We start from the raw sequence: 89,163 nt of genomic DNA, 5'->3' as shown, positions 1-89,163 counted from the left end.
CGCCCTGCTCGACCAGCTGGACGCCGCCGGCGCCGAGGCCGACGAGGTCACCGTCCACACCCCCGACCTCGACGACGTCTTCTTCGCCCTCACCGCCCCTTTCGAGAAGGCCGCCCGATGACTCCCCTCGCCCTCGCCGTGCGCGACTCGTCCACCCTGCTGCGCCGCAACCTCCTCCACGTACGGCGTTATCCCTCCCTCACCCTCAACCTCCTGCTGACACCGCTCGTCCTGCTGCTGCTCTTCGTGTACGTCTTCGGCGACGTGATGAGCACGGGCATCGCCGTCGGCGACACGGGCGTCGGGAGCGCCGAAGCGACCGGCCGGTCCGCCTACCTCGCCTACCTGACCCCGGGCATCCTGCTGATGACCCTCGGCACGACCCTGGTCGGTACCGCCGTGTCCGTGGCCAACGACATGACCGAGGGCATCATCAACCGGTTCCGCACGATGGCCATCCACCGCGGGGCGGTGCTCATCGGCCGCGTCGCCGGCAGCGTGCTGCAGGCGGTCGCCAGTGTGGTCCTGGTCGGCGTGGTGGCCGTGGCCATCGGGTTCCGTTCCGTCGATGCCACCGCCCTGGAGTGGGTGGCCGCGTTCGGTCTGCTGGTGCTGATCGCGGTGGCGCTCACCTGGATCGCGATGGCGGTGGGCATGATCAGCCCGAACGGAGAGGCGGCCGGGAACAACGCGGTGCCGCTGGTCGTCCTGCCGTTCATCTCCAGCGCGTTCGTCCCCGTCGACCAGATGCCCGGCTGGTTCCGGCCGCTGGCCGAGTACCAGCCCTTCACCCCCGCCGTCGAGACGCTGCGCGGTCTGCTCCTGGGCACGGAGATCGGCCCCAACGCATGGCTCACGGTCGTGTGGTGCCTGGCCCTGGCCCTCGTCGGTTACGTCTGGTCCACGTCCCTGTTCCACCGCGACCCGGCATAAGGGCACGGACAGCCTCGCCCAACTCCTCCCGCCCCAGGGCGGCGTACGCCGAGACCGCCTCGGCGTACGCCGCCGCGTCCGCGTTCCGCGCGGCCCTGCGCGCGCGGGCCTGAGACATCGTCGGCTGGAACTGCCGCAGGACGTGGAGCCGTTCGGCGAGCGCGATCATTCCCGCCGGGTGGGGCCGTGGAGCTGGGGCGGCGGCGATGCCCGCCAAGCCGAGCGCGTGCAGGACCGTCCCCACCACCGGCAGGCCCATGGACATACGCGTCGGGTCGAGGACCAGCTCCCGCAGCCGCTCCTCCAGCCAGTCGACGGACTCCGCGACCAGATCCAGGCGCCCGGCATACGCGTGGGCCGACACCGCCACCGACCGGACCTCCAGAGCCCACGGATCGTGCCGCACCCCGTCCTCGCGCGACGGTCCGGCCACCGTCAGCCGCTCCACGGCGGTGCGCCACAGCCCCAGCCCCGCCTCGGTCCTGCCCCGGGCCAGCGCGATCTCGGCGCGTTCGCCGAGGTCGGGACCGTAGAAGACGTCCTCCTGCGGAACACCGCCGTCGTCGGCGCTCCCGCCGGCCGCCGCGCCGCCGTCGGCCTCCCTCAGCCAGTGCTCCGCCTCGTCCACCTCGCCGAGCTGCAGGCAGGCCAGGGCAAGACCCCGGCGGATCCCGATGGCATCGTGCTCGTCGCCCAGCCGCGGAAGCACGTCGAGCGCCGCCGTGAGATGGCGGTACGCGACCTCGCCCCGCTCCCTCCGCAGGCTCAGCTCACTCACCCGGGCATGGGCCATGACCTGGAGGGACGGCGGGGCGGCCGGCACCAGAGCACCGACCATGCGCCGGGCCGCGGCGAGCGCACCGGTGAGGTCGTGCTCGAACTCCCCCAGATAGGTGGCCACGCACTCGGCGAGACCGGCGACCAGCGGCCGTCGGTCGGCGCGCAGTTCGTGCAGGACGAGGTGGCCGGGCGGCACCATCTCCGGGACGGCGGCGAGGACGGTGGCCAGGGCGCGCAGCGGCGTGTCCGGCGGGGCGGGCGGCAGACGCCGGAGGGTGACCAGCGTGCGCAGGACGTCGAGGCGCGGCCCTGAACTCATGTACAGGCCCGCCGTGCAGAGCGCCGCAGCGGTGCGGGCGGCCTCGACGTACGGAGGGTCGGGGCGGTAGCGGGAGAGCGGGGGAGCGGTGTCGGTGGCCAGTGCGGTCAGGCGGGGGTAGTTGGAGTCGGTGGCCCACAGGGCGGCGAGGAGGGCGGTCACGGCGGCGGTGGTGGGACCGTCCGCGCGGGCCAGCGCCTGCCGCAGGGCCGGGACCAGGTTGTCCTGCTCGGCTCTGATCCGCGCCCAGAGCCGCGTGGACAGCCGGGGCCCGAAGAGCGACGCGTGGTGGGCGAGCCCGAGGTCCCGTGCCCACGCGAGGAGACGCGTGACCGCTTCCTCGTCCTCGCCCGCGGCCGTCCGGCGGGCCGCACTGAACTCCCGTACCGTTTCCAGCATCCGGAACCGCGCACCGGCCGGAGTGTCGGTGACCGTGAGCAGCGACTGACCGGCCAACTGTTCCAGTACGCCCAGCGCGTCCGGACCCCACACCCGCTCGGCGGCCTCGCCGGAGAACCCGGCGGGGAACACGGACAGGACGCGCATCGCGGCGCGGGCGTCCTCTTCCAGCAGGTTCCAGCTCCACTCCACGACCGCGTACAGGGTGCGATGCCGCTCCGGCACATCCCGCGCCCCGCCGCGCAGCAGCGCGAACCGGTCGCCGATGCGGCGGGCGATCTCCGCGACCGACAGCACCCGCACGCGGACGGCGGCCAGTTCCACGGCGAGCGGGAGCCCGTCGAGGTGACGGCACAGGTCGGCCACCGCGTCCGGCGGCAGCTCCACACCGGGGCGTGCGGACCGGGCCCGATGCGCGAAGAGCTCGACCGCCGTGTCGAGCCCCAACTCGCCCAGCGCGTACACGGATTCCGACAGCAGGTCCAACGGAGCCCGGCTGGTGGCCAGCACGCGCAGGTCCTTCGACGACGCCACCAACGCCTGTACGAGAGCGGCGACGCCCTCGACGACCTGCTCGCAGTTGTCGAGCACGAGCAGGCACGGCCCCGCCCCCACCACGCCCAGCACACCGGCGACGGGATCGACGGGACCGGGGCCGCCCGCCATGCCGGGCCGCCCCGGAGCGTGCCGCCCCGCGCCCGCACCGAGCGCGGCGGCCACCGCGGCGGCCACGTCCTCGTCCACGGTGACGCCGGCGAGCGGCACGAAGTACACCGCACGCTGCGCGGCCCGCCCGCTGACGGCATGCGCGAGCCGCGTCTTGCCGAGCCCTCCCGTGCCCACGACGGTCACGACACGGGAGTCCCGCAGCAACTCCTCCACCGCGGAGACGTCCCCGTCCCGGCCGAGCAGGGGATTGGGCTCCTGGAGCACACCGCGCCGCACCACGGGCGCCGCGTCCCCCAGCAGTTCCCGCTGCACGGCCCGGAGGCCGGGACCGGGATCCGAGCCGAGCTCCTGGCGCAGCGCGCGTCGGTAGGCCTCGTAGCGCTCCAGCGCGGCGGACGGACCCGAGGTCGCGGCCCGGCCCCGCAGCGACGCGGCCAGCACTTCCTCGTCACGCGGACGGTCCGCACCCGCGGCGGCGAGGGGACCGGCGGCCTCCGCGTGCCGTCCCAGCCGGGCCAGCGCGAGCCCCTGAGCCCGCACGAGCGCGCTGCGCACGGGAGCGCGCGCGGCCCGCAGCGCTGCGACCGGATCACCACTGTCACCGGGGCCGTCGGGGACACGGTGGGCGATGTCGTCCGGGACGCCCTCCCACAGCGCGAGCCCGGCGAGGGCCGCGGCCAGCGCACCCGCATGATCCCCGCCCCGTGCCCGCTCGGCACTGGCCTGGGCGTGCAGCAGGACAGCGGAACTGTCGACCTGCTCCTCGGCGAGCGCCAGCCGATAGCCGAGGGCCGTACTGACCACGAGGGAGGACCCCCACTGCGCTCGCACCCGCGAGACCAGCACCTGCACGGCCTTCCCCGGCCGCCGCGGTGGCGACTCCGGCCAGAGCCCCTCGACGATCCGCTCGACACGGCACCCCGCGCGCAGATCCCCGGCGAGCAGGGCGAGAAGGGCGCACAGCCGGGGCGCGGTGACCTCCTGCCCGCGGAAGGAGACACGCGGCAACAGCGTCAGATCGGGGCTCACCCGAGCACACTAACGAAGCCGCCGCACCACGCCGTCCGGTCGGGAATCAGCGGGACATCAGGAGAAGTCGAGCACCAACCGGCCGCGCAGTCCGCCCGCTTCCAGGAGGCGGTGCGCCTTGGGGGCCTCCTCGGCGGGCAGCACGTCGGCGACGTGCAGGGTCAGGGCGCCGGCCTCCACCTGTCGACGCAGGACGTCCAGTCCCGCGGTGTCCCTGATGCCCTCCGTCACCATCACCGGGTGGACACGGATCCCGCGCTCGGCCGGGCCCTGCCAGCCCCGCAGTTCGGCCAGCGCCCCGCCGTCGGCGACGGCGGCCACGACCTCGGTGGTCTGCATCGAGCCGTCCACGAGGCCGACGACACCGCCGGGCGCCACGGCGCGGATGCGAGCGGCGACATCGGAGCCGCGCTCGACGACGTGGTCGGCGCCGAACGCCCTGACACGGTCGATGTCGTGGGGTGCGGCGTCCGCGATGACGGTCAGGCCGTCGGCCTTGGCGAGCTGGACCGCGTACCCGCCGACGGCACCGGCCGCGCCGGTCACCGCGACCGTTTCGCCGGGCGGCACGGCCAGGGCGTCCAGGGCGAGACGGGCCGTCATGGCGTTCATGAGGAGGGTGGACGCGGCGGGGAGGTCGACGCCCTCGGGGGCCGGCACCACCGACGCGGCGGGCACCACGATCCGCTCGGCGTACGCCCCGCCGTGCGGATCGGTGAACAGGACCATGGCGACGACGCGTTGGCCCACGGCCAGCCGGTCGTCGGCCCCCGGACCGAGCTGGTCGATCACACCGGCGGCATCCATGCCGGGCACGAACGGGGGCCGCCGGTCCGGCATGCGTACGGCGTGCCCGCCCGTACGCAGAAGGACGTCCGTCGGATTCACGGCGGCCGCGTGCACACGGATGCGGACCTCGCCAGGACCCGCCTGCGGTACGGGCAGCTCCAGTACGCGCAGCACGTCCGGACCACCGAACTCTTCAATGCCAATAGCCTTCATGCCACGCTGCAACCGGCTTCGAGGGCCCCGCATTCCTCAGCGGACTCACACGTGTTCGGACGCGTGAACGTGGCAGCGGAGACGAGAGCGCCTCGCGGCGGGCACGCCCGAGCCCGACGCCCCGGAACGCCTCGGGTGCGAGGCGGTCGGCGGTGCGGCGGGCTCAGGCGTCATCGCCCGGTCCGGGCGGAACCCTCGGTCGGGTCAGTCGGTGGGGCGCCCGAGACGCACCGGGAGCGTCTGGTGGCCGTTGCTGATCAGGGAGCCCAGCGGCTGCAACTCCTCGACCGGCACCGCGAGTTCGAGGTCGGGGAAGCGATCGAAGAGCAGGCGCAGGGCGGTGGCGACCTCCATGCGGGCCAGCGGCGCTCCCAGGCAGAAGTGGACGCCGTGCCCGAAGGCCAGGTGCTCCTTGAGCGGACGGCTGATGTCGAAGGCGTCCGCGCTGTCACCGTGCCAGCCGGGATGGCGGTTGGCCGCCGCGTAGGAGGCGAGGATCGCCTCGCCCTGGGCGATGGTCTGGCCGTCGGGCAGTTCGACGTCGGTCACCGCGTACCGCAGGGGCAGGTGACGGACGGCCGGCTCGAAGCGGAGGGTCTCCTCGACGGCGTCGTGCCAGTCGACCTTGCCCGTCCGGAGCAGGGCGAGCTGGTCGGCGTGGGTGAGCAGCTGGGTGATCGCCTGGTCGATGACGTTCACCGTCGTCTCGTACCCGGCGCTGATCATCAGCAGCAGGGTGTCGCGCAGCTCGTCCTCCGACAGACCGCCCTCCTCGTCCGTGTCGCGCGAGGTGATCAGGAGCGAGGTCATGTCGTCGCCCGGCTCGGCGCGCTTGGATTCGATGAGCGTGTGCAGCGCCCCGTAGAGCGCCGCGGTGTTGGCCTCGGACTGCTCGGCGGTCAGCGTGGTGTCGAACACGCCGTCGACGACCTGGCGGAAGGCGTCCCGCTGCCCGGCCGGTACGCCCATGAGGTCGCCGATGACCGCGATCGGCAGCGGGTAGGCGAGGCGTTCGCGCAGGTCCACCGTCTCACCGGGGGCAAGAGCGGCGAGGTCGTCGAGGATGCCGGTGACGATGGTGTCGATGTTCTGCTGGAGGGCGGTGATGCGGCGGTGGCTGAAGGCGGGGGCGACCATGCGGCGCAGACGCCGGTGGTCCGCTCCGTAGGCGGTGAACATGTTCTCCACCGCGATCCACAGGGCGAGCGGCCACCGCTGGACCGTCTCCTGGAACTCCGGCCAGTGCGCGCGTGCGTCCTTGGAGACGTTCGCGCTGGTCAGCAACTCCTTGAGGAGAGCGGGATCGGAGACGGACCAGGCGGTCACGCCGAGAATGTCGACGCGGACGGCACTGCCGTGCTTCCGCAGCTCCCGGTGCTCGTCGTGGGCGCGGACCCCGGTCGGGTCGAGCGTGATCGTGGGCGAAGTCATGGCGGATGTCCCTTCAGGCGGATGCGGCGGCGGGGAACACGACAGGAAGCGCGGCCAGCGCCCGGTGGAACGGCCCGGGACGCCAGGTCAGCTCACCCGGCGCCGCGGCGAGATCCATCTCGGGCAGTGCGTCGAGCAGCTGGGTGATGGCCGTCTCGGCGATGAGATAGGCGTGCGGACGCGCGGGGCAGGCGTGCGGGCCGGTGCTCCAGGACAGGTGCGCGCGATTGCTGGCGATGCGCTGTTCCCCGAGGACGGGATCGTTGTTGCAGGCGGCCATCGAGATGACCACCGGCTCGTGCGCGGGCAGCAGGAACCCGTCGACGTCGACGGGATGGGGCGGGTAGCTGATGCAGTAGTTCGCCAGGGGAGGGTCGGTGTACAGCACCGTGTCGAGAGCCTCGCGGACCGAGGAGCCACCGGCGTGCAGATCACCGGAGAACTGGTCGTCGGTGAGGATCTTGAGGACGGTGTTGGAGATGAGGTTGGTCAACGGCTCGATGCCGGCGCCGTACAGCGTGACGAGCTGATGGGCCATCTCGATGTCGTCGAGCTCCGCGGCGTGCGCCAGGAGACGGGTGGTGATGTCGTCGCCGGGCTGCCGGTGGCGCAGCGCCACCAGATCGGCGACGGCCTGGGAGAGGATCTCGTTGCCGCTGGCGGCGTCCACGCCCTCGAAGATCTTGGCCATGCCGTCGGCGATCCGGCGGCCGATCTCGTCGGGGCAGCCGAGCAGGGCGCTCAGGACCCGGAAGGCGATGGGCCAGGCGTACTGGACCAGCAGATCCGCGCCTTGCGCGGCGCGGAACTCGGCGATGGTGCCCTCGGCCACCTGCTCGACCAGCGAGCGCAGCTCGTGCTGGTCGACGGCGTTGATCGCGGCGGTGTTCGCCGACCGGTAGCGGGTGTGCGCCGCACCGGTGGACCGCAGCGCGTTGGGACGGCTCTCCATCATCGGGCGCACCGGGCAGCTCTGCGGGACGGACTGCTCCCACACCCGCGGGTCGGCCGGGAACCGCAGGGGGTCGTTGAGGATCCGCCGGGCCTGGGAGTAGCCGATGACGAGGGTCGCCGGGACACCGGGGACGAGGTCCACCGGGACGAACGGCCCGAACTCGGCCCGCATCCGCTCGTACGCGGTGTGCGGATCGGCCGCGAACTCGGCGTCGTACAGGGCGATCCGGCGCACGGAGGCCTCAGGGGTCGTGGTCGGACTGGTCACGGGCGCGGCTCCAAGACAGGTGCTTTCAGGTCGGACAGGTACTCGCAGAGGGTGATCAGGGCCATGACGCCGGAGCTGCCCTCGCGCGCGTCGCACGTCGTCAGCGGAGTGTGCGGGTCCAGGTCCAGGGCCTGACGGATCTCGTCCAGCTGGTAGTACGGGGCGCCGTCGAACAGATTGATCGCCACGGCGTAGGGCGTGCCCTGCGCCTCGTGCAGGGCGAGGATCTCGAAGGAGGCCTCCAGATTGCGGGTGTCGACCAGCACCAGCGCCCCGAGCGCACCCTCGGTCAGCCCCGCCCACAGCGGGCGGAAGCGGTCCTGGCCGGGGGTGCCGAAGAGATACAGCACGAGGGCGTCGCTCAGGTGCAGCCGCCCGAAGTCCAGGCCGACCGTCGTGGTCGTCTTGCGCGGCGTGCGCGCCAGGTCGTCCACTCCGGCGCTGGCCTGGGTGATCCGCTCCTCCATGCGCAGCGGGGGAATCTGGGAGACGCTCCCGACGAACGTCGTCTTGCCGACACCGAAGCTTCCCGAGATCACGATCTTCGCGGAGCGGGTCACGCCGGGGGGTACGTAGATGAGGCCGTCAGACGAGGGCGCGGAGACCACGCAGTACCTCCTGGAGCAGATCGGTTTCGGGTTCGTCGTCACCGGCGGGCACCGGTCGGGTCAGCAGGCCCTCGTCGATGAGGGAGGAGACGATGATGCGGACGGTGGAGGGAGGGAACTCCAGGGCGGCCGCGATGTCCGCGACCGCCAGACCGCCGCCCCTGGCGTTGCCGAAGAGGCTCATCACCCGCCGCGCGTCCGCACTCAGACCCTCGCGCGGGCCGCTCGCGGCGAGCACCACGGTCTCCAGGCGCACATCCGGATGGGCACGCATACGCCCGTCGGTACGGACGTAGGGCCTGACCAGGTCCGGGTCTCGCCGCGGCCCGCTCACGTCGTCGGGAGGCCTTCGACGGAAGGCTGCCGCGGGGCGACCTTCATCTCGTGACCCACGCGCTGGGCCAGCTCCAGCATGTGATGGGTGATCAGACCGATGTCGGCGTCCGGTCCCGTGGTCTGCACCGACAGCATGGTGTTGCCGCCGGCCTGGGTGATCAGGCCCACGTGGTTGGTCAGCTCGATCAGTGCCTGCCGCGTGCCCCCGCCGCCGGTCTCCTGGTCGTACGCCAGCGCGGCGGCCCGCACCGCGGCGGTGATCGCGGCGAACTTCTCCGCGTCGTCCTGCTCGATGTCGGCCGTACGGGAGTGCAGCAGTCCGTCGGAACTCATGAGCACCGCGTGCCTGACACCCTCCAGAGACCCCAGTGAACGGTCCAGCAGCCAGCCAAGTTCATTGCCGGTGGTCACGGTTGGGCTCCTTCGTGCGTGGTGGTGGACGGGTCCTGGGTACGCGCGCTGCGCGTCCCCTTGGCCCAGGCGGCGGCGATGGAGGGACGGCCCGGCGCGGGGGCCGCCTGGCCCGCGGTGTCCTCGGCGGGGGCCGACGGCTCGGCCGCGGGAGGCCCCGGACGCGTCCGTGACCGGACGGTCAGTCCGCTCGCGGTGGTGCGCCGCGCGGCGACGGGCTCGGCGACCGGCTCGGTCGGCACCTCGACGGGCGACGGAGCGGGAGCAGGCGCGGGGGCCGGCACGGGGGCGGGCGCGGAACGGGGCTTGGGCACGGGCGCGGAGGTCAGCAGACTCTTGGGGACGAACATGTACACGCGGGTCCCGCCGAACGGGTTGGGAGCCTCGACGTCGATCCGGAAGCCGTAGTCACCGGCGAGGGCCGCGGCGGCCCGCAGGCCTGTCTGCGGGTGCGCGCCGAGCTGGTTGATGTCGTCGCGCTGAACACCCGTCAGGATGGCCCTGGCCCAGGTGAGTTGCTCGTCGTTCATGCGCAGACCGGCGTCGTCCACGATGACCGAGACCCCGTGGTGCCCCTCCTGGAAGGCGACGTGCACACGGGCCGTGGAAGGCGAGTAGCGGACCGCGTTGTCCAGGAGGACCGCGAGCGCGTGGACGACGGGTCCGACGGCCCGGCTGGTCACCGCGACGTCGAGCTCCTGGTGCTCGACGCGTTCGTACTCCTCGATGCTGCCCATCGCGGCCCGCACCACATCGGTCATCGGCGTGGCGGGCCACCGGCGCGACAGCTTGCCGCCGGACAGGACCACATAGTTCTGGGCGACGAGCAGCATCTGCTGGGTGGGGTGGTCGATGCCGACGAGCGTCTCGTACGCCTCGTCGCCCTCGTGCCGCCGCACGCCCTGGCTGACCCGTTGGCTCAGCTTCGACGCCATGCCCACCATCGCCGAGGACACGGCACGCACCGCGGCCCGGCTGGACTCCTGGGCACTCACCCGCGCGCGGTCGGTCTCGCCCTGCGCGGTCTGCTGCGCCTCGGTGATCTGGGCGCTCGTGCTGGTCTGCGCGTCGTACTGCACCTTGCGCACGGTGTGGGCCGCGGAGTTGGCCAGCTCCGTCAGGCGCTGCGCGAGGACGGTGTTCACCAGCGCCGGGGGCAGTTCGATGTCGACCCCGCGGCCGGTGCCTTGGCGCTCGGCCTCGGCCCCGAGACCGGGAATCACGCCGCCGGCGAGCTGCATGAGCACATCTTCGGTGGCGCGCTGGCGCCCGGCGAGCTCCGCGGCCTGTTCACGGAGGCGGTCGCCGGTACGGCGCTCGCCCCGGTACTGGTCCCAGAACCGCCAGGCCGCGCCGCCGGCGGCCAGGGCCAGAACTGAGGGGACCACCGAGGTGGCCTGTATCAGGTCTGTCATCACGTCCTCTTACAAGTGTCAATGGAGAGCAGGGCAGCCGGGTGCCGCCGGGTGGACGGGGTGACGGCAACACGAGCGGGAAGCGCCGACCGCGCGGACACAGGAACGGTCCCGGGTGGCAGGTACGGATGCGCCGCCTGGTGGGGGAGGACCGTCGAGCGGGGGAGGAGCCGACTACGAGGACCACGGCACGGTTCGCCGTGCGAATCCCGGGATCGGCCGGAAGGAGGAAGCCGTGGGCGAGCCGAGCCAGTGGGCGCATCGGGGCCGCCTCGACGGTCCGATCTGTCTCACCGTACTCATCAGCACTTCCTGGCTTCCTCTCGATCGCAGCGGACTTCCTGCGGCATACGTTTTCAGCCAACACGCCGAAAAACAAAGCCGGTTGGCTGCCGCTCGCAAACGATATCCTGTCTTACCTGCCAACTGTTTGGCCAGGCGGTTCGGTGAACTCCGCGAACGGCTTGCCGACGCATCGTCGGCGCATCAGACAGTTTCGGCAAAAGCACGTTTTTCCCGGTGAGTTGAACGTGCGGGCAGCGTGCTTGCCGCGCTCGTCCTCGCCAGGTGTGAAAACTGGACAGGAACTGTGAAGCACCGAAGGCTTGCCAGTAATGCCGGTAACGCCAGTATCGCCAGCAATGCCAGTAACGCCCGTCAAGGTCGGTAATCCCGGTAATCCAGGTAAGTACATCGCTGTCAGTGGCGGCCAGTAGCGTCAAGGCCCATGAACAGCATCGAACTGGCAGATGCCTTGGCGGACTTCGCGCCCCTGGTGGCCCTGATCGAAGAGACCGGCGAGCGCGTGAGCCTCACCGAGGACGGCCAACCGGCGTACGAGCTCCTCGCGGGAGCCGAGCTGGCCGGGATGGAGCACTGGGCGGAGCGGGCCGACAAGGCCCCGATCCCCCACCCGGAAGCGGCGCCGGAGCGTCCGGCGGGGCTGGACGAACGGGCGCGCCAGGGGCGTCAGGGGTACATGGACCCGAAGCAGGCGGCGGCCTTCAAGGAGTTCCTCGCACGACAGCCGCCGGTGGGCGACGAGGTGGGTGCGCGGAGCCCGGTCGACGAACAGGTGGACTGAGGAGGTCCCCCTCTCACGGACCGGCACGGCATGGCGTACGGAGAAGCGGCCGGGCGTCAGATCACGCGGAAGAGGTCGGCGGCGGCGTGGACATCGAGGAAGTCCTCGATGGAGCGGAGGTTGTCGCTCAGCGCGTCCAGGACCGACCCGGCCTCGGCGGCGGGCGGAGCACCGATGGCCACGCCGAAGACACGGAACCCCAGCCGGTGTTTCGCCTCGTTCCAGCCGCGCATCCACTCCTCGGTGACCTCGCATTCGTCGTCCGTGAGCATCACGATGTCACCGCGCATCCGGGCAGCGTCGCCGAACTCTTCCTCCAGCAGGTCGGCGGCCGTCGTGAGCGGCGTCTGATAGCTGGTCCCGCCACCGAGGAAGGCCTCCGCGAAGTCGAGGACCCGGGCGAGGGCGACCGGCTCGCCGGCCGGAAAGCGGTGGACGCGGATCTTGTCGGCGGAGGAGAAGAGAATGCCGACGAAGTCCCGCTCGGCGTGACGCGCCTGATCGAGAAGTGCCAGGGCGCACGCCTTGGCCCACGCCTCGCGGGTGCCACCGCCGGGCCCTTCCATGTACATGGAGTGCGAGGTGTCGACGCAGGCGATGACGGCGCCCCGGCCGGTCTTCCGCTCCCCTTGGTGGTCGTAGAGCATCAGCTCCCCGGCGGCGTACCGGGCGGCGAACACGGCGCGCAGCTCGGGCAGGCCGAGGTTCGCCAGCTCGGAGGGGACGACGCGGGACAGGTCGTCGCCGAGCGTGACACCGATCAGCTCCCCGGTCGCGCCCTCGACCCTGCGGGCGCGCTCGCCCTCGGCCATCTGCCGGAACCGGCCGATCAGGTCGGCCCACTGCGCGAGCCGACCGGTGCGCAACCGCTCGGCGAGCCGTTCGCGCTCGTCGAACGACATCCGCTCCAGCTCGCCGGACCCGACGCCCCACGCCCGCACGAGCGAGGCCTCGGCCCGCACGGCCGCGGTGGCCTTCGCCACGGCACCCCGAGCGGAGCCGCGGACGCCGGGCGCCGCCATGGCGAGGGCTCGCGCGGCACCCTGGGCCGCCTGCTGCGCCTCGCCCGCGGCCGCCGCGTCGTCGGAGAGCCGCTGGGCCCGGTCCGCCCGCTCGGCCTGATCCTGCGCCGCACGGGAGTCCTCCAGCATGCGGCGCAGGGCCGGGGCCTGGGCGAGCACGGCCATGGCGGCGGCATAGGGGTCACCGGCCGTCTCCCGGCGCAGCTCGGCGAACTCCGGTGCCTCCATCAGGGAGGCGACGATCTGGTGATGCACCAGCCGGGAGAACGCCATCTCCCCGCGCTCGCGCAGACGCGGGCCGACCTTGTAGGCGGCCAGGAAGACGTCGGTGAGGAGGTCCATCGCGCCGCTGTTCCGGCCGGTCAGCTCCGCGCTCAGTTCGCGCAGCCCGGCCGACTGCTCGTACGTGTCACGCCACGCGATCTGTTCGAACCGATCCGCGATCACGGCCGTGGTGTACCGCCGGGAGATACCGGTGGCGTCGCCCATGCTCCGAACTCCCCTCTCGCGCACCGACCACCGATTGCTCAGAGCTGCGCCTGTGCCGTGCTCGCGTCGATGCCGAGGGCCTCGGTGAGCACGCGGGCGCGGACCGCGCGCTGACGGCCGGTGATGCGGTCGATCGTGGCGGTCGAGCGCCCGGCGCCCGCGGCCTCCTCGCGCAGCTTCTCCAGCCGTTTGCCCGCCGTGGCGAGCTTGTTGTGGGCCTTCTTGATGACCCAGTCGCTCAGCGCCTCGCGGGACTGTCCGGCCATGGCGTCGAGCTGGGTCTCCAGTTCCTCGATGACGTCGGCCAGGTCGAGGGCCTCCTTGGCGTCGGGGTTGACCAGGTGCAGCACCTCGCGTTCCACGGTCGGGCGCTCGGCGGGGGAGTCCCACAGCACGTGGGTCAGTATCGCCAGGTCGGCCTCGGTGACGGCCGGGCGTCCTTCGAGGTACGCGGAGGCCTGGAGCAGGCCCACCGCCTGCCGCCAGCGGCGGTCGGAGGCGACGAGTTCCTTGCGGCGCAGGGCGGCCCGCAGCGTACAGATCGCGTCGACGATCGGATCGGGGACGTCCACGGCCGGAACGGCTTCGGTGACGGCATGCCGCAGGGCGGCCAGTTCGACGGTGGTACGGGCCGGTGCGGCCGGGCGGCCGACGGCGGAGCGGACGAGGGCGGCGAAGTTCGAGGGGTCTTCGAGGTACCCGACCTCGATCCGGACGAGGAGCCGGTCGTAGATCGCGGCCGAATCCTCGCCGCCGGGCAGTTCGTTGCTCGCGGTGATGGCCCCGATGAGCGGGCAGCGGAGGGGCGCGCCGCCGTTCTCGGGGTGGTAGATGCGCTCGTTGAGATAGCCCAGGGTTTCGTTGAGGGCGGCCGTCGAGCACTTGAATATCTCGTCGATGAAGGCGACATGGGCGGTCGTGGCGCGGCCGTCGTAGACCTGGCGGTACTCGCCCCGGGCCAGCGCGGCGACGTCGATGGGGCCGAACATCCGCGTGGGCGCGGTGAACTTCGACAGGAGGATCTCCCAGTAGGCGGCCCCGTCGATCCTGCCGGTGAGCTCCCGTGCCATCTCGGACTTCGCCGTACCGGGAGGACCGAGGACGAGCGAGTGCTGCCCGGCCAGCAGGGTCACCACCAGCGTCCGCACCACGTCGTCCCGCTCGTAGAAGCGGTCCGACAGCTCACGGCTGATCGCCCGCAGCCGCCGGGCCGTGTCGAGCGCGTCCTGAGCACCCATGGTCAACGAGTCAACTCCCCACCTCTGATGTCCGCCTGGACCGACGAGGCGGCCCTCGCTTTCCCCCGGGCCCGCCCCGCCCGAGCAAGATAACCCGGCAACAGGAAAGCCTTGTCCGGCCCCTCGCCCCGGGGCCGCAGCCGCGAGCAGCTTCCCCCACCCGAACCACGGGCTGGCCGCGGCACAAAGACGCGACATGCACGGACGACGCCACGGCCATCACCTCGTACGAGCGCGGCGCCGCGGTGGCTGAAGTCGGCTCCTACGACGGGTGAGTGAGCCTCGGACTAGCGCCCGGCCCGACGCGTCACCCGCTTGATGCCGACCAGGACGCGGTAGCGCTCCCGTGCCGTGAAGTCGGACAGGCCCCATACGACCGGCCGCCCGACCTCGGCGCAGAGATGGAGGACCGCGTCGTCACCGACCCAGACGCCGACGTGGGCACCGTAGGCGTCGTCGGACGCGTGGAAGAGCAGCAGGTCGAGCGGCTCCGGGGCCGGGACGCGGACGGTGGACTCCGTGTCGTCCCACAGATCGCTGGAGCGCAGGGATACGGGCGCCAGGCCGAAGTGCCGGAGCACTTCGTAGGCGTACAGCTGGCAGTTGGCGCCGGCGGCGAGGCCGGGCCGGTCGGCCACGGCGCCCGCACCGGGGAACCGTGAGCCGGCGTACCTGACGTTCCAGAAGCGGTCGGGGAGCCGGGCGAGGATCGTTTCCACGGGACCATGATGCGTGTGGGTGCGCAGGGCCGTACCGGCAGGCTCCCGTCACGTCGGCCCCGGGGCCCGTCACTTCGACATGATGAAGTCCAGGGCCATGCCGGAAGCCGTCGTCCAGTACGTGACGAGCTGACCGTCGTCCGCGTACAGCGTGTCGACCGGCATGGGCACGTCGATGGGTTCGCTCGCGTCGGTGCCGGGCTTGCTGCCCTGGAGGCCCAGGGCGATGCTGTTCACCTCGTACTCGTCCCTGCCGCCGCCGGCGACGAGCAGAGCGGCGTGCGCTTCCCCGCCCGGCGCGATGGTGACGGGTTTGCCGGGGTCCGGCTCGCTGTCCTTGATCACCGGAACCGTGCTCTGGGCGTCGGCGCCGAGTTGTACGTAGGGGTAGTGGTAGAGGTCGCACTTCTCGTCGCCGGCGTTCTGGACGGTGATGAGCAGGTGCCGGGCGTCCTTGCTGTCCGCGGGCTCCTTCGTGGCGGAGACCGAGAGCACGTCCTCGGTGCAGGCGGCGACGGTCTTCTTTCCGCCGGCGTCTGGTGTGCCGTCGGCGTCTGGTGTGCCGCCGGGCTTGGCCGAGGCCGTCGCGCTCGGTCGGTCCGAGGTCTTTGAGTCGTCCGAACCGTCACCTCCGCCCGGCTCGCACGCCGTGGCCGCGAGCAGTGCGGAGGCCGCCACCGCCCCGAGGACGTACGGCTTCCAGGCCTTGGAGTTCCGGTGAATCCCGCGAACGGCACTGCGCATGATGGTGTTCCCCCGTGGTCGGCCGAGCGCGCTCGCTCTCGGCTCTCGATGCTGAGCAGAGTGTGCCCCGGTGGGCTTTCCCGTCAGACATGCCGCGAGGGTCTGTTACCGATCACGTACAGAGAAGCGGAGATTCCGGGAGACGGCCGACTACGCGGGCCCGTCGGGATCGTGCGTGATCAGGTCCCCCGGCTGGCAGCCGAGGACGTCGCAGATCCTCGACAGGGTCGAGAAGCGGATGGCCTTGGCCCGTCCGTTCTTGAGCACGGAGAGGTTGACCACGGTGATGCCCACCTGCGCGGACAGTTCGGTGAGCGTCATGCCCCGCTCGGCGAGGATCCGGTCGAGATGGATCCGGATCGAGTGGAGTTCCTCCTCCGGCATCAGATGGTCCCTTCGAGGTCCTCTCGCATGCGCACGCCCTCACGCATGATCTTCCCCATGATGACGGCTGTGAGACCGGCGAGGATGAGAACCTGCGGACCGGAGACCTCCGGCCCGGAACCCACGATCGGCGCCATGCTCGCGACGAGCCAGGACTGCGACCAGCCTTCGACGAGCCCGGCGAGCGGCGTGCCCAGGGTGACGAACCAGCCGAGGACGGTGAGGCGCCGCGACGCCGCGTCGGTGAACGGGCCCTCCAGTACGACCGCGTCGAGCAGCCGGGAGAAGAACAGCAGCGCGAGGGCCCCGAACAGCAGCCAGGGGAGTTGTACCCCGAGATCGGCGGCGCGCTGCCCGGCGGAAGGGGCGTCCTGACAGAGGCGCGTGGCACTGCTCGACGCCTCCACCCCCTTGTTGATCGGCAGGGCGTCCGGCCCCAGGGAGGCATTGGCCCAGAAGCCCGTCTTCACGCAGACCGCCCCGTCGTCGAGCATGTGCGTGATGCCCTTGCCGACGAAGGCGAGCGCACAGAGCACCGCAAGTCCAAAGGTCACCCAGGCCAGGTTCCTCGTCAGTCGCGTGTTCACCGCGTCCCCTCCTTATCGTTTTTCGATAGGTCCAACAGTAGAGGACCATATCGATAATCGACAAGTTCGGGCTGCCGCGGCGGGTCTCCTCCGGGTGCCCGGCCGCCCGCCGCGGCGCATGCTGAGGACGGGGCCCTTACCGTGGTCCGCCCTCGCCCGCCCCGATGAGGAGGTACGAAGTGAGCCCAGCGGCCCGCGGCCCGGTGTCCGACGCCGGAGCGGACGGGGCGGCGGCCCTGCTCGACGACGCGGGCCGGGTGGTCTGGTGGTCGGACGCCGCGGCGGAACTCCTCGGCTGGACCGCCGCTGAAGCGACGGCCCTGACGGCCGCCGACCTGCTGGGCATCGCCCCGGGCGCGGCGGAGGCGCCCGAGGGGACCCGCGGCCCGGCGGACCGCCACCTGGCGGAGTGCCGTACGCAGGGGCTCCGTACGCGGCGCCGCACGCCGGAGCACGGCCCACGCGACCGCCGCCTGCGCGTACGACTGCGCCACCGCTCGGGCCGGTCCGTCGCGGTGGACATCAGGGTGGCCGCCGCGCACTCCTCGGACCGGGTCCTCGTCCTCGCCTGGCCGCGCGACGCCGCCGACACGGCGCGGCGCGACCGCGACCTCGGCCGGTCCCTGCTGGCGCAGAACGGCGCGGGCGTCGCCGAATTCGACATGATGCTGCGCCTCGTGCGGTCCAACGCCGCCTTCGACGCCCTGCGGCCGGACGGCGCCGACACCGACTGGCTCACCGCAGCGGACGCCGCGGGACGGTCGTCCGCACGGGCCATCCTGGCCGGTGTGGCCGAGCAGCGGGCACCGGTCATCGGCGTGGACTGCCGGGTCGGACCGGCCGACGCGGACCTGACGGTCTCGCTGACCTGCTTCCCGGTCGACGACGCGCGCGGCAGGCCGGTGGGCGTCGCCGCCGCCGTCGGCGACGTGACCGCCTGGCTGCGGTCCAACCGGCGCCTCGCCGACGCGTACCGGCAGGCCTTCGAGATCGGGGAGTCCCTCGACGTCGTCCACGTGGCGCGCGACCTCGTCGAGGTCCTCGTTCCCGGGCTCGCCGACATGGCCTGCGTGGACTTCCCGGACGACGTGCTCCAGGGCCGCGACCCCGTGCTCGGCTACCCGGGGGCGGAGGCCTCACGTCCGCGCCGCGTGGCGGTCAAGTCGGTGAGCGGCGCCTGGCCGGCGGAGATGGTGCAGCCCGGCGAGCCGATCCCCCTCCCGCCCCACGACGAGAGCACGGTCGCGGTCGGCGGCGTGCGGGTCTTCGACGCCGCCACGGGCAGCGCGGTTTTCGGCGACGATCCGCACCTCGTCGCCCGGATGATGCCCGAGGGCATGCACAGCGCGCTCGGCTGCCCGCTCTACCACCGCGCCAGGCTCTTCGGTTACGTCCTGGCCTACCGCACCCACACGCCGGAGCCGTACGACGACGCGGACGTCAAGCTCATGCAGGATCTCTGCGACCGCACCGCCGCCATGCTGGACCACGCCTTCCGGTTCATCCGCGAACACCGGACGGCCCTCGCCCTGCAGCAGAGCCTGCTGCCCCCGGCGGTGACCACCAGCGCGGCCGCCGAGACATCGGGCATCTACCTGCCCGCGAGCGGGAGCATCAGCGTGGGCGGCGACTGGTTCGACGCCCTGCCGCTGTCGTCCATGAGGATCGGTCTCGTCGTCGGCGACGTGATCGGCCACGGTCTCCAGGCCACGGCCACCATGGCCAGGCTCCGCACCGCCGTCCAGACACTCGCCGATCTCGACCTGCCCCCGGACGAACTGCTGACGCACCTCGACGACCTGGTCCAGCGCATGCAGGCCGAGTCCGATCAGCCGGACGTCCTCGGGGCGTCGTGCCTGTTCGCCGTCTACGATCCGGTGACCCGGCTGTGCCAGATGGCCTCCGCCGGACATCCCCCGCCCGCCCTGGTCCGGCCCGACGGCGCCGCCGAGTTCGTCGACCTCAGCCCGGGGCCGCCTCTCGGCGTCGGGGACAACCCCTTCGAGGTCGCCGACGTGACCCTGCCGCCCGGCAGCGTCCTCGCCCTGCACACGGACGGGTTGGTGGACTACGACCACGACGTGACCCGGGGCGGCGAGGAACTGCTCGGCAACCTGGCGCGCCTGTGCCGCCCCGAGCGGTCGCTGGAGGAGGTGGGCCGGGACATGATCGCCTGTCACCCGAGCCACGAGCGGCCCGTCGACGACGTCACGCTGCTGCTCGCCCGCACGAAGGCCGTCGCCGAGAGCGACACCGTGCTGTGGGAGTACCCGGTGGACCCCGCGGCCGTGCACGACGCCCGCACCGACGTCACCGAGCAGCTGACGGCCTGGGGCCTGGAGGACCTGACGTTCACCAGCGAACTCATCGTCAGCGAGCTGGTCACCAACGCCATCCGCTACGCGGGCGGACCGATCGGACTGCGGCTCATCCGCGGGCCCGTGCTGGTGTGCGAGGTCTCCGATCCGAGCTACACCCAGCCCCGGCTGCGGCGCGCGCTCATCACGGACGAGGGCGGCCGCGGCCTGTTCCTGATCGCCCAGCTCGCCGCGCGCTGGGGGTGCCGGTACGGGGCCCGGGGCAAGACGATCTGGACGGAACAGGTCATCGCTCCGCGGCCGATCTAGCCGTCGCTGTCGCCGCGGCCGGTGAGATCGGTATGGGGGCGAGCCTGGAGCCGACGGTCCACCATCTGTTTGTATGGCCCTGGCCACAGCTCAGGAGGTGTCGGACATGGTGTCCACGGACAGCGTTCTCGCGTTCGCCGCGATGTCGCTACTGGTGATCGTGATTCCGGGGCCGAGCGTGCTGTTCGTGATCGGCAGAGCCCTCGCGCACGGCCGGCGCACGGCGCTCGCGACGGTCCTCGGCAATCTGATCGGCTCGTACTTCCTGGTGATCGCCGTGGCCTGGGGCCTCGGCGCGCTGGTGGAGAGCTCAGCCGCGGTGTTCGTGGGCGTGAAGCTGGCCGGAGCGGTCTACCTCGTCTATCTGGGCGTTCAGGCGTTCCGGCACCGCAAGGAGATGCGCGCGGCCGACATCCAGGCCCCGGTGGGGGAGCGGCGAGGCGATCTGCGCACGATCCTGGACGGGATCTTCGTGGGTGTCACCAACCCGAAGGGCATCGTCTTCTTCGCGGCGGTACTGCCGCAGTTCGTGGACCACTCGGCGGGCCACGTCCCTCTCCAGATGATGCTGTTGGGCCTGGTCCCGGTCACCATCGGCCTGGTCACGGACACCCTCTGGGGCCTGGGCGCCTCAGCGGCCCGCTCCTGGTTCGCGCGCTCCGACCGCCGCCTGTCGATGGTGGGCGGGGCGGGCGGCTTCGCGATGATCGGCCTGGGCGTGACGGTGGCGGCGACGGGGCGGGCCGACTGAGGCGCGTTCGCGGGGTTCGCCGGGTAGGACCTCAGCGCTGCGAGCACGCAGGCACCGTCACCAGACCGAGTCCTCGCCCTCGTCCCTCACGGGCTCACCGGGCACAAGATGGGCACCGCACCGCGGGCAGAAGTCGCCCTGCATTCTGAGGGGATGGACGAGCAGGTCGCAGGTGGCGCAGATGTAGGCGTTGGCCTCGAATGAGGATCGCCCGCGGGACGAGTCCATGAGGATCACCGTGCCGCTCGCGTCCCATCTGCTGATTCCTCCGCAGCCGTCGCATGCCCAGGCCTCCGTGGAGAAGTCCCGACGGGCCGCGAGACGGCACACGGGACAGCGTGGAGCGTCACCTGTGCGGCTGTCCTCGCTCGTGTTCTTGCGAGCGGGACCGGGCCTGTCCTTCCGCGCGTCCTTGGGCCGCTCCTTGGGCCGGTCCTTCTTTGGGACTTGCGGTTCCGCCGACAGGGTTTCGCCGAGCGGAGCCTCGGTCTCCGCGGGCTTCACCTCCTGAGTGCGGGACTTGAGTGCTCTCCGCGCCGGAGCGGCTCGCTGTTCCGCGCGCTTGACGGACCGCCAGCGGTCGCGCCACTCGTCCAATAGATCCGTGTCACCGGGACGCAGTTGTCGGACGAGCTCGATGGTGAAGTCGAGCTTCGGCAGGCGCCGTCCCTGGAACACCTCGGTGAGGGAGGACGCGGGAAGGGAGCAACGGCCGGCCGCCCTCGCGCCTTTGGTGAGGGCGGAGCGGGGTGGCGCGCCGCAGTCGATGTGCAGCAGGACGAGCGCGTCGGCGAACCCGCTCAGCGCGCGGTCGTGAGCCGCGATCAGTTCGGCCGTGTCCGGCCGCTCCAAAGAATCGTCGCGCAAGGTCGCGTCCCCTCCCCGTCCCCGCCCCTGAGAAGGAGAAGCGTAGGCGCGCGCGATCGAACATTCCCGACGTTCGGCGAACATTCTCGAATCTTCGGAAGTCTCGGCGAAGTTCGATCCGCTTCCCCGTCTTTCGATGACGCACCGCCGGGGTTCGGGCTCGTACGGGTCCGGCCCGATTTCTGGATCAGTGGCGGCCGGCCGGGGTGACATGGATTCATCGGCCGCGGGTCCTGCCCGGTGTTCGGGACTGCCAGGAAGCGCGGAGAAATGGGTGGAGCCGTGGGCGCGAACAAGAAGAGCGAACAGCGGATGCCGACGTGGCAGTTGACCCTGGGGCGGCACGGTCTGCGCCTGGACGCCGGAAGACACCTTCGGCTGTCCATGTCCTTGACCCTGATCGGGTGGATCGCCAGCGCCGGAGGCTTCGTCGGGGCGAGTACGCACTGGAATCTGCTCGGATGACAGCGGCTGGTCGCCGCTCGACAGAGGCGGCCGGGTGCGTACGTCGCCGTGATCGATAGCCTGCCCCCATGGTGACGCGCGAGGGGGCCGGGGACGTCGGCGCCGACCTTGAGGACGAGGGCGAGGGCTGGGCCGCGACGCGCGCCTGGGTGGAGAAGGGGTTGTCCGAGGCGGAACGCATCGAGCGGGTCGAGAGGCTGCGGGGCGGCTGGACGTCGGAGATGCGCCGGTTGGACATCGACGGGCCGCGCGGGCGAAGGGCGTTGGTCCTCAGGTCGTTCGTCAAGCCGTTCTACGTTCGGCACGCGGAGGGGTTGCTGACCCGCGAGGCGGAGGTGCTGGGCCTGCTCGCCGGATCCGACGTGCCCGCTGCGGAGTTGGTGGCCGTGGACGCCACGGCGCGCTACTGCGATCACCCCTCCTTGCTGATGACCCTGTTGCCCGGGACCGTACGTCTGGGTGACGAGGGATCGGATCGCCGCGCGGACCTGCTGGCCCGCAGGCTGCTCGGCATCCACCGGTTGCCGGTGACCGCCTCGACGCGGCCCCGCACGTATCAGGCATGGACCTCTCCCGAGCGGGTGAGCCCGCCCGAGGACACCGACCGGCCCGAGCTGTGGCACCGTGCCGTGGACGTGATCCGTCGCGAGCCGCCGACGTACCGGGCCTGCTTCCTGCACCGGGACTTCCACCCCGGCAATGTCCTTTTCGAGGGCGAGGAGAGCGAGGAGGGCGACGGCAGCGGCGGCGTCGAAGGCGATGGCCTGCGCATCAGCGGCGTCGTCGACTGGGTGGAGACCTCCTGGGGGCCCGCCGACCTGGACGTGGCGCACTGCTCGACGGCCCTGGCGCTGCTGCACGGGGTGCCCGTGGGCATGCGCTTCGCCGACTGTTACGTGGCAGCGGGCGGCACACTGGCCGACGAGCCGACCGCGCACCTCTACTGGCGGCTGCTGGACGCCCTGGCCTTCGCGCCGGATGCCGAGAAGGTCGCCGTCCCCTGGCGTGAGGTGGGCCGCGTCGACCTGACGCGCGCCGTCCTGACCCGGCGACTGGAGGACTACCTCCAGGCCCTCTTCGACCGCTACGCCTGAGACCGGTCCGTCGGACTGCCGGGCGCGGATCCGGGAACACTCCTCTCACTTGCGTCTGACGCAAGGCGAGTGTGCGAAACATGCATTAGACATCAAGCCGGGTGCGTTCGAGACTGAAGTCGTCGGGGCCACCGCGGCGCACTCACCGGAGAGCGCCGCGGTGAGTGCGCCGGGAGTGACGTACGAGCGAGTCCGGCGCAGCGCCGTGACCGCTGCCGCCGCGGTCGACCACCGGCCGTCGGCACCAGGAGACCGGCGCCGGATCACGCCGCCTCGACACCGACTCTCTGTTCCAGCAGGGCTGACCACAGCCATACGGGAGGGACCACCCATGCCCAGAATCGTGCGACCCACGGCGTACGGCGCCCCCGACGTACTCCGCGTCCTCGACGTGCCGACCCCGCGACCGGCCGCCGACGAGGTCGTCGTCCGCGTCCACGCCGCCGGCGTCAACCCCATCGACTGGAAGCTCTACAGCGGCACTTTCCACAAGGTCGCCGACACGCACAAGGACGCGGTCGGCGTCGCCGCCGACACGCTGCCCACGCTCGGCCTGGAGTGCGCGGGGGTCGTCACGGCGACCGGCGCCGACGTGACCGGCCCCGAGATCGGCGACGAAGTCATCGTCTACCCCGTCACGGCCGCCTACGCCGACTACGTCACTGCCCCCGCGACCTCGCTGGTCCCCAAGCCCGCCACCCTGAGCTGGCCCGAGGCGGCCGGGCTGATGCTCGCCGGCACCACGGCCGCGCACACGCTGCACGCCGTCCGTCTCGGCCGCGGCGACACCGTCGTCGTGCACGGTGGCGCCGGTGGTGTGGGACTGATGGCCGTCCAGTTGGCGGTCGCCCTGGGCGCGACGGTCCTCGCCACCGCCGCACCCCGCAACCACGGCCTGCTGCGCGAACTCGACGCCGTCCCCCTCGCCTACGGCCCCGGCCTGCTCGACCGCGTACGCGCCGCCGCACCGGACCCTCTCACCGCCGCCGTCGACTGCGCCGGCACCGACGAAGCGCTCGACACGTCCCTGGAACTGGTCACCGACCGGCAGCGCATCGCCTCCATCGCCGGCACCGACCGGCGCGCGCGGGCCGGCGTCAAGGTGATCGGCAACGGACCGGGCCAGGACACGGGAACCGAGGTCCGGCTCGCCGCACGCGCCGGCCTGGCGGCCGGTGCCGGCGCGGGCGAACTGCGCGTACTCATCGACACCGCCTACCCGTTGGAGGAGGCCGCCCTGGCCCACAAGGCAGGAATCGCCGGCCACGACCCCGGCAAGCTCCTCCTGGTCCCGTGACACCGGATCCCACCCCCACACCGTCCCCGCACCCGAGACGGGTGACCACCGATACGAGGAAAGGGAGACAAGATGGCCAACGCAGCCACACAGGAGCGGGCCGCGTCCCACGCCGACGTCGCCGTGATCGGCTCCGGACCGGTCGGCATGACCCTCGCGGCGCTGCTCGGCCGGGCCGGGCACTCGGTCGTGGTGTGCGAGCGCTATCCCGGCCTGTACGGCCTGCCCCGCGCCGCCAGTTTCGACGGCGAGGTCATGCGGGCGTTCCAAGGGCTCGGTCTGGCAGGTGAGTTGGCGCCCGCGTTACGGGTGCAAGAGGCGTACGAGTGGCGGAACAGGGAGGGCGAGCTGCTCATCCGGCAGGAGCTCCAGCACGTCGGCGCCAGCGGCTGGGCCGATCTCTACATGTTCCACCAGCCGGACCTGGAGAAGGCGCTCCACTCGCTGTGCGCGTCCCTGCCGAATGTCGGGATCCGATTCGGTACGACGGTCACCGGCCTGCGCCAGAACGGCGACCAGGTCACCCTGAGCACCGCGGACGGCGACACCCTCTCGGCGCGCTACGCGGTCGGCTGCGACGGCGGCAACAGCTTCGTACGGGAGGCCCTCGGCATCGCACAGGACGACCTCGGCTTCGCCGAGCCCTGGCTGGTCTGCGACTTCGCGCTCCGGCGTCCCGCCGCCGAACTGGGACTGCCGCCGATGCTGCAGATCGGCGATCCCGAGGAACCGACCACGATCATCACCGGCGCCGCCGACCACCAACGGTTCTGCTTCCTGCTCAAGGAGGGCGACGAGGGGGAGCGGGAGCGCACGCCGGACCACGTCTGGTCCCGAGTGCGCCGCTACCTCTCCCGCGACGACGCCGACATCGCCCGTATCGCCGCCTACACCTTCCGGTCACTGGTCGCGAGGCGGTGGCGGGAGGGCCGCGTCCTGCTCGCGGGGGACGCCGCCCACCAGATGCCGCCCTTCCTGGGCCAGGGCATGTGCGCGGGCATACGGGACGTACTCAATGTCGCCTTCAAGCTGGACCTCGTCCTCAGGCAAGTCCAGGGCGTCGAGGTGCTCGACACCTACCAGAGCGAGCGGGAACCGCATGTGCGCGGTGTGACGGCCGTGAGCATGGAGCTCGGTCGCCAGCACACCCTGCGCGACCCCGTACTCGCCCGCAAGCGCGACGCCGCGCTCCTCGCCCGCCGAGCCGCGCTCCACGAGCCGGAACGGATTCGTCTGCCGGACCTCGGCCCCGGCCTGTTCGCCGAGGGCGGAGGCGGGCTTTCCGTCCAGGGACGGGCAGGCGACGGCCGCAGGACGGGCCTGCTGGACGAGATCACCGGCGGAGGCTTCCGCCTCCTGGTCGTCGAGGAGGACCTTCCCCTCCTGGACATGCCCGCGCTGAGGCACCTCGGCGTCACCGTCATCGGCCTCGGCACCCGTGCCGCGGGCACCGCGGTCGCCGACCTGGACGACACGCACCGGCGTTGGCTGGCAGGCATGGGCGCCACCGCCGCGGCCGTGCGCCCCGACAACTACGTGTACGCGGCCGGACCGGACACGCGTGAGGTGGCGAGCCGGCTGTGCGCGCTGCTCACCCCGGGCGTCGGAGCACTCGCGTGATCCGCACACGGGCGGGACGACATCACTGCGAGGGACTGGCGGATCGCCGCGCCCCACCCTCGAAGACCAGCTCACCTTCGACGAACGTCATCTTGACCCGGGTGGAGTGAACCTGGGTGATCGGCACGTCGAAGGGGTTCTGGTCGACGACGACGATGTCGGCGAGCATGCCCGGTTCGATGCGGCCGACGCGGTGGGTCATGGACTCCTGACGCGCGGAGTTGACCGTGAACAGGTCGAAGGCCTGTTCCAGCGTGATGGCCTGGGCAGCGCCGAAGGACGCGGCGCTGCCCCCTGGCTCCTGCCGGGTGACGAGCGATTCGAGGGCGGACCACGGGTTCACCGACGGCACGACGCACCAGTCCGAGCCCGCCACGACCAGCGCACGGGCCTCGAGCATCTCGCGCACCGGCCACGCGCGTTCGACCGCTTCCCGGCCGACGGCGGCCGCGATGTCGGAGCAGATGGGGGAGGGCCGCCACAGGTACGGCGAGACCTCGAACGTGGCACCGAGCTGCGCCGCGCGCTCGATGTCGGCCTTCGTCACGAACGAGCAGTGACCCACGTTGTGCATCTGCGGGCCGTGCCCGTTGGCCGTACGGGCCGCCTCGATGGCGTCGAGGGCCGCCCGCGCCGCCGCGTCACCGGCCGCGTGGAACTTGACCGTGATGCCCATGCGGTCGAAACGGGTCACCGCCTGGTCGAGGACCGCCGGCGCGATCGCGAGCATCCCGTGCCGGCCGGCCTCGTCGTCCCGCCCCTCCACCGTGTCCTCGTAGGGCTCGATCATGGCCGCCGTGTGGCTGTCGGTCGGCACGCCGTCGAGGAAGATCTTCACGCAGTCGGGGGCGAGGTGGTCGCTCGCGTAGAGGTTGCGATGCGCGATCACGTCCTCGCACGAAGGGTCGTAGGGCGACCACACGAGGCACAGGCGCACGCGCTGCCTGACGGCCCCGCGCGCGGCAAGCCGCGTGTAGGCCCGCAGTTCGGCCCGCGGCCCGGCGGTGAAACCGACCGCGGCCTCGGTGAACGACGTGATCCCGTAGGAGAGCATCTCGTCGAGGGCCCACTCCAGAGCCGCCTCGACCTCGGCGTCGGTCGGTTTGGGGGCCGACGCGGCGAGCAGATCGGCGGCGGTCTCGCGTTGTATGCCGGTCGGATTGCCCGCCGCGTCCCTTTCGAAGAAGCCGCCCAACGGGTCAGGTGTGCCGGGGCCGATCCCGGCGGCCAGGAGCGCCGCGCTGTTCGCCCACGAACTGTGTCCGCTGGTGTCCTCCAGGAGGACGGGATGGTCGGGGGCTACGGCGTCGAGGAGGGTCCGGTGAGGGGTCCCGCCGAGGGCGAACGCGTCCCACTGCCCGCCGAGGACCCACGCGCCGGGGGCGGTTCGGGACACGTGCTCGGCCACGATGCGGAGGGTGTCCTCCAGGTTCGAGCCCTGCGGGACCTTGCAGCGGCGCTCGCGGACCCCGGCGTAGATCGGGTGCACGTGCAGGTCGTGCAGGCCGGGCAGTACGGTGTCGCCGCCCAGGTCCACCACGCGCGTGTCCGGTCCGCGCCGCCGCAGCACGTCCTCGTGGTCGCCGACCGTCTCGATGACTCCGGCGCGTACGGCGAGCCCCTCGGCCCAGCCCGACGACGTCTTGACGTACCCACCCACCAGAATCGTGTCCGCGTACTGCTCGGTCATGGCGGGGCACCTCCAGCTCGGCGACTCAGCGGCGGTTGATGAATCCGGCGTCGACGGGCAGCGTGACACCGGTGACGTAGCGGGCCTCGTCCGAGGCCAGCCACAGGACGGCATGGGACACGTCGACCGGTTCGATGGTGTCCACGGGAAGGGCGTTGGGCGAGCCCTCGGACAGCATCGGGTCCTGGGCGACGAATTCGACCATGGCGGGGTCGGCGACCATGCGGGTGGCCACGCCGGTGGGGTGCACGGAGTTCACCCTGATGTTGTGCTGGGCGAGGTTGTTGGCGTACGTACGCATCAGCCCGACCACACCGTGCTTGGAGGCGGCGTATCCGAGGCCGCCGTTGCTGCCCCCGCCGATGCCGACCAGCCCGGCGGTGGAGCTGACGATGATGATCGAGCCGCCTTGCTCGGCGTCGATCATCGAAGGGATGGCCACCTCGACGGTGTGGAAGGTGCCGGTGAGGTTGACGTCGATGGCGTCGTGCCAGGCCTGTACCTGGTCGTCGACGAGGAGCGGTGCGATGCCGGCGTTCGCGACGACGATGTCGATGCGCTCGAACTCGGCGAGCCCGGCGTCGAACGCCTCCTGAAGGGCGTCCCGATCGCGCACGTCCGCCTCGCGCGCCACGATGCGGCGCCCCAGGTCCCGCACCTCGTCGACCGCCTCGGACAGGTCCTCGGGCGTCGACTGCGGATAGGGCACGGTGTCGACCGACCGGCAGATGTCCACGATGACCAGGTCGGCGCCCTCCTCCGCCATGCGCCGGACGTGACTGCGCCCGAGCCCGCCGGCCGCACCGGTGACGAAGGCCACCTTGCCGTCCAGCCGCCCCTGCCCCGTCCGAGCTTCCCCATCAGGCATCTCGCGGCCCCTCGCCATGTCCGAGCGCGCATGTCGCATGGTTCCGACGTACCGCAGGGATCAACGAACGTCACCACCCGGCACCACGTTCGCGTGGGACCGTGCCGAAGGGAGTGTCAGCCGGACTTGCGGGCGACACCCCCATAGATGCCGATCTCGTGGGAGCCCTCGGGCGGCGGTGCGTCCGGGCGCCAGAACGGGACCTGGGTCAGGCCGGGCTCGACCAGCTCGAAGCCGTCGAAGAAGCGCAGGGTCTCGGCGCGGGTGCGGAGGTTCAGCGTGGCGGTCGCCCGGTTGTAGACGGCCTGGGCCGCACTGCGATCGGCGAAGTCGCCGGTGGCGTGCGAGAGCACCAGGTAGCTGCCGGCGGGCAGCGCGTCGCGCAGGGTGGCGACGATCTGCCCGGGCTTCTCCGCGTCGGTGAGGAAGTGGACGATGGCGACCAGGAACAGCGCGACCGGTTCGTCGAAGTCGATGACGCGGCGCACGTCGGGGTGTTCCAGGATGGCCCGCGGATCGCGCAGATCGGCGAGCACGGTCGTGGTCGCGCCGGCGCCGCTGAGCAGCGCGTTGGCGTGGGTGTTCACGATCGGGTCGTTGTCCACGTAGGCGACGCGTACGTCCGGCGCCGCCTCCTGGGCGGTCTCGTGCACGTTCGGCGAGGTGGGCAGTCCGGTGCCGATGTCGAGGATCTGGCGGATGCCGTCGCCGACGACGTGCCGGACGGCGCGGCGCAGGAAGTCGCGGTTGGCCTGCACGCCGACCCGCGCTTCGGGCGCGGCCGCGGCGAGCGAGTCACCGGCCAGACGGTCCACCTCGTAGTTGTCCTTGCCGCCCAGCAAATAGTCGTAGACCCGCGCGGGGTGCGGCTTGCTGGTGTCGATCTCCTCGGCGTCAAAGCCCCCGTCCTGCCTCACCCTGCACTCCTCCCGACGACCACCACGGTCTCCTCGCCGACCGACGACTGGCGGCAGCTTCTCATATCAACTTCTCCGTGTGTGCTGGTAGTTCCCGGGATCGGCGGCGCGACGGCCCTGCCCCGGCAAGCCACTCGTACTCTGGCCACACCGCTCGGCCCGTGCACGAGCCGTACCCCTCAGGCCGACATGGCCGCGGGCTCGGTACGCCGGTCCTTGCGCAAGAGGCGCAGCTCCGTCACCACGGCCAGGGCGCACAGCACCGACGCCAGCAGCGGGAGCAGGCGAGGCGTCACCTGTCCCACGAGCAGCCCGCCGACCGCGCCGCCGAGTGCGGCGCCCACGTAGATGACGGAACTGTTCAGGGACACGGCCAGCGGGCCCGCCGGTCCGGCCAGGCGCAGCAGCCGGTGCTGCTGGGGCGCGGCGTACATCCAGCCGACGACGCCCCACAGGACCATGACGACGAGCGCCCCCGGGAACGACCTGCCGAGCTGTGGCATCGCGAGGAAGGTGACCGTCATCCCGGCCATCGAGATCAGGACGAGCCGTCGACCGGCCGGCCGGTCCATGTAGGCGCCGGCGAGGGCGTTGCCGGCCAGTCCGCCGAGGCCGAAGGCGAACAGCAGGACGGCGAGCCGGGTGCCGTCCTCGGCGGTGGCGTCGGCGAACACGGTGGCCGCGTAGGTCAGCACCGTGTACTCCGCGATCACCGCGAAGACCGTGACGGTCAGCACCAGGCGGACCTGAGGCCCGCGCAGGGCCGCGAACCGCTCGCGCGGCCGCACCGTCGAGTGCTCCGAGTCGACGCCGCGCAGCCCGGCCGCCAGGGGCACGGCGACGGCGGCGGTGGCCACCGCGAGGCCCACGAGGGTGGGCCGCCAGCCGAAGGAGTCCGCCGCCCACGTACCGGCGGGCACCCCCACCACCGAGCCCATCACCAGGCCGGTGGTGACCACGGCGAGGGCCTTGCCCGAGCGGCCCTTCGGCGCGAGGGCCGCCGCGAGAGAGCAGGCGTGCGGAGTGAACTGGCTGGCCCCGGCGGCCACCAGCAGCCGTCCGCCCATGGCGACCGGCAGGGATCCCGCGAGGGCGCACACCGTATTGCCGAGCGCGACGGCGGTCAGCGCCGCGGCGAGGGCCACCCGGGGCGATCTGTGGCCGAGGGGGCCCGCGAGCAGCGGGCCGAGGATCGCGTACCCGACGGAGAAGACCGTCATGAGCTGTCCGGCCATCGATATGGAGACGTGCAGCGAGTCACTGATCTGGGGGAGCATGCCGGCGATGACGAACACGTCGGTGCCGATGAGGAACGTTCCGGCAGCCAGCAGTAGGAGTCTCATGTGTCCGTCCTGGTCGGTGAGTGCGCGAGTGAGCCGGTCTGCCGGACGACCGCGGTGCGGACCGCCTGCGCGATCGGTGGCGGAAAGCCGTCGAGGTAGTAGTGGCCGCCGGTGAAGTCCTGCGTGTGGAAGGCCGAGGAGGTGTGCTCCGCCCAGGCCCGCACGTCACCGTCGGCGAGCTCGTCGTCCCGGCCCCGCCACGCGGTGATGGGACAGGACAGCAGCGACGCGCAGCTGCCGGGACGGTAGGTGGCACCCGCCCTGAAGTCGCCCCGCAGGGCCGGCAGGATCATCGCCCGCAGCTCGGGGTGGGCCAGGACCGCGGGGTCGGTGCCGCCGAGCCTCAGCAGCGCCTCCAGCGCCGCCTCCTCGTCGTCGCCCGACGGCCGCAGCGCCGCACGGCGATACGGAGCCTGCATGCCGGAGACGATCAGCCCCGCGGGCGCGACACCGTACCGGTGCTCCAGCCGGGCGGCCGTCTCGAAGGCGACCAGGGCGCCCAGGCTGTGTCCGAACAGCACCGGCCCGGCCGTCGGTCGCGGCTCCGCGAGCACGTCGGCGATCTCGTCCGCGAGCAGGGAGACGTCCTCCAGGGCGGGCTCCGCGCAGCGGTCCTGGCGCCCCGGATACTGCACGGCCAGGACGTGGACGTCGGGGGCGAGCGCGGCGGAGAGCGGGAAGAAGTGGCCCGCGGCGCCGCCCGCGTGCGGAAAGCACACCAGGGTCCTGGCCGGCTCGCGGGCGTCGTGGAAGGCGCGGATCCAGGCGGCGCGGGCGCGCGCCCGGTCGGGGCCCTTCGGAGGCGTCATGCTGCGGCTCGTTCCGTGATCAGCGCGGTGACCGCGTCCACCGTGGGCTCGTACAGGAACTCCTGTACGGACACCTGGACGTGGAAGTGCCGGTGCAGGCGCGTGACGACCAGCGCGGCGGAGAGCGAGGTGCCGCCCAGGTCCATGAAGTGCCGGTCGGGAGGTATGTCGCCGACGCCGAGGACCGTCGACCAGATGGCGGCGACGGCCGACCGCACGTCACCGCGGTCCGGGAGCGAGGCCACGCCGTCACCGGCGGCCTCGGGGACCGGAAGTCGACGGCGGTCGATCTTCCCGTTGGGGGAGAGCGGAAGTCCGGACGCGAGCATCACGTGCTGCGGGACCATGTAGTCGGGCAACAACCGCGCCACATGGGCGCGGAGTTCGGCCGCGTCGGGTGAGTGTCCCGGTGCCGGCACGGCATGGGCGACCAGCCGGGGTTCCTCGCTGTCGGGCGGCGTCCAGGCCGCCACGGCGCACTCCTGTACGGCGGGGTGGCGCAGCAGCGCGGCCTCGACCTCACCCGGCTCGACCCGGTACCCCCGGATCTTGAGCTGGTCGTCGCTCCGGCCCACATACTCCAGGGCTCCGTCGGCCCGCTCGCGCACCAGGTCACCCGTCCGGTACGCCCGCACGGTCCGGCCGTCGATGCCCACGTTCCGGAACCGCTCCTCGGTCTGCCGGGCCTCGCCCACATACCCGTGGGCGAGACCGACCCCCGCGAGCCACAGCTCGCCGCCCTCCGCCGACGGAACCACCTGGGCGGTCATACCGGGCAGCGGCCGTCCGATGGGCGGCAGATCCGGCCACGACCGCGGCGGGCCGCTGAGCGTATGGGCCACCGCGACATGGGTCTCCGCCGGACCGTAGTGATTGTGCAGACGCGCAGAGGGCAGCCGTTCGAACAGCTCCCGGATGGCGGGCGTGACGCGCAGCGCCTCGCCCGCCACCGCCACCTCGCGCAGCGCGCCCGGCAGGATGCCGAACTGACCGGTCAGTTCGGCCAGCCGACGCAGCGCCACCGGAGGCAGGAAGAGCCGTTGGATCTCCCACTCCCGGCACCGTTCCCACACCCGTTGCAGGTCGACGCGCTCGGCGTCGGACGGCGTGTACAGACAGCCCCCGCTGCTCCAGGCCGTCAGCACCTCCTGGAGGAACACGTCGAAGCCGAGCGGGGCGAACGTCAGCGTGCGCAGCGGCTCCGGGGACGTGCCGGCCAGCGTCCACGCGATCAGGTTGTCCAGGGAACGGTGCGGCATGGAGATCGCCTTGGGCCCCCCGGTCGACCCGGATGTGAAGACCAGATACGCGGGATCGTCGACGCCCGGTTCGGCCAGGTCGGGCGCCGGTGAGCTGTGCGCGGCGCCGGACACGGCGTACGGACGGAGGGGAAGCACCACCGGCCCGTCCGGTACGTCCGGGGCGCGAAGCGCCGGCTCGACCAGCGCGAACCGCGCACGACTGCGCGACCACATGTGCTCGATGCGATCCGCCGGATACCGCGGATCGACCACGCAGAGGGCCCCGCCCGCGCGGAGCACCGCGAGAACGGCCACGCCGAGGGCGACGCCACGGGGCGCCTGGACGAGCACGACGTCCCCGGGGCGCACGCCGTGCCGCAGCAGATGACCGGCCAACTCGGCCGATCGCGCGTCGAGTTCGGCGTAGTCGAGCCGGCCGTCGGGGGCGACCAGCGCGGTCGCCCGGGGGTGACGCCTCGCCTGGGCGACGATCGCCCCCACTACACGACGGGACAACGTTCCGTCCTCTCCTGCGTGTACGTCGTTTCCTGGGAGTGCGGCTTTTCCTGGGAGTGCGGCGCGATCGGCAGCCCGAGCGCGGCGAGAACCGCCGCGCGCGTCTGCTCGGATCGCAGCAGCTCGAACCGGTCGCAGCCCAGACGCAGTTCCCGCTGCCTCTCGGCAGCGCAGGCGAAGGCCGAGGAGTCGCCGTCCGTGGAGGTCAGGCGCAGCACCTCGCCCGCCCAGGACGACGTGTGCGCGTGATGGGCCGCCACCAGATGGCTGAGCCAGTCCGTGTACGCGCTCACCATGTGCGTGGCGCTCGCCGCGACCTCCGCCTCGTCGGCGCCCGCCGCACGCAGCGCCTCGCGTGCCTGGCGGGCCAGTTCGCCGGTGAGGTCCTCGACGAAGCGCTCCGGGGCCTCCCCCAGCGCGGCGGCGCCGTGCCGTGCGGCCACCTCCCGCTCGTTCGGGCGGACGCCCAGGCCGTGGAGCCGCGCTCGGTGGTCCGCCGCGATCGCGTCCCACGATGTGGCCTCGGCGTCGAACAGGATGATCAGCGGGGGCTGCTCCCCGCCCAGGGCGGCGGCGACCTCGAAGGCGAGCGGTGCCGAGGCGCAGTACGCGGCGACCGCCGCGACCGGCCCCGTCCCGGGCGGCACGTTCGCCAGCAGGCGCGCCGCGTAGTCGGCGCCGCGCACCGCCCGGGGCAAGGGGGAGCGGAGCAGACCGTGGACGCGCACCCCGTGCCGGTCCAGACCCAGATCGTCGATCCGGGCCTCCTTCCGGTATCCGGGATAGTCGAGTGCGAGAACCACGGGGCCTTCGGCCGCGCGAGCCACGGAGTTTTCGGTCGCAGGAGCCAGGGGGTCTTCGGTGCGGTGCATGTGCGAGGTCCTTTCGCTGCTCACTGCGGGGTCTCGCCGGTGAGGGCGGACAGCGCGCGCAGTTGTGCGGTCATCAGGTCGTGGACGCCGTCGACGAGTTCCTCCATGGAGGCGAGCTGTCGCCTGCCCGCCAGGGTGAGGGCCCGGGCCGCGGTGTCGAGCGCGGGAGCGGCCGAGGCCGAGGCTGAGGCCGTCGCGGTCCGGGAGCGGGTGAGCCAGGGCAGCTCCGGCGCCGGGTACGGATCGCGACGGAAGGGATATCCGGGCAGGCCGACCCGGCCGCCGACCGCGCCCGTGGCCGCGCCCACGCCCCGCCAGTCCAGGCCCAGGCCACGTCCGTACAGCTCGGCCAGCGCCTCGTACAGCGCGCCGACACCGGCCGACTCCCGGGACCGGCCCGCGGTCCAGCGACTGCCGGGCAGCGCCACCCGGGCCATCGACGTGAGCACGTCGGCGGGCCCGACCTCCAGGAAGTCGGCATGGCCCAGCGCGTGCACGGCGTCCAGCGTCCGCTGGAACAGCACGGGTTCGCGTGCCTGACGGACCAGATGGTCCGCGTCCACGACGGAACCGGCGGCGAGCACCTCGCCCCGCGCGCCGTCCCCGCACGGCATCCGCAGCGGCGTGAACGTGAGGGATCCGGCGGCTTCGCGCAGTGCGGGGAGTACCGGGTCGAGCAGCGCGGAATGGAAGGCGCGGTCCATGTCAAGGAGCCGGCAGGCGATGTCCTTGGCCGCCAGCGCCCGGTGGGCCTCCTCGACGGCCTCCGGGGCACCGGACAGCACGAGGGAGCACGGCCCGTTGACCGCCGCGGTTTCCACCGGCAGTCCGGCACACACCGTACGTACGGTGTCGGCATCGCCGTTCAGGGCCAGCATGCGGCCGGGAGCCGTGGTGCTCATGAGGGTGCCCCGCGCGACCGTGAACCGCAGCCCGTCGGCGAGCGAGAAGGCCCCCGCGGCACAGAGCGCGGCGATCTCGCCGAGGCTGTGCCCGAGCACGCACTCGGGATCGACCCCGAACTGCCGCCACAGCCGCACGAGCCCCATCTGCACCGCGAACTGACCCGCCTGCGTGACCGCGCCCGCACCCCCCGACGACGGTGTCAGGAGTGCGTCATCACCCGAGGACGGCGCCAGGAGTACGTCGAGCAGACTGCCGGATCCTCCGTCCTGCCGATACGTCTCCTCGCACTCGTCCAGGACATCGCGTACGACGTCGAAGTGCCGGTACAGCTCCCGTGCCATGCCCGCCACGGCACGGCCCTGCCCGGAGAACGCGAAGACGAGCGGACCCGCGGCGGGCCGCTGTCCCTCGTCGGGCCGTCCCAGGAACCCGTCGAGACCGTCGGCCAGTTCGGCGGCGGTCCTGCCGTGCACCACCGTGCGGTGCGCGTGGTGCGTGCGGCCGAGCGCCAACGTGGTGTGGACGTCGGCGACAGCGAGCCGGGGCCGTGCCCGCAGCTCGTCCCGCAGCAGCGCGGCGACCTCCCGCAGGGCCTCCGGAGAGCGGGCGCTGAGCGGCACCGGGAGCGGGTGGACGGGCTCCGGGCGCACCGTCGGGACCGGCGGTTCCTCCAGGATCACATGGGCGTTCGTCCCGCCGAACCCCAGCGCGCTGACCCCGCCGCGGCGCGGCTCTCCCTGCGGCGTGCGCCACTCCTCGGCCGCGGTGGCCAGGCGGAACGGGCTGGTCTCCCACGGCAGTCGGGGACTGGGCCGGGTCACGTTCGCGGTGGGCACGATGCGGCCGTGCCGCAGCATCAGGACCGTCTTGACGAGCCCCGCCATCCCGGCGCAGGTGTCCAGGTGCCCGATGCCGGGCTTGACGGAGCCGAGGGCACAGAACCCGGTCCTGCCCCGCGGCGAGCGGTACGCCCGGGACAGCGCCTCGAACTCCACCGGGTCGCCCAGCTCGGTGCCGGTGCCGTGGGCCTCGACGTGGCCGACGGAGTCCGCCTCGACGCCCGCACGGGCCAGTGCGAGCCGGACGACCTCCGTGTGGCCCCGCACGCCGGGCGCGGTGAAGCCGGCCTTGGCGCCACCGTCGTTGTTCACCGCCGAGCCGAGGAGCACCGCATGGATCGCGTCCCCGTCCGCGAGGGCCGCGTCCAGCCGCTTGAGCAGCACGGCGGCCACGCCGTTGCCCCCGACCGTGCCGTCCGACGCGGCATCGAAGGCCCGGCACACCCCGGTCGGCGACAGGATGAACTCCGGATCGTGCGCGTACCCGGCGTCCTGGGGCAGGTGCACGGCCGCTGCCCCGGCCAGGGCGAGGTCGTTCTCGCCCGACAGCAGCGACTGGGCGGCCAGATGCACCGCCACGAGCCCGGTCGAACAGGCGCTCTGGACGGCGACGGCGGCGCCCGTCAGGCCGAGGCGGTAGGCGACCCGGGTGGCGAGGAAGTCCTGCTGCCCGCCGATCAGCCCCTGCATCTGGGCCATGACGTTCGCCGAGGACCCGGCGCCGCCCATGCCGTGCCGCGCGTGGAACGGCAGGCCGGGCCCGTACAGGTTCATCCCGCTGCCCGCGTACACCCCGATGCGACGGCCATGGGCCTGCCCCGCGTACCCGCCGTCCTCCAAGGCGTGGGCGCAGCACTGCAGGAACAGCCGGTGCGCAGGATCGGTAAGGTGCGCCTCCTGCGGGGTCATCCCGAAGTGGTCCGCGTCGAAGCACTCGGCGTCCTCGACGATCCCGGCCGCCCGCACCAGCCCATCGGCCTGCCCGGTGTCCAGGGCGCGCACGCTGCTCTTGCCTGCCGACAGGTTCTTCCAGAACACGGTCAAGTCCGGCGCGGCGGGCAGCCGCGCCGCCATGCCGACGACGGCGATGCGTCCGTCCGTGGCCACCGGCGCGGGCCCCACGTCCTGGCGTCCGTCCGCCACCCCCGGCGCGAGGTGCGCGGCGAGCGCCGCGATGCTGCTGTGCTCGAACAGGGCGGTGTCGTCCAGGGAGAGACCGAGCGAGGCTTCCAGTCGGGTCCTGACCCGCATCAGCGCCAGGGAGGTGAGTCCCAGGTCGAAGAAGGAGGCCTGCGGATCGGCCGAGCCGCCGAGTACCTCCTCGACGAGCGCACCGATGCGGCGGCGCAGCTCCCGCTCGTTGAACGAGCCCATGTCAGCGCTCCTCGCTCTGCGCGGCGGTCAGCCACTGCGCGACCCCGCGGATCGTGGGCGCGGCGAAGAAGTCGGCCACGGGGATGCGCTGCCCGAGCTCCATGAAGATGCGCTCCAGGACGCGGACCGCCGACAGGGAGTTGCCGCCCGCGTCGAAGAAGGAGAGGTCGGGCGCGAACGCGTCGATGCCCAGCTCGACCGACCAGAGCTTGTGCACGGTCTGCTCCAGCTCGCTGAGCTCTGGGGCCGTGCCTTCCAGGACCCCGTGTTCCGGGTCCGCCGTCGCGGCGGTGGCCGGTTCGGCCCGCAGGGCGAGCAACTCGTCGCGGGCGAGCTTGCCGCTCGCGCCGTACGGAATCCGGTCGAGCCGCACCCAGGACTGCGGCACGAGGTACGGGGGCAGGACCGCGGCGAGCCGCGCCCGCAGCGGGGCGCTCCAGTCGCCTTCGGGCACGTACGACGGCGACAGCACCACGAAGGCCGCGAGTTCGGTGTCACCGGACTCGTCCGGGCGGGCCAGGACGACGGCCTCGCGCACTCCGTCGAGACGTCCGAGCGCCCACTGGGCCTCCTCGGGCTCCACCCGGTGTCCCCGGATCTTCACCTGGTCGTCGGTGCGGCCGATGTACTCCAGGACGCCGTCGGCACGCCAGCGCACCACATCGCCGGTGCGGTAGCGCCGATCGTCCGGGTCCGGCGCGCCGATGAAGCCGCGCGCGGTGGTGTCGGGATCGCCGTGGTAGCCGTGCGAGACGGCGACGCCACCGATGACGAGCTCGCCCGGGACACCGATCGGCACCGGCCGCCCCGAGTCGTCGCACACGGCCAGCGTGACGTTGTCGATCGGTCGCCCGATCGGCACGACGGTCTCGTTCGCCGGATCCACGCGGTGCGAGGTGACCATGATGGACGTCTCGGTGGGCCCGTACTGGTTGTGGATCGCCAGATCGGGGCGCTGCGCGGCGAGATCACGCAGCTCGGGGGTGAGCGTGAGCTTCTCGCCCCCGATCAGCAGCTGGCGCAGCGACGGCACGGCCGTGAGTTCCCGCACCAGGTACTTCAGGGGAGTGAACGGCACGCTCATGCGCTCCACCTCGAAGTGGCGCAGCCGGGCCGCGACCGCTGCCGGGTCGTAGCGCGTCGCGTCGTCGATGGTGATCAGCGCCTGCCCCGAGGCAAGGGTCGCGAAGATCTCCTGCACGCTCACGTCGAAGCCCGCCGACGCCCACTGCACGGTCCGTAGCGCGCCGAGCGTACGCAGTTGCCAGCGGATCAGGTTCACCGGACCCCGGTGCGGGACGGCGACGGGCTTGGGACGGCCGCTCGACCCCGAGGTGTAGATGAAGTACGCGGTGTCCTCGTCGTCCACGGCCCTGCCGAGCGGCCCGTCCTCGCCACCGGGCGCCACGTCGTCGAGCCACTGCACCGGACATCGCATCGCGTCGGCCTCGGCGCCGTCGAGCGTCCGGTCGGCGATGACCAGGAGGGCTCCGCTGTCCGCCAGCATGAAGGCCCTGCGCTCGGCGGGCAACGCACGGTCGACCGGCACATAGGCGGCACCGCACTTGAGCACGGCGAGCACCGCCGTCACCAGACCCGGACCGCGCGGCACGCTGACCGCGGCGACCTTGCCCTTGCCCAGGCCCTGTTCGGCCAACCGCCGTGCGAGGCGGTTCGCCGCCGCGTCCAGCTGCGCGTACGTGAGCGGATCGCCGACACCCGCCACCGCGAGGGCGTCCGGAGTCAGCGCGGCCTGCTCTTCGAAGAGGCCGTGCAGCGTGGCGGGTGCGGACTCGGTGCGCTCACCCTGGAAACCGGCCAGGGCCCGCTCGTCCTGTGGGGTCGGCGTCAGCAGCTCGCAGAGCGCGGCGCCGGGCGCGTCCACCGCGGCGCGCAGCAGGTGCTCGGTGTACTCCACGATCCGCCGCACCGTCGACTCGTCGAAGAGCGCGGCGTCGTATTCGACGGTGCAGCGGATGCCCGCCGGGTGGTCGCTGAAGTAGAGGGTCAGGCCGAACGGCGCCTGTGTGCGCGGTACGTGGCGGAACTCGGCGCTCAGTCCGGCGGCCTCGAAGGCGGGGTCCAGCTCCTCCTCGTACTCCATCGCGACCTGGAACAGCGGGTTCGCACCGCTGCCGCGGTCCGGATTGACGGCCTCCACGATCCGGTCGAACGGGACGCCCCGGTGGTCCATGGCCGCCGTGGCGCGGTCCTTGACGCGGTGCAGCAGCTCCCGGAATCCGATGCCGCCGGACAGATCGAGCCGCAGCGCGACCGTTTCGACGAACATGCCGACGACGTCGACGGCCTCCTCGGACCGGTTGGTGACCGCCGTGCCGATGACGATGTCCTCCTGCGCCGCGAACCGGCCCAGGGTGGCGCCGACGGCACCGAGCAGCGCCATGAACGGAGTACAGCCCTCCGCACGGGCGAGACCGCGAACGCCACCACGCAGCTCGGCGTCGAACTCGTGCACCAGCGTGGCACCGCGGACCACATGTCCTGGCGAGCGCGGCCGGTCGGTCGGCAGATTCAGCGGGGCGGTGTCCGCCAACTCCCGTGTCCAGTAGGCCAGTCCGTCGTCCGGGACGGGCCGCTGCGCATCGCTGGGCCAGAGAGGCAGCTCGGGCAGGTCGGTGGGGACGCGCGGCCAGGCGCGGTAGTAGGCGGCCAGGTCCCGGCACAGGATCCGGGTCGACAAGGCGTCGAGGACCGTGTGGTGGGCCACGAGGTAGAACAAGTGCCGCCCGTCGTCGAGCCTGCCGATCCTGGCCCGCACCAGCGGGCCGACGGCGAGATCGAAGTCCGCTTCGTCCTCCAGGTCCCGCAGCCGCAGCAGCGCGGCCGCGTCGTCGAGACCGGGGAGGTCGTTCACCGGGCAGTGCAGCGTCACCGAGTCGAGCACGACCTGTTCGAGGCCGCCGGCCCGCTCCCGGAAGACGGTGCGCAGTTGCGGATGGCGCGCCACGACCCGGCGCAGGGCGACCCGCAGTGCGTCGGTGTCGAGCGGACCTTCGATGAGCAGGGCCTTGGGCTCGTAGTAGGTGTGGCTCCCCGGATTCATCCGGTCGAGCAGCCACAGCTGGTGCTGCAGGGGGGTGGCAGGGGCGGTGCGCGGCGCCGGGGCCGGGCCGGGAGTGGCTTCGGTACGGGGCTCGGCGTACGCGGCGCGCAGCCGGTCGAGCTCGGGCAGCCCGCCGAGCATCCGGTCGGGTGCGACCCCGAAGTCGATGAAACAACCGATCTCGTCCGCGCCCGCGGCGGTCAACGAGTCGAGCACGGGGCGAACGTCGGCGGCGCTGCCGATCAGGGCCCGCGTCGCACAATAGCGGTCGTACGCCAGGCCGAGCACGTAGTCGAGATCGTCCGGGTGGGTGGTCCGCAGGTCGACGTCGATGCCGAGGCTGTTGGCCGCGTTGTCGAACAGGTCGATCGAGGAGCGCAGGTAGTCGCAGAACGGTTTGCGTGCCTCTTCGCGGGCGCGTGCCGCGTCGGGGCCGAGATACGTGTGTACGAGGACCACGACCCGTCCGGCCGCGGGGTCGAGGCCGTGGGCGGCGCGCGCGGCACGATAGCGGGCGATGTTCGCCGCGAGATCCTCGACGCTCTGGGTCATGAGGTTGGTGACGATGCCGAGTCCGGCGCGCGCGGCCCGCTCGTAGCTCTCGGGGTTGGACAGGACCGCGGTGAACAGCGGCACGTCGTCGCCCTGCACGGGCCGGGGGCGCAGGCTCACCTCCACCGGCCCGCCGTCGCCCGAGGCCATGGTCACCGGCCGGCCGGCCCACAGGCGCCGGAACGTGTCGAGGTGCTCGTACATGATGTCCCGCTGTCGCCCGTAGTTCTCCGGCGCGAGGACGAAGTCGGTGGAGTGCCAGCCGCTGGCGAAGCCGAGACCGACCCGCCCGCCGGACAGGTTGTCGACGACCGCCCACTCCTCGGCCACCCGGACGGGATGGTGCAGCGGCAGCACGACGGAGCCCGCGTGCAGCCGTATGCGGGAGGTGCGTGTGGCCAGCGAGGCGGCCAGGACGGAAGGGTTGGGGAAGAGCGCCCCGAACGAGTGGAAGTGACGTTCCGGCAGCCACAGGGCGTGGAACCCGTGCTCGTCGGCGTACTCGGCGGCCTGCAGCAGGTGCTGGTAGGCGAGGGCACTGTCGGGTCCGGGGTAGTCGCCGAAGAAGTAGAGGCTGAAGTCGGGAGAGGTGCGCGCACTGGGGCCGACGGGCACGTCGGCGGCGGAAGGCCTGGCCGATGGAGCAGGGGCCTCGGCCGGCGCAGTGGTTCGAGCCGGGGCGGCCGGGCCGCCCCGGAGAGTGCTGAGGACCTTCAGCTGTTCGGCTGTCAGCTCGGAGAAGCGCGTCATCATCTTCTCCGCCAGCTGCAGCTGATCGGCGAAGAGGGCGAGCGTGGACTCGTAGGCGTCGCCGCTCGGCTCCGGAGACGGCGACGCGACGGGCGGAGGGGTCGGCACGGCGGCCTGCGCGACCTGAGCAACGGGCGCGCTCACAACAGCAGAAGAAGAGGAAGCCGAGGAGGCGGTAAGGGAAGAGGAAGAGGAAGGAGAGGAAGAGGAAGAAGCCGCGACAGGCACGGCGGACTTGGCCGCACGCGCCGCCACCGTCCCGGCCAGCTTCCCCGGCGTGTCCACGGCAGTGAACAGCTCCCGCACGGAGACCCGCACGCCGAACTCGGACTCCAGGGCCCGAGCCAGCGCCATGAGCGCGAGCGAGTCCGCGCCCGCGGAGACGAACGAGGCATCGGCGTCGAACTGTTGGCCCGGGAGGGCGAGTCGGCCCGAGACAAAGGCGAGCACGTCGCCTTCGGTTACCGTCACTTCCACTGCTCCAATCCGCGATCTCATGCCTCGCGCCGCCAATAGACGCCCAGTCCGTCGATGTCCCGAATGGGGTCCGTGACGCCGGACTTGGCCCTCCAGTCGTGCACGGCCTCGGCGCACACGGGAATGTGGTAGTCGTCCACGATCACGAATCCGCCGGGCGACAACTTGGGGTACAGGTGGACCAAGGTGTCCATCGTCGACTCGTACAGATCGCTGTCCAGGCGCAGCACGGCGAGCTGCTCCACCGGAGCGGTGGGGAGCGTGTCGCGGAACCAGCCCGCCAGGAAGCGCACTTGGTCGTCGAGCAGGCCGTACCGCTCGAAGTTCCGGCGGACCGTGGCCAGATCGGTCGCCATGAAGTCGTTGTAGCGGTCGGAGGCGAGTTCCCGGTCACCCGCGTGGGTCGACGCGTCCGCCTCCGGCATGCCCTCGAACGAGTCCGCCACCCATACGCGTCGGTCGGTCACTGCGTGGGCCTTGAGCACGGCTCGCATGAAGATGCAGGCTCCGCCCCGCCACACACCGGTCTCGATGAAGTCGCCCGGTACGGCGTCCTCAAGCGCGGTCGTCACGCAGTGCTCGATGTTCTCGAGGCGGCGTGTCCCGATCATGGTGTGCGCCACGCTCGGCCAGTCGACGCCGAGTTTGCGGTTGAGCTCGTCGTATCCGTCCGCGGGGGCCCAGCTGGCCGGTATGGGCGGATCCTCATAGATGGTGTTCGCCAGTACCTTCTTCATGAGGTCCAGGTAGAGCTGTGCAGTCGACTCCATGCGACGTTCCTGTCGTTAGGGGCGCGCCTCACGCCTCGCGATGACGCGGCGACCGGTATGGGCCTGAGGAAGCCGCAACTGGATGATCGTCTTTTGCCCGGAGCGTCATGGTTCGAGCCATCGACCAGGGTGCTGCCTTGACGCGAGCTGAGTACGTGTTCGAAACATCAGGCACCTCTTCCCAGGCCAGCAGGGCAGGTAAACCAGCGAAGCGTGAGGCTGGAGGGCTGAACCGGGACCCGCAGTCGGTCCGTTTTTCACGCCCCGGCTTCCGCTTTCTCCGCACCGGCCTCCGGGTGGCGCGGCACCGCTGCTTTTCGGGCCATTCCTCTTTCCGGACACCTGTGAGTCGCACAGCGGACAAGAGCCCCCGCCCAGTTCGGGCGGGGGCTCTTGTCCGCTGTGCGACCGACGCTTCGTCAGCTCTGCTGGGCCCGGTCGTACACCTTCTTGGCCGTGGCCTTGAAGATCTCCCCGTACATCTTGGTCGGCTCCAGGGAGTCCAGCGCGCTGTTGACCGAGACCAGCACGCCCTTGCCGGTGGTGGCGTTGAAGTCGGCCAGCCACGGGCCGCCGCTGGAGCCGCCGCTCATGTCGCAGGGGATGGCCTGTGTGCCGTGTTCCTTCTTCGGCTTGCCGACACAGCGCAGGAGTTCCTCGCCGAGCTGCGGGCGGGTGGCGGAGTAGCCGAAGGAGGAGACGGTGCCGCCGACGGGGCGGTTGAAGGCGATGTCCTGGCCGCCCACGACGTCGGTGAGCTTCTTGCCGTTCTTGCCGGCGTCGACGGTCAGCGCCGACATGTCGTCGGTCGAGTCCGTCTCCCAGGTGCGCGGAGTCGCGGCCTGACGGACCGCGAACGCGCCGTAGGGCATCTTGCCCTTGTGGTAGGCGGGGACGAACACCATCGAGATGTTGGTGTTGTAGGGGGAGGAGCCCCGGCGCACGCAGTGGGCCGCGGTCATCACCGTGGAACGGTTGGCGCTCTTCACGGCGGTGGCCGTGCACCAGGTGTCCGCGCCGCTCGCGTTGACGAAGAACAGCCGCCCCACGGTCTTGAGGGTGCTGCCACGCCACGGCTTGGCCTTCGGCCCGGTCGGACCGAGGTCCACGGACTTCCCTACGGCCTTGATACGGGCGGGAGTCCAGTAGGCGAGGGCATCCTTGCGCTCCTTGGTGGTGTACTTCAGGACGGAGACCGGGTCGGCGGAGGCGGCGCGGGCCTGGGAGGTCGCGGCCGTCGCCGGGATCGGGGCGGCGAGGGCGAGTGCCGTACCGGCCACGGCGAGTCCTGTGGCACGGCCGCGAAGACGCCGGGTCACGGAAGCGGATGTCTCGGGCATGGTCGGTATCTCCTCGGTGACTGCGAACGGCGGATGGGGCCTTCGGCCCGCACTGCTAGAGAGGGCGAGCGCAGGGTCGGTTGGCGCTGTCGACGTTCTGTGACATTCGAGGGCGTACGCGGAGGGACACGACCGCAAGGGGCAGCACCAGGAGCCCTTCGGCCGGGGGCGACGGACCGGACGGCGCGGCTGGCCTGCGTACCCTGCTGCGATGACGAGATCTTGGTTGGGCGGCACCCTGACGGTTCCCTCCGGGGGCGGTGCGCGATGAAGAACGACTACGCGGCGGAGCTTCCGTCGCCGGAGGTCCTGTGGACCCACGCGGCCACCCTCGCCGCCTGGGGCGCCGAACACTCGCTGCCCGAGCACAACTACCTCTTCGACAGCAGGGGAGTGCGGTCGGAGGAAGTGGGCAACGGCTGGTGGGCCCTGTCCTGGGTCGAGGGCGGACGCGCCGTGCTGTACGGCCTCGACAACGACTACAGCGAGACCATCCACCTGAGCCCGCCCGTCGACCTGCTGGCAGGCGGTCCGGCCTGGCTGCCGTGGCAGTGGCTCGAACGCCTCGTCGCCGAAGAGGTCCTCGGGTTCGTGTACTGGTGGGAAAACGGGGCGTGGGGGCACGCGCCGTATCCGGCCGAAGTACGTGATGACGGTGTGAGCAGCACCGTTCCGGCGGACGACAGCCAGGTCGAGCAGGTCTGCGCGGCCCTGGTGGACGACGGCGCCGAAGCCGCACGGGTGGCCGACAGCCGGGCGGCACACGGCCGTTCGGCTGCCGCGTCGCTCGCCGACCGGCCGGTGCTGTCGGCCGGTCAGGGGGAGCCTTCGGACCGGAGGGTTCCGTGCGATCTGCCCGAGCAGCACGCCGCGGTCCTCGCCGTGGGCATGAAGGGCGCCGCCGAGAGGGAGCGCGGGGAACCGTCGAACGGATCGGCGGAGCGGGAGCGGTTGGTGAACTGGGTGCGGGACAACGGCGTGGAGGAGCAGGGCCGTAGGGTCCTGGCGGCGGCGTTCGTCGGCGCGGGCGAGCCGTACTACAGGCGGGGCGCGGACGGGTTCCAGGACCTGCTGCGCCGACCCCTGTTCGGCGAGGTGTTCGAACTGCTCACCGCCGTCCGGGAAGCGGAGGCCGATCCGGAGAGCGGTCGCTGGTTGTACGTGAGGGTGACGGTGACCGAGGAGGAGAGCACCGTCGAGCGCGCCTACGACGCGTTGCCGCCCTGGTGGCCCGCGACGCGCGGCATCGTGGCGGCCTTGCCCGGTACGGTCCGGGCCGAAATGGCGGCCAGGGCGCCCGCTTGGCGCCCGGACTGGACCTCACTGGCCGACGAGGACATCGCCCGCAACGGCGCACCGGCCGCGCTCTGCCGGGTGGACGCTCTGCCTCCCTTCGAGCGCCCGAAGAGGGCCTAGGACGTGTAGCGGAAGTTTCCGGTGAGGATGGCGGAGAACTGATCCGTGATCCACAATGATCGGATGGTGACGCTTGAGACTCCCCGTTTGACCCTGCGTCGCTGGCGCGAGGAAGACGTCGTGCCCATGGCTGCCGTCAATGCCGACCCCGAGGTCATGCGGTGGATCCGTGACGGCAGCGTCCGTGACGAGCGGCAGACGTGCGACGGAATCCAGGCATGGGAGAGCGAGTGGGAGTCACGCGGCTTCGGCCTCTTCGCCGTGGAGATCCGTTCCACCGGTGAGCTGGCCGGGTTCACCGGCCTCGCGGTTCCCGCGTTCTTGCCGGAGGTACTTCCGGCGGTCGAGGTCGGCTGGCGGCTGGGACGTTCCCACTGGGGGCAGGGCCTGGCCACCGAGGCCGCTGCGGCCGCCGTACGGTTCGGGTTCGAGGAGCGAGGCCTGGAGCGGCTCGTCAGCATCGCTCAAGTGGGCAACGACGCCTCCGAACGGATCATGGCCAAACTGGGAATGCGTCCGTTCCGTGAGACCGTCAGCCCCACCTACGGACGGCGAGTAAGGGTGTTCGAGCTGTCGTCGGACCAGTACGCCACCACCACGCAGGCCACCACCACGCAGTGACCTCCGCTGCGGCAGCTACAGCTGACGGGCGAAACGCCGGACCGCGTCGGTGAAGGCCTCCGGATCGTCGAAGTTCGCGAGGTGCCTCGCGCGCGGGATCAACTCCACCCTGGCGTTCGGATGGGCACGGGCGAACGCCCCCTCCCCGGAGCGGAAGACTCTGTCCTTCTCGCCGTTCAGGATGAGCACGGGCGCCGCCACGTGACGCATCGCGCCGGCGTCGAAACGGCCCAGCACCTCGCCCCAGGCGACAGGAAGGGTATGGAAGGCGTAGCCGGCGTCAATGGTCGCGTCCACCACCTCGGGCGGATAGAGGCGACGCAGCAACCGGTCGTTCCACCTGGTGAGCCGAGTCTCCGGTACGTGCGGGACGAGAGAGGCCACGGCCCGATACGGCTTGGCCCACGGGCCGCGCGTCGAGACGCTGGCCCCCGCGAGGACGAGACCGCGCAGTAGCTCCGGACGGCACCGTGCGAACTCCAGTGAGGCGTACCCGCCCAGTGAGTGCCCGACGATCAGGGCCGGGCCGCAGCCGAGCTCGTCCACCGCGTCGGCGATGATCTCCGTGGCGCTGTTCAGACTCCAGGGCCGAGCGGAGTGGGCGCCGTGGCCGGGAAGGTCGACGGCTGCCACGCGGAAGTCCTCGCGCAGCGCGGCGACCTGCGTACTCCACTGCCCCGCGCTGAACCGCGTGCCGTGCACGAAGACAATGGGCGGTACGTCCTTGGCCGTCATGAATCCCCCGGTTCAGCGCAGAGCTCTGATCGAAGTGACCTTAACGGCGCGGCCGTTCGACACCAACACACGCATGCACCGATGCACGGGGCTACCCCGGGGCAGGGTCCGGGGCTCTGGGGCAAGGGTCGACCCAGTGAACACGTGAGACGGAGCGGCATGCGGCTGCCGTTTCCGGGCACGGCTGTCTCAGGCAGGGGCGATCATGCTGTCGCGTCCATCGAGGTCTAACCTCGAGCGATATGAGTACAAATGCGGTAATGAGTTGGACTGCCCGTGGAACCGGTGGCTTCAGTGGCGGTCAGAAGCTCTGCCCATGATCAACACGTGGAAGCCGGTCCCGCGCCATCCGGGGAAGCCGGTCGTGGTCGCTCGGCGCAAGAGCGGCCCCATCGGCGGCATCCCTCTGATCCTGGCCGCTGGGGCGTTCGGTGCCTGGGCCATGGCCAGGGGGTGGGGTCGGAACGATCCGGGGGAGATGCCCTTCTTCGCTGCCGGCGTGGTCGCGATCCTCCGGTTCATGTGGCGTGCGGTCGTCCGGCCCCGGGTCGACGTGTACGCGGACGGATTGATCATCATCGGTTTCTGGTCCCGGTACTGGATTCCGGGGGCGGCCATCCGTCGGATCGACGCCGAGGGCGGTATGACGGTCACGACCACGGCAGGCGACGTCATCCCGGTGTTCGTCTTCTCGGGGTCCATGCTGGACCGTGGTCAGGCGGCAGCCGGAGCCCAGCAGATGCGTCGGGCCAAGCCCGCCCGCCCCGCACCGGCGGAGCAGGCCCCCGACGTCATCCGCAGCCCCGACTGGACCTGGGCGGACCTCTTGTTCGTGCCGATGCCCGTCTTCATGATCCTGGCGATGACCGGTGTCTACGGAACCTGGAACTGACAGCGGTCCTCGCTCGCCTGCCAGGAGCGGTGGTCTCGATCAGCCTCCGTGTGCGGTGAGTACGTAGCCCTCGGGGCCCTCGAAGGAGAACTTCGGGCCGAAGGGGCTGTCCGCCATGGGCTCGACGATGTTGATGCCGGCGGCGACCAGCTGGTCGTGGAGCTTGTGGGCGTCGGAGGTGCGGAACCAGAGGACCACACCGAGGCCCGGCCGCGGGGTGTCGGCGAGGCTGACGCCGGGGAGGAGCGCGCGGACGGCGAACGGGGTGGGTTCGGTGTCGAAGACGACCGCGTGCGGGGGCGAGACGGCGGCTCGGCGCAGCCCCAGGTGCTGCTCGCAGAAGGCGGCCGCGGCTTCCACGTCGTGGACCTGCAGGGCGATGAAGTCGGGGCCGTCGATGGCAACAGACATGAGCTTCCCTCTCGTATGTCAGGACTTTGACATCGGAGATTAGGGCGCCGAGCTCCTGCATGTCAAAATGCTGACATGGAGGAGAGTGAGCTGCATGAAGGAGAGTGAGCAGGCGGAGTCGTCCCGCCCCGCGGACGACATCACCCGCCACGTGGGATATCTGCTCAAACGGGCCCAGGCCGCGCTGCGCGGCGCCATGGACAAGGTGCTGCGCGAGCACGGGCTGACCGTGCCGCAGTACTCCACCCTCGAACTCCTGGCGCAGCACCCCGGCATGTCGAACGCCGACCTGGCCCGCGCGACGTTCGTCACGAGGCAGTCCGGGAACGTCGTTCTGCGGGGCCTCCAGGAAGCCGGGCTGATCACCCGCCCCGCCACGGCAGATCACGGCCGGGCCCGCCCCGCGCGCCTGACCGACGAGGGCCACAAGCGCCTCGCGGCGGTCCAGGCCGCCGTGTACGCCATCGAAGAGCGCATGGTCGAGGCGATCCCGCCCCGGCGCGTCGAGGCGCTGCTCACCGATCTCGACCGCATCGCGGAGGCGTTGGAGGACTAATACGAGACCTGCTCTCTTCCGCGCAAGGCGTGCCCCCTTGCGCCGCATGCTGCCCGTGTAGTGCGCTGACCCGCATGAGAAAGAGGAGCAGCAGGAGCAGGAAGAGCATGGCCGCCGTCACCGCGTTCTTCGCCGCGGGGGCGTTGATGACGGGTGTGCCGAACGCGGGTGCGCGAGCCGCCTCCGGGCAGGAGGACACCGGGCAGGGGGCCACCGGGGTATCACCGCAGGCCGAGGGGTCCCTCGTGCGCGGGGTCGACCTGGACACGGTGACGATTCCGGAGTTACAGGCGCGGATGGCGGACGGTTCGCTGACCGCGTCGGCACTGACCCGGGCGTATCTGCGGCGGATCGAGGACGTCGATCCCGCGATCCACGCGGTGCTGCGCACCAGCCCGACGGCTCTGCGCCAAGCGGCCGCCAGCGATGCCAGGCACCGGCAGGGCCGGACCCTGGGACCGCTCGACGGCATCCCGGTGCTGGTCAAGGACAACGTGGATACGAAGGACATGCCGACGACGGCCGGATCGCTGGCGCTGGCCGGGCGCGCGCCGGCTGCCGATGCCGCGCTGGTGACCCGGCTGCGTGAGGCAGGGGCGGTGATCCTGGGCAAGACGAACCTGTCGGAGTGGGCCAACTTCCGCGCGGCGAAACCGACGTCGGGGTGGTCGGCGGTCGGCGGGCAGACCCACAACCCCTATGTCCTGGACCGCAATCCGTGCGGTTCGTCCGCCGGTTCGGGCGCCGCGCTGGCCGCGTCGCTGGCACAGGTGGCGATCGGCACGGAGACGGACGGCTCCATCGTGTGTCCCGCCGGAATGAACGGTGTGGTCGGCCACAAGCCCAGCCTCGGCCTGGTCAGCCCGTCGGGCGTGGTGCCCATCTCCGCCGAGCAGGACACGGCCGGCCCCATGGCACGTAACGTGACCGACACCGCGCTCACGCTCTCGGTACTCAGCCGGGGCAAGAGTTCGCGGAGCGGTGGCGACGGCGCAGGGGACCTGCAAGGAATCCCCTCCGCCCGCGCGGCCAAGGGCGCGGCAGCGGACAACGGGACCGGCCTGCGCGGCAAGCGGATCGGTCTGTGGCGCCTGCCCTCGCTCGGTCCCGACGTGGACGCGGTGATGACGCGCACGGCGAAGAAGCTGCGCAAGGCCGGAGCCGTGGTCGTCGAGGTGACGCCCCCCTACCAGGCGCGACTGGCCGAGCTGGAATTCCCCGCGCTGCTCAGCGAGTTCCACCGGGACATCGACGCCTATCTCGGTACGCGTGAAGGGCCCCGCGACCTCAAGGAACTGATCGAGTTCAACCGGACCCACCCCCAGGAACAGACCTGTTTCGCCGGCCAGGAGCTGTTCGAACAGGCCTTGGCCGCGCCGCCCACCACCGACCCCGATTACCGGGCCATGCGCGCCGAGCTGAAGGACCTCTCCCAGCGCTCCCTCGACGAGACCCTGGCCGCCCACCACCTGGATGCCATCGCGGCGCCCACGAACCCGCCCGCCTGGACGACCGATTGCGCGCGCGGCGACAACGACGTCATCCCGTCCTCCACCCCCGCCGCCGTCGCCGGATACCCCTCCCTCTCGGTTCCCGCGGGGTCTGTCGGCGAACTGCCCGTCGGCCTGCTCCTGATGGCCGGTGACCACCAGGACGGCAAGCTGCTGTCGCTGGGCGCGGCGGTGGAGCACCGGCTGAAGGCCTGGCGCGCACCGCGCTACCTCCCGACGACCGGGTCCGGCGCGACACGGTGAACGCAGGGCGAGGAGGTGTCGGCACCGTCCCCGCCCGGGATCAGGGGTGACGGTTCACATGAGGGCGGACGTGGTGACCATCAGGTGTACGAATACGGTCCACATGCCGATCCAGGCGGCCACGAGGCGCAGCCTGCGCCGCCGTCGCGGGCAGACGGGGTCGGGTGCGAGGACGGGCCGGCCGTGGGTCACCGGTGCCGCGCCCGGCAGGGTCGAGGCGAGCGTCACCGTGCCGGTCGCCTCGGCCTTGGCTCTGGCTCGTGGGACGCGCGGGGGAGGCGGAGAGGTCTTCTGCGCGAGGCCTTCGAGCAGCAAGGCGTACGCCCTGCGTCGCTCGCCGGTGGGTGAGGTGCGTCCTGATTCCCAGGACCGTACGGTCGCCGCCGTCACCCCGAAAGCCGTACCGATTTGATGGGGCGTCAGTCCCCACTGCTCGCGCCGCCGCTGGCGTTCGTCGGCCGGCGGCAGCGGGACGGCCTTCGCGGCCGGTGCCGTGGGTGACGACGTTCTTTTGCTGTGTACGGAGTTCATGATCGTAGGACAATCCGGCGGCCCGGGACCGTACGGGGGACGTCGCAGGTTCCCCCGAACGGCCCCGCGCGGGTCCGTCCGGCCGGGGCGTCCCCTCCGTGGGTCAGGCCCGCTCGCCGCTCGCTCCCGCTACGTTCTTCGCCCACAGCACGAGGGGTACTTGCAGGGGCAGCCGCCCGAGTGCCGCGGCCTTGAGCGGGGTGGGGCGCCTGCGCCAGTCCACCGCCATCTGCACGTTGGCCGGGAACACCCCCACGAAGAACGCCGCGGTGGCCAGCGCCGCGGTGCGCCGGGTGCGGGGCAGGGCCACTCCGGCGGCCAGCGCCAGCTCGATCGCTCCGCTCGCGTACGTCCAGGTGCGCGGCCTGCCGGGCAAGGCGCGCGGAACCATGGAGTCGAAGGGTTTGGGGAGGGCGAGGTGGGCGGCCCCGGCTCCGGCCAACAGGCCGGCCAGGAGCAGAGGGGAGCGGGGTGCTGATGGCATGGGGATCTCCTCGCTGTCGGAGACCGAACCCTACTCGATAGTAGGTTCCGCTGGGCGGCCCCGCAGCTCAGCCCCTTCGGCAGCACCCCAGGAGCATCTCCATCACCCGTGGAGCGGCGCCGTCCCGGTCGAGGCCCGGTCGTCATCGGAGCTGTAGTCGACGGTGGCGTTCGTCAGGTGGCCCGCGAGGCCGAGCAGCAGGAACAGCACGACGAGAACCGTCGCCGCGGTGTCGAGCAGCAGCGGCCGGGTGCCGGACCGGACGTCCTCGGGGGGTACGGGCTCGTCGCCGAACAGTCCCTTGGGATAGGAGGGCGTGAGGAGATACGTGTACGCGTGCAGGCGCATGCTGTACCGGGCGACCGCGGCCGTCGCGGCGTAGAGCGGGCCGGGCAGGCGCCCCAGAATGAGCGTGATGAGCCAGAACACCCAGCTGATCGCGTACCAGCCGCTCTGCAGGAGACCGGTGACGATGGCCGCGGGGATCATCAGGATCAGCCGGAAGAGCACCGCGAGGCGGTTGAGCGGGGTGGGGTGCACCTCGATCTGCACCGGGTACCGCGGGGCCGAGAACGAGAAGGGCGGGTACCGGTCGACGAGCAACGCCGTGCTCGCGTTGACGCGGGTCGCGTAGGCGAGCACGGCACTGAGGAACCTGAAGATCCCGTCCGGCAGACGCCCGGTGAACAGGGCAGCGAACCACCCGACGATCATGACGAAGAACGCGGCCACAGCGAGCACCGCGTAGGCCACGAACTGTGGGAGCAAAAGGAGCCACCGCAGCAGCACGGTCCAACGCCTCTGCCGTCCGGGAGGAGGAACATCCAGGACCGGCAACCGCTCACCGCCTGCTCCGTGGGCGGATACGCCTCGGGGCTCCCAGGCTGTCGTCATGACGCCTCCTCATCGCGGCAGGGCCACTCCCACCATGGTGAGCACGACCGACCGGACCCGCACGGTCGGAGCCGCCAACGGTGCGGCGAAGGGCAAGAACCGGACAGGAGGAACAGCTCGACGCTCATCCGGTGCCGGGCGGCGATGCTTCGAACCAGGCGGACGGCCGGGGCCTGCAGTGGCGCCGCCGCGGGGCGATACCCAGCGGTGAGGGAGAGGCGGAGGTACGATCACCGGCCCCGTGCCATGTCCTCCCCGCGCGTGGGCGACGCCGACAGCCACGCACGGTAGCGGCGCAACGAGCCACGCTGCTTCCACTGCTCGGAGAGCAGGGTGTACGCCGGGTGGATCCGGGGCCTGGGTTCACTTCCGCGGGCGAGGCGACCCATCTGATGACGGACTCGTGCCATGCCCGCGGCCGAGGCGAGTGCCTTGTCGGACCAGGTCACCGGCGCCATCTGCCGGTCGGCTTCGCGGTGGCTCCGCCAGCGGTCGGGCAGGTCGGGGGTGACGGCGAGAGCGGTGCCCATGCCGACGACCGCCACGCCGCTGTCCAGGACCCGCTCCGCGGTGGCGCGCCGCGTGATCCCGCCGGTGAGCATCAGCGGCACGGGACTGGTCCTCACCAGGTCCTTCGCCAGGTCCAGGAAGTAGGCCTCGCGTGCCTGGGTGCGCGCGTCGGCCGAGCGGCCGGTCATCGCCGGGCTCTCGTAGCTCCCGCCGGACAGCTCGACCAGGTCGACGCCGAGAGGTTCGAGCATCGCGATGACCTGGCGGGCGTCATCGGCATCGAATCCGCCGCGCTGGAAGTCGGCGGAGTTGAGCTTCACCGCGACCGCGAACGACGGCGAGACGGCGGCGCGGACGGCGCGGACGACGTCGAGCAGCAGCCGGGCGCGGTTCTCCAACGACCCGCCCCACTGATCGGTGCGCTTGTTGACCAGGGGAGACAGGAACTGCGACAGCAGATAGCCGTGGGCGGCGTGGACCTCCACGCCGTCGAAGCCCGCCTCCTCGGCACGGCGGGCCGTGACGGCGAACCGGTCGACGGTCGCATCGATCTGGGCGGAGGTCATGGCGCTCGGACGGCCGAAGCGACCGCTGTGCCGGCCCAGGTCGACGCCGATGTCGGAGGGGCCCCAGACCACGCCGGGCATGCCGGAGGCCACCTGTCGACCGGGGTGGTTGATCTGCATCCATATCGAGCCGCCGGCGGACTTGCCGGCCTCGGCCCACTCGGTGAACGGCTCCAGCGGCGCGTTCTCGTCGAGTACGACTCCGCCGGGGCCCGTCAGTGCCTCGGCGTGCACCATGACGTTGCCGGTGATCAGCAGCCCGGTGCCGCCTGCGGCCCAGCGCCGGTAGAGCGTCAGCAACCGCTGGCCGGGCAGCTGGCCGTCGCCCGCCAGGTTCTCCTCCATCGCCGCCTTCGCGATCCGGTTGCCCAGCACTCGCCCGGAACGCAGGTGCAGCGGCGAGAACAGCTCGCTGGTCATCACGATTCCCCTCTTTCGTCTCTTCGCCCTACGATGTGTGCATCGCTCACATTAGACGACGATGTGAGCACCGTAAACATGAGGGAGTGTGACCTGTGCCGCAGGCCAGCACGTACCACCACGGTGACCTGCGCGCCGCCTGCCTGCGTGCCGCGCGCGAACTGCTCGAAGAAGACGGCAGTGCCGGCCTTTCCCTGCGCGCGGTCGCCAGACGCGCCGGGGTGTCGGCGACGGCCCCCTACCGCCACTTCGCCGACCGCGACGCCCTGGTCTCCGCGGTGGCCGCCGAGGGGTACCGCGAACTGGCCGGACACCTGACCATGGCTCATCCCGCGCCCTCGACGCCCGACGAACTCGCCGCGGTCGCCGTCGCCTACGTCCAGTTCGCGCTCGAGCACCCGGCCCTGTTCCGCGTGATGTTCGCCGAGCCCTGCGACCCGACCAGTGAAGAGCGGGTCGCCGCCACCGCGGCCATCTCGGAGTACGTCCGCGGCATCGTGCGGGCCACCTTCCCCGGCGTGGACGCGGACGCCCTGTCGACCACGGTGTGGGCCCTCGTCCACGGCCTCGCGTTCCTGCACCTCGACGGCAAGCTCGACAACTCCACGGCCGACGTGGTCGCCGCCCAGGTCCGCGCGTCCGTCCATGCGCTGTTCGACGCCTCCCCGGCGATGTCCCGGACGGCTGCCGGAACGTCGGAGTGAGCGGCCGCCCCCTACGGTGCTGGGGACTGGGCGAGGTCAGCGGAGCAGGGCGAGTTTCCCGGCGAGTTTGTCGATGCGATGGCGAGGGCCGAGCGGACTGATCGTGCAGTAGGCGAAGTCCGCTGCCTTGGTGCCGGTGAGGCGTGCGAGGGCGTGGGGTGGACCGCGCGGCGGGTGGCCGGGGCCGGGGCGCGGGAAGGCAGGCCACGGCGAGTCCGCCCAGCATGCGCAGGCTGCCGACGAGGGCCGTCGTGGTGAGGTGCTCGTGCAGGACGAAGACGCCCAGGAAGGACGCCGCGAGAGGTTCGGCGAGGCAGAGCGTGCCCACCGCCGTGGCCGGCCTTTTGGCGAACACGGTGTAGAGGCCGAAGCAGACGCCCGAGACCATCCCGGCCAATAGCCCGAGGGCGTCGACGCCGGTCCCGGTGGGTGCCATCAGCAGGGCGCAGCCGGTGACAGGGGCGACAGTGGAGATCAGCCACGTGCGGGTGAGGTGTTCGCCGCCCAGGGCGCGGGCGATCAGTCCGGTGGCGACGGGGGCGATGCCCAGGGCGACGGTGGTGGCCGGCGCCGCGCCGGCGCGGGCGGTGGAGCAGAGGAAGGCCGCCTGGTAGACGCCCGTCGCGGCGACGCAGATCAGTAGTGGGCGGATCAGGCCCTGCCGCAACGCCGGGACGAGAGCTCTCGGGTGACGGTGGGTGAGAACGCCGAGCACCGCACCGCCGACGTACGGATCCGTCCCCCCCCCGCCCGGCCGGTCATCGAGGGATTCCGGGAATGGGCGCAACAGCTTCCGGAGGTGATCGCCATGTTCGTCACCTCCGGCGCCTACGACTTCCCCCTGCATATCGCGGTGCCGGACGTGAACGGCGTATACGCCTTCGTCATCGACAGGCTCACCGGGAGGCGGGAGGTGGCCGACGTGCAGACGACCATGGCCTGCGAGCACGTCCAACCGCGCATCATCGAACCGGCCACCCCCACGGAACCCATCCGGCACGCACGTCGACACCGGTAACAGTGGAAGCTCCGTACGGCCGGTGCCGGAACGAGGTCGGCCACTGCCCCTGAAAGGCCCTCCCGTGCCTGCTGGGACGGGGTGCTGCCTTTCACGTGAGATGCGGTGTTCTGTGGGCGGGGGTTCCGGTTCGCCATCCGGGCACTGTTGGTTGACGCGTGGAAGGTTGACGGTTCTGGGGCTGCCGCCGCGTGGTTTTGACGATGTACCGTCACGCGTGGGCTTCGGTGGCGCGGAGCGAAACGGAGCGGCTCATGCCGGTCGATGCCCGTCCCAGCTCCTCCCCTCTCCGTTCCGGACGGAGTCGAGCCCCTCCACACCCAACCCTCCACAACTGAGAGGACAGCCATGCCTCAATCAAGACGGCTGGCCATCGTCGGCACCGCCATAGCGGCAGCCCTGGCCATGGCACCGGCGGCGAACGCGGTGTCCACCCCGGATGGTTCATCGGCCAAGGCGGCGGCCGCCGTGGTGACGCTACGCTATGACGACAGCCAGGCCCGGGGCTGGGAAGCGGCGATCGCCGCCGGAGTCGCCTCGTGGAACAGCAACGTGGACAACGTCAAGCTGGTCGAGGCCCAGCCCGGCACCCGGGCCGAGATCCAGATCGTGGCCACCAGCGGCTGGCCGCAGGCCACCATCGGCCCGGTCCGTCCGGGCGGTCGCGGCCGCGTCGAACTCGGCAATCAGGCGGTCACCCAGGGGTACGACAAGACGCGCATCGCCGCCCATGAGATCGGCCACAACCTGGGCCTGCCGGACACCAAGCCGGGCCCGTGCTCCCAGCTGATGTCGGGTTCCGCCGCCGGCACCGGCTGCAGGAACGCGGTACCCGACGCGGCCGAGCAGGCCCGCGTCGAGTCCGCCTACGCCAATGGCGTCGCACCCCGCGTCCCGGCCGACGGCCGTCTGGTGACGGACGCGCCCTAGCCTCGGGAACGACCCTCAGCGCGCCGGTGCCCGGCTGTGACCCACGGCCGGGCACCTCGCCATGCGCCCGTCGGCAGGCGGAACGCCGCACCCGGCCGCGTGGCGCGTGGCCCGTCCCGTCGCGGTGGCGCCGCGGCACTCGCACCGCACGACTGGCCCGCCAACAAGCCCTGAGGGGCGTACAACTGACGATCCATCAGCCAGCGCCAGATGTCTATCAAAATCATGAAACGTGCTTCACCCTGAAGGGCCTGGAGCCGCCGCCCACTCGCTGGGGCCGGCAGCGTTCCGCGCGTTCGAGGTGGTGCTCCCCGAACGCCGAAGGGGGAGGCACCCGATGGGGGACACGTACCTGGTCAGGAAGCTGGAGAAGCTCGCGGCGAGCCTGGAGCGGCTTTCGCTGCCCGCCGACTCTCCCGTACTCGTCGACCGGATGGATCAGCTGAAGCACGTCCTCGAGCGGATGCGGCACACCACCGCCGGCGAGGTCCGGATCGTGGCGCTCGGGGTCAACTCCTCGATGAAGTCCACCACGTTGCGCCTGCTCCTCGGGCGCAGCGACATCTTCTCCGTGGGTCCTGGCGCGGTCAGCGCGGTCTCCACGGAGCTGCGGCTCGTCCAGGACGAGGGGCCCACGGGCCCGCCCGAGTACACCGTCGTGACGCTCACCGAGGAAGGCGCCCGCCGCCGGGCCCGCCGCCTGCTCGACCTGGACGAGGACGACCCACGGAGCCTGGCGGAGCTGAGCAGGACCGCGCATCCGCACGTCGGCATCGTCCAGGAGATGCTGGAGGCCGTGGACCGGCTCGGCTACGGCGAGACCATGACCCTGCAGGAACTGGCCGCCCGCGACGGCACCCTCACCTTCAGCAAGGGGCGGGGCAGCCCGCTCGTCGCCCGGGTCAGCGCCCGCCTGCACGTCCCGGCCGAAGTGTGGCCGCTCGGCTGGGCGGCGGGCCGGTCCGTGGTCATCGTCGACACCCCGGGCACCCGGATGGACGGCGCCCTGGAGGACGTCGTCATCGCCGAGACGCAGAGCCGCGCGCACATCGCCCTGCTCACCGTGGCCTGCGGCGGGGGCACCCAGTTCACGACGCCGCACACCGAGCCCGACCCGCACTGTGTGTTCGTCGCCACCCGCCTCGACGCCGTCGACAATCCGAGCAACGCCAACTCCCTGCGCGTCCTGGAGACATCGGTCGCCTCCATGGTGCGCGACATCGGCGCGGACGGACGGCCCGGCCGCGAGACCCGCGTCGCCGCCGTCAGCGGCCCCTGGGCCGCGGCCGACGAAGCCGCCTGGATCGCCTTCGACCCCGAGAATCCGCATATCTGGAAGAGCGCCCAGTTCGCGCGCGAGCAGTGGAGCGCCGCGGCCTGGGACCCGTCCGGGCCGACCGGCGGCCAACTGCGCGTCGCCGTCGACGGCGCCCTCGACGACGGCGGCGTCGGCCGCCTGCGCGCACTCATCGCCGAACTCGCCGACAAGGACACCGCGCACGTCGACTCGCAGGAATTCGAGCAGCTCATCGAGGACGGCATCCGGCTGCTCAAGGAGGCGGGCGGACACGTCCCCGCCACCGGGAAGCTCCGTCTCCAGGAGGCGGCGGCCCGCGACGACGCCCGCCCCATCGCCGACCTGCGCCGCATCGCCAGGGAACAGGCCGACATCGCCGTGTATGGGGCCGACGCCTGGTCGAGGGTACGGCTCGCACTGGAACAGAACGGCACCGGCGGCGGCACGGACACCGACGCGCTCCAGCCGCTGCGCGAACTCGACATAGGCGCCCTCACCGCGAAAGCGATCGACGGGACCCGGACCGAGCTGACCGAAGCCCTCGCGAGGTGGTGGGCCTCCCACACCCGTGAGGACTTCGCCGCCAGAGCGCCGTGGGACCGGCTCACGGCGCCGCTCGGCCCCGACGCGGACGATGACGAACAGCAGGTGCGCGCGCACGCCGACGCCGAGGAGGTCGCGCAGGTCGGCACCATGGCCGGGCATCTCCTGGACCAGCTGGCGGGGCGGCGCGCGGGTGGTCACCGCGCCGCGTACCGCCCGGCAGCGCGCCTGTACTTCCGGCAGGTCGCCCGGGTCCGGGAAGAACTGGCCCGGCTCCTGGAACGGAGGCTGATCGACAAGTTCGAACCCGCCGTCGTGCTCACCCAGAAAGCCCTCGGTGAACTCCTCGTCCAGCAGCGGCTCGCGCTCGTGAGCACCACCGGACCGGTTGCCGTGCTCAACCAGATCGGGGCCGAACTGCAGCAACTGTCGACGGCGAGGGCGGGACGTGCCTGATGACCGGCCGTCGCTGGAGCTCTACGGCCGGCCGGGTAGCGCGGGTCTCTTGCTGCGGCGCGGCACCGTTCCAGGACGTATAGAGCGCGTCGACGTGCTGGACGGCTCGGCGGTCGTCAGCACGACCGCCTTCACGCCGCCTGTCGACGGCGCGGCGGCCGACGCCGACCTCGCACTCACCCCGTGGCGGCGCAGGCCCGCCGCGCCCACGGTCGTCGTGCACTACCGCCGCCACCAACCGGAATCCCGCCTCCCTGCGCCGTTGGCACGCGGCAGCTTCCGGCTCGCCCCGGACCAGATCGGAGACCGACCCATGACCCAGGCCACGCCGGATGGCGTTCCCGCGCAGACACAGGGGCCCGACCTCATCGGTGCCTTCTTCGACTTCGGCACCAGCCGCGCCGTGTGCGGCGTGTTCGACCGGCGCCGGGTGCGCGGCAGCGACGCCGCACTGCCCGCCGCCGGTGTGGAACGGGCCAGGAGCCTGCTGCCGATCCAGCTGTTCGCCACCGACGAATCGCCGGACCCGGCGCAGGAGATCGAGGACCGCACCATCGGCGTCCCCCAGGTCCGGGGCGAGGCCTGGCGCGAGGTCTTCGGCTGCGCGCCCCTGGACGTGCACCACGTCGGCCACACCCAGCCGCGTACCAGCGATCTGGTCGTGACCGGCGGCAGCGTCGACTTCGCGGTGGACGCCACGGGCGAACGGATCCGGGGTGCCAAGCGTCATCTGGCCGACCTGGATGCCGAGGTCCCGGGCACGGGGCTCAGCGGCAGGGAGCTGTTTCGCGGGGTGTACGCGCGGTTCGCCGAGCTGGTCGCTGCCGAGCTGAATCTTCCGCGTGCCATCGGCTCGTTGAGCGTGACCTTCCCCACCAAACTGCCGCCGGACAAGCGTGACGAGCTGCTCAAGGTGCTGCGCACCCTCGCGGTCAAGGTGGAGATGAACATCGACGAGGCGGTCGCCGCCGCCGGGTTCGCGATGATGAAGCGGCTCGGCGCGGACTTCCTCCTCGGTGTCGAGGCGTTCAGGCTGAACGCCCGCTGCCCCGAGGGCGGCCGCGCCTGGGAGCAGCCCAAGGAGTGGGCACAGGCCCGTGCCTGGCACGAGAACCTGCTGGTCATCGATGTCGGCGGGGGTACCACCGACTGCGCTCTGATCAAGGTGACCGTGGTGGACGCGACACCCGCGGCAGCCGGCGACAGCCCGGGACGGTTCTACAAACTCCAGCCACAGGTCCTGGCATCGGGCGGACGGCTCAACCTCGGCGGGGACCGTCTCACCGCCCGGCTCTTCACGCTGCTGCGCGGCAAGTTCGGGATCAGGCCGGGCGACACCCGGTTCCAGGGCGTGGAGCAGGCCGCGCCGCGCAAGCAGCTGTTCCAGGCACTGTGGGAGACGGCGGACACGGTGAAACGGAAAGGGCTCGGTACGCGGAACCCCGAGGCGGTCCGCGTCCGCGCTGTCGCTCCGGGCGGCGCCGTGCCGGAATCCGGTGCCGTCCCCTTCGCCTGGCCGGTGTCCCCGGACGGCGCCGCGCCCGCCGAGCCGTCCGCCACGGAGGTGACCGTCACCGCCGACGAACTCGCCGAGCAACTGCGCGACCTCGTCGCGGAGATCGCCTGGCTGGCCGGCGGCATCGCGCGCGGCGGCATCGACGTGTCGGGCGGCGGCCACGAGAGCGTCGACCGGGTGTTGTTCTCCGGCGGCTCCATGCAGTCCGCGGCGCTGCGGCGCGGCATCGAGGACGAACTGCGCCGCCGCTTCGAGAGCGACCAGCTCGCGCCCACCTTCGAGGTCGAGTTCGACGCGGAGTTCGCCAAGACGGGCACCGCGGTCGGCGGTGTGTACCTGGACGCGGTGGCCGACCTCAGCCCCGACGCCGACGACCCCGAGGTCATCCCCGAACTGCTCGGCGGCATCTCCTACCTGGACGTCGACGCCAGCCGCCTCTACGTGAACCTGGCGGCCGACTTCCACCTGCGCAAGGGGTCGCAGGAGACGTACACGGAACCGGTGTTCAGCCGGGGGCAGCGGCTCGAACTGGAACCCGGCGGCCGCGCCTACGCCGAGGGCCGCTCCACGTACCCGGTACGCGCCGTGCTCGCCGTGCACCGCTACGACGTCTCCAACGACGACGCCCCCGACGCCGAATCGCTCTGGGCGACCCACACGATGCTGCAGAGCGAGGCGGACCAGCTCGCCGCCGCGGGCGTCAACGTCCGCTTCGAGATCGACCAGGAGGAACACATCACGCTCCTGCTGTGCAAGGGGACCCCGGGCTGGCTGCTCGAAGGCCCCGCGGCCGACACCACCGGCGTACCGCACGGCCTGGTCGCTCCGCCGGAGCGCGAGGGCGCGCCCGCCACCCTGCGTTACTCGCTCTACCAGGAGGTGTACCAGGTCGGCGTGGGCCTGAAGGAACGCGAGCCGCTGGCCTTCGCGGGCGATCCGGTCCCGGCGGGCGGCCTCCTGCTGCACGTGGCCGCACGGCGGATCACGCTGTACTGGGGGCTGCCTGGCGCGGGGACGGGGGCGGCCCCGGGGGCCGGTGCGGAGAGGGGACCCGGGGCGCCGACAGGCACCGGGGCGGAGCAGAGCACCGGTCCGGATCCGGCGCGTTCCGGGGATCCGGCGCACCGGGAGTTCGGGACCCTCACCGATGTTCCCGAAGGCTACGTCTGGGTGTCGCTGGACGCCACGGGAGCACTCCGCTTCCACCAACAGCGGCCCCACCGCCGTACCGTGACCGCGCCCCTGGACCTGATCGGCGCCGCACCCGGCGAGGTCTACGAGGAGGTCATGAAGTCGGGACTGTTCTACGACGAGAGCAAGGACCCGTTCAGTGGCACCCTCTGACGCCGTGAAACCCGCCGAAGGCACCCGGCCCGACGAGGCCCGCGGCCCCGACGGCGCCCCTGCCGAAAACGGTGCCCCCGCCGAAAACGGTGCTCTTGCCGAAAGCGGTCCCGACACCGGCCCCGACGGTCCCGACCGCCTCGTCCGCGCGCTCTGCGAGGACCTCGGCACCGTCCTGGGCACCCCCGTCGACCCCGCAGACCTGCGCCCCCGGCACGACGGGGCGGCGGCGCCGCTGCTCGGCCTGGTGGGCGTGGCCGCCGCGGGACCACGCCAGGTCGCCTGCCGCTTGCTCGCCGAATGGATACGGGCCGGCACGGCCGAGCGCGGCGAACAGCCCGAACTGTGGGGTCCCTCGGCGGTCGACATCGCCACCCTCCGGCGCGGCGGGAAGCAGCTGCTGCCCGGCCTGACGCTCACCCCGCTGCCGTCCGGGCTCCCGCCGCGCGAGGCCGTCGAACGCCTGCTGCCGACCGTCGCCGAACTCCTCGGCGCCATGCGCTCGGTGGCCCTGGTCGACCACGCCAAGGCCACCACCGTGCCGGGCTGGTCGGCCCGGCTGCGGCTGCTCGCCGAGTGCGACGTCCTCGGCCCGGCCGCGGCGGCCACCGGCGACCCGGGGGCTTGGGTGGTCGCCGCCCACCACCTGGCCGCGTCGGCGTTCGTGCCCGAGGCCGCCGAGGGCAGTGTCTGGGCCCAGCTGATGGCGGCGGTGCGGGCCCACGCCGTACGCGCCCTCGCCGAACTGGGCGAGGCCAAGGAGGGCGAGGGCGAGCTGGACCGCCGCGGTTCCGCCGACTTCACCGCGCTCGTCGACATGGAGCGCAGCGTGACGCTCGACGCGTACCCGGCGCGCTCCGGCAACGTTCTCCAAGTCGTACGGCTGCCCCGGGAACGGGCCGGACGGACGGAGAAGGCCCTGGTGCTGCTCGCCCCGAGGAGCGGCGGATGAACGTGCTGCCGCTCTACGTACTCGCCGACAGATCCGGGTCGATGGCCGAGACCGCCGGGTCCGTCACCGCGATCGAGGTGGTGAACACCGTGCTGCGCGAACTCCTCGCGCGCCTGGCGAAGGACCCCACGATCCGGCGGGCGGTCCGGCTCTCGGTGATCTCCTTCGCCGAGGACGCGCGGGTCGACCTGCCGCTCACCGGCCTGTCGTCGACGACGGCGGTGCCGGACCTGGAGGCCGCCGGGCCGACGTCGTTCGCGGTGGTCTTCGAGGCCACCGCGCGCACCGTCGCGTACGACCTGGCCGGGCTCGGCGCCGCCGCGCGGCCGCCCCTGGTGTTCATGCTCACCGACGGCCGCCCCACCGCCCACCGCGACCGCGCCGGGGGCTGGTACGCGGAGCATCAGGCGCTCCTGGCCAGCGCGGGTCCGGGCCGGCGGGTCCTGCTCGTGCCCTACGGCTACGGCCGCGTCGACCCCCGCACCCTCGCGTCGATCGCCGCCGACCCGAGCGCCGCGTACCTAGCGGGCCGCAGCGACTCGCCCGCACAGGCCATCGAGCGCTTCGCCGAGCTGGTCTTCGGTTCGGTGGCGCGCAGCGTGGCGATGGACTCCGAGCAGGTCGTGCCACCGCCGGGCACGGAACGGCCCTACGACGAGGACTACTGACCACGGACTACTGACCCAAGGACTACTGACCCGAGGACTACTGATCAAGGACTTCTGACCGAGGACCATCGACCATGGACGAGGACCACTGACCATGTCCGACTTTCCGGCTGTCGACGCCATGGACCAGCCCTGGTACGAGCCCCCGCTGTTCACCGGCCACGCGGAGGCGGCGTTGCCGCTGCTGGCGTACGACGGCGGGCAGGCGGGCGCGGTCACGGTGCGGGCGGGCGCGGCGGCCGCGGAGACCTGCCGCCCCCGGGACAACTGCAACGACGCCTTCGCTCTCTGGTCCGACACGGCGACCGGGATCTGCTTCCTGGCCGTCGCGGACGGCGTGGGCCGCTCGGAGGACGCGGGCCGCGCCGCCCGCGCCGCGGCCAGGGTGGCGGTGAAGGCGTTCCGCGCCCAGTGGCTCCCGGCGCCGGACCTCTCCGGCGACCATCTCGCGGACCGGGTGCGCGAGACGGTCGCCGACGTGGCGGTCACCCTCGACTCGCTGTCCCGGCGGCGCACGGGCGATCCGCGCGAGCACGGCGAGTACCGCACGACGCTCGTCGTGGCGGCGCTGCCGACCCGTATCCCGCCGGGCGGAGACGTCACCGCGGTGGTCGCCCGGGTCGGGGACTCCACCGCATGGCGGCTGCGCTCGGGCTTCCTCGCTCCTGTCTTCCCCGGCCGGGCCGAGGACCTCACGCCCACCCCCGCCCTGCCCGGCAACTACGCGGCGCTGCAGATCCAGGTCCTCGATCTCGGCGACGGCGAGGTACTCGCCCTGACCACCGACGGGTTGGCGCGCGACGGCCGCGACGAGCAGGTGCGGGCCTTCCTGGGGCGGCTCTGGGCGACCCCGCCGACCCCGCTGGAGTTCCTCGGCTCGCTGGCGGTGCGGCGCAACGACCGCAGCGACGACCGGGCCGCCGCGGTGGCCTGGCTCGGCCACCACGAGGCATCGCCCGACGGCACGTTCGGCTCCGGCGCGGGGTGAGGGCCGTTGGCGGAAGTGACCCCCGGCTGGTGGCTCGTACTCGGCGTGGCCGCCGTCCAGCTCCTCGCCGAAGTGGTGCGCCGAGCGATGGACGACGCGGCGGCCGACGCGCGGCGCTTCGCCGCCGCGCGGGCGGAGCTGCGGCGGCGTGCGGACACGAGCGGCAGCACCGCGCGGGCCGCGGAGCTGACCGAGCAGGCCCGCAGACTGCACGGACTGCGGCGGCGGGCCCGGCGCCGCCGCGCCACCGGGTGGCTGCTGCTCACCGTGGTCTGGGCGGGCAGCCAGGCGGCGTGCTGGCTGTGGGACGTCAACGCGGGGTGGGCGGAACCGAGGCACTGGGACGAGGACATCGTCGTCGGCCTCGCACTCGCCGGCCCGCCCGCCGTGCTCCTCGCGCTGTGGGCGACGGCCCGGATCGCCGGTCAGCCGGCGGCCCTGGACCGGTCGGTGGCCTTCCTCGTGTACGTGACGGCGGGCGCGCTGCTGGTGGCGGGGCCCGCGGGGGCGGAGGACGCGGCCGAGGGCACGACGGCGAGCGTGGTCGTGATCGCCGCTTCACCGCTGGTACGCCGTGTCGTGGCGACGGTGCCACGGCGCGCGGGCCCGGTACCGCTCAGCGCGGAGGCGTCGGCCCTGGTGGAGTCGATCGACCCGCCCGCGCGGCTGGTTCCGCACGGGACGGCGACCGCGACATCCCGACCTGGCCCCGTGCCCGTGACGCCGCGCCGGCCGCCGCAGACCGGCCGGTCACGGCAGGACCAGCCCCTCAGAAAACCCGCCCCCGCCCGCGGCTATCCGATGATCGACCTCCTGCCATGGGCGGACCTGTCGATCGGCGGCCCCCGGCCCGGACTGCCGCCGCACATCCGCCCGGCCCGCGCCGGGGCCTCCGACGAGCAGTTCCTGGTCAAGCTGTTCGACGAGGAGAGGGCGGCGGGCCCACCGGCCGGGGCAGAGCGCCAGCGCAACCCCGTCCGGGCCCTGGCCCCCTACCGCGAACTCCTCTCACGCATCGGCACGCTGCCCACGCCCCGGCGCCGCACCGCCGACCGCGTCCTGCTGTGGCCGCGCGCGGTCGTCGGTGTCGGCGAGCGGGCCGTGGGCGTCGCGTACCCGCCGCTGGAGGCGCCGTTCCTGCTCCGAGAAGGCGGCGCGCAGACCGGCGACCACCTGCTGGCCGAGGAGCCGGACTACGTCGGCTGCCAGGTGCCCTCGTCCCGGCAGCGCGCCGAACTGCTCCTGGACGTGGTGTCGGCCCACGCTTTGCTGCACGGGATGGGTCTCGCCCACGGCGACACCAACTGGAAGAACTTCGTGTACGGCATCGAAGCAGGCAGGGGACGCGGACGACTCATCGACATCGACAGCGTCACGCCCTTGGACGACCCGCGGCCCCTCCTGATGCACCAGCCGGACTGGGGCGACGACCCGCGCATGCCGCCCCTGGTCCGCGACGTGCACCGGGTGGCACTGCTGGTGGCGCGCCTGGCCGGTCCCGTACCGGACTGGGACACGCGACAACCGCCCGCCCAGGGCGAGTTCTGGTTCACCCCGAGCCTGCGCGAGCTCACCCGAACCGCTCTGGCGGACCCGCAGGAGTCCACGGCGGCGGATTTCGCCGAGGCACTGACGGCGGCGCTGCACGGCAGGGGGTGAGAACGCGCTTCCTGCCGTGCAGCGCCGAACCGCACACGATCACTGCCGTGCAGCGCCGAAGTGCACACGACCACCGCGGTGGCGGGCGGAGCGGCTTCTAGTTGATGATTTCGGCGCGGTCATCCACCCGGATTGCGGCCAGCCGGTCTCGCCACATCTGAAGGGCTTCGGGCGTCTGCCGCGTCCAGTCGACGACCTCACCGACGATCCGGAGCGGTTCCCTGCTGCGATAGGAACGGGTGGGATTGCCAGGGAACTTCTTGTCGGTCACGTTGGGATCGTTCTCGAACTCCCCGGTCGGTTCGACGACATACACGCGCGGGGACCCGTCGCCGGCGGCGAGTTCGGCAGCGAGTCCCGCACCGTCGCGCAACGCGGTGAAGTAGATGTGGTTCATCACGATTTCGGGCCGATAATTGGAACGAAAACCGGCGGTGAGGTGATCTCCGACCTGCAGCTGGGCTTTTGTTCCATGAAAGAACGGTCCCTCGTCCAACGCCTCATTCATCGCGGCAGATTATCAAACTGATCTACGGTGACGGGGCGGTCGGCTTCTGTCACCTCACCTGCGGTCTGCGAGGAGGACGACTCGATCGGCCTGGACATCGAAGCCGAGCACCGAATGGCCATCGCCGCCTTGCGGGTCCATCAGCACGGGCTTGCCCAAGCTGCACTGACCCGAACTCGCCCGCCGCCGGCCTCACACCGATGCGCGGCCGTGCGGCCCGAGAGGGGTCTTGTCCGCTCGGGCGGTGACTATGTCCAGTAGCCACCTTGCTGACCCTCGCTGGCCGTGCTCCCCCTAGACAGCTTCTGCATAAGCTATGTAGAGAACGAGTATGAACAATCCGCGCATGACCCTGCAGACCCAGCTGGTCCTGCGGGCTCTGCTGGAGGATCCTGCCAAACAGCGCTACGGCCTTGAGCTGTGCGACCTGGCGGGACTGTCGTCGGGCACGATCTATCCGATCCTGGCCCGCCTGGAACAGGTCGGCTGGCTGGACAGTTCCTGGGAAGACCCGGCCTTGCACGAGGAAACGGGTCGGCCACGCCGCCGCTTCTACCGAATCACCAAGGAAGGAGCCGAGCAGGCCCGCCTCGCACTCGCGCGCGCCTACCGCGCCCGCAAACAGCCCTTCCCGGAATGGGTAGCGCCTCGACCGGTCGGTGATGGGGGAGCCCCATGAAGGCCGGCGCCACGGTTTGGCTCACATACGCAGGCGAGATACCGACCGAAAATCTCCGTTCGGTTGAAGAATTCCAACTCGTGTTGTCGGGCGGGTGGTGTGTGGTGCTGCTTGAGGGGACCGGTTCACTGCGGCGATAGCCGCCGGAGACCGGTTCTTCGCCGCCTTGTCCTCGACGCCCGACTACGACGACTACCACCACGGACCTGAGCCGATGGCACGTGCGGATGGCCGTGGTCTCCGACGCCTGGCCCGACCTGCCCCGTCTGCGCGCGACGCTGGGTATCCACCACTTCTTCGAGGCGTACGCGATCTCCGCCGAACCGGGCTGCAACAAGCCGGATCCGCGCATGTACCACCACGCCAGCACCGCGCTTGGCCTGACGCCCAGGCAATGCCTGTTCATCGACGACGATCCCGACCTGGTCCAAGCCGCCATCGACCTCGCTTACGCGGGGCGTTTGCCCCCTCAGCCTGCCGTCATGCGGATGCCCCAGCAGGAAACGACGGCCCTGCGGTCATTACGGAGGAAAGTCGCATTTCCTGGCATCGGTGCGGGACGGTGCGTATGGGGTTGCACCTTCCGTAGCGGCATGTGGTCGGGTTGACCTACGTCCCGATCCCTTGAGGAAAGGTCCCTGCTCATGCATTCGTCCTTCATGCCGCCCCGACAGGTCAAGATCGGTGACGCGGCGGCTTTCGTCGGCAGCACGCCACGGGCGATTCGCCATTACCACGCGATCGGCCTGCTCCCCGAGCCTGAACGGGGTGGCGATGACCGTCGCCGCTACGGGTACGACGACATGATCCGCCTGCTGTGGATTCGCAGGATGGCCGACGCCGGGATCGCCCTGGACGACATCCGTGACGCCTTTACCACCGGTATGGGTTCCACCGATGCGGACGCCGGAGACGGTATGGCGGGCATCCTGGAGCGGCTGGAGGCAACCCTGGCCGAACAGGAGGCGGAGTTGCGGCGGCAACGGACCGCCGTGCAGCGGATGCGCACCGAAGGCAGCCGGATGGGTCTGCTCTCCGACTTCGTCACCGAACGTCTCAAGGGCCTGCCCGAGGGCTCCCTGCGTCAGGCGGACCTGGACAGTCTGCTGGTCACTGAGCGGATCTTCGGCCCGCTCGGCGCGGCCGTCCAGGCCAGCCGCTTCGTCGCCCTGGCCACGCATCCCACTCTGCGGGAGGATTCCGACCGCATCGACGACGCCGAGGAGGCGCTCGATGACAGTGTCGCCGTCGACGATCCACGGGTGGCTCAAGTAGCCGTCGAGCGGCACGCCTTCGAACGCGCCCTGCAGGCGGTCATCGAGGAATCCGGCCTGGATGAAGACGACGATGCCCTCTTCGACGCCTGGGAAACCTTGCACGCCGCTACCGCCGATGACGGCGAGCACGAAGCCGACCTCGGCTCTGGCAGGCGGGAGGCCGGCTCCATGAACGTGCTCGAAGCCACCGGCAAGATGCCCTACGACTTCTCCCCGGCCCGCCTGCGCTGTATGGAACTGGCCGAAAAACTGTCCGCCCAAGACTCACCCGCTACCCAAAAAAAGGCCTAGCGGCTATTGGCCGTCGCGCCATGAGGGTTCACTGCTGCGAGTGGCCTGCGGTTCCGGCGGTCTGGGTCGCCAGATTTGTGCTGGCAGGGTGCCTCAGGTGCGGATGCGCGTTCAAGGCACATCGATGGGGGAAGCAGGACCTGTGCAAGTGCCGTTCCGTACGAGGAGTTGCCATGACCACCTTCGTCATTACCGTCCCGGGTACGTTCCTCACCGACGTCACCGGCTCGATGCGGTCGGCGCTCGAACGGGCACTGGCGTCACGGCACACGGATGTGAGCGAGAACGAAGGCCTCGATCTGCTCACCCTGAACGAGGACAACACCTTCTCCATCCGCCTCGAAGTCGAAGCGCCGGACCGGTACGAGGCCGAACTGAACGCCACACGGCTGCTCACCGCCGCGTTGAGAGAGGCGGGTGTCAAGGAAGCTGACGCCCCACTGGGCCCTCCTGCTGTCACTGGCATCGACAGCAGCCTCTGACGCACCCAGCCCGGACCCGTTGAGGAAATGGGTCGCCACCGACAAGCCGTTGATTTCAACGACTGCAAGCCGCCACCACTGAAACGACACTTCCCCGGGTCTGCGCGACGCCATCCAGGACACCCTGGCAACCCCGATACGTCCGCTGAACGTGCCGGGGCCATCGTCTGTACCGAACGGAATCGGTTTGAGGCGTGATGATGCCTCCGGCGTGGGCATAGTCGGTGCGACGGCAGCTGTGACGGCAGCTGCGACGGGGTGGCTGAGCGGCACAGATGGCGCTTCGGGGGAACCATGGAAGTGACAGTTGGGACGCATGTCTACTCGGTGCCGTGGTGGTGTGGCTTGCCGTGTCCACCGTGCTTCTGGCATGGGAAGTGGCGAAGAAGATCCAGGAAGGGCGCCGCAGCCGGCTGCGTACGCCTGAGCCCTGGAATGCGGCCGACGTCTTCGGGCGGTATGGCGCCACCCCCAGAACACCGCCATCAGCCCACCTTTCGAACATGGGACACAGCGCCGCTGGGAGGGCTTCTCCTTCCCCTCTGTCACAGGGGGAGAACAGCCCATGGCGGCTGTGGCTTTCGGTAGCCGCGGAGATCGCCGGCATCCTTGGACTGTTCGTCGTCTTGGTCAAGTAGGCCGAGTCTTAGGGCCCGAGGTCGTCCCCGGGCAGCACCTCCACTGCTGAGAGCCGCTACCGCCTCCGTCCCACCCTTGGCAGCCGACGCGCACGCACGAGCTCGACCGTTCTCGTGCAGGCTGCACGCTTGGAGTCTGGATGCGCCTGCCCTCCGCAGGGAAGGCAGCGCGATCCCCGGGCCGCCGCCTCGCAGGACTGTGTCTGCTCGGTATCGGTGGCCTGGCGTAGTTTGGCCGTACATCCACCGGCCCTGGTGTGTGCCGGGTATCCGGCAGGGCACGAGGAAGGCCCCAAGCGACGGTGGAGGCTGGAGCATGTCGCGACGCGAAGAGGTCCTCGACCTGGGAGCCCTCGGCTTGGGGCGTCGGGGCGAGGCGGACGACGCACAGGTCGGGCGGGTCCGTGACGCCGTACGCGAGGGCGCCGTGCGCGACCTGTACGTCGTGGTGCACGGGGCCCACAACGACCCTGAGGTCACCGCCGCCGTCGACGGAGCCTTCCGTGCCCTGCTCGCCGAAGCGTGGGACGGACAGGACAGGAGCGTCGGGATGCTCGGCGTGCACTGGCCCTCCCTGTGTTTCCGGGACGAGGGACTGCCTGGCCTGGAGCGGGAGACCGAGCAGGAGCGGGCTGCCAGACCTGGGGTGAGCGCGGCGATGGCGGGTGACCTGGAGCGGCATCTGCCGGAGAGCGCGCAGGCGTTGGCGCGGATCACCGGGCTGCTGGACGAGCGGCCCGCCGCCGATCCCGCGTTCGACGACCTGGGCACGGCGCTGCGCCGCCTGGCCCAGATCCCGTTGCAGGACCCGCTGGCGGCCTTCGCCACCGACACCGAGGGCGAAGTGGTGGCGCAGGCCGACCCGCTGATGCTCTTCGAGGAGACGCGCACGGTGTGCGCCGGGTTCGCGGGCGCCCTGCACGACCTGCGTGACGCGCTGGGTGAGGGCGCGGGCCGGCCTGCACGGCACGAGTCCGGTGGCGACGTCGAGGTCTCCAGGGAGGGCACCCTGCAGGAGGACGGGACGGCCGGACCCCGGCCGGCGAGGGCTCTGAGCCCTCGAGTGCACAGGGCGGGGACGGTGGCCGCCGGCGGACCGCTCGGACTGCGGCGCGAGGAGATCGGCTACGAGGACCTGTGGCTGGGCGCCCACGAACTCTTCCGACAGGTCGTGCGCCACGTGCTGCGCCGCAGGGCCGCATTGGTGGGGGAGTGGGGGCTCGGGCCGTGTCTGCCCGCGATCGTGGACGGCGCCGACGTCCGGCTGCACTTGGTCGGCCACGGGCTCGGCGGACGCCTTGCGGGATTCGCGCTACGCGGCCTGGAGGCAGGAGGCTGCGCCCCGGTAATGCTGGACTCGCTGACCATCCTGCAGGGCGAGCTGTCGCATTTCGCGTTCGCCGACAGTCTGCCCCAGCAGGTCTCGGGCCACGGGGCGCTCTGGGGCTTCGAGCGGCTCGTGCGGGGCCCGCTGATCTGCTCGTTCTCCCACCTCGACGGTCACCTCGGGGTGTTGTACCCGCTGTCCGCGCAGATGATCGGCGACTCGGCGGAGCTCGCCACGACCGGCAGGAAATGGGGCGCGCTCGGTTTCGACGGCATCCAGGGCACGAACGGACCGCCCCCGGTCGCGCTCGCCGACCTGGCCGAACGGGAACTGGAGGGCGTGTCGTACGTGAATGTCGACGTGTCCGAGGTGGTCCGCTCCTCCGCGTTGCCGATGGGCGGGCACCACTGTGTCTTCGACCCGCAGATGGGGCAGTTGCTGCGGCTGACGGCCGGAGGCTGACCCGGCGCCCGCCTTCGCGTCGGCCCGCGGCCGCGCGCCCCTGAGGTCACGGCCTCATCTGATGCCGTGTCAGCCCATGTTCCCGGGCACGACCAGCCCGGTTTCGTACGCGATCACTACCGCGTGGGTCCGGTTCTGCGCGCCGAGTTTGGTCAGCACGTTCCCGACGTGGGTTTTGACCGTCTCCAGGCTCACTCTGCAGGTTTTCGCGACGTCGGGGTTGGACAGACCGGTGGCCATCAGGCGCAGTACCTCCTCCTCCCGTCCCGTGAGTGCTGCCTGTGGCAGTGCCTGGGCGGATTCTCGTGGGCGGGCGGTGACCATCTGGCGCAGGGCTGCGGGGAAGAGGATGGCCTCGCCGGCCGCGACGACCCGGACCGCTTCCGCGATCTTGGGGACGGGGAGCCGTTTGAGTACGAAGCCGCTGGCGCCGGCGCTGAGGGCGGCGGTGACGTAGTCGTCGTTCTCGAAGGTGGTGATCACCACGACCTTCGGCGGGTCGGCCGCCCCGGTGAGGAGTTGCCGGGTGGCCTCGATGCCGTTGCGGCGCGGCATCCGTACATCCATCAGGACCACGTCCGGCCGCACCTGGCGGGCCCCTTCGACGGCCTCGATGCCGTCGGCGGCCTCTGCGATGACGGTGATCCCGGGCTGGAGGGCGAGCAGTGTGCGCAGACCACTGCGGGTCACTTCGTCGTCGTCCGCGATCAAAAGGGTGATGCAGCCGGAGACATCGGAGGAGCCGGAGGTGTTGGTGGTGTCGGCGGTGCTTGCGCCGGGCCCGGTCGCGGCCGTGGCGCTCGCTTGTGTGCCGGTCATGCGGGCAAGCGTACGGGCAGGCTGACGATGAGCCGCCAGTGGCCCGGCCCGTCGGGCCCGGCCTCGATGTCGCCGTGCAGGAGCCGCACTCGCTCGAAGAGGCCGGGCAGGCCGTGCCCGGATGTCGGGAAGGCATCCGGGCTCGTGGTGCTGCCGGTTCCCGTCCGGTTGACGACGCCGAGTTCCAGCGAGTCCGGTGCGGCTGTCACCGTGACCCGGATCGGGCCGCCCGCTCCGTGCCGCAGCGCGTTCGTCAGCCCTTCCTGCAGGATCCGGTAGGCCGCTCTGGAGAGCGTCCCCTGCACCTGCGTATAGCCGTCCGACAGCTCCGGTTCCACGACCGCGCCCGCGTGGCGCAGCCGGTCGAGGAGTTCGGGCAGGTCGGCCAGGGTGCGGGTCGGCGTCGTCTGCGTCTGTTCCTCGCGCAGCATGCCCAGCACGTAGTCGAGGTCCTCCAGGGCGGCCCGGGTCGACTCCTCGATGCTGCGCAGGGCGGCCCGCGCGGCTACCGGGTCGGCGCAGAGCACCTCGCCCGCGACCGCCGCCTGGATCGTGGCGGCCGTGAGGGTGTGCCCGATGGAGTCGTGGAGCTCGTGGGCCAGCCGGTTGCGTTCGGCCAGCGCCTGCTCCCGCTCGGCCGCCAGGGCGAGTTGCTCGGCCGGCGAGGGGCCCAGCAGCCGGGGTGCCAGCCACTGCAGCGCGCGCGTCACTGCCAGGCACAGGAGTGCTGCCAGCAGCAGGCAGCAGAGCGCGGCCACCCAGCTCTGCCAGCCGTCCTGTGCCCGGAGCGTCCAGCCGTTCACACTCACCCCGGCCTCGGCGCCGGCCCAGCCGCCGGGCAGGAGCAGGCCCGCGACCAGCAGCAGGATGCTCAGCTGCGCGCCTGCCCACCCCAGCGCCACGTGTGACAGCAGCCAGAGCGGGGTGCGCAGGCGGTCGGCGCCCGATACGGCGGGGGACGAGGCCGTCCTGTCACGGGCCGAGCCCGCACGCCGGTGCCCGTCCGCCGGATCCGGCAGCGGCACGCCTAGCATCCGCCGGGTGCAGGCGATCAGCACCCGCCGGGTGGTGCGGGCCAGTCCGATCGCGCCGATCAGTAGGGACCAGGCCAGCACGGTCAGTGTGTACTGGACTTCCACGGAAGCCGATGGCCGGGCCAGTGCGGGCAGTGCGGCGAAAGGCAGCAGGGGAAGGCTCGCCAGGGCGCCGCAGTAGGCGAAGAGCGCACCGGAGTATGTGGAGCCGCGCAGCAGCGGCCGGATTCTTCTGAACATGGCCGGATAAGTATGACCGGGCGTCCGGCCGGAGGCCTCCCTCGATCGGGGGAGTGAATTCTCCCGCCTTCCCGCGATGTGTCCGCGGGCCCCGAATACCAGGATCGGGGTCGCACATCAGTTGACGGGACGGAAGGACGGGCCGATGAACGCCCAGGGAATCACGACGCCGCTGCACCACACGGTGTCCGCTCAGGACCAGGCCGTACGGACTCGCACGGCACCGAACGGAATGACATCGCGCGGAAGGGCGCCGGAAGGAATGGCATCGCACGGAATGACATCGGACGGAAGGGTGCCGGACGGGCGGGTGCCGGGGCCGGCAGCACCGAGGAACGGCCTGGCGACGGCCGCCATGACCGTGGGCATCATCGCCTTGTGCACCTCGGTCGTCTTCATCGGCGGCCCGCTCGCCGTGATCGGCCTGATTCTGGGCATCGCCGCGCTGATGACGGCCCGGCGGACCGGTACGGGCCGGGGCAGGGCCGTCACCGCCGTGGTGACGTCGTCCCTCGCGATCGTGGTGTCCGGGCTGGTCGCCGTCTTCATGGTCTGGTACGCGAACAAGACGCAGGAGTGCTACCAGCCCGACAGCTTCCGCCAGTACACGCAGTGCGTCCGCGAGCACCTGAGCGGCACCTGACCGTCTTCCTCTTGTCTCCCGCCGGAACCGGCCGGCTGCCCAGCCCACTCTCCTCGACCTCCTCAACTTCCTCGGCCTCCTCGACAAGGACGCGCATCCTCGTGCGAAGCAGAAACACCCGCAAGGCCTCCCTCCTGGCCGTCGGCCTCGCGGTAGCCGCCCTTTCGGCGCTGACGCCCGCAACGGCCTCGCTGATACCCGCAACGGCCTCCACCACCTCCACGGCGCCCCCGACATCCGGCGTCCCCACCGCGAAGGACCCTCTGCGCAAGTACACGCACCAAAAGCTCCATTGGAAACGCTGCGACGCCAAGGGCCCCGCCGCCTTCCGGTGCGCGACGCTCACGGTGCCGCTGGACTACCGCGACCCCGGCGGCAAGACGATCAACCTGGCTATATCGCGGCTGAAGGCGCGCAGCGCGAAGGCACGGCACGGCGTTCTGCTGCTCAACCCGGGCGGCCCCGGCGCACCGGGACGGCAGCTGCCCGCCGACCCGCTCCTGAAGTTGCCCGCGGAGGTCAAGCGCCGCTACGACCTCGTCGGTTTCGACCCGCGGGGTGTCGGGGCGAGCTCGCCGGTCAGCTGCGGCCTGACCGCCCGGGAACAGGCCGACCACCCCTACAAGGCAACGACCTTCGCGGAGGATGTGGAGCGGGCCCGTACCGTCGCGGGGAAGTGCCGGGCCAGGGCCGGTGACAGGCTGCCACACCTCACCACCCGCAACAGCGCCCGTGACATGGATGTCATCCGCGCCGTGCTGGGCGAGAAGACCATCTCCTACCTGGGCATCTCCTACGGCACCTACCTCGGCGCCGTCTATCTGCAGCTGTTCCCCCAACGGGCCGACCGGATCGTGCTGGACAGCGCATCCGACCCCACCCGGATCTACCGGGGGATGTTCCAGGACATGGCCAAGGCCGCCGAGCTCGCCTTCACGCGCTGGACCGTGTGGACGGCCCGCCGACACGCGACGTACCGACTGGGCGATACCCCGGCCAAGGTCCGCAAGACCTACTGGGACCTGATCGCGAGGGCGGACCGCACCCCTGTCCGCTTCGGGGGACAGACCCTCACCGGCGACGGCATCCGTGCCGACAACCGCACGTTCTTCCACGTGCAGAAGGCCGCCGAACGGATCGCCGCCCTGAAGAAGGCGGCCCAGGGAACGCACCCGGCCCCCTGGGGCACACCCGGCCAGACCGAGGAGTCTGACGACGCCTACTTCTCCAGCGCGTGGTCCATCATGTGTGCCGATACCCGCACCTGGCCGCATGACCCCGAGCGCTACCGCCGTGAGGCGATCCGTGACAAGGCCCGGTATCCGCTGTACGGCGACTTCGCGGCCGCCATCACCCCTTGTGCCTTCTGGGGGCGGGGCAGTGAGCCGCAGACGAGGATCGACAACACCGTCGGTGCGCTGATCGTGCAGAACGAGTGGGACTCCCAGACGCCGCTCTTCGCCGCTCAGGCCATGCACCGGGCCCTGCGCGGCTCACGGATGCTCACCGTCGCCGACGGTGAGGGCCATGGCGTCCTCTACGCCCCGGACAGCAGCCCCTGCGCGGACAGCACCGCAACGCTCTACCTGACCACGGGCAGGCTCCCCACCAAGGACCTGACCTGCCGTGCTCCCACCGGGCAGAGGTAGCACCCCGCACCGCTGCGCGATTCCCGCCCCCCCATCACCTTTGAGCTGCCCGGGAACACACGACCGCCGTGGCCCCTGGACGCTCCCGGGACACGGCGGACGGAGAAGGGGAGGAAGGGGAGGAAGGGGGGAGGGGGATTGCCGTCGCTTTGTCCGGGGTGCTTGCCTGCGGTCGCCCCTCCCGGTTTGTCGGTGGTGGCTGGGAGGCTGGCAGGCATGGACAGAGATGAGGAGTTGCTGCGCGGCCGTGTCTACGGCGAGGATCACGACCACCCGCGCCCCGGACCCAAACCGGGCCGGACGTACGCCGAACTGGTCGGCGGCCCGCTGGACGGCCTGCTGCTCGACATCACCGGCTGGCCGCAGGACGAGCTTGATGCCGGCGTCGCGCTGCCCACTGAGCTGGGGCAGTTCGGTGTCGGCGGCCGGGCTCTGTACGACCCGCGCCCCGGTGGCCGGGACCGGTGGGACTGGACGGGGGATGTTCCCTGACCGTCCCGGGCCGACGCGCCCACCGGTCCGCCCGCCCTCTCGACCGGCCGGAGGGACGGTACCCGAATCAGCGGCCGGGACGAGGCTCTTGGTACCGCCTCAGCGGCCGGGACCTGGCCGTGACCGCTGCAGGCATCGGCGTCGCCCCCCCCGGGGACCTCTTCAACGCCCCCATAGTGGGCGCGATGGCGCGGCGGACCCGCACACGAGTCCAGCGCTGTTGGGGCTCGTTGCATCTCCCCGCCCTGTGCTCACGGGATATGCAGACCTGCTTGCTGTGATCCTCACTGGCGCGGCAAGCGCCGGCCCGGTAGCCGACTCGCCTTGGCCGGCGCCGCAGCCGTCTGGCTTCGGGCCGGAGCGGGCCGCAATCCGGTGGCCACACGCAGATCAAGGTCGCTGCCGTGACGCCGGCCCACCCCCTCCGGTGCCCGGTGCAAGCAGGGCCCGGATACCTGCCCCGCGCCTTGCTCGCCCGAAAGCCTCTCCAGCGGTCGAGTGCCAGGAGGGAAGTCGGCGACGTTTTCACCCTGACTGGACCCGATGACCGCAGGACCAGACAGGATGACCGTACCCGGCGGCCCCGCTGCTTGCCCTGCCTGCGTACCCGGTCGCAGTGACCACGACGCCCATCACGACCCTGACTTGCCGATCCACGAGAGTTGCTCGATCTAGTTGGGGGACCCAAGGACCTGATCAGTCCAGCGACGGGTATCGGGGGTGGATGGACGCCTTCGGCATCGGCCATGGCACGGACTTCGAGATGCACGTCCACGACAACAACGTTTGTGAGCCGGGCTGTACGGCAGCAACGGCTGGTTCGACGAACACCGCTTGAACGCCGATGTGCAGGTGTCACCGAGCGAGGAGAATCCCTTCAGGGGCGAGGCAGTAAAGTCCACGCGCACAACCGGGCACATCGCGCCTCGCGCGAGCGAGACATCTCGTCGGCGACCGCGTGCCACCATACGGCGGCGCTGCGCAATGCCCCGCCTTGCAGGACCACCTCTCGGCGCGAGGGGCGAGGCGGTCCTTCACACGGTCACGTCCCTGGGTATCGCTCTGCTGGGACAGAGTGCTTTGCTCTGACGCGATGGCTGGGCGGGCAACAAGCCGTGGGAGGGGAGGAGGGGGCCTGTGGCCGGGTACGTTTTGATGCTCTTCGAAACGTTGGCGGCGGCCCTGGGCCGAAGCCTAGGTTGAGGCACGCGAGCGACCGCGGTGACAGGACCCGTCACCGCGACCCGTCGTACAGGGAGCAGGAATGCGCCCACGGCGACGCCCGCATCTCGTCGACACCAGGGGGATCTGCATGATCAAAGGCCGTATTGCAGGAACGGTCGCCTCAGTAACGCTAGTCCTGGGGGGAGCGCTGACCCTCGCTCCGAGTGCCGCGGCGGACAGCAGCTCGTCGTCGGCCGCGGCCCCTGCGTCCGGCATGCCTCGGTTGCAGGCGTGTTGGGGTCAACCGGAGCGCGGCAGTGGGGGCCACCACGGAAACAGCGGCTGGTGCGATGCGGGGCGCTACCGGCAGGTGATCCGGTGCGAGACTCTGGGCGGCTATCGCTACATCCACTACGGCCCCTGGGTATGGGCGCCCGCGAAGAGCACCGCATGGTGCAACCTCGGCGACAGGGTCGTCGGAACCTGGCTGGAGTAATCCAGCGGCCCCTTCGCCGGTCGGGCGTCGGCTGCGCCCCCGACCGGCGAAGGGGGCGGGGACGCAGTACACAGAAAAAATGGCCGGACCGTCCCACGGCAAGAGGGCGGCCTGCGACGTGGAAGGACCACATGACCAAGCAGATACTTCTTCGCTCCGCTGCGGGCGTGCTGACGGCCTGCGGTATGACCGGGGCGCTCCTGTTCGGGGCGTCCGCCGCCGTGCAGGCCAGTGAGTCGGCCCCTCGATGCCCCGGCGGCTGCGCCCAGGTGGTACCCGGAACGCCCACTGCGGGAGACGTGACCCCTCAGGGCAACTGGGAGCCTCACTAAGGCGCGTCCGTTAAATGCGAGCCCAGACCAGCACAGCACTGAGGACCGCGGCCGAGCGGGAGACGATCGCGAGCTTGTCGAACCTGGTGGCCGGCGTCCCCGCGGCCTCCGTCATTGCTTGAGCAGGTCGATGGACCGCTCGATCACGTGGTGGTTCTTGTAGACCGCCGGATCGGACTTCGAGGGACGTCTTCCTGCTGAACCGCGGTGACGATGGTGCTCTTGCTGGTCACGCCGTTCAGGGATGACCGTTGTGATCTCGCGGGCCTTGGGTGCGGCTCGGATAGTGCGGGAGGAGTAGGCCTTGTCATCGAGCAGCGTGGCCGGGGTCGTGCACGGGCGGCCTGCTCCGGTCCTGGGGACACGCAGGCCGCCCAGCAGCAATGGCAGGGACTGGCCGTCGTGCGTCTGTCCGGGCGTCACGGCGACGGCCAGCGGTCGGCCCTGACCGTCCACGGCGTGGTGGATCTTCGTGGTCAGCCCGCCGCGGGAACGGCCGATCGCATGCCCGGCGGGCTCTCGGTGGGCGTCGAGGCCCTGCCCTCGGGCTGCGGCCGGGCACTTCTCGGGGCGGCGGGTGTTGGTGGCGTGCTGGTGGGCCCGGGTGATGGTTGGTCCACCACCCGCCAGTCGATCAGCCCTTCGTCGTCCGCGCGGGCGAGCAGGATGCCGAGCACGCGGTCCCGGGTGCCGTCGGCGGCCCAGCGGCGGTGGCGGGCCCACACGGTCTTCCAGGATCCGGACCGGGCTGGGAGGTCCCGCCAAGGGGTACCGGTGCGGTACCGGCGGACGATCGCCTCCACCATGCGGCGGTGTTCGGCCCACGGCCTGCCACGACGACCGGTACTGGAGGGCGGCAGAGGTCGGATGCGGTCCCACTGCCGGTCGGTCAACCGCGCGTGGCGAGGCGTCAGAACCAGACCGCAGAGGTGCCGTGCACCCGGGCCAGCAGCCCGGCCGGCCTCAGTCAATCGTCTTGATCACCAGGGCGGGCACTCCCGCGACCACGGTGCCGGCGGGAACGTCACGAGTGACCACCGCACCGGCAGCGACCACCGCACCGGCACCGATGGTCACCCCTTGCGTGATCACGGCCGCCGTCCCGACCCAGACATCGTCCTCGATGACGATCGGGGCGAAGGAGAGGAACTCGCGGCGCTCGGCCAGGGGCAGTGGATGTCCTCCGGTGATGAGGCTGACCTTTGGGGCGATCATGACGCCGTTCCCGATACGGATGCCTCCCTTGTCCATGAAGGTGCATCCCTGGTTGACGAAGACGTTCTCGCCGAACGTCGTGTTCAGCCCGTACTCGGTAAAGAACGGCGGGTAGATCATCACCGACTCCGGCAGCGGGCCACCGAACACAACAGAAAGTAGTTCCGCGCGACCTTCGCTGTCGCTGAACGGAAGCACGTTCAGTCGAGACGTCGCATCGGTCACCTTCACGATCCGCTCCGTATGGCGCACGAACTCAGCTGTCCGGACATACATGACCTGCTCTGTGCGGGTAGACATGCGCTGATCCCACCACCGCGCACAATGCTCGATCAAACAACCCTGCACCACTCCAGGCACAACCAATGGTTGTGAAAGGAAGGCGGAAGCCCGGATGTTGAAGCGCTTGGGACGTTCGTGACCGTCGCCGAGACCGGCCAGTTCCAGGCTGCGGCCGACGAGCTGGGGGTCAGCCAGCAGGCAGTCTCCAAGTAGATCGCGGCCCTGGAGAGGCACATCGAGGTCGTGCTCTTGGTGCGGACCTCCCGAGGCTCCCGGCCGAGCCTGGACGGGCAGGTCTTCCTGCCGCACGCCAAGAAGGTCCTGGCGGCCACCGAACAGGCCGAACAGGCCGAGCAAGCCATGCGCCCCGGAAGCCGTCCCTCGCGCGTCGATGTCCTCAATCGGCGCATCTTCCCGGCCCAGGCCGTCTACCGGTTACACCGCTCCCGCCCCGAACGGACACGCTGGCGGACTCGGCCTCGATGGCCACCCTTGTCGGCAGCGGAGACCGGTATCCGTGGCCCCAGACCCACGACCTACGGCGCATCCCGTTGCACGACCCCACCCCGGTCTACCCGCACGCGCCGCTGTTCCGCAGCGGAGACCAGCACTTCGCGCTGACCGCGCTACGCGACCATCTGCGCACCGCACGCCCGCGAACCCCGCACGACGTTTGGGCGCCGGACTGAGTAGACCGCTGACCACACGACCGAATCAGCGGACACGCCCTAGTACCCCTGATACCGCGTCAGCCGGCATTCGCCTCGGGAGGTCTGCGACGAGGGCGCCACCGTTCCCCGCCTACCACCCGATCTGGACCGGCACCCACCCCGACCTCATCCTCTACACCGACGACCACGCCGGACACGGCCCTGCTGTGAGAGCCCTTCTGGCGAGCGAGTAACTTCCCGGGAGCGGCATCGCCGACGATGGCCAGCCGCACGACTGGTGGGCGGGCGGACTGCTGAGGTCCTGATGTTCGGGCCGGTGCTTCGCCGGCTGCGTGTGCTCTCCCGCTGGGAAGTTCCCAGCTCACACAGTTCCCGCAGAGGGGCCATGGGCTGTCGGAGGGCAGCCGTGACGTGGCAGTGGCCGCACGGGTTCTTCGAGTGTCACCAAGAAGTGGTGGCGGATGAATGCGCAAGGGATGTTCTGGAGGTTATGCGCGCATGATGGGCATCTCTCGCTTGTGGCGCATACCAGGCAGCAGTTGAGAAGAGGATCGTGCTGCACGATTCGGGCAGCGTCAGCATCTGGACGTCCAAGGCGGCCTGCTGTCAGTCAGCTGCTTCGATCATTTCGATGTCGATACCGTACCGCTCGCGCACGTCGTCCACGAACTCTTCCTGTCCCCGTGTCGGAAGGGAGCGGAGCCACCAGCGGCTCTCGTCGGGCCGAATGACCGCGCCGTTGGCCAAGAGTGCGCGGAATCCCTCGTCGATACGGGAGAGTTCGGCTGAGAACCATGAGTACTCGGGCAGTGACTGCACCACCGGGTCGTCGGTGACGTGCTGCAGCAGTCCCCGGATGGACAGGTCATTGAGGTACTCGGAGACGTCGAAGTCGTAGCCCTCTGCGCACAGTTTCACTACTTGTTCCCAGCTTCGCAGGGCAGTCCCGGGCAGCGGGGGATCGGCTCGCCCCGCTGCCCGGGCCACGCGCTGGAACTGCGAGGCCAGTCCGCCTGCGCATGGTGTCACTTGAACTGCTCCCAGAAGTACTGCATCGGGGCATCGTTCGGGCGGAAGAAGGTGAAAATGCTGCCGCCGGAGTTCATGTAGCCAAAGTACCCGGTGCTGGGATCGACTCGGAAGAACGATCAGGGAGCGTCGTCGGGCATGGTCACGGTGCCGCTGGGGCCCCCAGACATGAAGGTGCGTGCGGCACTGCGGTACCGGTTGAGTTCCTGGGTTCCGCGGAACTCCGGCATGTTCGCCGGCTCGGCAGTGGGGCCGGTGATCCTGCCCTTCTTGTTGATCTTCACGTCCCAGGACGTGGGCGCTGTAGTGCCGGTTGGCTGACAGCGTGGAGTTGAAGTCAGGGAGACGCACAACGCCAGTTCCTGGGGCGATTAGGGCGGGCCACGATGGTCTTGACCAGGCCGGGCGGTGCCGTGATCCGCGCGAGGGTCGCAGGGGAGGCGGTGACGGGCAGCTCGGTCGGCAGTGGCTCACAGAGCCTGGGGGTGTCCGTTCCGGCAGTGAGTACGACGGTCGTGGCGGTGTGCGGGCCGGACGACGACAGCACTCCCTCGACTCGCTCACCCGACATGCGCAGCGAGGCAACGGCCGTGTCGTAGAGCACGGTCGCTCCGCGGGCACCGGCCGCGGCAACGAGTGCGTGGGTCAACGCCGTTGCGTCGACACCGGCGTCGCTGGGGATGTGGATGGCCTGGTCGGGAGGGCTTCGGAGGTTCGGTTCCAGGTCGGCGATGTCACGTCGTCCGACACGGAACTGGCCGGGCCCCAGCCGTGGTACCTGAGTCGAGTCGCCTCCCCAACTCAGCGAGCCGGTCCGGCGGATAGTGACGTCGGGCAGCTCCGCCTCCAGGCGCCGATGGTCTGCCAGGACGTACTCGCACAGGTCCCGAGCTCCGCCGGGCCAGTCGCGCTCCGACTCGCCGACCCACGCGAAGAAGTCCCGGGTGGCCCCGGAGCCCGGCGCCGGCCCCTGTTCGAGCAGGGTGACAGGGGCACCCCGACACGCCAAGTGGTAGGCCGCCGAGGCGCCGACGATGCCCGCGCCGACGACAACAACGGCTGACATGGGGATCCTTTTCGGTAGATCGTCGGCCGTGCTCCGGCTCCAGCTATGGCTGTCCCTTCTTCATGCGCCACATGTAGCGGGCGAAGCCTGCCCAGAGGAGCAGGGTGACTGCGACGGCCATCCATCCGCGATGTCGTCCCGTGGAGAACGTGAGGCCGATGAAGAGCGCGACGGGCAGCAGGCCGAAGACGTGCGCGAGCCTGCTGTAATGCCGGACCCCTGCCTGCTGTTCCGTCGTCCATCCAAGACGGCCTATGTCCGTTCACCTTTCACGTGACGGAGAGAAGAGGCGGGGCGGAACGTCCCACGTTCCGCCCCAACGAGTGGCGGGGGCGCCACGCCGGAACGTGTGCGAGGCTGTCAACGGCAGTCCTACGCACGGCAGTTCAGTCAGCTGCGCGCCGGAGTGAGGATGTCGTCCGAGAAGCGCGGCACCTCGGCGTTCTCCTGCCGGTTCCCGTTCTTCTCGTAGATCCACTTGCCGGCCAGCGCGGGGATCCAGGCCGAGAACTCGCTCTGGGTGAGGTCCGAGGGGACCTTGGCGCCCAGTCGGTTGAGATCGGCCGCGGGCAGTCGCGTGCTCGGATCGATCTGCTCGGAGGGGGAGTTCGCCATCGTGGTGTCCCACACCTGCAGGGCGAACGTCGTGCAGTTCCTGGCCGGGGTTCCGGCCCAGCCGCCGGTCAGCAGGTAGTTCCAGCTGGGCAGCAGGGTGTACTTCTCGTCGACCTGCTTGCGCCGGTCGATCTCCCGCTCGAACGCTGCCTGTTGGGGCGCGCTGAGCGTCTTGCAGCGGGACGCGCGTGGAGCGTACGCGCCCTCGCGGTCCTGCTTGCGGCTCGGCCGGTCCCACTCGACCAAGGGCTTGCCGGGCGCGTTGATGTCGTAGCCCGTGTAGTTGATGGACATGCCGTCCACGGCGCTGCCGTCGCCGTTGAGGCCGTCGGGGTCCTGGGGCTGGAAGGAGTACGTGTCGTAGCGGGCGGTCTCACCCGTGGCGAGCTTGCGCTTGAACGCGCCGTGGTCGTTGAAGTGCACGAGCCAGCTATGGCCGAAGACGTGCTGGCTGACGTTCAGTTCGTACAGCAGCTTGTTCATCTGCTCGGAGTAGGAGAGCTGACCGTACTTCGCCTTGAAGTCCTTGGAGTTCCAGACGTCGTAGGCGCGGGTTCCCACGTCCCAGACGTAGCCGCCGGTGGTCCTTTCGGTGGTCTCGGTGCTGTATATGCACAGGGTGTTGTCCTGCAGGGGCGCGGCCTGCCCGGCTGCGGACGATGGCTCGGCCGCGGTGGCGGGGCCTGCGAGGAGGCTCGTGACCAGGATCGTCAGAGCGGAGGAGGACGTAATCAAACTGCGGAAATTCACAGGGAATGTATACATGTCGTGAAGCTTCCGGTGATCATTCCAAGATCACTTTCAAGCCAGCCCGCGGTGCGGCCCGGTTCGCGGTGCGATGCGGTTCGTGTGCAACCCGGCTCGGCTCGCGGTTCAATGTGAGGCGTCACGCTTGCTCAGATCCGAAGGGGTGCATGCGGGGCACCTCTCGATGCAGGAGAGGCGGAAGTCACCGGCGGCTTCGGCCTGTTGCCTGAGATGGTCGTGCACCGCGGCCGCGACAGTCAGGGCCGAAGGCCCCTTACCGGCCAGTCGGAATCCGGCCGTCCGGCGGCGATCCGCGCGGAAGGCGGCCGGATCGACACCGGCCCTCCGGCACTGGAAGATCTTTTCCATGACCATCGCCCCGGACCCGCACCCCCAGTCGAACTCCCGCCCGACCCCGCACCCGCTCGTCGCCCGAGCGCACCGACTCGCGTCCGACGTGCTCGCCCCCATCGCCGAACGCGTCGACCAGGAGGGTGTGCCGGCGAGCAGCATCGAGGCGATCAAGCGGTCGGGGCTGCTCGGCGTGAGCGCGCCGGTGGAGTACGGCGGTTCGGCGGCGCCCGCCGCGGTGGCGCGTGAGGTCGCCGAGATCCTGGCGGGATCGTGTTGCTCGACGTGGTTCGTACAGACCCAGCACCACACACCGGTCATGACACTCGCCAGGAGTGAGTTGGCTGTACGTGAGCGCCTGTTGGGCCCGCTGGCGCGCGGCGAGCTGCTGTCCGGCGTGGCGTACGCACAGCTGCGCGCCCACCCGCGTGTCCCCGTGCGCGTCACCCGGGACCGCGGCGGCTGGCGCTTCGACGGGCGGGTGCCCTGGTACACCGGCTGGGGGCTCAACGACGTCATGCTGCTGGCCGGGCTGACGGACGCGGACGAGGCGCTCTTCGTCTTCACCGAAGCACGGGCACAGCCGGGACTGCGCCCGTCGGAGCCGATGCGTCTCGCCGCGCTCGGTGCCTCGCGCACCGTGTCGCTGGAACTGGACGGACTCCGGGTGCCCGACGAGGCCGTGGCCCTGCGGGCGCCGTACGAGACCTGGGCCGCGACCGACCGCCCCAAGAACACCAACGCCTCACCGGCCGTCTTCGGGATCACCGAGTCCGCATTCGGCCTCCTCGACGGCGGCCCGGTCGAGAAGGAGACGGCCCACACCCTGCGCCCCCGCCTCGACGAGGTCAGGCGGCAGGCGTACGCGCTGGCCGACCACCCGGTGCCGCACGAGCGCATCGAGGAGAGGCTGGCGGTCAAGGCGCGCGCGTACGACCTGATGCGGACGGCGACGACGGCGGCCGTGGTGGCCGGCGGCGGCCGGGCCATGTCCTTGGACAGTCGTGCGCAACGGCTGGCGCGCGGGCCATGTTCCTGCTGGTGCAGGGTCAGACGGCCGAGGTACGCGACGCGCACCTAGGTCATCTGTCGGCGGACGGCTGAGCTGTCACCTCGTCGTTGATTCCTGATCGTCACTCGTACGCCGCTCGTGTCACGGGCCCGGCGGCGCGTTCAGCAACCACTGGCTGCGGTCACGTAGGGGGACGCAAGAGAGGAAGGACACGTGCCAGGCCTGACTCGTTCCGTCATCGCCTCCGCTGTTCTCGCGTCCGCGTTGCTGGCGGCTCCGGCAACGGCGGTCGCTCGGACACCACCGCCGAGCACGTCGGCAGCCCCGGCGTGCAGCGTCCCCGACCTCATGGACAAGGGGAGGAGCGCACAGAAGAAGGCCGAAGCATGGTGCAAGGACGTCCTGTCGGAGGACGTCAAGGAGAAGGCTGTCGCCTGTGCGAAGCGGGGAGTCGACGCGGCGAGGGGAAAGCCCGACTTCGGTTACCTGGGAAAGGCGATGGCCACCTGCGTGACCGTTGCCCTAGCGAAGGATCCGTGCACCTCCGAGAGCAAGAAGAGGAGCGAACGGTGTGCCAAGGAATTGATGCATGAGGGGCAATCCCCGGATCAAGTCCCAGACGATGTCTGGATCGGCGAACACTGCAAGGAATTCGTCGGTCACATCAAACGGTTCGACACTCCGTGCGCCTGCGGAAAGGCCATCGCGGGACGTCCGGTCGACTGAGCCGGCCGGGCCGGGGCATGCTCTGCCCCGGCCCGGATCGGGTCACGCCGATGTCGGCCTGAGGTCGATCACCGTGCGCAACTTGCCGCTCCCTGCCGTGCGTTCGAGGTCTGCGCCGTCGACGATCTCGACCGCGCAGGTCAGCAGCTCCTCGTCGGTGACCGCCGCGCCGAGTTCCGGGATGGCCGACAGGAACGCGGTGCGCGCACGCTCCGGATCCGTGGCGTATGCGCGGTCCAGCCGTACGGTCAGGTCCTCGCGGGCGGCCTCGCTGCTCAGGACCAGCTGCAACTCGCCGCGGTAGCCCAGCTGTTCCTGGGCGCACTCCACAAAACGGCGGTAATTGTAGAAGTACGTGCCCACGCGCACCACATCGCCGTAGCGGCCCAGGAGCTCGATGCGCGGGGCGTGGCTGCCGCACGGGCAGACCCCCTCCACCGTGCGGCCGAGGTCGCCGATCTGGTAGCGCTCCAGGCGCTGCCCGGCGCGGGTGCGGCTGGTGAAGACCAGGCGGCCGGGCTGACCCGCCGTCACCGGCCGGTCCTCCTGCGGGTCCAGGATCTCCAAGGTGTGCAGATCCGACAGGACGTGGTGCACCGCGCCCTCGGCGTGCGTGCACTGGTAGCCGAGCGGCCCCAGGTCCGTACTGCCGTAGGAGGCGGAGCGGATGACCTCGACGCCGAATGTGTCGGTGAGGATCCGGCGCTGCTCGGCGGTGAAGTGCTCGCCACCGTAGAACACCTTGCGGATCCCGCCGTACGAGCGCAGCAACTCGCCCTCGGCGTGGAAGAGCTGCCACAGGTAGGAGGGCATGCCGAAGACCGCGTCGGCGCGGTGGGTCACCAGGGCCTCGGCGACCACGGCGTGGTCGGCGCCCGCGGCCAGCGGGATCTGGGTCGCGTTGAGCCGCTCCAGGATGGAGAAGAAGCTGATGAACCCGCCGTACATGCCGCCGCAGTAGAAGAGGTTGGCGGCGCGGTCGTGGGACGGGTCGAAGCCCGCGGCGAGCAGGCCGTGCGCGGCGGCCCGCATCTGGGTGTCGTAGTCGTGGTGGGTGAACACCGACAGGGCCGGGGCGCCCGTGGTGCCGCCGCTGCGGAAGTAGAGGTGGGCGTGCTCGGGCGCCAGGGCGGCCAACTGCCGCTGCACGCCCGCCTTGTCGAGGAGGGGACCGGTCGGCGGCGCGGGGGAGGGGGTGGCCGCGACGAGGTCGTCCAGGCATCCGGTGGTCGCGAAGGTGTCGTCGGCCCTGACGCTGACGCGGCGGCTGTAGCGCTGGAGCGCGTAGACGCCGTCGTGCGGCTCGCCGTCGTAGCTGTCCAGCATGGCGCCGACAGGGGTGACGCGCAGCGCGCCCGCCGTCAGCAGTGCACGGGAGAGCCGGGCGATGTCGGCGCGGCCGCCGCCGACGGCGACGGTCTGGAGGTAGCGGCGCATCGGCCGCAGCGTGGCGGTGATGTCCCGGGCGGGCAGCGGCTTGACCCAGACGCTGCGGTTCAGCGGCGATGCGGTCAGCGCGGGCCGGGTGTCGGCCAGGACCCGCCAGGTCCCGTCCTCGGCGGCGATGACCTTGGTCAGCCCCAGATGCTGTTCGAGGCGGGCGAGCAGCTCGGTGGTCGTGATCTCGGCCTGCTCGGCGATGCTGAGGCCCGGCTGGCCCGGCTGGCCCGGCTGGCCCGCCTGGTCGGGCGAGTTCGGCAGGTCCGGCTGGTCGGGCGAGTTCGGTCGTTCCGGCTGGTCCGGCTGGTCCGGCTGGTCCGGCTGGTCCGGCAGGTCCGGCAGGTCCGGGTGGTCCGACTGGCCTGCCTGGTCCGGCAGGCCGGGCGAGTTCGGCAGGTCCCGGCCCGCGCGGTTCCCCGCGCCCAGTGCGGCGGCCGAGGCCTTGGCGAGGGCGGGCGCGAAGTCCTCGGCGAAGGCGAAGACCTCCTCGGCGTCCTCGGTGTCCAGATAGATCACCTGCGGGCTGGAGCACGCCTGCTGGTCCAGGCGGCAGACGTCCGCGGCCAGGGCCTCCAGGGATGCCGCGTCCTGCCACGCCTCGCGGGTCAGATAGGCGAAGGAGATCTTGTGCCCCCACTCGACCAACCGGCAGCCCGGAGGCGCGAGTTCGGCGACGGAGGCCGCCGCGTCTTCGCTGCCCCACACGGCGATCGCGTCCGCGGGAGCGCACATCAGCCGCAGCCACTCCCGGCGGGCGGACGGGAACCGCAGGGCGACGACGCGGCGGGCGAGCGCACCGGTGGGGTCGGCGGCCGCCAGCTCGGCGAGCAGGTGCAGGGCGAGCGGGGAGTCGCTGCTGCTGATCTTGAGTACGTTGACGTTGCCGGCCAGCAGCCCCTCGACGACGCTCAGCGGCGCGACCGCCGCCGCGTTGCCGGGGGCGATGTGTGCCAGCAGGCCGACCGGGGCCCACGCCTCGAAGACGGTCTCGCGGGCATCGGGCCGAGTGAGCCGGCCGGGCGCCGTGCCGCCCAGCTCGCGCCGGAGCTTGCGTTCCAGGGCGGGCCTGGCGAGTGCGGCGGACAGCTCGGCCAGGATCGCTTCGGCCTCCGAGAAGTCGCCGGTGGACGCGGCGAGTCGGGCGGCGAGCCGATCCCGTACAGGATTCCCGGATTCGCCCAGCGTGGTGCTGAGCACAGCGCACGCGCTCAGCACGGTCTCGGTGGGCAGCGGCTCGGCCAGGGCCCGCTCGACCACGCCGGGGAGATCCGCCAGACGGGCGGCGGCCTCGGCGTCGTCGATGAACTCGCCCTGCCAGAAATGGAGTTCGCTGGTCACTGCGGAGACTGCTCCCTCGTCCGTGCTCGTCGTCGTCTCGATGGTCGTCGCGGTGCTCATGCGCGCCCCTTCAGGAGTTCGGCCGCCGCCACCGCGCAGCTGCGGTTGCGGCTCACCCCGGCGCGCCCGTGGACGGTGAACCACGGTGTGGCCAGCGGGCATCCGCACTCCTCTGCCGGGTGCAGCGAGGCGAGGTCGCCCATCACGACGCTCTGCGCCGGCACGGAGGTGATGTACGGGGAGACCAGATGCAGGAAGCCCCGCTCCCCGTACCCCAGCGGCCGCAGGGTGCGGGTGTCGCGCACCGCGGCCCGCGACCACACGGGCACGTGCAACCGGTGCTCGGCGCACTCGATGTAGGGCACGCAGTGTTCCACCGAGCCGAAGGTGTCCCGGATCCGCT

74 protein-coding genes and 4 pseudogenes (1 of these 78 cut by a window edge) are annotated in these 89,163 nt (G+C 71.3%); 35 read left to right on the top strand and 43 right to left on the bottom strand.

Translation table 11 applies throughout. The features are described from left to right. A pseudogene (locus AB0L89_RS34890) lies at positions 1-121 on the top strand (ABC transporter); the annotation flags it as partial. Beyond that, positions 118-933, top strand: coding sequence for an ABC transporter permease (locus AB0L89_RS34885; RefSeq protein WP_365150384.1), 816 nt, complete (start codon positions 118-120; stop codon positions 931-933). The pseudogene AB0L89_RS34890 and the gene AB0L89_RS34885, both read left to right, overlap by 4 nt. Here AB0L89_RS34885 and AB0L89_RS34880 read toward each other — a convergent pair. The 8 genes from AB0L89_RS34880 to AB0L89_RS34845 form a co-directional block, all read right to left on the bottom strand. Then, positions 854-4,129 carry a BTAD domain-containing putative transcriptional regulator gene (locus tag AB0L89_RS34880; RefSeq protein WP_365150381.1) on the bottom strand — a complete coding sequence of 1,092 codons (3,276 nt, stop codon included), beginning with the start codon at positions 4,127-4,129 and terminating at the stop codon, positions 854-856. The two genes, AB0L89_RS34885 and AB0L89_RS34880, sit on opposite strands and share 80 nt — an antisense overlap. Positions 4,130-4,186: 57 nt before the next feature. Beyond that, positions 4,187-5,131: an NADP-dependent oxidoreductase gene (locus tag AB0L89_RS34875; RefSeq protein WP_365150378.1), complete on the bottom strand. Its 945-nt coding sequence runs from the start codon at positions 5,129-5,131 to the stop codon at positions 4,187-4,189. Between the two features lie 204 nt (positions 5,132-5,335). Then, the gene (locus AB0L89_RS34870) at positions 5,336-6,562 is read right to left on the bottom strand and encodes a cytochrome P450 (RefSeq protein WP_365150375.1); all 1,227 of its coding nucleotides are present in this window, start codon (positions 6,560-6,562) and stop codon (positions 5,336-5,338) included. Positions 6,563-6,575: 13 nt separating this feature from the next. Further along, a complete protein-coding gene (locus tag AB0L89_RS34865; protein ID WP_365150372.1) occupies positions 6,576-7,784 on the bottom strand; it encodes a cytochrome P450 in 1,209 nt (402 codons plus the stop codon). Further along, entirely contained in the window at positions 7,781-8,344 is a 564-nt protein-coding gene (locus AB0L89_RS34860; protein WP_365150369.1) for an ATP/GTP-binding protein, read from the bottom strand. The genes AB0L89_RS34865 and AB0L89_RS34860 overlap by 4 nt, the downstream gene beginning before the upstream one ends. 25 nt (positions 8,345-8,369) lie before the next feature. After that, a complete protein-coding gene (locus tag AB0L89_RS34855; protein ID WP_365150366.1) occupies positions 8,370-8,666 on the bottom strand; it encodes a DUF742 domain-containing protein in 297 nt (98 codons plus the stop codon). A 56-nt stretch (positions 8,667-8,722) separates the two neighbouring features. Further along, on the bottom strand, positions 8,723-9,139 hold the full coding sequence (locus AB0L89_RS34850) for a roadblock/LC7 domain-containing protein (protein ID WP_365150363.1): 417 nt from the start codon (positions 9,137-9,139) through the stop codon (positions 8,723-8,725). Next, positions 9,136-10,554, bottom strand: a complete 1,419-nt coding sequence (locus AB0L89_RS34845) for an ATP-binding protein (RefSeq protein WP_365150360.1) — start codon at positions 10,552-10,554, stop codon at positions 9,136-9,138. The genes AB0L89_RS34850 and AB0L89_RS34845 overlap by 4 nt, the downstream gene beginning before the upstream one ends. Before the next feature lie 235 nt (positions 10,555-10,789). Between AB0L89_RS34845 and AB0L89_RS34840 the strand changes: the two genes are divergently transcribed. Then, complete coding sequence (locus tag AB0L89_RS34840) at positions 10,790-11,077, top strand: hypothetical protein (protein WP_365150357.1); 288 nt, start codon at positions 10,790-10,792, stop codon at positions 11,075-11,077. 204 nt (positions 11,078-11,281) lie between these two features. After that, entirely contained in the window at positions 11,282-11,638 is a 357-nt protein-coding gene (locus AB0L89_RS34835) for a type II toxin-antitoxin system Phd/YefM family antitoxin (protein WP_365150354.1), read from the top strand. Between the two features lie 56 nt (positions 11,639-11,694). Here the strand turns inward: AB0L89_RS34835 and AB0L89_RS34830 are convergent, their stop codons facing one another. The 6 genes from AB0L89_RS34830 to AB0L89_RS34805 all read right to left on the bottom strand — a co-directional run bounded on the left by AB0L89_RS34830 (position 11,695) and on the right by AB0L89_RS34805 (position 16,821). Further along, positions 11,695-13,149 carry a VWA domain-containing protein gene (locus AB0L89_RS34830; RefSeq protein WP_365150351.1) on the bottom strand — a complete coding sequence of 485 codons (1,455 nt, stop codon included), beginning with the start codon at positions 13,147-13,149 and terminating at the stop codon, positions 11,695-11,697. A 38-nt stretch (positions 13,150-13,187) separates the two neighbouring features. Beyond that, positions 13,188-14,387: an AAA family ATPase gene (locus AB0L89_RS34825; RefSeq protein WP_365150348.1), complete on the bottom strand. Its 1,200-nt coding sequence runs from the start codon at positions 14,385-14,387 to the stop codon at positions 13,188-13,190. 287 nt (positions 14,388-14,674) lie between these two features. Then, positions 14,675-15,106, bottom strand: coding sequence for a hydrolase (locus tag AB0L89_RS34820; RefSeq protein ID WP_365150345.1), 432 nt, complete (start codon positions 15,104-15,106; stop codon positions 14,675-14,677). 69 nt (positions 15,107-15,175) lie between these two features. Beyond that, positions 15,176-15,850, bottom strand: coding sequence for a DUF4232 domain-containing protein (locus AB0L89_RS34815; RefSeq protein ID WP_365150342.1), 675 nt, complete (start codon positions 15,848-15,850; stop codon positions 15,176-15,178). Positions 15,851-16,000: 150 nt separating this feature from the next. Further along, positions 16,001-16,234, bottom strand: a complete 234-nt coding sequence (locus AB0L89_RS34810; protein WP_365150339.1) for a helix-turn-helix transcriptional regulator — start codon at positions 16,232-16,234, stop codon at positions 16,001-16,003. Further along, positions 16,234-16,821: a DUF2975 domain-containing protein gene (locus tag AB0L89_RS34805; RefSeq protein WP_365150336.1), complete on the bottom strand. Its 588-nt coding sequence runs from the start codon at positions 16,819-16,821 to the stop codon at positions 16,234-16,236. The genes AB0L89_RS34810 and AB0L89_RS34805 overlap by 1 nt, the downstream gene beginning before the upstream one ends. Positions 16,822-17,000: 179 nt before the next feature. On the opposite strand from AB0L89_RS34805, the gene AB0L89_RS34800 reads away from it, so the two are divergent. Both AB0L89_RS34800 and AB0L89_RS34795 read left to right on the top strand, forming a co-directional pair. After that, positions 17,001-19,448: a SpoIIE family protein phosphatase gene (locus AB0L89_RS34800; protein ID WP_365150333.1), complete on the top strand. Its 2,448-nt coding sequence runs from the start codon at positions 17,001-17,003 to the stop codon at positions 19,446-19,448. Between the two features lie 106 nt (positions 19,449-19,554). Beyond that, positions 19,555-20,199 carry a LysE family translocator gene (locus AB0L89_RS34795; RefSeq protein WP_365150402.1) on the top strand — a complete coding sequence of 215 codons (645 nt, stop codon included), beginning with the start codon at positions 19,555-19,557 and terminating at the stop codon, positions 20,197-20,199. 57 nt (positions 20,200-20,256) lie between these two features. Here AB0L89_RS34795 and AB0L89_RS34790 read toward each other — a convergent pair whose 3' ends face one another. Next, on the bottom strand, positions 20,257-21,066 hold the full coding sequence (locus AB0L89_RS34790) for a hypothetical protein (RefSeq protein WP_365150330.1): 810 nt from the start codon (positions 21,064-21,066) through the stop codon (positions 20,257-20,259). A gap of 270 nt (positions 21,067-21,336) precedes the next feature. On the opposite strand from AB0L89_RS34790, the gene AB0L89_RS34785 reads away from it, so the two are divergent. From AB0L89_RS34785 to AB0L89_RS34770, 4 genes are all read left to right on the top strand, one after another. After that, a complete protein-coding gene (locus tag AB0L89_RS34785; protein ID WP_365150327.1) occupies positions 21,337-21,531 on the top strand; it encodes a hypothetical protein in 195 nt (64 codons plus the stop codon). A gap of 68 nt (positions 21,532-21,599) precedes the next feature. Beyond that, entirely contained in the window at positions 21,600-22,625 is a 1,026-nt protein-coding gene (locus AB0L89_RS34780; RefSeq protein ID WP_365150324.1) for a phosphotransferase, read from the top strand. Between the two features lie 331 nt (positions 22,626-22,956). Beyond that, the gene (locus tag AB0L89_RS34775; RefSeq protein ID WP_365150321.1) at positions 22,957-23,922 is read left to right on the top strand and encodes an NADP-dependent oxidoreductase; all 966 of its coding nucleotides are present in this window, start codon (positions 22,957-22,959) and stop codon (positions 23,920-23,922) included. A gap of 72 nt (positions 23,923-23,994) precedes the next feature. After that, positions 23,995-25,542 (top strand): bifunctional 3-(3-hydroxy-phenyl)propionate/3-hydroxycinnamic acid hydroxylase, encoded by a 1,548-nt coding sequence (locus AB0L89_RS34770; protein WP_365150318.1) that lies wholly within the window; start codon positions 23,995-23,997, stop codon positions 25,540-25,542. 22 nt (positions 25,543-25,564) lie between these two features. Here AB0L89_RS34770 and AB0L89_RS34765 read toward each other — a convergent pair whose 3' ends face one another. The 11 genes from AB0L89_RS34765 to AB0L89_RS34715 all read right to left on the bottom strand — a co-directional run bounded on the left by AB0L89_RS34765 (position 25,565) and on the right by AB0L89_RS34715 (position 43,870). Further along, on the bottom strand, positions 25,565-27,232 hold the full coding sequence (locus AB0L89_RS34765) for an amidohydrolase family protein (protein ID WP_365150315.1): 1,668 nt from the start codon (positions 27,230-27,232) through the stop codon (positions 25,565-25,567). A 25-nt stretch (positions 27,233-27,257) separates the two neighbouring features. Continuing rightward, positions 27,258-28,100: a mycofactocin-coupled SDR family oxidoreductase gene (locus AB0L89_RS34760; protein WP_365150312.1), complete on the bottom strand. Its 843-nt coding sequence runs from the start codon at positions 28,098-28,100 to the stop codon at positions 27,258-27,260. Positions 28,101-28,216: 116 nt separating this feature from the next. Next, entirely contained in the window at positions 28,217-29,017 is an 801-nt protein-coding gene (locus AB0L89_RS34755) for an SAM-dependent methyltransferase (protein WP_365150309.1), read from the bottom strand. A 179-nt stretch (positions 29,018-29,196) separates the two neighbouring features. Next, positions 29,197-30,360: an MFS transporter gene (locus AB0L89_RS34750; protein WP_365150306.1), complete on the bottom strand. Its 1,164-nt coding sequence runs from the start codon at positions 30,358-30,360 to the stop codon at positions 29,197-29,199. Beyond that, positions 30,357-31,169 (bottom strand): alpha/beta fold hydrolase, encoded by an 813-nt coding sequence (locus AB0L89_RS34745; RefSeq protein ID WP_365150303.1) that lies wholly within the window; start codon positions 31,167-31,169, stop codon positions 30,357-30,359. The genes AB0L89_RS34750 and AB0L89_RS34745 overlap by 4 nt, the downstream gene beginning before the upstream one ends. Beyond that, positions 31,166-32,926, bottom strand: a complete 1,761-nt coding sequence (locus tag AB0L89_RS34740; protein WP_365150300.1) for a non-ribosomal peptide synthetase — start codon at positions 32,924-32,926, stop codon at positions 31,166-31,168. Before AB0L89_RS34740 ends, AB0L89_RS34745 begins: the two co-directional genes overlap by 4 nt. Next, positions 32,911-33,798 (bottom strand): hypothetical protein, encoded by an 888-nt coding sequence (locus AB0L89_RS34735; protein WP_365150297.1) that lies wholly within the window; start codon positions 33,796-33,798, stop codon positions 32,911-32,913. Before AB0L89_RS34735 ends, AB0L89_RS34740 begins: the two co-directional genes overlap by 16 nt. A 20-nt stretch (positions 33,799-33,818) precedes the next feature. Next, positions 33,819-36,917 carry a beta-ketoacyl synthase N-terminal-like domain-containing protein gene (locus AB0L89_RS34730; RefSeq protein ID WP_365150294.1) on the bottom strand — a complete coding sequence of 1,033 codons (3,099 nt, stop codon included), beginning with the start codon at positions 36,915-36,917 and terminating at the stop codon, positions 33,819-33,821. A gap of 1 nt (position 36,918) precedes the next feature. Beyond that, positions 36,919-41,754 carry a MupA/Atu3671 family FMN-dependent luciferase-like monooxygenase gene (locus AB0L89_RS34725; protein WP_365150291.1) on the bottom strand — a complete coding sequence of 1,612 codons (4,836 nt, stop codon included), beginning with the start codon at positions 41,752-41,754 and terminating at the stop codon, positions 36,919-36,921. Positions 41,755-41,777: 23 nt separating this feature from the next. After that, positions 41,778-42,530 (bottom strand): TylF/MycF family methyltransferase, encoded by a 753-nt coding sequence (locus AB0L89_RS34720; RefSeq protein WP_365150288.1) that lies wholly within the window; start codon positions 42,528-42,530, stop codon positions 41,778-41,780. 419 nt (positions 42,531-42,949) lie between these two features. Then, positions 42,950-43,870 carry a peptidase gene (locus AB0L89_RS34715; RefSeq protein WP_365150285.1) on the bottom strand — a complete coding sequence of 307 codons (921 nt, stop codon included), beginning with the start codon at positions 43,868-43,870 and terminating at the stop codon, positions 42,950-42,952. 267 nt (positions 43,871-44,137) lie between these two features. Between AB0L89_RS34715 and AB0L89_RS34710 the strand changes: the two genes are divergently transcribed. Together AB0L89_RS34710 and AB0L89_RS34705 are read left to right on the top strand one after the other, a co-directional pair. Further along, positions 44,138-45,286: a hypothetical protein gene (locus tag AB0L89_RS34710; RefSeq protein WP_365150282.1), complete on the top strand. Its 1,149-nt coding sequence runs from the start codon at positions 44,138-44,140 to the stop codon at positions 45,284-45,286. Between the two features lie 63 nt (positions 45,287-45,349). After that, the gene (locus AB0L89_RS34705; RefSeq protein WP_365150279.1) at positions 45,350-45,907 is read left to right on the top strand and encodes a GNAT family N-acetyltransferase; all 558 of its coding nucleotides are present in this window, start codon (positions 45,350-45,352) and stop codon (positions 45,905-45,907) included. Between the two features lie 15 nt (positions 45,908-45,922). Here AB0L89_RS34705 and AB0L89_RS34700 read toward each other — a convergent pair whose 3' ends face one another. Then, on the bottom strand, positions 45,923-46,642 hold the full coding sequence (locus tag AB0L89_RS34700; RefSeq protein ID WP_365150276.1) for an alpha/beta hydrolase: 720 nt from the start codon (positions 46,640-46,642) through the stop codon (positions 45,923-45,925). 316 nt (positions 46,643-46,958) lie between these two features. Between AB0L89_RS34700 and AB0L89_RS34695 the strand changes: the two genes are divergently transcribed. Next, complete coding sequence (locus AB0L89_RS34695) at positions 46,959-47,534, top strand: hypothetical protein (protein WP_365150273.1); 576 nt, start codon at positions 46,959-46,961, stop codon at positions 47,532-47,534. Between the two features lie 39 nt (positions 47,535-47,573). Here the strand turns inward: AB0L89_RS34695 and AB0L89_RS34690 are convergent, their stop codons facing one another. Beyond that, the gene (locus AB0L89_RS34690; RefSeq protein WP_365150270.1) at positions 47,574-47,945 is read right to left on the bottom strand and encodes a VOC family protein; all 372 of its coding nucleotides are present in this window, start codon (positions 47,943-47,945) and stop codon (positions 47,574-47,576) included. Positions 47,946-48,039: 94 nt separating this feature from the next. Between AB0L89_RS34690 and AB0L89_RS34685 the strand changes: the two genes are divergently transcribed. Next, positions 48,040-48,501, top strand: a complete 462-nt coding sequence (locus AB0L89_RS34685) for a MarR family transcriptional regulator (protein WP_365150267.1) — start codon at positions 48,040-48,042, stop codon at positions 48,499-48,501. A gap of 107 nt (positions 48,502-48,608) precedes the next feature. Further along, positions 48,609-50,255 (top strand): amidase, encoded by a 1,647-nt coding sequence (locus tag AB0L89_RS34680; protein ID WP_365150264.1) that lies wholly within the window; start codon positions 48,609-48,611, stop codon positions 50,253-50,255. A gap of 54 nt (positions 50,256-50,309) precedes the next feature. Here the strand turns inward: AB0L89_RS34680 and AB0L89_RS34675 are convergent, their stop codons facing one another. From AB0L89_RS34675 to AB0L89_RS34660, 4 genes are all read right to left on the bottom strand, one after another. After that, the gene (locus tag AB0L89_RS34675; RefSeq protein ID WP_365150261.1) at positions 50,310-50,786 is read right to left on the bottom strand and encodes a helix-turn-helix domain-containing protein; all 477 of its coding nucleotides are present in this window, start codon (positions 50,784-50,786) and stop codon (positions 50,310-50,312) included. Between the two features lie 103 nt (positions 50,787-50,889). Continuing rightward, positions 50,890-51,270 (bottom strand): hypothetical protein, encoded by a 381-nt coding sequence (locus AB0L89_RS34670; RefSeq protein WP_365150258.1) that lies wholly within the window; start codon positions 51,268-51,270, stop codon positions 50,890-50,892. 102 nt (positions 51,271-51,372) lie between these two features. Further along, complete coding sequence (locus tag AB0L89_RS34665; protein ID WP_365150255.1) at positions 51,373-52,164, bottom strand: DUF4389 domain-containing protein; 792 nt, start codon at positions 52,162-52,164, stop codon at positions 51,373-51,375. A 230-nt stretch (positions 52,165-52,394) separates the two neighbouring features. Beyond that, on the bottom strand, positions 52,395-53,660 hold the full coding sequence (locus AB0L89_RS34660; protein ID WP_365150252.1) for an NADH:flavin oxidoreductase/NADH oxidase family protein: 1,266 nt from the start codon (positions 53,658-53,660) through the stop codon (positions 52,395-52,397). A gap of 95 nt (positions 53,661-53,755) precedes the next feature. On the opposite strand from AB0L89_RS34660, the gene AB0L89_RS34655 reads away from it, so the two are divergent. The 9 genes from AB0L89_RS34655 (at position 53,756) to AB0L89_RS34615 (ending at position 65,735) form a co-directional block, all read left to right on the top strand. Next, entirely contained in the window at positions 53,756-54,364 is a 609-nt protein-coding gene (locus AB0L89_RS34655; RefSeq protein WP_365150249.1) for a TetR/AcrR family transcriptional regulator, read from the top strand. 694 nt (positions 54,365-55,058) lie between these two features. After that, the gene (locus AB0L89_RS34650; RefSeq protein WP_365150246.1) at positions 55,059-55,382 is read left to right on the top strand and encodes an Lrp/AsnC ligand binding domain-containing protein; all 324 of its coding nucleotides are present in this window, start codon (positions 55,059-55,061) and stop codon (positions 55,380-55,382) included. A gap of 348 nt (positions 55,383-55,730) precedes the next feature. Beyond that, on the top strand, positions 55,731-56,312 hold the full coding sequence (locus tag AB0L89_RS34645) for a snapalysin family zinc-dependent metalloprotease (protein ID WP_365150243.1): 582 nt from the start codon (positions 55,731-55,733) through the stop codon (positions 56,310-56,312). Positions 56,313-56,649: 337 nt separating this feature from the next. Further along, positions 56,650-58,608, top strand: a complete 1,959-nt coding sequence (locus AB0L89_RS34640) for a hypothetical protein (protein ID WP_365150240.1) — start codon at positions 56,650-56,652, stop codon at positions 58,606-58,608. Further along, on the top strand, positions 58,601-61,468 hold the full coding sequence (locus AB0L89_RS34635) for a hypothetical protein (RefSeq protein ID WP_365150237.1): 2,868 nt from the start codon (positions 58,601-58,603) through the stop codon (positions 61,466-61,468). The genes AB0L89_RS34640 and AB0L89_RS34635 overlap by 8 nt, the downstream gene beginning before the upstream one ends. Positions 61,469-61,472: 4 nt before the next feature. After that, positions 61,473-62,420 (top strand): hypothetical protein, encoded by a 948-nt coding sequence (locus AB0L89_RS34630; RefSeq protein WP_365150234.1) that lies wholly within the window; start codon positions 61,473-61,475, stop codon positions 62,418-62,420. After that, positions 62,417-63,088 (top strand): VWA domain-containing protein, encoded by a 672-nt coding sequence (locus AB0L89_RS34625; RefSeq protein ID WP_365150231.1) that lies wholly within the window; start codon positions 62,417-62,419, stop codon positions 63,086-63,088. The genes AB0L89_RS34630 and AB0L89_RS34625 overlap by 4 nt, the downstream gene beginning before the upstream one ends. 94 nt (positions 63,089-63,182) lie before the next feature. Then, on the top strand, positions 63,183-64,076 hold the full coding sequence (locus tag AB0L89_RS34620) for a protein phosphatase 2C domain-containing protein (protein ID WP_365150228.1): 894 nt from the start codon (positions 63,183-63,185) through the stop codon (positions 64,074-64,076). Positions 64,077-64,082: 6 nt separating this feature from the next. Further along, positions 64,083-65,735, top strand: a complete 1,653-nt coding sequence (locus AB0L89_RS34615) for a hypothetical protein (protein WP_365150225.1) — start codon at positions 64,083-64,085, stop codon at positions 65,733-65,735. A gap of 97 nt (positions 65,736-65,832) precedes the next feature. Here the strand turns inward: AB0L89_RS34615 and arr are convergent, their stop codons facing one another. Continuing rightward, positions 65,833-66,243: an NAD(+)--rifampin ADP-ribosyltransferase gene (gene arr / locus AB0L89_RS34610; RefSeq protein ID WP_365150222.1), complete on the bottom strand. Its 411-nt coding sequence runs from the start codon at positions 66,241-66,243 to the stop codon at positions 65,833-65,835. Positions 66,244-66,589: 346 nt separating this feature from the next. On the opposite strand from arr, the gene AB0L89_RS34605 reads away from it, so the two are divergent. The 5 genes from AB0L89_RS34605 to AB0L89_RS34585 all read left to right on the top strand — a co-directional run bounded on the left by AB0L89_RS34605 (position 66,590) and on the right by AB0L89_RS34585 (position 71,399). Then, a complete protein-coding gene (locus AB0L89_RS34605; protein ID WP_365150219.1) occupies positions 66,590-66,922 on the top strand; it encodes a PadR family transcriptional regulator in 333 nt (110 codons plus the stop codon). A 227-nt stretch (positions 66,923-67,149) separates the two neighbouring features. Next, on the top strand, positions 67,150-67,530 hold the full coding sequence (locus AB0L89_RS34600) for an HAD-IA family hydrolase (protein ID WP_365150216.1): 381 nt from the start codon (positions 67,150-67,152) through the stop codon (positions 67,528-67,530). A 36-nt stretch (positions 67,531-67,566) separates the two neighbouring features. Continuing rightward, positions 67,567-68,490, top strand: a complete 924-nt coding sequence (locus tag AB0L89_RS34595; RefSeq protein WP_365150213.1) for a MerR family transcriptional regulator — start codon at positions 67,567-67,569, stop codon at positions 68,488-68,490. A gap of 173 nt (positions 68,491-68,663) precedes the next feature. Beyond that, positions 68,664-68,972, top strand: a complete 309-nt coding sequence (locus AB0L89_RS34590) for a hypothetical protein (protein ID WP_365150210.1) — start codon at positions 68,664-68,666, stop codon at positions 68,970-68,972. A 954-nt stretch (positions 68,973-69,926) separates the two neighbouring features. Then, entirely contained in the window at positions 69,927-71,399 is a 1,473-nt protein-coding gene (locus AB0L89_RS34585; RefSeq protein WP_365150207.1) for a hypothetical protein, read from the top strand. 69 nt (positions 71,400-71,468) lie between these two features. Here AB0L89_RS34585 and AB0L89_RS34580 read toward each other — a convergent pair whose 3' ends face one another. Both AB0L89_RS34580 and AB0L89_RS34575 read right to left on the bottom strand, forming a co-directional pair. After that, positions 71,469-72,218 (bottom strand): response regulator transcription factor, encoded by a 750-nt coding sequence (locus AB0L89_RS34580; RefSeq protein ID WP_365150204.1) that lies wholly within the window; start codon positions 72,216-72,218, stop codon positions 71,469-71,471. Next, the gene (locus AB0L89_RS34575; protein ID WP_365150201.1) at positions 72,215-73,492 is read right to left on the bottom strand and encodes a histidine kinase; all 1,278 of its coding nucleotides are present in this window, start codon (positions 73,490-73,492) and stop codon (positions 72,215-72,217) included. Before AB0L89_RS34575 ends, AB0L89_RS34580 begins: the two co-directional genes overlap by 4 nt. Positions 73,493-73,769: 277 nt before the next feature. Between AB0L89_RS34575 and AB0L89_RS34570 the strand changes: the two genes are divergently transcribed. The 3 genes from AB0L89_RS34570 to AB0L89_RS34560 all read left to right on the top strand — a co-directional run bounded on the left by AB0L89_RS34570 (position 73,770) and on the right by AB0L89_RS34560 (position 76,276). Beyond that, positions 73,770-74,135 carry a DUF4190 domain-containing protein gene (locus tag AB0L89_RS34570; protein ID WP_365150198.1) on the top strand — a complete coding sequence of 122 codons (366 nt, stop codon included), beginning with the start codon at positions 73,770-73,772 and terminating at the stop codon, positions 74,133-74,135. A 101-nt stretch (positions 74,136-74,236) separates the two neighbouring features. Continuing rightward, positions 74,237-75,784: an alpha/beta fold hydrolase gene (locus AB0L89_RS34565; RefSeq protein WP_365150195.1), complete on the top strand. Its 1,548-nt coding sequence runs from the start codon at positions 74,237-74,239 to the stop codon at positions 75,782-75,784. Between the two features lie 216 nt (positions 75,785-76,000). Further along, a complete protein-coding gene (locus tag AB0L89_RS34560; protein WP_365150192.1) occupies positions 76,001-76,276 on the top strand; it encodes a hypothetical protein in 276 nt (91 codons plus the stop codon). A 2,002-nt stretch (positions 76,277-78,278) separates the two neighbouring features. On the opposite strand, the pseudogene AB0L89_RS34555 reads toward AB0L89_RS34560, so the two are convergent. Together AB0L89_RS34555 and AB0L89_RS34550 are read right to left on the bottom strand one after the other, a co-directional pair. Beyond that, a pseudogene (locus AB0L89_RS34555) lies at positions 78,279-79,182 on the bottom strand (IS5 family transposase). Between the two features lie 49 nt (positions 79,183-79,231). Next, on the bottom strand, positions 79,232-79,759 hold the full coding sequence (locus tag AB0L89_RS34550; RefSeq protein ID WP_365150399.1) for a DapH/DapD/GlmU-related protein: 528 nt from the start codon (positions 79,757-79,759) through the stop codon (positions 79,232-79,234). A 141-nt stretch (positions 79,760-79,900) separates the two neighbouring features. On the opposite strand from AB0L89_RS34550, the pseudogene AB0L89_RS34545 reads away from it, so the two are divergent. After that, positions 79,901-80,454, top strand: a pseudogene (locus AB0L89_RS34545) (LysR family transcriptional regulator). Between the two features lie 588 nt (positions 80,455-81,042). Here the strand turns inward: AB0L89_RS34545 and AB0L89_RS34540 are convergent. The 4 genes from AB0L89_RS34540 to AB0L89_RS34525 all read right to left on the bottom strand — a co-directional run bounded on the left by AB0L89_RS34540 (position 81,043) and on the right by AB0L89_RS34525 (position 83,896). Next, positions 81,043-81,354, bottom strand: coding sequence for a hypothetical protein (locus AB0L89_RS34540; protein ID WP_365150189.1), 312 nt, complete (start codon positions 81,352-81,354; stop codon positions 81,043-81,045). A 230-nt stretch (positions 81,355-81,584) separates the two neighbouring features. After that, the gene (locus tag AB0L89_RS34535; protein WP_365150186.1) at positions 81,585-81,749 is read right to left on the bottom strand and encodes a hypothetical protein; all 165 of its coding nucleotides are present in this window, start codon (positions 81,747-81,749) and stop codon (positions 81,585-81,587) included. 53 nt (positions 81,750-81,802) lie between these two features. After that, positions 81,803-82,531, bottom strand: coding sequence for an FAD-dependent oxidoreductase (locus tag AB0L89_RS34530; protein WP_365150183.1), 729 nt, complete (start codon positions 82,529-82,531; stop codon positions 81,803-81,805). Between the two features lie 390 nt (positions 82,532-82,921). Further along, on the bottom strand, positions 82,922-83,896 hold the full coding sequence (locus AB0L89_RS34525) for a hypothetical protein (protein WP_365150180.1): 975 nt from the start codon (positions 83,894-83,896) through the stop codon (positions 82,922-82,924). A gap of 364 nt (positions 83,897-84,260) precedes the next feature. Between AB0L89_RS34525 and AB0L89_RS34520 the strand changes: the two are divergent. Further along, a pseudogene (locus tag AB0L89_RS34520) lies at positions 84,261-85,348 on the top strand (acyl-CoA dehydrogenase family protein). 121 nt (positions 85,349-85,469) lie between these two features. Continuing rightward, positions 85,470-85,982, top strand: a complete 513-nt coding sequence (locus tag AB0L89_RS34515; RefSeq protein ID WP_365150177.1) for a hypothetical protein — start codon at positions 85,470-85,472, stop codon at positions 85,980-85,982. A gap of 42 nt (positions 85,983-86,024) precedes the next feature. Here the strand turns inward: AB0L89_RS34515 and AB0L89_RS34510 are convergent, their stop codons facing one another. Both AB0L89_RS34510 and AB0L89_RS34505 read right to left on the bottom strand, forming a co-directional pair. Then, a complete protein-coding gene (locus AB0L89_RS34510; protein ID WP_365150174.1) occupies positions 86,025-88,820 on the bottom strand; it encodes an acyl-CoA reductase in 2,796 nt (931 codons plus the stop codon). Next, positions 88,817-89,163: the 3' portion of an acyl-protein synthase gene (locus tag AB0L89_RS34505; protein ID WP_365150171.1), read on the bottom strand. It continues 832 nt past the right edge of the window; only the last 347 of its 1,179 coding nucleotides appear in the window; its start codon lies off the right edge, out of view; it ends in the stop codon at positions 88,817-88,819. The genes AB0L89_RS34510 and AB0L89_RS34505 overlap by 4 nt, the downstream gene beginning before the upstream one ends.

Origin of the sequence: Streptomyces sp. NPDC052114, assembly GCF_040680155.1 — a bacterium.
Taxonomy (GTDB): Bacteria; Actinomycetota; Actinomycetes; order Streptomycetales; family Streptomycetaceae; genus Streptomyces.
Note: the sequence above shows the minus strand (reverse complement) of the source record. Positions and strands in the feature narration are given on the sequence as shown.

Excerpts from the sequence above, each read along its gene's own strand:
- AB0L89_RS34605 (WP_365150219.1), top strand. The coding sequence starts at position 66,590 with ATGACCCTGCAGACCCAGCTGGTCCTGCGGGCTCTGCTGGAGGATCCT.
- AB0L89_RS34575 (WP_365150201.1), bottom strand. The coding sequence starts at position 73,492 with ATGTTCAGAAGAATCCGGCCGCTGCTGCGCGGCTCCACATACTCCGGT.
- AB0L89_RS34680 (WP_365150264.1), top strand. The coding sequence starts at position 48,609 with ATGGCCGCCGTCACCGCGTTCTTCGCCGCGGGGGCGTTGATGACGGGT.
- AB0L89_RS34765 (WP_365150315.1), bottom strand. The coding sequence starts at position 27,232 with ATGACCGAGCAGTACGCGGACACGATTCTGGTGGGTGGGTACGTCAAG.
- AB0L89_RS34715 (WP_365150285.1), bottom strand. The coding sequence starts at position 43,870 with ATGCCCGAGACATCCGCTTCCGTGACCCGGCGTCTTCGCGGCCGTGCC.
- AB0L89_RS34590 (WP_365150210.1), top strand. The coding sequence starts at position 68,664 with ATGACCACCTTCGTCATTACCGTCCCGGGTACGTTCCTCACCGACGTC.
- AB0L89_RS34530 (WP_365150183.1), bottom strand. The coding sequence starts at position 82,531 with ATGTCAGCCGTTGTTGTCGTCGGCGCGGGCATCGTCGGCGCCTCGGCG.
- AB0L89_RS34510 (WP_365150174.1), bottom strand. The coding sequence starts at position 88,820 with ATGAGCACCGCGACGACCATCGAGACGACGACGAGCACGGACGAGGGA.
- AB0L89_RS34560 (WP_365150192.1), top strand. The coding sequence starts at position 76,001 with ATGGACAGAGATGAGGAGTTGCTGCGCGGCCGTGTCTACGGCGAGGAT.
- AB0L89_RS34705 (WP_365150279.1), top strand. The coding sequence starts at position 45,350 with ATGGTGACGCTTGAGACTCCCCGTTTGACCCTGCGTCGCTGGCGCGAG.
- AB0L89_RS34600 (WP_365150216.1), top strand. The coding sequence starts at position 67,150 with ATGGCCGTGGTCTCCGACGCCTGGCCCGACCTGCCCCGTCTGCGCGCG.
- AB0L89_RS34585 (WP_365150207.1), top strand. The coding sequence starts at position 69,927 with ATGTCGCGACGCGAAGAGGTCCTCGACCTGGGAGCCCTCGGCTTGGGG.
- AB0L89_RS34775 (WP_365150321.1), top strand. The coding sequence starts at position 22,957 with ATGCCCAGAATCGTGCGACCCACGGCGTACGGCGCCCCCGACGTACTC.
- AB0L89_RS34875 (WP_365150378.1), bottom strand. The coding sequence starts at position 5,131 with ATGAAGGCTATTGGCATTGAAGAGTTCGGTGGTCCGGACGTGCTGCGC.
- AB0L89_RS34625 (WP_365150231.1), top strand. The coding sequence starts at position 62,417 with ATGAACGTGCTGCCGCTCTACGTACTCGCCGACAGATCCGGGTCGATG.
- AB0L89_RS34855 (WP_365150366.1), bottom strand. The coding sequence starts at position 8,666 with ATGCGTGCCCATCCGGATGTGCGCCTGGAGACCGTGGTGCTCGCCGCG.
- AB0L89_RS34685 (WP_365150267.1), top strand. The coding sequence starts at position 48,040 with ATGAAGGAGAGTGAGCAGGCGGAGTCGTCCCGCCCCGCGGACGACATC.
- AB0L89_RS34835 (WP_365150354.1), top strand. The coding sequence starts at position 11,282 with ATGAACAGCATCGAACTGGCAGATGCCTTGGCGGACTTCGCGCCCCTG.
- AB0L89_RS34870 (WP_365150375.1), bottom strand. The coding sequence starts at position 6,562 with ATGACTTCGCCCACGATCACGCTCGACCCGACCGGGGTCCGCGCCCAC.
- AB0L89_RS34845 (WP_365150360.1), bottom strand. The coding sequence starts at position 10,554 with ATGACAGACCTGATACAGGCCACCTCGGTGGTCCCCTCAGTTCTGGCC.
- arr (WP_365150222.1), bottom strand. The coding sequence starts at position 66,243 with ATGAATGAGGCGTTGGACGAGGGACCGTTCTTTCATGGAACAAAAGCC.
- AB0L89_RS34570 (WP_365150198.1), top strand. The coding sequence starts at position 73,770 with ATGACATCGGACGGAAGGGTGCCGGACGGGCGGGTGCCGGGGCCGGCA.
- AB0L89_RS34675 (WP_365150261.1), bottom strand. The coding sequence starts at position 50,786 with ATGAACTCCGTACACAGCAAAAGAACGTCGTCACCCACGGCACCGGCC.
- AB0L89_RS34780 (WP_365150324.1), top strand. The coding sequence starts at position 21,600 with ATGGTGACGCGCGAGGGGGCCGGGGACGTCGGCGCCGACCTTGAGGAC.
- AB0L89_RS34690 (WP_365150270.1), bottom strand. The coding sequence starts at position 47,945 with ATGTCTGTTGCCATCGACGGCCCCGACTTCATCGCCCTGCAGGTCCAC.
- AB0L89_RS34885 (WP_365150384.1), top strand. The coding sequence starts at position 118 with ATGACTCCCCTCGCCCTCGCCGTGCGCGACTCGTCCACCCTGCTGCGC.
- AB0L89_RS34550 (WP_365150399.1), bottom strand. The coding sequence starts at position 79,759 with ATGTATGTCCGGACAGCTGAGTTCGTGCGCCATACGGAGCGGATCGTG.
- AB0L89_RS34645 (WP_365150243.1), top strand. The coding sequence starts at position 55,731 with ATGCCTCAATCAAGACGGCTGGCCATCGTCGGCACCGCCATAGCGGCA.
- AB0L89_RS34665 (WP_365150255.1), bottom strand. The coding sequence starts at position 52,164 with ATGACGACAGCCTGGGAGCCCCGAGGCGTATCCGCCCACGGAGCAGGC.
- AB0L89_RS34660 (WP_365150252.1), bottom strand. The coding sequence starts at position 53,660 with ATGACCAGCGAGCTGTTCTCGCCGCTGCACCTGCGTTCCGGGCGAGTG.
- AB0L89_RS34760 (WP_365150312.1), bottom strand. The coding sequence starts at position 28,100 with ATGCCTGATGGGGAAGCTCGGACGGGGCAGGGGCGGCTGGACGGCAAG.
- AB0L89_RS34695 (WP_365150273.1), top strand. The coding sequence starts at position 46,959 with ATGATCAACACGTGGAAGCCGGTCCCGCGCCATCCGGGGAAGCCGGTC.
- AB0L89_RS34815 (WP_365150342.1), bottom strand. The coding sequence starts at position 15,850 with ATGCGCAGTGCCGTTCGCGGGATTCACCGGAACTCCAAGGCCTGGAAG.
- AB0L89_RS34710 (WP_365150282.1), top strand. The coding sequence starts at position 44,138 with ATGAAGAACGACTACGCGGCGGAGCTTCCGTCGCCGGAGGTCCTGTGG.
- AB0L89_RS34670 (WP_365150258.1), bottom strand. The coding sequence starts at position 51,270 with ATGCCATCAGCACCCCGCTCCCCTCTGCTCCTGGCCGGCCTGTTGGCC.
- AB0L89_RS34810 (WP_365150339.1), bottom strand. The coding sequence starts at position 16,234 with ATGCCGGAGGAGGAACTCCACTCGATCCGGATCCATCTCGACCGGATC.
- AB0L89_RS34700 (WP_365150276.1), bottom strand. The coding sequence starts at position 46,642 with ATGACGGCCAAGGACGTACCGCCCATTGTCTTCGTGCACGGCACGCGG.
- AB0L89_RS34730 (WP_365150294.1), bottom strand. The coding sequence starts at position 36,917 with ATGGGCTCGTTCAACGAGCGGGAGCTGCGCCGCCGCATCGGTGCGCTC.
- AB0L89_RS34825 (WP_365150348.1), bottom strand. The coding sequence starts at position 14,387 with ATGGGTGCTCAGGACGCGCTCGACACGGCCCGGCGGCTGCGGGCGATC.
- AB0L89_RS34770 (WP_365150318.1), top strand. The coding sequence starts at position 23,995 with ATGGCCAACGCAGCCACACAGGAGCGGGCCGCGTCCCACGCCGACGTC.
- AB0L89_RS34620 (WP_365150228.1), top strand. The coding sequence starts at position 63,183 with ATGTCCGACTTTCCGGCTGTCGACGCCATGGACCAGCCCTGGTACGAG.
- AB0L89_RS34640 (WP_365150240.1), top strand. The coding sequence starts at position 56,650 with ATGGGGGACACGTACCTGGTCAGGAAGCTGGAGAAGCTCGCGGCGAGC.
- AB0L89_RS34745 (WP_365150303.1), bottom strand. The coding sequence starts at position 31,169 with ATGACGCCTCCGAAGGGCCCCGACCGGGCGCGCGCCCGCGCCGCCTGG.
- AB0L89_RS34720 (WP_365150288.1), bottom strand. The coding sequence starts at position 42,530 with ATGGAGTCGACTGCACAGCTCTACCTGGACCTCATGAAGAAGGTACTG.
- AB0L89_RS34580 (WP_365150204.1), bottom strand. The coding sequence starts at position 72,218 with ATGACCGGCACACAAGCGAGCGCCACGGCCGCGACCGGGCCCGGCGCA.
- AB0L89_RS34795 (WP_365150402.1), top strand. The coding sequence starts at position 19,555 with ATGGTGTCCACGGACAGCGTTCTCGCGTTCGCCGCGATGTCGCTACTG.
- AB0L89_RS34595 (WP_365150213.1), top strand. The coding sequence starts at position 67,567 with ATGCATTCGTCCTTCATGCCGCCCCGACAGGTCAAGATCGGTGACGCG.
- AB0L89_RS34735 (WP_365150297.1), bottom strand. The coding sequence starts at position 33,798 with ATGCACCGCACCGAAGACCCCCTGGCTCCTGCGACCGAAAACTCCGTG.
- AB0L89_RS34785 (WP_365150327.1), top strand. The coding sequence starts at position 21,337 with ATGGGTGGAGCCGTGGGCGCGAACAAGAAGAGCGAACAGCGGATGCCG.
- AB0L89_RS34830 (WP_365150351.1), bottom strand. The coding sequence starts at position 13,149 with ATGGGCGACGCCACCGGTATCTCCCGGCGGTACACCACGGCCGTGATC.
- AB0L89_RS34750 (WP_365150306.1), bottom strand. The coding sequence starts at position 30,360 with ATGAGACTCCTACTGCTGGCTGCCGGAACGTTCCTCATCGGCACCGAC.